Genomic DNA, 113704 nt, shown 5'->3' with positions numbered 1-113704 from the left:
CAGCCCTCGGTGAAGATCAACTCGCGCTGGTCCTCGGGGATGCCGGGCCCGGTGTCGGACACCCGGAGTACGGCAGTGCGCCCCTCGGCTCGCAGTTCGACCTCGACCCGGGCATCCGCCGAGCCTGCCGAGGCGTCCAGCGCGTTGTCGACGAGATTGCCGACGATGGTGACCAGACCGCGTGGGTCCACCAGCCGGTCGGGCAGCCTGGTGGCTTCCGCGACGGTCAGTGATACAGCGCGCTCCGCGGCGACCGTTGCCTTCCCGACCAGCAGTGCGGCCAGCAGCGGGTCGTGCACCTTCTCGGTGACCTCCTCCGCCGTGGCACGGTGGACGCCCACGACCTCCGTCACGAACTCCACCGCCTCCTTGTGCATCCCCAGCTCGAGCAGCCCGAGAAGGGTGTGCATCCGATTGGCGTGCTCGTGGTCCTGGGCGCGCAGGGCGTCGATCAGACCCCGGGTGGAGTCCAGCTCGCGGCCCAGCTGCTCCAGCTCCGTACGGTCGCGCAGGGTGGCGACGGCGCCGCCGTCGTCGGTCGGCATCCGGTTGGTCACCAGGACACGCCGGCCCCGGACGGTCAGCAGGTCCTTGCCCGCGATCCGGCCCGCCAGCACGTCGGTGGTCCGTCCGGCGCCGAGCACCTCGTCGAGGGGCCGGCCGGTCGCTTCGGGGCCGAGCCCCAACAGCCGCTGGGCTTCGTCGTTCATCAGCCGTACGCGGCCGCCGGCGTCCAGCGCGACAACGCCCTCCCGTATCGAGTGCAGCATCGCCTCGCGCTCGGTCAACAGGGCGGTGATATCGGAGAAGGCCAGGTCGTGAGTCTGGCGCTGGATCCTACGGGAGATCAGGTAGGCAGCGATGGCGCCGACTGCCAGCGCCCCTCCCGCGTAGGCGAACAAGCCAGGGATCGCGGCCAGCAGCCGGTCGCGGACGCTGTTGTACTCGATGCCGACTGAGACGGCACCCACGATCCCGTCCGAGGCGTCCCGAAGGGGAACCTTGCCGCGCGCGGAGCGGCCGAGCGTACCGCTGTCGATCTCCATGACCTCACGGCCGGCCAGTGGCTCGCTGGGGTCGGTGGATACGACCCGGCCTATCTCATGGATGTTGGGGTGCGACCAGCGCACGCCCCGCCGGTCGACGATCACGACGTATTCGGCTCCGGTGGCGACCCTGATGCGCTCTGCCTCGGCCTGTACCGGGTTCCCCGGCGTCGGGCGTGAACCGAGTACCCGTTCGGCGAGTCCGGGCTGCGCGGCCGTGGTCTGCGCGATGGCAAGGGCGCGGCGCATCGCCTGGTCGTCGAGCTGCGCGCTGAGCGGCGCGAGGAACAGTCCGGTGGCCAGCACCGCAACGCCGGCGGCGATGGCCAGCTGCATCAGCAGCACGTGCGAGAAAACGCGCTGGGGCCACCCGATGCGCCAGGCGCGTGCCGTTCTCCCGGAGCTGCCTGAGCCCGAACTGCCTGAGCCCGAACTGCCGGTGCTGCGCGAGTTTCCCGAGCTGCCCGTGGTGCCGAGGCTTCCGCCTTCGGTCGGTGCGGCGGTCATGTCTACAAACGGTAGAGGCCGAACGGCGCTTTCTGAAACTTCCGCAACAGAGCGCAAACCGCTTGCACTCCTTACGCCGAATTTGCGCCGACTGCGCGGGGGCTACAAGCCCTGCGGCATGGCCGCAGGCTTCCGGAGGGAGAGCCGCGAGCCGCCGTCGAATTTGCAGACGTATCGGCAGATCTTTGCCACTCTCTGACGGCAATCCGCAAAGCAAAATCAAGCTTCAGAAGGACGCGGCCAACTCCTCGAAGTACGCCTTCGACTTCGTCAGCCTGGAGCAGGTCGCGTAGAACTGGGTGTTCTCAGCATCGAAGGTCTTCCAGGGCATCCGGCTCAACAACGTGGACATCGTCGATCCGACGTACAGCGGCGTGATGTTCCGGACGAACTATGTGAGAGGCCGGCCACGGTTCCCGATCAAGGACACGATCTTCAACGACATCACCGTCTCCGGGGCACGCAAGAGCGGGGACGCCTCCGACGCCACGTCCGGCTTCGGGCTCTGGGCGAACGAGCTGCCCGAGGCGGGTCAGGGGCCGGCGCTCGGTGAGGTCACTTCAACGCTGTGAAGTTCAGCGACAACGCCCAGGACGTGAAAAACGCGACAGCACCTTCAAGGTCAACATCAATCCCCAGGAGGGCGGCTTGGGAAGGCGCGGTGCCGTCCGGGAAGCCCCCGGACGGCACCTAGCTACCGCAAGATATTTGCAAGACTTGCGCTAGTCTTGCGTTCATGACGCGACGACTTGCTCAGGTGGCCAAGAAGGTGGGAGTCAGCGAGGCCACGGTCAGCCGGGTGCTCAATGGCAAACCGGGCGTGTCCGAGAGCACCAGGCAGTCCGTTCTGACGGCCCTTGACGTCCTCGGGTACGAGCGGCCGACCCAGCTGCGCGGCGAGCGGGCCCGGCTGGTCGGCCTTGTCCTGCCGGAGCTGCAGAACCCTATCTTCCCCGCGTTCGCCGAGGTGATCGGCGGTGCGCTGGCGCAGCAGGGTCTGACGCCCGTGCTGTGCACCCAGACCAGGGGCGGCGTCTCCGAGGCGGACTACGTGGAGCTGCTGCTCCAGCAGCAGGTCTCCGGAGTCGTATTCGCGGGCGGCCTGTTCGCGCAGATGGACGCGCCGCACGACCACTACCGGCAGCTGTCCGAACGCAAGGTCCCGGTCGTCCTCATCAACGCGGCCATCGAGAATCTCGACTTCCCCTGTGTTTCCTGCGACGACGCCGTCGCCGTCGAGCAGGCCTGGCGCCACCTCGTATCGCTCGGCCACGAGCGCATCGGGCTCGTCCTCGGCCCGCCCGACCACGTGCCCTCGCTGCGCAAGCTCGCAGCGGCCCGGACCGCCGCGGCCGCGGCCGGCGCCGAACTCCCCGAGGCGCACGTCGAGCGGGCTCTGTTCTCCCTGGAGGGCGGCCACGCGGCCGCGTCCCGGCTGCTCGGGCGCGGCATCACCGGAATCATCTGTGCGAGCGATCCGCTGGCGCTCGGGGCGGTACGGGCGGCTCGTCGGCGGGGGCTGGACGTTCCCCGTGACGTTTCCGTCGTCGGATACGACGACTCCGCCTTCATGAACTGCACCGAGCCGCCGCTGACCACGGTCCGCCAGCCCATCGAGGCCATGGGGCGGGCCGCGGTCGAGCTGTTGAGCGCACAGATCCAGGGCGGTGCGGTACAGCCCGGTGAGCTGCTCTTCGAGCCCGAACTGGTGGTCCGGGGGTCGACGGCCCAAGCGCCGCGTCAGCCGTAGTTCAGCGGACCGGCAGTATCTGTCAAACATTTACGAAATCAGCGCGACATCTTGCGTTCATCTGTCGCCGGTGATTGAGTGTGCCGCGCCACCGCTGCCTGTCAGTGGCGGGCCTTCCACGCTCATGCCCGAAGGGGACCACCGATGAGAAGCACCCGGTTCCGTCGCACCTCCCGCAGCCTCCGCACGCCCGCGGCCGCCCTCGTCTCCGCGCTCGCCCTCACCGCCCTCGCTGCCTGCGGCACCAGCAGCAGCGGCGGCGGCCAGGACGCGCCGGCCGGCGGCGGACCGGCCGACGCGGCCGCCCCGCTCGACGCGAAGGCGAAGGTCACGCTCACCGTCGACTGCATGCCGCCGACGGCGAAGGCCGCGGAGCTGAAGCAGTGGAAGGAGGACGTGAAGGAGTTCAACAAGACGTACCCGAACGTCAGGATCGAGGGGAAGTCGACACCGGGTCAGTGCCTGGAGCCGCCCCGCTTCACCGCCATGCTGAAGGCGAAGTCGCAACCGGACGTCTTCTACACCTACTTCACCGACCTGCAGCAGGTGCTGGACAATGACGGCGCCGAGGACATCACGGCGTACGTGACCCCGAAGACCGTCCCCGCGCTCGCGGACATCGACCCCAATGTGCTGAACGTCCTCAAGAAGGACGGCAAGCTCTACGGTTTGCCCACCAGCAACTACACCATGGGCCTGCTGATCAACCGCAAGCTCTTCGAACAGGCCGGGCTCGACCCGAACTCGCCGCCGAGGACCTGGGAAGAGGTCCGCACGGCCGCCAAGGCCATAGCGGGGCTGGGCAAGGGGATATCGGGCTTCGGCGAGTACAGCGCGGGCAACACCGGCGGCTGGCACTACACCGCCACCATGTACGGCCTCGGCGGCACGATCGTCACCGCGGACGGAAGCAAGGCCGCCTTCAACAACGCCCAGGGCAAGCAGATCGTACGGAACCTGCACGCCATGCGCTGGGAGGACGGCAGCATGGGCAAGACTCAGCTGCTGAAGTGGGGCGACCTGCAGAAGCAGATGGCGTCCGACAAACTCGGAATGTTCCTCGCCGCTCCGGACGACATCACGTACATGGTTCAGCAACTGGGCGCCAAGTACGAGAACTTCGGCATGGGCCCGATCCCCGGGGGCAGGTCCACGCTCTTCGGCGGCAACGACTACAAGATCAAGAAAGGCAGCTCCCCGGACAAGATCAAGGCCGCTGTCGCCTGGCTGAGCTTCAAGAACATGACCGTCGGCAAGGGCCAGTTCGACTACGCCCGCTCCAAGGCGGACGGCCTGCCCGTCGGCCTGCCGCAGCCCGCATTCTTCACCGGTGCCAGCAAGACCAGGGACGACAGCCTGAAGTCCGCGAGTGCCACGATGCCGGTCGAGAATTTCAAGGCCTTCATGGACAACCCCGTGCCCGGAAAGGCCGAGCCGCCGAAGGCACAGGAGGTCTACAAGGTCCTCGACAACGTGATGTCGGGTGTGCTGACCAACAAGGACGCCGATCCCGACAAGCTGCTCGCCGAGGCCGAGAAGCAGGTCAACCAGGTACTGGCCAACCAGTAGAGGCGGCAGAGGGCCGGTCCCGGCGGACCGGCCCTCCCGGATCCGGGAGTACCGATGTCGGCCCCCACCCTGTCCGAGCACCCGCGCGAGGAGTTCGTACGGACGCTCAAGCGCAATCTGTCGGCGCACGGATTCCTGATCGGCGCCGTGCTGTGCTTCTCGTTCTTCTCCTGGTACCCGATGGTCAGGGAGTTCGTCCTGGCCTTCCAGAAGACCGAGAACGGGCGGACCACCTGGGCCGGCTGGTCGAACCTGACGTACATCTTCAACGACCCGGCCTTCTGGCAGGCCTGGCGCAACACGCTGCTCTTCACCGGACTCGCGCTGCTCCTCGGCTTCGCGGTGCCGTTCCTCGTCGCCGTCCTGCTGAACGAGTTCCGGCATGCACAGGGCTTCCTGCGCATGCTGGTGTATCTGCCGGTGATGCTGCCGCCCGTCGCCTCGGTGCTGCTGTTCAAGTACTTCTACGACCCGGGTTACGGGCTCTTCAACCGCATCCTCGAAGTGCTGCACCTGCCCGCCCAGGACTGGCTCCAGTCGGCAGACACGGCCATGCTCTCCGTCGTCGTCGCCGCCACCTGGATGAATATGGGCGGCGCCACGCTGATCTACCTGGCGGCACTCCAGGGAATACCGGGCGAGCTGTACGAGGCGGCTGAGCTGGACGGCGCCGGTCTGCTGCGCAAGATCTGGCACGTCACGGTCCCGCAGACGCGCCTCATCCTCTCCCTGATGTTCCTGATGCAGATCATCGCGACGATGCAGGTGTTCACCGAGCCGTTCCTGCTGACCGGCGGAGCGGGCCCCGAAGGTTCCACGACGACCGTCGTCCACCTCATCTACCAGTACGCCTTCAACTTCAACAACTACGGCAGCGCGGCGGCGCTGGGCCTGGTCCTGCTCGTGCTGCTGGCGGGATTCTCCGCCGCGTACGTACGGCTGAGCCGCGACAGCGACGACTAGGACGGGGGACCGAAGATGGCAGAGAGAACTCTGATCTCGCCGGCGCAGCTCGGCAGACCCCGGGGGAAGGTCCTCTACTGGACCGTGTTCGCGGTGGTGGTCGTCGTCTTCGTCGTGGTCTTCCTCGGCCCGCTCTACTGGATGGTCACGGGCGGCCTGAAGTCGACGCAGGAGTTCGCGCAGAGCCCGCCGACCCTCTTTCCGGACTCGGTACACCCGGAGAACTACTCCAGTGCCTGGAACGTCATGGACCTGGCGAGGCTGCTGTTCAACACGCTGTACTACGCCTTCGGCGCGCTCGCCTTCCAGCTCGTGTTCGACGTTGCCGCCGCGTACTCGCTGTCCAAGCTGAGGCCGGTCCTCGGCCACGCCATACTCGCCATGATGCTGGCCACGCTGATGATCCCGGCGACCGTCCTCGTCGTGCCGCAGTACCTCACGGTGCTGGACGTACCGATCGTCGAGCGAAACCTGCTGAACTCGCCCTGGGTGATCTGGCTGCCGTCCGTCACCAACGCGTTCAACATCTTCCTGCTGAAGAGATTCTTCGATTCGATCCCGCGCGAACTGCTGGACGCGGCATCGATCGACGGTGCGTCACCGCTGCGGGCACTGCGATCCGTGGTGCTGCCGGTCTCCAGGCCGATCCTCGGTGTGGTCTCCATCTTCGCGGTCGTGGGCGTCTGGAAGGACTTCCTGTGGCCGATGCTCACCCTCCCCGATCCGACCAGGCAGACACTCAACGTCGGCATCTACTCGCTCGCCGGCGGCGTCCCGGAGAACTGGCTCGTCGCCGCGCTGGCCATCGCTTCGGCTCCGACGCTGATCATCTTCATCGTCTTCCAGCGCAACATCATGAGCGGTCTCACCGCCGGAGGCCTGAAGGGCTGAAGCGCCCTGGCGCCGGACTTTTACGCCCCTCAGCACTCCGTGCCGGACCGCGACCCCCATAAGCACTCCGCCGCCGGCCTTTCCACCGGCGCCCCGCTGTCCGGGCCGGCGGCGGAGTCCCACCTGCCCGAAAGGACCGTCACGTGGCAGCCAACTCTCCGTCCGGGACCACCGACTGGTGGCGCTCCGCCGCCATCTACCAGGTGTACGTACGCAGTTTCGCCGACGGCGACGGAGATGGCACCGGTGATCTCGCGGGCGTACGCGCCAAGCTGCCGTACCTCGCCGAACTGGGCGTCGATGCCCTCTGGTTCAACCCCTGGTACCTGTCACCGCTGGCCGACGGCGGCTACGACGTGGCCGACTACCGGACCATCGACCCCGCCTTCGGCACTCTCGCCGAAGCCGAGAAGCTGATAGCCGAAGCCCGGCAGCTCGGCATCCGTACCATCGTCGACATCGTCCCCAACCATGTCTCCGACCAGCACGCCTGGTTCCGGGCGGCGCTGGCGGGCGGGCCCGGCAGCCCGGAGCGAGAGCTCTTCCACTTCCGGAAGGGGCGCGGCGAGCACGGCGAACTGCCGCCCAACGACTGGCCCTCCCAGTTCGCCGGCTCCACCTGGACCCGGGTCGAGGACGGCGAGTGGTATCTCCACCTCTTCACGCCCGAACAACCCGACCTCAACTGGGCGCACCCCGAGGTCCGCCGGGAGCACGAGGACGTGCTGCGCTTCTGGTTCGAGCGGGGGGTCGCGGGCGTACGGATCGATTCGGCGGCCCTCCTCGCGAAGGATCCCGAGCTGCCTGACTTCGTGGAGGGCAGCGGCCCCCATCCGTACATCGACCGTGACGAACTGCATGACATATACCGCTCCTGGCGGGCGGTCGCCGACGAGTACGGCGCGATCTTCGTAGGGGAGGTGTGGATGCCCGACTCGGAACGGTTCGCGCGCTACCTGCGCCCGGACGAGCTGCACACCGCCTTCAACTTCACCTTTCTGGCCTGCCCGTGGGACGCCGAGCTGCTGCGCAGGTCCATCGAGGAGACCCTTGCCGAGCACGCCCCCGTCGGAGCCCCGGCCACCTGGGTGCTGTGCAACCACGACGTGACGCGTACGGTCACGCGCTACGGGCGCGCGGACACCGGCTTCGACTTCGCCGCCAAGACCTTCGGCACGCCGACCGATCTTACGATTGGCAATCGGCGCGCCAGGGCCGCGGCCCTGCTGTCGCTTGCTCTGCCGGGCGCCGTCTACCTCTACCAGGGCGAGGAACTGGGCCTGCCGGAGGCTGACGTTCCGCCGGCTCGTATCCAGGACCCGATGCACTTCCGCTCCGGCGGCACGGACCCTGGGCGCGACGGCTGCCGGGTGCCACTGCCGTGGGTGGCGGACGCGCCGTACGCCGGCTTCGGGGCGGTCACGGAACCCTGGCTGCCGCAGCCGGAAGGCTGGGCCGCGTATGCAGCGGACCGCCAGGTCGCCGATGGCGGGTCGATGCTGGCCCTCTACCGCGAGGCCCTGCGCATGCGCCGCACGGAACCCGGATTCGGCGACGGCCCGTTCGCGTGGCTTCCGGGGGCGCCTGGCACCCTCGCTTTCGCCCGCGCGAACGGCCTGGTCTGCGTCGTGAACCTCGCCGACAGCCCTGCCGAGCTGCCCGGCTGTACCGCCGTTCTGCTCACCAGCGGCCCGCTCGACGCGGACGGACGGCTTCCCCGGGACACGGCGGCCTGGCTGCGGAGTGACGGATGACGGGGACGGGCTCGGCTCCGGCTCGACAACACCGGTGCCACAGGCCACTCGTCATCAGCCATCGGCCCCGGTCACCGGCCACCGGTCATCGGAGCTGAAGCACTCCTAGGCGTCCGGGATGTCGGCCTTGGCCCGAATGAGGGTCTCGCGGGAAACGACCACGATCCGCTCGTAGTCGGCGCGCGCGGCATCGGCGGGGAGCTCGGGATCGAGTACGGCCGTCCGGTCGGTCCCGATCACCGCAAAGTCCCCGTCCTCGAGCTCGAAGATGTCCGGGCATGTCTGCCCGGACAGGCTTCCGCGCTGACGGGGGGAGGCGCCGATCCTGCGCACGATCTTCACTGAGGTCCTTTGAGCTGGGGCGGGCAGCCGAAATCCAGGACGGACGACCAGTGCGGGGTTGTGGGGTCCTGACAAGACGGCTGTAACCCCTCGATTCAACCGTGGGTCGGCCTCAGGCGCCACCAGAATCGCCACACGCACCAGCGATGATTCACGAGGACGGCGGATCGGTGGTGCCGCGCCTCCCGTCCACGATCCGGTCGGCGGCGCGGCCGAGTGCCGCCTCTTCCGACTCGTAGCGGAGACCCGAACGGTGTGAGCGCGTCGCCTTCCAGAAGTCGCGGAAGACCGGACTCCGGCAGATCACCCGCAGATGTACCTTCGCCTCTTCAAGGTTGACGTACCCCGTTCGGTAGGCGTGCAGCACATTGTTGTAGACGACGTTGCAGTAGAGGTACTGCTGCTGGGTCGTCAGTGGCACATCTTCGTCGAAGGTGTTCAGCACCGCGGCCAGATGCGGGTGCTCGATGGCCTTGTACAGCATCTCGTTCTGCAGCCGGTGCTGGTCGGTGAGGTCGGACCGCTGCAGGACGCCGTGCGAGCGTTTCATGTACTCCAACTGGTCCTTCATGCAGTGGTACTGGCGGATCAGGTGCCGCTGCTGCACGACCAGGGTGAGGATGAAGACCCCGAAGCAGAGGACGGAGATCACCGCTTCGGCTGAGGAGACGTTTCTGCCGGGTGCTAGCGCGTCGACCACCGCGCTGATCGCCAGGCTCAGAGCCACCGCGAGCACGACCATCAAGGTTGTGCAGACCAGGGTGAACGCGACTGCGGCCATCACCCCCCGTCGCTGTCCAGCTCCTTGTGTGGTCATGTCAACCCCCGATTCGTTCGCGACCTGTTGCGGTGACCGGACAGGGGTGCAGTGCGGGCCGGCGGGCGGTCGCTGCAGCGTTGTGCCGCCTCCAGAATGCCCAGCGGTGCCGACCGGCAGGAGGCGGAGAAGAGGGCGCACGGTGGGAACGGGCTGCCGTCGAACCGTGGGCCGTGTCACATGTGTGCCCCGAATGCGCCTGCTAACAAACGTTCACTTGTTTCATGACCTGAAGTCCGTACCAGGCGTGGCTAGGATCGACAGCCGTTCCGAACTCAGGAGGCGCAGAAGTGAGCAGGACCCCCATCCCCGTCGTCGTGCTCGCCGGGTTCCTGGGGTCCGGCAAGACAACGCTCCTCAACCACCTGCTCAGCCGGCGTGGGGGCAACAGGATCGGTGCGATCGTCAACGACTTCGGGGCGATCGAGATCGACGCGATGACGCTGGCCGGGCAGGCCGGCTCCACAGTCTCGCTCGGCAACGGCTGTATGTGCTGCGCCGTCGACGGGAGCGAACTCGACGTCTACCTGGAGAAGCTGACCAGCCCCTCCGCCCGGCTCGACGTGATCGTCATCGAGGCGAGCGGTCTCGCCGAGCCGCAGGAACTCGTCCGCATGATTCTCGGCAGTGAGAACCCGCACGTGATGTACGGCGGCCTGGTCCAGGTGGTCGACGCCGTCGAGTTCGACGCGACACGGCAGCGGCACCCGGAGATCGACCGGCACCTCGGTATCGCCGACCTCGTGGTGCTCAACAAGACCGAGCGGGCGTCCGGGCCGGATCTCACCCGGCTGCATGAGGTGGTCGGGCAGCTCAGCCCCGGGACGCCCGTCATCCCGGCGTCGTACGGCCGCATCGACCCCGAGCTGCTCTTCGAGTGCAAGCCCCGGGCCGAAGTGGTGGGCCAGCTCTCCTTCGAGGATCTGCACGACCACCACGAGGACCCCGACCACGACGGCGAACCCGGTCACGGCGGGCCTCCCGTGCATGTGCACTCGGCATACGAAAGCGTGGACTTCGTCTCGCCGCAGCCGATGAATCCGCGTCGGCTCATGGACTTCCTCGACACCCGGCCCGACGGCCTCTACCGCATCAAGGGCTTCGTCGACTTCGGGGCGGCCGACCCGCGCAACCGGTACGGGCTGCACGCGGTCGGCCGCTTCCTCCGCTTCACCCCGCAGCCGTGGCCGCAGGCCGAGCAGCCCATCACCCAACTGGTGCTGATCGGCGCGGGAGTTGACGCCGACGACCTGCGCACGGCCCTGGACGCGTGCCGGGAAACCCGGCCGCCGCAGGACGCCGCCGACGAGCGGAACATGTGGGGCGTCCTGCGGTTCGTACAGCAGTAAGTACGGTAACTACGCGTGCGGGTGCCCTCACCGGCACCCGCACCCCCTACCGGTTACGCCGGTCCTGCCAGCGACGCCACCAGCACTGTCAGCGGAGTGCCCGAGCCGTCGCGGCGCGGGTCCGGGAGCGGCAGTTCGACGGGCGTGCCGTTCGCGGTTGCCGCGCGTGCCGGTGTCGCCCCCACCCAGGCGAGGACCAGCAGGTCCTCGCCCTTGAGGAAGCGCTGGCAGCGCACCCCGCCCGTCGCCCGTCCCTTGCGCGGGTACTGGTCGAAGGGGGTGAGTTTCGCCGTCCGTACGGAGTCGTCGAGCGTGCCGCGCGATCCGGCGACCGTGAACACCACGGCGTCGGCGGCCGGGTCGACCGCCGAGAAGTGGATCACCTTTGCGCCCTCGGACAGCTTGATCCCCGCCATGCCGCCGGCCGGCCGGCCCTGAGGCCTCACCTGCGCCGCCGGGTAGCGCAGCAGCTGCGCGTCGTCGGTGGTGAAGACGAGGTCCTCCTCGCCGGTACGCAACTCGACCGCACCGACGATCCGGTCACCGTCCCGGAGGCCGATGACCTCCAGTTCGTCCTTGTTGGCCGGGTAGTCCGGGACGACGCGCTTGACGACACCCTGCTCGGTACCGATCGCCAGACCGGGCGAGGCCTCGTCGAGCGTCGTGAGGCAGACGACGCTCTCGCCCGTCTCCAGCGTCAGGAACTCCGAGACCGGAGCGCCACCCGCCAGGTTGGGCGCCGCCGCCGTGCCCGGCAGCTGCGGCAGGTCGATCACGGGCAGTCGCAGCAGGCGGCCGGCCGAGGTGACCACTCCGATGTCCGCGCGGGCCGTCGCCAGGACGGACGAGACGATCACATCATGCTTGGCCCGCTTGCCGCTGTCGTCGGCCGGCTCGCCCGTGACCGTACGGGCCAGCAGTCCGGTCGAGGACAGCAGCACCCGGCACGGGTCGTCCGCCACCTCCAGCGGTACCGCCGCGACCGGGGAGCCCGCGGACTCCAGCAGGACCGTACGCCGGTCGGTGCCGAACTTCTTGGCCACCGCGGCCAGTTCGGTGGAGACCAGCTTGCGCAGCTCGGCGTCCGAGTCCAGGATCCCGGTCAGCTCGTCGATCTCTCCCGTGAGCCGGTCGCGCTCCGACTCCAGCTCGATACGGTCGAACCTGGTGAGCCTGCGCAGCGGGGTGTCGAGAATGTACTGCGTCTGGATCTCACTCAGCGAGAACTGCTCGATCAGCCGCTCCTTGGCCTGCGCCGAGTTGTCGCTGGAGCGGATGAGCCGGATGACCTCGTCGATGTCGAGCAGTGCCACCAGCAGGCCCTGGACCAGGTGCAGCCGGTCCCGCCGCTTGGTCCGGCGGAACTCGCTGCGCCGCCGGACGACCTCGAAACGGTGGTCGAGATAGACCTCGAGCAGCTCCTTGAGGCCCAGCGTCAGCGGCTGGCCGTCGACCAGCGCCACGTTGTTGATGCCGAAGGACTCCTCCATCGGCGTCAGCTTGTAGAGCTGCTCCAGCACGGCTTCCGGGTGGAAGCCGTTCTTGATCTCGATCACCAGGCGCAGCCCGTGCGAACGGTCGGTGAGGTCCTTGACGTCCGCGATGCCCTGGAGCTTCTTCGAGCCGACCAGGTCCTTGATCTTGGCGATCACCTTTTCCGGACCGACCGTGAACGGCAGTTCCGTGACCACGAGGCCCTTGCGGCGCGCCGTGACGTCCTCCACGGTCGCGGTGGCACGGATCTTGAAGGTGCCACGGCCGTTCTCGTACGCGTCCTTGATCCCGGCGAGGCCCACGATCCGCCCGCCGGTCGGCAGGTCGGGTCCGGGCACGAAGCGCATCAGGGTCTCGAGGTCGGCGCCCGGGTGCTTGATCAGATGCCTGGCGGCGGCGATCACCTCGCCCAGGTTGTGCGGCGGCATGTTCGTCGCCATGCCGACTGCGATCCCGGAGGCGCCGTTGACCAGGAGGTTCGGATAGGCCGCGGGCAGCGCGGCCGGCTCCCGCTCCTGCCCGTCGTAGTTCGGCGAGAAGTCGACGGTGTCCTCGTCGATCGACTCGGTCATCAGTGACGTGGCGTCGGCCATCCGGCACTCGGTGTACCGCATGGCGGCCGGCGGGTCGTCGTTGCCGAGGGAGCCGAAGTTCCCGTGGCCGTCGACCAGCGGCAGCCGCATCGAGAACGGCTGCGCCATGCGCACGAGTGCGTCGTAGATCGAGGCGTCACCGTGCGGGTGCAGCTTGCCCATCACCTCACCGACGACGCGGGCGCACTTCACGTAGCCGCGGTCGGGGCGCAGGCCCATCTCGTTCATCTGGTAGACGATGCGCCGGTGGACGGGCTTCATGCCGTCGCGGGCGTCCGGCAGGGCCCGCGAGTAGATCACCGAGTAGGCGTACTCGAGGAAGGAGCCCTGCATTTCGTCGACGACGTCGATGTCGAGGATCTTCTCCTCGAAATCCTCCGGCGGCGGGGTCTTCGTGCTGCGGCGGGCCATCGCTGCTGCGGCTCCTTCACCAACATGGTCTGGATCTGTCGCGGACCATTGTGGACCGCCCCACCGACAACGCCGACCTCGACCCTCCTCGTTCCCCGTTCCCGGGGCGTTCCGTCGGAGGGGGGATCCCCGGTAAGAGTGCTCCGGCACGGGAACTTCGCCAGGTCTCGGCGCGCTTGCATACAGTGGCAGAACTGTTTCTGGTGACGCAGTCATCACGCGATCGAAGGGATGTACATGCCCATGGGTCACACGGCCACAGCGCAGGCCGGTTCCGGAGGCCTGACAGCGACCGAGCACCGCCTGTCCAACGGTCTGCGCGTGGTGCTCTCAGAGGACCACCTGACCCCGGTCGCCGCGGTCTGCCTCTGGTACGACGTCGGCTCACGGCACGAGGTCGAGGGACGTACGGGCCTCGCCCACCTCTTCGAGCACCTGATGTTCCAGGGCTCGGCGAGCGTGCCGGGCAACGGGCACTTCGAACTGGTCCAGGGCGCGGGCGGTTCGCTCAACGGCACCACCAGCTTCGAGCGCACCAACTACTTCGAGACCATGCCCGCGCACCAGCTGGAGCTGGCCTTGTGGCTCGAGGCCGACCGGATGGGCTCGCTGCTCACCGCGCTGGACGAGGACTCCATGGAGAACCAGCGCGACGTCGTCAAGAACGAACGCCGCCAGCGCTACGACAACGTCCCGTACGGCACCGCTTTCGAGAAGCTGACCGCCCTCGCCTACCCCGAGGGCCATCCGTACCACCACACCCCGATCGGTTCGATGGCCGACCTCGACGCCGCCTCCCTGGAGGACGCGCGGAACTTCTTCCGTACGTACTACGCGCCGAACAACGCCGTGCTGTCGGTCGTCGGCGACATCGACCCCGAGAAGACGCTGGCCTGGATCGAGAAGTACTTCGGTTCGATCCCGTCCCACGACGGCAAGCAGCCGCCACGGGGCGGCGAGCTCCCGGACGTCATCGGTGAGCAGCTGCGCGAGGAGATCGTGGAGGAGGTGCCGGCCCGCGCTCTGATGGCCGCCTACCGTCTCCCGCAGGACGGTACCCGGGAGTGCGACGCCGCGGACCTGGCACTCACCGTCCTCGGCGGCGGCGAGTCCTCGCGACTGCACAACCGGCTGGTCCGCCGCGACCAGACCGCGGTCGCGGCCGGCTTCGGCCTGCTGCGGCTGGCCGGTGCGCCCTCGCTCGGCTGGCTGGACGTGAAGACGTCCGGCGGTGTCGAGGTGCCGCAGATCGAGGCCGCCGTCGACGACGAGCTCGCGCGGTTCGCCGCCGAGGGGCCGACGGAGGAGGAGATGGAGCGCGCCCAGGCGCAGCTGGAGCGGGAGTGGCTGGACCGGCTCTCCACGGTCGCGGGCCGCGCCGACGAACTCTGCCGCTATGCCGTGCTGTTCGACGACCCGCAGCTCGCCCTGACCGCCGTACAGCGCGTTCTCGACATCACCGCGGAAGAGGTGCAGGCCGTGGCCGCGGCCCGGCTGCGCCCCGACAACCGGGCGGTCCTCGTGTACGAGCCGCTCGCCGCCGAGGACGCGGAGGGCGCAGAGAACACGGACGAGAGCGACACCGAAGGGGCGCAGCAGTGAGCGACGCAGAGGTCACCACCATGGAGTTCCACCCGCAGCCGCAGGCGGGCGAGGCGAAGCCGTGGGCCTTCCCGGCCCCCGAGAGGGCCACGCTGGACAACGGCCTGACCGTGCTGCGCTGCCACCGCCCCGGTCAGCAGGTGATCGCGGTCGAGATCATCCTCGACGCCCCGCTGGACGCCGAGCCGGAAGGCCTCGACGGCGTGGCCACGATCATGGCGCGCGCCCTGTCCGAGGGCACCGACAAGCACACCGCCGAGGAGTTCGCCGCGGAGCTGGAGCGGTGCGGCGCGACACTGGACGCGCACGCCGACCACTCGGGCGTGCGGGTCTCGCTCGAAGTGCCCGCCTCCCGGTTGCCCAAGGCGCTCGGACTGCTGGCCGAGGCCCTGCGGGCACCGGCGTTCGCGGACAGCGAAGTGGACCGGCTCGTACGCAACCGGCTCGACGAGATCCCGCACGAGCTGGCCAATCCCTCCCGCCGAGCGGCCAAGCAGCTCTACGCCGAGCTGTTCCCCGCCGAGGTACGCATGTCGCGCCCGCGGCAGGGCAGCGAGGAGACGGTCGCGCGGATCGACTCCGCGGCCGTGAGGGGCTTCTACGAGGCCTACGTCCGCCCCGCGACGACGACCGCGGTGGTCGTCGGCGACTACGCGGGCACCGATCTGGACGCCGTGCTCGCGGAGACGCTGGGCGCCTGGACCGGTGGCGCCGCGAAGCCGCGCCCGGTGCCGCCGGTGAGCGCCGACGACACCGGTCGTGTGGTGATCGTCGACCGCCCCGGCGCCGTGCAGACGCAGCTGCTGATCGGCCGCGTGGGCCCCGACCGGCACGACCGTGTCTGGGCGGCGCAGGTACTGGGCACGTACTGCCTCGGCGGCACCCTCACCTCCCGGCTGGACCGCGTCCTGCGGGAGGAGAAGGGCTACACCTACGGGGTCCGGGCCTTCGGCCAGGTTCTGCGTTCGGCTGCTCCTGATCCCTCCGGGGGCGCGCCGGGCGCCGCCATGCTCGCCATCAGCGGCTCGGTCGACACCCCGAACACGGGCCCGGCGCTGGAGGACCTCTGGAAGGTGCTGCGCACGCTCGCTGCCGAGGGGCTCACCGACGCCGAACGGGACGTCGCCGTACAGAACTTGGTGGGCGTCGCTCCCCTGAAGTTCGAGACGGCCGCGTCCGTCGCCGGCACGCTCGCCGACCAGGTCGAACAGCACCTCCCGGACGACTACCAGGCGCAGTTGTACGTACAGCTGGCCGAAACCGGCACGGTGGAAGCCACGGCGGCGGCAGTCAGCGCGTTCCCGGTCGTCCGGCTGGTGACCGTGCTCGTGGGAGACGCGTCGCAGATCAAGGAGCCGGTGAAGGCGCTCGGGATCGGCGAAGTGACCGTTGTCACCGGCTGATCGGGCGTAAGCGGCAGGAAGAGGGACGAGAGGGACCCCGGTGGCCAGGGAGCCGCCGGGGTCTCCTTTATGTCCGGTTTATTGCGGAGGTTGGGTATCTGGCCTGTGGCGTGCACTACAAAAAACCGTGTCTGTTTGGTGATTGACAGATGAGACGCCTAGCGTCTGTCCGGCTGTCCGTCAGATGTGAGCGCCGCACCCGCGGCACCGGACAGCCATCGCCGAGTCCCCGTCAGGCGCGAGCCTGGGGAGCCGGGGACCCACCACGTCCCTGGGGTGAATCGGGCCTCCTCGCCAGAGGAAGCCCGTAGGAGACCTTCCTGCTCCGAACCCGTCAGCTAACCCGGTAGGCGAGAAGGAAGGAAAGGATCAGCCTCTTCATGGCGTTCACCCGTGCCACCGGGAAGCACCGTCGTCCGAGCCGTATGACCCGCCAGAGCGCGAACATCGCGGGCATCGCCACCCTCGCCACCGCAGGCGTCGTGGGCACGCTGAGCTCGCCGGCCTTCGCCGCCGCCGACACCGCGGCCGCGACGGTCGAGGACACCGGCCTCAACGCCATCGTCGTGGCCGACACCCTCGCCGCGCAGATCGACGCCCAGGCCCGGGCCCAGCAGCAGGCCGCCGACGCGGCCGCCGCCGAGGCGAAGGCCGCGGCCGAGGCGAAGAAGAGGGCCGAGGAGGCCAAGCGCAAGGCGGAGGCGAAGGCCAAGGCGGAGCGTGAGGCCAAGGAGCGCGCGGCCCGCGAGGCCGAGCGCAAGCGCCTGAACACCTATGTCTCCCCCGTCGCCGGCTCGTACGTCTCCACCGCCTACCAGGCGGGCGGCGCCGTCTGGTCCTCCGGCAGCCACACGGGCATCGACTTCCACGCGGCCTCCGGCACCTCGGTGCGCGCGGTGGGCACGGGCACCGTCGTCGAGGCCGGGTGGGGCGGCGCGTACGGCAACAACGTCGTGATCAAGATGAACGACGGCACCTACACCCAGTACGGCCACCTGTCCTCCCTCTCGGTCTCCGTCGGGCAGTCCGTCACCCCGGGGCAGCAGATCGGCCTCGCCGGCTCGACCGGCAACTCCACCGGGCCGCACCTCCACTTCGAGGCCCGGACGAGCCCGGAGTACGGGTCGGACATCGACCCGATCGGCTACCTGCGCTCGCACGGCGTCAACCTCTGACACCCGGAACCGACCGTTCCGTGAAGGCCCCGGCTGCTGTCGGGGCCTTCGGCGTTCTCCCGGCGTTCCGCGTCGCGCGCTCGGGCAGGGGATTCCGGCCAAAAGATATGCATGGATTCCCGGCCGCCATCGGAAATTCGCGCGCGCTGCAATAGAGTCGCAGAACAGGCGTCGTTCGACCGCGTTTCGCGGAGATTAAGGCGGAGGTCCGGTCATGCGCATTCCCGCGCACTCGGTATGCACGGCAATCCGCGACGACATCGTCTCCGGTGTCTTCGAACGCGGCAGCCGCCTCACCGAGGAGGTACTCGCCCGCCGTTACGGCGTCTCGCGCGTCCCCGTCCGCGAGGCTCTGCGCACCCTGGAGTCCGAGGGCTTCGTGGTCACCCGCCGGCACGCGGGCGCCTGCGTGGCCGAGCCCTCCGAGCAGGAGGCGGCCGACCTGCTGGAGATGCGGATGCTGCTCGAGCCCCTGGGTGCCGCGCGGGCAGCCCAGCGCCGGACCGAGGCGCACCTCAAGGTGCTGCGCGGTCTGGTACGCCTCGGCCAGGATCGGGCCCGTCGGGGACAGGGTGAGGACCTGCGCTCGCTGGGCGGCTGGTTCCACGAGACGCTGGCCCAGGCATCGGGCAGTCCCGGCCTCACGGCGCTGCTCACCCAGCTCCGGCACAAGATCGCCTGGATGTACGCGGTCGAGGCGCCCGTCCGCCCGCTGGAGTCCTGGGCCGAGCACGGCGCGATCGTGGACGCCGTGGCCCGCGGTGACGCGGAACGGGCCCGGGCGCTGACGGTGCAGCACTCGGAGCGGGTCGCCGCCGCGCACCGGCTGCGGCGCACCGAAAGGGTGAGGACTTCGCAACGTGCCGTAAACATCGCGAGCGCCCCCAATTAACAGATCCGCCGTATACAAAGAAAGGTTGATTCCCGGGGACTATTTCCGGCTGCCCGCATTTGATGACACGTACATAAGACGTGCAAAACAAGTGCGGTAAAAACGCCGGAGCCGCGGCTTCCCTTTCGGGTGCCGCGGCTCCGGCGTTACTGCGCCGGCCGGCTGTGGCCGGTACGGGTCAGACGGTCTCGGGAAGCTCTTCGAGCCCCTCGGCGACCAGCTTCGCGAGCCGGTCGAGAGCCGCGTCCGCGCCGTCGGCCTCGGAGGCGAGCACGATCTCCTCGCCGCCCTGGGCGCCGAGGCCGAGGACCGCGAGCATGGAGGCGGCGTTGACGGGGTTCCCCTCGGCCTTGGCGATCGTCACGGGGACGCCGGAGGCCGTCGCGGCGCGGACGAAGATCGAGGCGGGCCGGGCGTGCAGGCCTTCGGCCCAGCCGACGTTGACGCGGCGCTCAACCATGGTGATGCCCTTCAGGTCTTTACGGTTGTCTAGACCAGTCTCTCATGTGGTGCGGGGTGCTCGGGTTCCGGCCCGGGGTGGCAAACCGCCTGCCGTTCGGCTTCCCCAGACTGCCCCGCGCCACGCGCCGCCGCGACCCGTACTCTTTCCCCATGCAGCCCTCGCCGGCCCAGAACCTGCACCACGCCTACCCGGCCCACTGGGAAGCCGACGTAGTGCTGCGCGACGGCGGCACCGCGCGGATCAGGCCCATCACCACCGAGGACGCCGAACGCCTGGTCAGCTTCTACGAGCAGGTGTCGGACCAGTCGAAGTACTACCGCTTCTTCGCCCCCTATCCCAGGCTCTCGGACCGCGACGTCCACCGCTTCACCCATCACGACTACGTGGACCGGGTCGGCCTCGCGGCCACGGTCGGCGGCGAGTTCATCGCCACCGTCCGCTACGACCGGATCGACGCGGAGGGCAGGCCCGCATCGGCTCCGGCGGACGAGGCGGAGGTCGCGTTCCTCGTCCAGGACGCCCACCAGAGGCGCGGCGTCGCCTCCGCTCTCCTCGAACACATCGGTGCGGTCGCCCGTGAGCGCGGAATCCGGCGGTTCGTGGCCGAGGTGCTGCCCGCCAACACCAAAATGATCAAAGTGTTCACGGACGCCGGGTACACCCAGAAACGCAGCTTCGAGGACGGCTCCGTCCATCTCACCTTCGACCTCGAACCCACCGACCGGTCCCTCGCCGTGCAGCGCGCCCGTGAACAGCGCGCCGAAGCGCGCTCCGTGCAGCGCCTCCTGTCGCCCGGGGCGGTCGCCGTCATCGGCGCCGGCCGCGCGCCGGGCGGTGTCGGCCGGTCCGTCCTGCGCAACCTCGTCGGCTCCGGCTTCACCGGACGTACGTACGCCGTGAACCGCGCCCTCCCGGCCGGGGGCGGCACGCTCGACGGCGTCCCCGCGTACCGGTCCGTCGGTGAGATCGGCGAGCACGTCGACCTGGCTGTCGTGGCCGTCCCCGCCGAACGGGTGCCCGAGGCCGTGGCCGACTGCGGTGAGCACGGTGTGCAGGGCCTCGTCGTGCTGTCGGCCGGTTACGCGGAGAGCGGCGCCGAAGGCCGCGAGAGGCAGCGTGAACTGGTCCGCCAGGCCCGCTCGTACGGCATGCGCATCATCGGCCCGAACGCCTTCGGCATCATCAACACCGCGGACGACGTCCGGCTGAACGCCTCGCTGGCACCCGAGCTGCCCACGCCGGGCCGGATCGGCCTGTTCACCCAGTCCGGCGCGATCGGCATAGCCCTGCTGTCGGGGCTGCTGCGGCGCGGCGCCGGGCTGTCCACGTTCATCTCGGCGGGCAACCGCGCCGACGTCTCCGGCAACGACTTCCTGCAGTACTGGTACGAGGACCCCGCCACCGATGTGGCCCTGCTCTACCTTGAAACACTCGGCAACCCCCGCAAGTTCACCCGCCTCGCCCGGCGCACCTCCCTGGTCAAGCCGGTCGTCGTCGTCAAGGGCGGCCGGCACAGCGGCAGCGCCCCGCCCGGCCACGCGGTGCCGGTCACACGCATACCCGATGCGGCGGTCTCCGCCCTGCTGCGCCAGGCGGGTGTGATCCGGGTCGACACCGTCACGGAACTCGTGGACGTCGGGCTGATGCTGGCGGACCAGCCGCTGCCCGCCGGGCCACGGGTGGCGATCTTCGGGAACTCCGAATCGCTCGGTCTGCTCACGTACGACGCCTGCCTGACCGAAGGGCTGCGCCCCCTCCCGCCGCGCGACCTCACCACCGCCGCGACCCCGGCGGATTTCCGCGCAGCGCTGGCCGAGGCGCTCGCGGACGACGCGTGTGACGCGGTCGTGGTGACGGCGATCCCGTGGGTGGGGGAGAACGGCGCGATCGAGTCCGGCGACGGCGAGGTGCTGGCGGCGGCGCTGCGCGACGCGGCGGCGGACGCCCCGGCCAAGCCGGTCGCCGTGGTCCACGTGGAAATCGGCGGCCTGGCGGAGGCCCTGGCAGCAGCGACCAGCACGGCGACCCGGGCCGCGGCCCGAGTGGGCGAGGCGCCCTCCGCCCCGGACGGCCGGGAAGGCCGCGGCGGGCCGGTGCGACCGAGCACCGCCGAAGAGTCGAACGCCATGGCTCCCCGAGTCCCGGACGTCTCTGAGACCGGCGGGGTGTCGGGAGCCCCGGGCCACGGCCACGGAAAGGCCACCGATCCGGATGGCTCCGGGCCAGTCGCAGCCTCCGCAAGTCCGGCGCCGCAGGGCCTGGCGGCGTGGGCGAGGGGCCTCGGCGGTCTGGGGAGCCGGGCACAGGCCGGCATCTTCGGCAGAACGGGGAGTGGCTCTGAGCCGAGCACGACCGGCGCGGTGGGCGACGGCGCCGTACAGGCCGCGCCCGGCACCACGGACGCCGCGGCCCACGCCAGGGCCGGAGGCGTGGGCGACCGCACCGGCCCGCGGAAGGCGCCGGGCGGCGGGGGCGAACGCATACCCGCGTATCCCGCTGCCGAGCGGGCCGTCCGGGCGCTGGCCGAGGCCGTGCGGTATGCCCAGTGGCGGCGGGAGGCCGCCGAGCCCGGGCGGGTGCCCGAAGCGATCAACGACAGCATCGACGAGTCCGGCGCGGCCGCCCAGCTCGAGCGGCTGCTCGAGCCCGTGGTGGGGGAGCGCGGCATCGGCCTCCCGGCCGCCGATGCCCACCAGCTGCTGGCGCGGTACGGGATCTCCGTACTGCCGACCCTTCCCGCGCCCGGCCCGGATGCCGCCGTCGAGGCCGCCGCGCGCCTCGGCTACCCCGTCGCGCTCAAGACCACCGCGCCCCACCTGCGGCACCGTCCCGATCTCGGCGGTGTACGCCTCGACCTCACGACCGAGGAAGAACTGCGGCGCTCATACAGCGAGTTGACCGAAGCGCTCGGCAAGCCCGCGGAGCTGCAGCCCGTCGTACAGGCCATGGTCCCGCGCGGCGTGGACACGGTCGTACGGTCGGTGATCGACCCGGCGGCCGGCCCCGTGCTCTCCTTCGGGCTGGCCGGGGCGGCCTCCGAACTGCTGGGCGACACCGCCCACCGGCTCGTCCCGGCCACCGACCGGGACGCGGCGGAGTTGATCAGATCCATCCGGACCGCACCGCTCCTCTTCGGCTGGCGCGGCTCGGCACCCGTCGACACCTCGGCGCTCGAGGAACTGCTCCTCCGGGTGTCCCGGCTGGTGGACGACCACCCCGAGGTGATCGGCGTCGCCCTCGAGCCGGTGGTGGTCGCCACCCAGGGCCTGTCGGTGCTCGGCGCGACGGTACGGATCGCCCGGCCGCCGGCCAGAACCGATCTCGGCCCCCGCACACTCCCCAGCTACTGAGCCGGAGCCGCTGAGCCCGCCCACCCGAGCCTGCCCCAGGCCCCGCCCGCAGAGGCCACGCCCCGGCCCCGAGGCCGCCCATCGAGCGCGCCCGCCCAGCCCCCGCCAAGCGCCACCCACAGGGCGGCCTCCGCAGCCACCGGGCCCCCGTAGGATGGACCCCATGGCGAAGACCGGTACGACGACCCAGGGGCTGCGCGCGGCGATCGAGCGCAGCGGCTACTACCCGGCCCTAGTGGCCGAGGCGGTGGAGGCCGCTGTCGGCAGCGAACCCATTTCGTCGTACCTGGTGCACCAGGAGACCACCTTCGACTCCAACGAGGTGCGCCGCCACGTCACGGTTCTGGTCCTGACCGGGAACCGGTTCATCGTCAGCCACACCGACGAGCAGGCCGCCGACACGACTTCCCCCACGCCGTACGCCACGACCTCCACCGAGTCGGTCAAGCTGGCGAAGATCTCCTCCGTCGTGCTGAGCCGTGTCGTCGCCAACCCGGAGTCGTACACCCCGGGCACCCTGCCCCGCGAGGTCGTCCTCACCATCGGCTGGGGTGCCGTTTCCCGGCTCGACCTGGAGCCTGCCGCATGCGGTGACCCCAACTGCGAGGCCGACCACGGCTATACGGGCAACTCCACCGCGGACGACCTGAGCCTGCGGGTCAGCGAGGCCGGTGACGGCCCGGACACCGTGCGCCAGACGCTCGCGTTCGCCCAGGCTCTCTCCGAAGCGACCGCGGCGACCGGCCGCTGATGGTCCAGCCCGCCTGGCAGTACGACGAGAACGCCACGCCGCTCGCCCTCGACACCGCCCCCGTCCCGGAGTACGGCTCGGGCTCGCTCGCGGACCTGCTGCCCACCCTCGCCGCGGGCCAGGGCGTACCGGGCCTGGACGTCACCCTCACCGAACTCGCCCCCGCCGACCGGAACTGCGTCTTCCTGATCGACGGCCTCGGCTGGGAGCAGATCAAGGCGCATCCGGACGAGGCCCCGTACCTCACCGCACTGCTCGCGAGCTCCCGGGGCGGCACCGGACGCCCGATCACCGCGGGCTTCCCCGCCACCACGGCGACTTCGCTGGCCTCCGTCGGTACGGGCCTGCCGCCCGCCGCGCACGGCCTGCCCGGTTACACCGCCCGCAACCCGGAAACCGGCGAGCTGATGAATCAGCTCCGCTGGAAGCCGTGGACCGACCCGCACGTCTGGCAGCCGTACCCGACCGTCTTCCAGCTGGCCGACGCCGCCGGCGTGCACACCGCACAGGTGTCCTCGCCGACCTTCCAGCACACCCCGCTCACCAGGATCGCGCTCAGCGGCGGCGCGTTCCACGGCCGGCTCTCCGGCGAGGAGCGGATGGACCTGGCCGCAGAGCAACTGGCCATGGGAGACCGTTCGCTGGTCTACACGTACTACAGCGACGTCGACGGCAAGGGGCACCGCTTCGGGGTCGACTCCGACGCCTGGCGCGGTCAGGTGATGTACGTCGACCGGCTCGTCCAGCGCCTCGCAGAACAGCTCCCGCCCCGCGCGGCCCTCTATGTCACCGCCGACCACGGCATGATCGACATCCCGTTCGACGAGGAGTCGCGCATCGACTTCGACGAGGACTGGGAGCTGAAGGCCGGCGTGGCCCTGCTGGGCGGAGAGGGCCGGGCCCGCCATGTCTATGCCGTGCCGGGCGCCCACAACGACGTCCTCACGGTCTGGCGCGAGGTGCTGGGCGAGCAGTTCTGGGTGGCGAGCCGGGACGAGGCGATAGCGGCCGGCTGGTTCGGCCGGCCCGGCCAATGCGACGAGCGCGTGTACGGCAGGATCGGTGACGTCGTCGCCGCCGCTCACGCGGATGTGGTCATCACCGCCTCGCGGAACGAACCGCACGAGTCCCTGATGGTGGGGATGCACGGCTCGATGACCGCCGCGGAGCAGCTGGTTCCGCTACTCGAAGTACGTTCCTGACCTCCCTCGTCCGAACCGGTCCCGAAAGGCTGTCACTTCCCCATGCCCGAGCTGGTGTTCTTCTCCGGAACCATGGATTGCGGGAAGTCGACCCTGGCCCTCCAGATCGGGCACAACCGGTCCGCGAGAGGCTTGCAAGGTGTGATCTTCACGCGCGACGACCGGGCGGGGGAGGGGAAGCTCTCCTCGCGCCTCGGCTTGGTGACGGAGGCGGTTGAGGCAGCCCCAGGTATGGATCTGTATGCCTATCTGGTGGACCAGATGTCGCGGGGCAGCCGGGTGGACTATGTCATCGTGGACGAGGCGCAGTTCCTGGCGCCTGAGCAGATCGACCAGCTGGCTCGTGTCGTGGACGACCTGGAGCTGGATGTCTTTGCCTTCGGCATCACGACGGACTTCCGTACCAAGCTCTTCCCGGGCTCGCAGCGCCTGATCGAGTTGGCGGACCGGATCGAGACGCTCCAGGTGGAGGCGATGTGCTGGTGCGGCGCCCGGGCCACTCACAATGCGCGCACGGTGGGCGGCGAGATGGTCGTCGAGGGTGAGCAGGTCGTCGTGGGCGATGTCGACCGTCCGGCCGAGGAGATCGGCTACGAGGTCTTGTGCCGCCGTCACCATCGCCGGCGCATGACGAGCGCCACGGCCCATGCCGGTGCGCTCTCGCCCGACGTACTACCGGTCGCAGCCTCGTAACGCGCGTTCTCTTACGCGGAAGTCACGACCTCCTGTGCACAGACCGGCGCATTTTCTTGAGGTAGGCCGCGAGCGAGGCCCGGCCGGCGTTGGACAGCGCCAGGCCGGCCAGTGGCTCGGCGATCCCGCTGGAGCCGACGGCGAGGATGCGGCCCCAGCCGTGCTCCCGCATGCCGGGCAGGACACGTGCCACCAGGCGGTGTCGGACCAGCAGGCGCCGCGGCCGCCCGCGCCGCCGCCCTCTCCCCGGACGTCCTCCCGGTCGACCTGGGTCCGCGCGTCAGCGAGCCGTCCGGACGATCGTGAACACCGCGCCCTCCGCGTCGGCCACCAACGCCACGCGTCCGCTGCGTCCTTCCCGCGGTGGCTGGAGCACCTGTCCGCCGAGTTCGCCCACCCGCCGGGCGGCCTCGTCGGCATCGGTCACCTCGAAGTACGTCATCCAGTGCGCCCCCCGGTTCTTCGGGAGCGCCCGCCCGACTCCGTGCACCGAGGCGACCGGGCTGCCTTCCAGATGCAGCGTCACATAGTCGAAGTCGGCCGAGACGACCGCTTCGGACTCATAGCCGAACAAGGTCCCGTAGAACTTACCGACGGTAGTGGTCTCCCGCGTCACCAGCTCGTTCCACACGGGTGTGCCGGGTGCCCCCGCCACCATCGTGCCGGCGTGTGAGCCGGCCTGCCAGATGCCGAAGACGGCTCCGCCCGGGTCGGATCCGATGGCCAGCCGCCCCGCGTCGCCCGCCTGAAGCGGTCCCACCGCGACCGTTCCTCCGCAGCTCCGGATCGTTTCCGCAGTCAAGTCGGCGTCGTCCGTGGCGAGGTAGGTCGTCCAGGCGATCGGCAAGTGACGATCGGGCGGCAGTTCGCCGATGCCGGCGACCTCCTTGCCGTCGAGCAGCGCCCGCACGTACGGGCCCAGCTGCGTCGGCCCCGGCCGGAACTCCCAGCCGAACAGTGCTCCGTAGAAGTCCTGGGTCGCGGCAAGGTCGTGCACCATCAGGCTGACCCAGCAGGGTGTGCCTGGCGTGCGCCGAGTCACTGCCTCGGTCATCGTCACTCTCTCCTCGGACCATCGGGTGCCGTGCGCAGGAACCGGCGCGCGCCGTGGGACGTACACACTCCCCCGCCCAGATGCTTGCACCACCTGTCGCGCTCCGCGTCCCGGCCGCGCCGGATTGTGCGTGTTCCTGCGGGAGGTTGGCCGATTTGCGGGGGCTGTCCGCTCCGGAGCCGTTACCCGGGGGAGCGGGCACTGCGCGAGGATGGCACCTATGAACGCCATCATTTCCGCATCCGATCTTGCGATTGAGCTGGCCGGCCGGCGGCCGCCGACGCTGCTGGACGTCCGCTGGCAGCTGGCCGGGCCGAACCTCCGGCCCGAGTACGAGGAGGGACACATCCCCGGCGCCGTGTATGTGGATCTCGACAAGGAACTGGCGGGGCCGGCCGGTTCCGGTGGCCGGCATCCCCTTCCGGAAGTTCCCGCGTTCGGCGCGGCGATGCGCCGCGCCGGAGTCCGCGAGGACTCCGATGTCGTGGTGTACGACGGCGGGCAGGGCTGGGCGGCCGCGCGTGCCTGGTGGCTGCTGCGCTGGACCGGTCATCCGTCGGTACGGGTCCTGGACGGCGGCCTCGCCGCCTGGACGGCCGGCGGGGGAGCGCTGTCCGCCCGGCCTCCCGCACCTGCCGAGGGTGACTTCACGCCCGTACCCGGGGCGCTGCCGCTCCTCGACGCGGACGGGGCCGCGGCGCTGGCCCGGTCCGGCCTGCTGCTGGACGCGCGCGCGGCCGAGCGCTACCGCGGCGACGTGGAGCCGATCGACCGGGTCGGCGGGCACATCCCGGGTGCGGTGTCGGCGCCGACCAGCGAGAACGTGGGCGAAGACGGCCGGTTCCTGCCCGCGGGGGAACTCGCCGCACGCTTCACGAAGCTGGGGGCCCAGGGGCCGGGAGAGTCCGTGGAGGTCGGTGCCTACTGCGGTTCGGGCGTCTCCGGTGCGCACGAGGTACTGGCGCTGGCGATCGCGGGCATTCCCGCCGCGCTTTACGCGGGTTCCTGGTCCGAGTGGTCCGCGGACGAGTCCCGTCCGGTGGCCACGGGGCCCGACCCGCTCTGACCAGGGCGGCTCGAGCAGTCCATGCGCGCGGCGAGGGGCCCGCACGACTCGTGTACGGGCCCCTCGCCGCATCGGCTACTCCTGCTTCTTGCGCCGCGTACCGAAGACGATCTCGTCCCAGCTCGGCACGGCAGCCCGTCGTCCCGGCCGGACCCCGTCGGCTTCGGCCTGCCGGTCCGTGGTCCCGGTGAGCCGGTCCCGATGGCCGGCGACCGAGCGCGGCATCAGCACGTCCGCGTACGCCGATCCGGCCCCGGCGGAAGCGGCCGGCGCGGGTGGCTCCTCGGCCTCCGGTTCCGGCTCGTCCAGCGGCGGTTCCGGCAGGGCCGGACGCTCCGGGACGACCAGGTCGCCGCGGAAGCTCGGTACCGCCTCCAGAAGGCTGGTCAGCGAGTCCCGTTCCTCCTGCGGGTCCGCCGGCACGGCGGGGGAGGGGATGGAGGGCCGCTCCAGCTGCCGGTCGAGCGCGCGGTCCAGCGGCCGGTCCCTGGGCAGCCGGGCGATCCGCGGCACGAACGGGAAGCTTGGCTCGGGCGCGGCCGCCATGTCGTCGGACTCGCCGATCAGCGAGCGCGCCTCGTCGTCGACGGCCTGGACGAGCCGCCGGGGCGGGTCGTACGTCCAGCTCGCCGAGTGCGGCTCGCCCGCGACCCGGTAGACCAGCAGGACTTCCCAGGTGCCGTCGTCCCGGCGCCAGGAATCCCACTGGACGGTGTCCTTGTCGGCACCGCGCAGCAGCAGGCGCTCCTGCACCGACTCGCCGAGCTGCGGGCCGGTGTTCTCGCCGGGCCGGCGCACGGGCGTCTTGCGGGCCCGCTCGGCCATGAACGCACGCTCGGCCAGCACGGGGCCCTCGAAGCGGCGTACGCGGTCGACCGGGATGCCGGCGAGCTGGGCGACTTCCTCCGCCGAGGCACCTGCGCGTATGCGGGCCTGGATGTCGCGGGGGCGGAGGTGGCTCTCCACCTCGATCTCGATCTGGCCGAGGCGGGCGCGATCGTTGCGCACGGCCGCGCGCAGCCGTTCGTCGATCGGAAGCGTGTACTCCGTACTGTCCGCAGCCTTGAGCACCAGTCGTGTGCCGTCATTGGAGACGGCCACGACACGCAGTTCGGGCATGGGGACCTCCCGGGTGGTGCCTGCCGACGTCACGTGCGTCGCTGCTTCCGCTAGTCGAGTGTGGCCTGCCCGGGTGCAGCCTGCCACAACCTTGCCGAGTTGCCCGGCGTGTCGGGCGTGGGCCCTGGATCGCCGTTATGGCACGGTTACCTGTTTGCAACGGAAAGTGACGATTGGTCACTCTGTGCAGCAGGCGCCCGTGCGGTGCCGCGGCGCCGCCGGATCGAGTGCCACGTTCGGCCCCCTCCCTCAGGTCGGACATCCGTGAAGAAGACCGGCCCCAGGGCTCGCCACAGTACTCCATTCGGGCCACCTGGGTGGACCGGCACGCCGCCCGACTTTTCCGGAGGCCGGCTCACCCACGGTTGCTGACGGCCTCTCAGGCGCCCAGCACACGCCGCAGATAGTCGTTGCCGAAACGCCGCTCGGGGTCGAGCCGGTCCCGGAGCGCGGTGAACTCACCGAAGCGCGGGTACACATCGGCGAGGTACTCCGCATCCCGCGTGTGCACCTTGCCCCAGTGCGGCCGGCCGCCGTGCGCGGTCATAATCCGCTCGACCGCGGTGAAGTACGCCTGATAAGGCGTGCCCCGGTACATGTGAACGGCGATGTACGCGGTGTCCCGGCCGGAGGCCGTCGACAGCGTGATGTCGTCAGCAGGGGCGGTCCGTACCTCCACCGGGAAGCTGATCCGCAGATCCGAGCGCTCCACCGTCGCCTTCACCTCGCGCAGCGCCCCGACCGCGGCCTCACGCGGCAGGGCGTACTCCATTTCCATGAAGCGCACCCGGCGGGGGCTGGTGAAGACCTTGTACGCGGTGTCCGTGTACGTGCGGGCGGACAGTGCCCGGCTGGAGACCCTGGCGACGGCGGGAATCGTCGCGGGCACCGCTCGGCCCAGCGAACAGGCCACCTGGAAGAGGCCGTTCGAGAGGAACTCGTCCTCGATCCAGCCGGCGACCGGCGAAGGCGGGGCGGCCGGGCCCGCACTTCGGTTGTTCCGCTTGGTGTTGCAGTTGCCGGTGTGCGGGAACCAGTAGAACTCGAAGTGCTCGTTCTCCGCGACGTGGCTGTCGAATTCGTCGGTGACCCGGTCGAAGGCCATCGGCTCCTCGCGGGCGGTCAGCAGGAAGACCGGCTCCACGGCGAACGTGATCGCGCTGACGATGCCCAGCGCGCCGAGCCCGATCCTGGCCGCCGCGAAGAGGGCCGCTTCCTCGGCGGTCCCCTTCGCCGAACAGGTCAGCACCGACCCGTCGGCCGTCACCAGTTCGAGTGCCGTGATCTGCGCGGCGATCGAGGCCGAGTCGCGGCCGGTGCCGTGAGTGCCGGTGCTGGTCGCCCCCGCGACCGTCTGCTCCATGATGTCGCCCATGTTCGTGAGCGACAGGCCCTCCCGGGCCAGCGCCACGTTCAGCCGTTTCAGCGGGGTGCCCGCCTCGACCGTCACCCTGCCGGCCCTGCGGTCGATGTCGCGGATACCGGTGAGCAGATCGGGCCGTACGAGAAGACCGTCGGTCGCGGCGGTCGCGGTGAAGGAGTGGCCGCTGCCGACTGCCTTCACCCGGAGCCCGTCCTCGGCGGCCCTGCGGACGGCTTCGCTCAGTTCCTCGACCGAGGCCGGGGAAACCTCCCGTACCGGACGGGCGGTTATGTTCCCCGCCCAGTTACGCCACGTACTCTTCGTCCCGCTCATCCCGTTCGTCACGCTCATCGATCCCCTCCGGTTTCACCGGCGCGCTGAGCCGGCGGTACCCCAGGAACGCCACCGCGGCCGCGAGCACTCCCGCCGCCGCCGAGACCAGGTACCCGGCGTCCGCCCCGGCGGCATCGATCACCCAGCCGGCAGCCGATGAGCCGAGCGCGATCCCGACCGCGAGCCCGGTGCCCACCCAGGTCATGCCCTCGGTCAGATTCGCGCGTGGCACGTGCTGCTCGATCAGGCCCATGGTGGTCACCATCGTCGGTGCGACGGCAAGGCCCGCGACAAAGAGCGCCACGGCCAGGAACGGCAGGCTCCCGGCCAGTTGGAGGGGGATCATACTCACGGCCATCGCACAGACGCCCAGCAGCCACCTGCGCTCGCTCGACCCCTTCAGATGCAGCAGCCCGAAGACCACCCCCGCCAGGCAGGAGCCGAGCGCGTACACGGCCAGCACCACGCTCGCCGCCGCCTTGTGGCCCTGCTCCTCGGCGAAGGCCACGGTCACCACGTCGATCGACCCGAAGATCGTGCCCGTGGCCACGAACGTGGCCACCAGCACCTGGAGGCCGGGGGAGCGCAGCGCCGACCCACCGGTGTGGTGCTCCTTCGGCTGCGGCACCGGTTCGGTGGACCGCTGAGCGGTCAGCATGTAGACCCCCACCAGCAGGCAGAGGCCGGCGACCAGGGGGCCCGCCTCGGGGAACCACACGGTGGAGAGCCCGATCGCGGCGATCGGACCGAAGATGAAGCAGGCCTCGTCGATGACGGACTCGAAGGCGTAAGCGGTGTGCAGTTCGCGGGGTGAGCCCCGGTAGATCTCCGCCCAGCGGGCCCGGACCATCGATCCGACGCTCGGCACGCAGCCGACACCCGCCGAGAATACGAACAGGGTCCAGTCCGGCAGGTCCTGCTGCGCGCAGACCAGCAGTCCCGCCACGGCCGTGACCGAGACCAGGGTGGCGGGGCGCAGCACCCGGCGCTGACCGTGCCGGTCCACCAGCCGGGATATCTGCGGGCCGAGGGCGGCGGCGGAGAGGGCCACCGTGGCCGACAGGGCGCCCGCGAGCCCGTACCGCCCAGTGAGCTGCGAAATCATCGTCACGATGCCGATGCCCATCATCGACAGGGGCATCCGGCCGATGAAGCCGGCGGCGGAGAACGCCTTGGCGCCGGGGGCGGCGAAGATCGCGCGGTAGGGACTGGGCAAGAGACGCTCCGGTAAGGGATGTGGGCGACCTATAGAGCTTACGTCCGCAGGGGCGGCGGCGAATACCTCGATCGGCCGGGACCGTGGCGGGTCATCGACCGTCAGGGGCGGGTGGCAGGATCGGAGGCATGCCCGATCAGCTCGATGCAGCTCCTTACGACGCCCTCCTGCTGCTGTCCTTCGGCGGCCCCGAAGGCCCGGACGACGTGGTCCCGTTCCTGGAGAACGTCACCCGTGGCCGAGGCATCCCGCGCGAGCGGCTCAAGGAGGTGGGTCAGCACTACTACCTATTCGGCGGGGTCAGCCCGATCAACGCCCAGAACCGGCAGCTGCTGGACGCCCTCCGCGAGGACTTCGCCGAACACGGCCTGGATCTGCCGGTCTACTGGGGCAACCGCAACTGGGCGCCCTATCTGACCGACACGCTGCGCGAGATGGTCGCGGACGGCCGCAGACGCATCGCAGTACTCGCGACCAGCGCGTACGCCTCCTACTCCGGCTGCCGGCAATACCGCGAGAACCTCGCGGACGCGCTCGCCACGCTCCAGGCCGAGGGACTGGAGCTGCCGCGGGTCGACAAGCTGCGGCACTACTTCAACCACCCGGGATTCGTCCGCCCGATGGTCGACGGAGTGCTCGCCTCGCTGGCGGCGCTGCCCGAGGACGTACGGGCCGGCGCGCACCTCGCCTTCACCACCCACTCCATCCCGCAGTCGGCGGCCGACACCTCCGGCCCGGCCGACGAGCACACGGCGAACGGGCAGGGCGGTGCGTACGTCGCTCAGCACCTGGACGTCGCCCGGGTCATCGCCGACGAGGTCCGTGCCGAGACCGGCATCGAGCACCCCTGGCAGCTCGTCTACCAGTCGCGCAGCGGCGCCCCGCACATCCCGTGGCTGGAGCCCGACATCTGCGACCACCTCGAAGCGCTGCACGGCGCCGGCGCACCCGCTGTGGTGATGGTCCCCATCGGCTTCGTCTCGGACCACATGGAGGTCCTGTACGACCTCGACACCGAGGCCACCGCCAAGGCTGCCGAGCTCGGTCTGCCCGTCGCCCGCTCGGCCACCGTCGGTGCCGACCCGCGTTTCGCCGGGGCGGTACGGGATCTGCTGCTGGAGCGTGCTGCCGGTGAGCGGGGGCGTACGCCGGAGCGCTGCGCGCTGGGGACGCTCGGCCCGAGCCACGACCTCTGTCCGGCCGGCTGCTGCCCGGCCCGCGCGCCCCGGCCCGCCGCGGCGGGCGCCGACAGCAACCACGCCGGAGAAGTCTGATGACGAACAGCGTGACCGACCCTCTCCTGTCCGAACTGCTCGACCTGGCTCTGGAGGCCGCCCGGCAGGCCGGGGATCTGCTGCGTGACGGCCGGCCCGCCGACCTGGGGGTGGCCGCCACCAAGTCCAGCCCCATCGACGTCGTCACCGAGATGGACATCGCGGCCGAGAAGCTGATCACCGGATTCCTCGCGGACCGGCGGCCCGAGGACGGCATCCTCGGCGAGGAGGGCGCGAACACCGCCGGTACCAGCGGCGTCCGCTGGGTCGTCGATCCCCTCGACGGCACGGTCAACTACCTGTACGGCCTGCCGACCTGGGCCGTCTCCATCGCGGCCGAGCAGGGCGGCGAGACGGTCGTGGGTGTCGTCGCGGCCCCGATGCGCGGCGAGACCTACCACGCGGTGCGCGGCGGTGGTGCGTACGCCGACGGGAAGGCCCTGCGCTGCCGGCCCGCCCCGCCGCTCGGTCAGGCCCTGGTCTCCACCGGCTTCAACTACGTCACCCGCGTCCGTACGCACCAGGCGGAAGTGGCCCAGCGCCTCATTCCCCGGCTGCGCGACATCCGGCGCAGCGGTTCGGCGGCGGTCGACCTGTGCGACGTGGCGGCGGGCCGCCTCGACGGCTACTACGAGCGCGGGCTCAGCCCGTGGGACCTGGCCGCCGGCGATCTGATCGCCCGCGAGGCGGGCGCCCTGACCGGCGGCCGCCCCGGCGAGGCGCCGTCGGGCGAGCTGGCGGTGGCGGCGACACCGGGCGTCTTCGAACCGCTGCAGGCGCTGCTCGAGGAGTTCGGCGCCTGGCACGACTAGGGTCTCTCGTTTGGATCAGGCCGGATCAGATCCAAATGAGAGACCCTAGCGAGGGCGGCCTCTCCGGCCTGCCGTCCCGGGCTCCCGGCCGACCGCGGGCGCCCTCGGGCAAGACGAAGGGGCCCGGCACCGTCCCGCGGTGCCGGGCCCCATCAGCCGTGTGACCGGCCGCGACCGGTTGCTGCGAGCTACGCGGCGACGTTCACGCCGTGCTCGGCGGCCAGGCGATGCAGATCGTCCAGCTCTGCCTGCTCGACCTCGGCGAGGAAGTCGTCGCCCGTCTCGCGAGCCAGCGTGAGGTCCGACTCCGTGGTCCTTATGCGCTGCAGAAGTCCTGCGGTGAATGCGTCCATGGGTGCGCCCCCTCGTCGTGGGTCAGTGGCACGGGGGTGTGCCGACGGCGGGAAGATCACCCCTCGAACACGTCGTGGCGCGGCACATACAGGGGGTGATCTCGGGTGTGCAGTCGTCCTCCCCTCCGCCCGCGCCCGAGAAACCTCAACCGACCCGGGAATCCTCGATTTTCCCGCTGCGAGCCCGCGGAGGATCGTCTTACAGCCGGTTTATGGCCGAAAGGGGCAGGATGGAAGCGCTCAGTGAGCGAACCAACCCCGCCTGCCCCGATGGGCCCAGAGGAAGGACAGCGCCGTGCGCGTACTCGTCGTCGAGGACGAGCAGTTGCTCGCCGATGCGGTGGCCACCGGACTGCGCCGGGAGGCCATGGCCGTCGACGTGGTGTACGACGGCGCCGCCGCCCTCGAGCGGATCGAGGTCAACGACTACGACGTCGTCGTGCTCGACCGCGATCTCCCGCTCGTCCATGGCGACGACGTGTGCCGCAAGATCGTCGAACTCGGTATGCCGACCCGCGTACTGATGCTCACTGCTTCCGGTGACGTGAGTGACCGGGTGGAGGGCCTGGAGATCGGCGCCGACGACTACCTTCCCAAGCCCTTCGCGTTCACCGAGCTGACCGCGCGGGTCCGGGCGCTGGGCCGTCGTACCACCGTCGCTCTCCCACCCGTACTGGAGCGGGCCGGCATCAAGCTGGATCCCAACCGCCGCGAGGTGTTCCGGGACGGTAAGGAGGTTCAGCTGGCGCCCAAGGAGTTCGCGGTGCTGGAGGTGCTGATGCGAAGTGAGGGGACAGTGGTGTCGGCGGAGCAGTTGCTCGAGAAGGCCTGGGACGAGAACACCGACCCGTTCACCAACGTCGTGCGCGTGACGGTGATGACGCTGCGCCGGAAGCTCGGCGAGCCTCCGGTCATCGTCACGGTGCCCGGCTCCGGCTACCGGATCTGACCGCCGATGGCCACGACCCCGGCGCCGCCGGCGGCGCCCCCGAAGCCGACCTGGGATCCGCGACAGCCGGAGAGTACGTTCCCCTGGCTGCGGCCGACGATCCGGATACGCCTCACTCTGCTGTACGGCGGCATGTTCCTGATCGCCGGCATCCTGCTGCTGTCGATCATCTATCTGCTGGCGGCCCAGGCGCTGCACGTGGGCAGTGCGCCGCCGTTCAAGATCGTCGACGGAAATCCCAAGGTGACCAGCGCCACTTGCCCGGGCATCGTCGGGGAGCTGAGTATCGACGAGTTCAATGCCGCCATGAGCGCCTGCGTCGACCACCAGCGCCAGCGGGCCCTCGACGACCTCCTCAGCCGCTCGCTGCTCACCCTGCTGGGCCTCAGCGTCATCGCCTTCGCCTTCGGCTACGCCATGGCGGGCCGCGTACTCTCGCCGCTCGGCAAGATCACTCGTACCGCCCGCCGGGTGGCCGGGACCGACCTCACCCGTCGCATCGAGCTGGACGGGCCGGACGACGAGCTGAAGGAACTGGCGGACACCTTCGACGACATGCTGGACCGGCTGGAGCGCGCCTTCACCGCCCAGCAGCGCTTCGTCGGGAACGCCTCGCACGAGCTGCGCACCCCGCTCGCCATCAACCGCACACTGCTGGAGGTGCACCTCTCCGACCCCGGGGCGCCCGTGGAGCTCCAGCAGCTGGGCAAGACACTGCTGGCCACCAACGAGCGCAGCGAGCAGCTGGTGGAGGGCCTGCTGCTGCTGGCACGCAGCGACAACCAGATCGTCGAGCGCAAACCGGTCGACCTCGCCGAGGTCGCCTCGCACGCGGTGGACCAGACCCGTGCGGAGGCCGATGCCAAGGGTGTGGAGATTCTCGGAAAGCGCGCGTCCGCCATGGTCCAGGGCAACGGTGTCCTGCTGGAGCGGATCGCGCTGAACCTGGTGCAGAACGCGGTCCGCTACAACATCCCCGAGGGCGGCTGGGTCGACGTCACCACCGAGGCCCAGCACGGCCAAGCCGTTCTGGTGGTCTCGAACACCGGCCCGGTGGTTCCCGCGTACGAGATCGACAACCTCTTCGAGCCGTTCAGACGCCTGCGTACCGAGCGGACGGGCAGTGACAAGGGCGTCGGACTGGGCCTGTCGATCGCGCGCTCGGTGGCGCGCGCTCACGGGGGCCGTATCATCGCGGAGCCGCGGGAGGGCGGCGGGCTCGTCATGCGCGTCACCCTCCCCATCTGAGATGCTGCTGTGTGTTCGCTTTGCGCGGAATTTTCGGGACCTGTTCCCGAGGGCTCCTTGTGTGATCTATCACAGAGAGGCATTTCAGGCCATCCACTCTCCGTGATCACGGAATCCGCTGGAAAGCCGGGAACGTCCGGGTTTCCGGCGCCCCTGATCACGGGAAGTACACGGGGTGACGCCCGTGCAGTGCACCATCCGGACCGTGTACGGTCCGATCGCCATCCATGCCGATCACCTCTTCAGGGGTGCGGATGGGTGTCGATTGAGTAACAGACCTTGATGTGAGGCAAAATCTCCGCCTCGGGTCGGGCACAAGTCCGGCCTCTCATGCGTTACGTGCGCTGAGACACCGCAAACACCCAGAGGGGGAGAGCGCGACATGGCAACGGACTACGACACCCCACGCAAGACCGACGACGACGTCGATTCGGACAGCCTTGAGGAACTGAAGGCCCGCCGGAACGACAAGTCGACGTCAGCAGTCGACGTCGACGAGTTCGAGCAGGCCGAGGGCCTCGAGCTGCCCGGAGCGGACCTCTCCAACGAGGAGCTGTCCGTTCGGGTGCTGCCTCGCCAGGCCGATGAGTTCACCTGCATGAGCTGCTTCCTTGTGCACCACAGGAGCCAGCTGGCCCGCGAGAAGAACGGTCAGCCGATCTGCCGCGACTGCGACTAGGCACGGCGGCCGTGGCAGGCTCGAAACTGCCCCGGAGGCGTCGCTTCCGGCGGCAGGGTGCATCAGGGACCGCCGAGGGCGGCACAGGCCCGGCTGAGGGCCTTGGCGCCCCGGCCGTGCCTTCCGCCGGGCTGCCGTCGGTCACAGGGGACGACGAGGGCTCCGGGCGGGAGTCCGAGGCCGGCCGGATGCACGCCATGAAGCACGGCGTGCACAAGACGCGCGTGCGCGCCAGGGCCGGACTCGCGCACCTCGCCGACCGGCTCATCGAGAACGCTCCGCGGGTCCCCGTCCGGGATTTGCGGACCCTGCGCAAACAGTTCCCGGGCCTCGGCCCGGAGGAGATCGCAGACAAGCTCATCGCAGGCGCCGCGAACGCCACCTCCACCGTCGGCGCGGGTATCGGTGCGGCGGCCATGCTGCCCGTACCGCCCGCGATGCCGGCCGAGCTGGCGGCCGAGATCACCGCGGTCGCAGCGGTCGAGCTGAAGCTCATCGCCGAGCTCCACGAGGTGTACGGACAGCGGGCTCCCGGAACGCTCAAAGAGCGCGGCCTCGCCTACTTGACCGCCTGGACGGAGGAGCGGGGCATCGACGTGACCAAACCGTCGACCGTGAACGCCGCGCTCGGCGGCCGTATGAAACGCGAGCTCCGCCGGCAGATCATGAAGCGCAGCTTGCGCAACCTGCCCAACCTGATGCCGTTCATGATCGGAGCGACCGTGGGCGCGATGATGAACCGGCGGGACACCAAGAAGCTCGCCGAGAAAGTCCGCAAGGACCTGCGCAGCCGCCAGGTCCCGTGGGACGCGCTGCCCGACCTGCCCCCGCTGGAACAGCCGAAGACCCTGCCCGCGGAACTGCCGGACCATGTCCGCAGGCAGATCGAGGGCTGACCCTCCGGAGGACGTCCGGTCCAGGTCTGAACCGGACTAAACCGACTTCCGGCCGGCTCCGACCGCCGTGAGCGCCGCGGCCAGGGCCTCCGGCTCGCGGGTCGACAGATAGACATACGGAGTGGGGTCCTCCGGGTCCGTCACCTCGATGCGGACCGCGGTCGGGACGTAGCTGCGCAGCAGCATGAAGGCGCGCGGATCCGCCTTGTGCGTACGCCAGGCGCGCGCCCCCTCGCCGTCCAGTACCTCGGGCTCCCCGAGCGCCGAGACCGGAATCCGGGCGTCCCCAGCGATGAGCGAGCCGGCCACCACCCGGAGCCGCGCGGAGCCGTAGGTGCTCACCACGACCGCCGCGAGAGCCGAGCCGCCGATCAGCCCGGCGAGCAGCGGCAGCCCCCCGAACGGCAGGAGCACCAGCCCGCACGAAAGCCCCAGCAGGGCGGCGATGAGCCACCACGAGCGGGGGGCGGTCAGACGTTCGTCATAGGGCGGGACGGCAGGCTGCATAGGACCAAGCTTGGCACGGCGCGACCTGCCCCTATCCGCGCGGGTAAGGTCTGCGCCTGTGAGTGGACGAACTACAGCGCTGACGCCCCCGGCCGACGCCGTGCCACCGGTGCGGCACCCCGACGCCCCGGTCCCCGGCGAGCTCCTCGGTGCGCACTACGCGCACTGCTTCGGCTGCGGCGACGCCCAGCCGCACGGACTGCACCTGGCGGCGCGAGCCGGTGAGGGCGTGAGCGTCACGGCCGAGTTCACGGTCAAGCCCGTCCACCAGGGCGCGCCCGGCCTGGCGCACGGCGGAGTGCTGGCCACGGCGCTCGACGAGACGCTCGGATCGCTGAACTGGCTGCTGCGTGTGATCGCGGTGACCGGCCGGCTGGAGACCGACTTCGTACGGCCCGTGCCCGTGGACACCGTGCTGCACCTCGAGGCCGAGGTCACCGCGGTGGCCGGCCGCAAGATCTATTCGACCGCCGTCGGCAGGATAGACGGACCCGAGGGGCCCGTCGCGGTACGCGCGGAGGCCCTGTTCGTAGAGGTCAAGGTCGACCACTTCATCGACAACGGCCGGCCCGAGGAGATCCAGGCGGCCATGGCCGACCCGGACCAGGTAAGGCGCGCGCGTGCTTTCGAGGTGAACCCCTGATGCGTGACTCCAGGCAAGCCGTTGACGTACTGATCCGGCGCATCGACCCCGAGGTCCCCGTTCCTTCGTACGAACATCCCGGCGACGCGGGCGCGGACCTGGTGACCACCGAGGCAGCTGAGCTCGCCCCCGGCGAGCGGACCGTACTCCCCACCGGTGTCTCCATCGCCCTGCCGGACGGCTACGCGGCCTTCGTGCACCCGCGGTCCGGGCTGGCCGCCCGCTGCGGCGTCGCCCTCGTGAATGCCCCGGGGACGGTGGATGCCGGGTACCGTGGAGAGATCAAGGTGATCGTGGTCAATCTCGACCCGCGCGAGACCGTGCGGTTCGAGCGCTTCGACCGGATTGCCCAACTGGTCGTCCAGCAGGTCGAGAAGGTGCGCTTCCACGAGGTTGCGGAGCTTCCCGGTTCGGCGCGGGCCGAGGGGGGCTTCGGGTCGACCGGCGGTCATGCCGCTGTGGGCGGAGCAAGCGGTGGGCAACAGGGTGGGACTAGATACGCTTCGGTCGTATCCGACCGGGAAGGACAGTGACGTGTTCGGACGTCGCAAGAAGAGCGGTTCCGCTGAGGACGCAGCGGGCGAGGCCGAGCAGGTCGTCGACGGCGTCTCCGGTGACGAACTGGACGCTGACGCTGAGGAGCTCGCTCCTGGCGAGCAGCGCAGGGTGAACCTGCCGCCGGCCCCCCGGCCGGACGGTCCGTGGGACCTCTCCGAGGTCTCCGAGCCCGGCGAGGGCCGGGTGGACCTCGGCGGTCTCTTCGTGCCCGGAGTCGAGGGCATGGAGCTGCGGGTGGAGGTCGCGGGCGACGCGATCGTCGCGGCGACGGTCGTGCTGCGCGACAGCGCTGTGCAGCTGCAGGCCTTCGCGGCGCCCAAGAAGGAAGGCATCTGGGGCGAGGTGCGCGAGGAGATCGCGTCCGGCATCACCCAGCAGGGCGGCATGATCGACGAGGTCGAGGGACCGCTGGGCTGGGAGCTGCGCGCCCAGGTGCCCGTACAGCTGCCTGACGGCACGCACGGAGTACAGCTCGTGCGCTTCGTCGGTGTCGACGGCCCCCGCTGGTTCCTGCGCGGAGTGATCTCCGGGCAGGGCGCGGTGCAGCCGGAGGCCGCCGGTCTGCTGGAGCAGATCTTCCGGGACACGGTCGTCGTACGCGGCGAAGGCCCGATGGCCCCGCGCGACCCGATCGTGCTCAAACTGCCGAACGACGCGCAGATGGTGCCCGAGGGTGTCCAGCAGGAGGACCAGGAGGGTTCACGTTTCTCCGGTGGCATGGGGCAGCTGCAGCGCGGTCCCGAGATCACCGAGGTGCGCTGACCGGAAGTCGCCGGGGCCGGTGGCCCGCATCCCTTCGGAACCCTTGGGGCCTTTGAGGATGCGGCCACCGGCCTTTCCGCAGGCCGGCGCGGCCATTGCCGACCGGTTGCCCGCCTGGCGATACTGGCCCGGCCCAACGAACGCACGGGGGAGTGGACATGACCGAGGGCATCAGCGCGCAGTCCCGCACCGCGGTCGTGGAGGACCCGGCCGGAGGGGCGATGGTGCGGGTGGAGAACCTGCACCGGTCGTACGGGACGGGCGCCTCCGCCGTGCACGCCCTGCGCGGGGTGTCTTTCAGCGTCCCGCACGGCGAACTCGTCGCCCTCAAGGGGCGTTCCGGCTCCGGCAAGACCACCCTCCTCAACCTCGTCGGCGGCCTGGACACCCCCGACAGCGGAAGCGTGACCGTCGACGGCACCGAACTCTCCGGCCTGGGCGAGCACGGCCTCCTCGAACTGCGCCGCGACCGGATCGGCTTCGTCTTCCAGTCCTTCGGGCTGATCCCCATCCTCACCGCCGCCGAGAACGTCGGCGTACCGATGCGGCTGCGCAGGACCGACCCGAAGGTGCGCGAGGAGCGCGTCGCGCTGCTGCTCGCCCTGGTGGGCCTGGCAGACCACGCCGGCCGGCGCCCCGGCGAGCTCTCCGGCGGCCAGCAGCAGCGCGTCGCCATCGCCCGGGCGCTGGCCAACAGACCCGCGCTGCTCATCGCGGACGAGCCGACCGGCCAGCTCGACGCGGAGACCGGGCTCGCGGTGATGGAGCTGCTGCGCGCCGTCGTACGCAGCGAGGGCGTCACAGCGCTGGTGGCCACCCACGACGCGGCGCTGCTGGGGCTGGCCGACCGGGTGCTGGAACTCGGCGACGGTGGCCTCGTAGAGCCGGCCCCCCAGGCCTGAGACCCGGCTGGGCAGAACTGGCTGGGCAGAACTGGCTGGGCAGGACTGGCTGGGCAGGACTGGCAGGACAGGACCGGGACGAGCGCACAGGAACGCATCAGAAACGCGTCAATACCAGCCCGAGCGCGTCCCCTCGCCCGAATTGTCTGGATCCTTGGCCGTAAGGTCGACGCAGCGTATGCAGTGGTATGCGGCTGCAGCTGGAAGACAATGAGGCCATGGGACGCGGCAAACTCCGGATATACCTCGGTGCGGCACCGGGCGTCGGCAAGACGTACGCGATGCTCTCCGAAGCGCACCGCCGCGTCGAGCGGGGCACGGACTGCGTCGTGGCCTTTGCCGAGTGCCACGACAGGGCCCGCACCGAGGTCATGCTGCACGGCCTCGAGCAGCTCCGGCGCCGGGAGATCGGATACCGCGGGACCACGTTCACCGAAATGGACGTGGACGCGTGTCTGGAGCGCCGGCCCGCCGTCGCCCTCGTGGACGAACTCGCGCACACCAATGTGCCCGGCTCCCGCAACGCCAAGCGCTGGCAGGACGTCGAGGAGCTGCTCCGGGCCGGAATCGACGTCATCTCCACGGTCAACATCCAGCACCTGGAATCACTGGGCGACGTCGTCGAGTCGATAACCGGCGTACGCCAGCGGGAGACCGTTCCGGACGAGATGGTCCGCCGAGCGGACCAGATCGAACTTGTCGACATGTCACCCGAGGCGCTGCGCCGCCGGATGGCCCACGGCAACATCTACAAGCCGGAGAAGGTGGACGCGGCCCTCTCCAACTACTTCCGGCCGGGCAACCTGACCGCCCTGCGCGAGCTCGCCCTGCTCTGGGTCGCCGACCGGGTCGACGAGTACCTCCAGCAGTACCGGGGCGAGCACAACATCCGCTCGACCTGGCAGGCCCGCGAACGCATCGTCGTCGGCCTGACCGGCGGCCCCGAGGGACGTACGCTCGTCCGCCGCGCATCCCGTATGGCGGCCAAGGGCTCCGGCAGCGAGATCCTCGCCGTCTACATCGCCCGCAGCGACGGCCTCACCTCGGCCTCACCCAAGGAGCTGGCCGTACAGCGAACCCTGGTGGAGGATCTCGGCGGCACGTTCCACCACGTCATCGGCGACGACGTTCCCAGCGCCCTCCTCGAATTCGCCCGCGGTGTCAACGCGACCCAGATCGTCCTCGGCTCCAGCCGGCGCAGGACCTGGCAGTACGTCTTCGGCCCAGGCGTCGGCGCGACCGTCGCCCGCGATTCCGGTCCCGATCTGGACGTCCACATCGTCACCCACGACGAGGTCGCCAAGGGCCGCGGGCTCCCCGTGGCGCGCGGAGCCCGCCTCGGCCGCTCCCGGATCATCTGGGGATGGCTGGTCGCTGTGGCCGGCCCCGCCCTGCTGGCACTGCTGCTGACCAACGTCGACGCGGACCTCGGTCTCGCCAACGACATGCTGCTGTTCCTGTCCCTGACGGTCGCCGCCGCCCTGCTCGGCGGACTGCTGCCGGCCCTGGCCTCCGCCGCCTTCGGTTCCCTGCTGCTCAACTACTTCTTCACCCCGCCCCTGCACCGCCTCACGGTCGCGGACCCCCGGAACATCGTCGCCATCGTGATCTTCGTGTCGGTCGCCGTCGCGGTGGCCTCCGTGGTGGACCTCGCCGCCCGGCGCACCCACCAGGCCGCCCGGCTGCGGGCCGAATCCGAGATCCTCTCCTTCCTCGCCGGCAGCGTGCTGCGCGGCGAGACCACCCTCGACGCCCTGCTGGAGCGGGTCCGCGAGACCTTCTCCATGGAGTCGGTGGCCCTGCTGGAGCGTGCGAGCGATGTGGATCCATGGACCCGCGCGGGCAGCGTGGGGCCGAAGCCGGTCGGCCGCCCCGAGGACGCGGACGTCGACATGCCCGTCGGCGACCACATGGCACTGGCCCTCTCCGGCCGCGTCCTGCCGGCCGAGGACCGCCGGGTGCTCGGCGCCTTCGCCGCCCAGGCCGTCGTCGTACTCGACCGCCGGCGCCTGGTCGGCGAGGCCGAGGAGGCCCGCCGTCTCGCCGAGGGCAACCGCATCCGCACCGCCCTGCTGGCGGCGGTCAGCCACGACCTGCGCACCCCGCTGGCCGCCATCAAGGCCGCCGTCTCCTCGCTGCGCTCCGACGACGTCGCCTGGTCCGAGGAGGACGAGGCCGAGCTGCTCGAAGGGATCGAGGAGGGCGCGGACCGTCTCGACCACCTGGTGGGCAATCTGCTCGACATGTCCCGGCTGCAGACCGGCACGGTGGTTCCGGTGATCCGCGAGACCGACCTCGACGAGGTGGTCCCCATGGCTCTCGTCGGTGTACCCGACGACAGCGTCGGGCTGGACATCCCCGAGTCGTTGCCCATGGTGGCGGTCGACCGCGGGCTGCTGGAGCGCGCCGTCGCCAACATCGTCGAGAACGCGGTCAAGTACAGCCCCGCCGCCACACCCGTCGCCGTGGCCGCGAGCGCGCTCGGCGACCGGGTCGAACTACGGGTCGTGGACCGCGGTCCGGGCGTCCCGGACGACGGGAAAGAGCGGATTTTCGAGCCCTTCCAGCGTTACGGTGACGCTCCCCGCGGGTCCGGAGTCGGCCTCGGCCTCGCCGTGGCCCGGGGCTTCGTCGAAGCCATGGGCGGCACACTCACGGCCGAGGACACCCCCGGCGGAGGCATGACCATGGTCCTCACCCTCCAGGCCGTGCCGGGTCCCAGTCCCGTACGCTCCCATCTCCCCGCCCAGGTCATCTCGTGACCGGACAGCAGAAAGCAGGCCCACCCATGACCAGGGTGCTCGTGATCGACGACGAGCCGCAGATCGTCCGCGCCCTCGTGATCAACCTCAAGGCGCGCAAGTACGAGGTGGACGCGGCCCCCGACGGCGCGAGCGCCCTTCAGATGGCCGCCGCCCGCCACCCCGACGTGATCGTCCTCGACCTGGGCCTGCCCGACATGGACGGCGTCGAGGTGATCAAGGGCCTGCGGGGCTGGACCCGAGTCCCGATCCTGGTCCTCTCCGCCCGCCAGACCTCCGACGAGAAGGTCGAGGCGCTCGACGCGGGCGCCGACGACTACGTCACCAAGCCGTTCGGCATGGACGAGCTGCTGGCCCGGCTGCGCGCCGCGGTCCGCCGCGCCGAGCCGACCGGCGCGGGCGACGACGAGGGGATGGTGGAGACCGAGGGCTTCACCGTCGATCTGGCCGCGAAGAAGGTGCACCGCGACGGCCGCGACGTACGCCTGACCCCGACGGAGTGGCACCTGCTGGAGGTACTGGTCCGCAACACCGGGCGACTGGTCAGCCAGAAGCAGCTGCTCCAGGAGGTCTGGGGGCCGTCGTACGGCACGGAGACCAACTACCTGCGGGTCTACATGGCGCAGCTGCGCCGCAAGCTCGAGGCCGACCCTTCGCACCCGCGGCACTTCGTCACCGAGCCGGGGATGGGGTACCGGTTCGAGCGGTCCTGACCTTCGCCGGGACGGTCCCCCGGTCCTCCGCACGGCCCTCCGTTCGAGGACCGGCGCCCCGGTAGGCTGGACGCATGAGTGCTGCACCTCGTTCCGAGAAGCCGGCAAAGCCGGCAGGCCGCTTCCGCCGGATGATCGAGCGGCTTTCCACCTCGCAGGAGGATCTGCACTCCGCGGAGCTCCAGGAGGACGCAGAGGCCACGGGGTGTACGCGGATCTGCGATTGTCACGACCGCGAGATAGTGAAGGTGACTGGTACCTTGCGCACGGTCACCCTGCGACCGAGGGCCGGTGTGCCGGCCCTGGAGGCGGAACTGTTCGACGGCTCCGCCGCCCTGGACGTGGTCTGGCTCGGCCGCCGCTCGATCGTGGGCGTAGAACCGGGCCGCAAGATGATCGCGTCCGGCCGGATCTCCATGAGCCACGGACGACGGGTGCTCTTCAATCCCAAGTACGAACTGCGACCGCTCGGACAGGAGTAGCCGGTGACGTCGATCGACAAGCCGACCACGACCGGACAGGACAGCGAGGGCGAGGCGAGAGCCGTGACCGAAGCCGCCCTGTTCGATGCCTTCGGCGGGGTGCGGGGCATGGTGGAGACCGTTCTCCCCGGCCTGTTGTTCGTGACCATCTTCACGATCAACAAGGACCTGCACATCGCGGCCATCGCGGCCCTGGCGGTCTCGCTGCTCCTCGTCGCCGTCCGGCTGATCAGGAAGGACACTGTCAAGCACGCGTTCAGCGGTGTCTTCGGAGTCGCCTTCGGTGTGGTCTTCGCGATGATGACCGGCAACGCCAAGGACTTCTATCTGCCGGGCATGCTCTACACCCTCGGCCTGGCGCTCGCGTACATCATCACCTCGATCGCGGGCGTCCCGCTGATCGGGCTGATCCTGGGCCCGGTCTTCAAGGAGAACCTCTCCTGGCGCACCCGGAACCCGGGCCGGAAGAAGGCGTACACCAAGGCCAGCTGGGCCTGGGGCCTGATCCTGCTCGCCAAGTGCATGATCCTCTTCCCGCTCTACTGGTGGGCGGACACCGAACACCTCGGCTGGGTGCTCGTCGCACTCAAGATCCCGCCGTTCCTGCTGGCGGTCTACCTGACCTGGGTCTTCCTGGCCAAGGCGCCGCCGCCCATCGACGTCTTCGCGGAGATGGAGGCGCAGGAGGAGGCCGAGAAGGAGCGCAAGGCCGCGGCCGCCGCGGCCCAGCAGCGCGAGTTCTGAGGACGCGGAACGTCGAAGGGCCCGGGAAACCGCCGACAGGTTTCCCGGGCCCTTCCGGTATGCGTACCGGCCCGTGGACGGAGTCCCTACGCGGGGCCGGGCGCGGCACTCTCAGCCGGAGGTGTCGACGCGGCGGACCGAGAGCAGGTCCTCCAGCTGTTCCTCGCGCGCCTGGGCGGCCACGAAGAGCAGCTCGTCACCGGGCTCCAGGGTCTCCTCGTCGTTCGGCGTGAGTACCCGGTTGCCGCGGATGATGGTGACCAACGAGGTGTCCTCGGGCCACGCCACATCACCGATCTGGGTGCCCGCCAGCGCCGACTCGGGCGGCAGGGTCAGCTCGACGAGGTTGGCGTCGCCGTGACTGAAGCGCAGCAGCCGTACGAGATCGCCGACGCTCACCGCCTCCTCGACCAGGGCCGACATCAGGCGCGGCGTGGAGACCGCGACGTCGACGCCCCAGGACTCGTTGAACAGCCACTCGTTCTTGGGGTTGTTGACGCGGGCCACGACCCGGGGAACCCCGTACTCGGTCTTGGCGAGCAGCGACACGACCAGGTTCACCTTGTCGTCACCGGTCGCCGCGATCACGACATTGCAGCGCTGCAGCGCGGCCTCGTCCAGCGACGTGATCTCACAGGCGTCGGCCAGCAGCCACTCGGCCTGCGGCACCCGCTCCACCGAGATGGCGGTCGGCGCCTTGTCGATGAGGAGAATCTCGTGCCCGTTCTCCAGCAGTTCGCCCGCGATGGAACGGCCCACCGCGCCGGCCCCGGCGATCGCGACCCTCATGCGTGTGCCTCCTCGGGCCCCTCGGCGAACGCCGCCTCGACCTTTTCGATCTCGTCGGAACGCATCATGACGTGTACCAGGTCGCCCTCCTGCAGCACCGTCTGGGACGTGGGCAGCATGGCCTCGCCCAGCCGGGTGAGGAACGCGACGCGCACGCCCGTCTCGTCCTGCAGCTTGCTGACCTTCTGCCCGACCCAGGAGGGCGAGGTGTGTACCTCCGCGAGCTGCACGCCACCGCTGGGGTCGCGCCACAGCGGCTCGGCACCGGACGGCAGCAGGCGCCGCAGCATCTGGTCGGCCGTCCAGCGGACGGTGGCGACCGTCGGGATGCCGAGGCGCTGGTAGACCTCGGCGCGGCGGGGGTCGTAGATCCGGGCGGCGACGTTCTCGACACCGAACGTCTCGCGCGCGACCCGGGCCGCGATGATGTTGGAGTTGTCGCCGCTGCTCACCGCGGCGAACGCCCCGGCGTCCTCGATGCCGGCCTCGCGCAGCGTGTCCTGGTCGAAGCCGACTCCGGTGACGCGGCGGCCGCCGAAGCCCGAGCCCAGCCGGCGGAAAGCGGTGGGGTCCTGGTCGACGACAGCGACCGTGTGGCCCTGCTGCTCCAGGGTCTGCGCGAGAGCGGAGCCCACTCTTCCGCAGCCCATGATGACGATGTGCACGGCCGTCCTTCCGGCTGTCAATAGTTCTGGCCCGAGAGTTCTGGCCCAGTCCTGCTCAGGTTTAACAGGGTCTCAGACCGCGGCCAAAGCTACACACGCGCGGTCGCACCCGGGACCCCTTGTGCTGTCGGAGTGCCGTCGAGTGCCCTCAAAGCGCCTCGGAATGCCGTCCGAGCACCGTCGGAGCGCCGTCGGAGCGCGAGTTTCCCCAGTAAGTGGGGGTGGTGGTGGGGCGCCGTTCATATCGAACGCATACGATCCTCTGCGTGTCCAAACTGACCGACCTGCCCAAACGGATCCTGATCGGCCGGGCCCTGCGAAGCGACCGCCTGGGAGAAACCCTCCTGCCCAAGCGCATCGCACTCCCTGTCTTCGCGTCCGACCCGCTCTCCTCCGTGGCGTACGCGCCCGGAGAAGTCCTCCTCGTGCTGTCCATCGCGGGTGTGTCGGCCTACCAGTACAGCCCGTGGATCGCGGCCGCGGTCGTGGTGCTGATGTTCACCGTCGTGGCGTCGTACCGGCAGAACGTGCACGCGTACCCGAGCGGCGGCGGCGACTACGAGGTCGCCAACACCAATCTCGGGCCCAAGGCCGGACTCACCGTCGCCAGCGCCCTGCTCGTGGACTACGTCCTCACGGTCGCCGTTTCGATCTCCTCGGGCGTCGAGAACCTGGGCTCCGCCATTCCCTTCGTCGTGGAGCACAAGGTCTCCTGCGCCATCGGGATAATCGTTCTCCTGACGCTGATGAACCTGCGCGGCGTGAAGGAGTCGGGCAAGCTCTTCGCCATCCCCACCTACGTCTTCGTCGCCGGCGTCTTCATCATGGTCGCCTGGGGCGCCTACAGGGGCCTCGTCCTCGACGACACCATGAAGGCCCCTACCGCCGACCTCACCATCAAGGCGGAGGAGCAGGGGCTGGCCGGCTTCGCGCTGGTCTTCCTGCTGTTGCGGGCCTTCTCCTCCGGCTGTGCGGCGCTCACCGGCGTCGAGGCGATCAGCAACGGCGTCCCGGCGTTCCGCAAGCCGAAGAGCAAGAACGCGGCGACCACACTGCTCCTCATGGGCGCCCTCGCGGTCACCATGTTCTGCGGCATCATCGGCCTGGCCATGGCCACCGATGTGAGGATGGCCGAACAGCCCGCCCACGACCTGCTGCAGAACGGCACCCCCGTCGGCAGCGACTACGTCCAGGACCCGGTCATCTCGCAGGTGGCGGCCGCGGTCTTCGGCGACGGCACGTTCTTCTTCGTCCTGCTCGCCGCGGCCACCGCACTGGTCCTCTTCCTGGCCGCCAACACCGCGTACAACGGCTTCCCGCTGCTCGGCTCGATCCTTGCGCAGGACCGCTACCTGCCCCGCCAGCTGCACACCCGCGGCGACCGGCTGACCTTCTCCAACGGCATCGTGCTGCTGGCGGGCGCGGCCATCCTGCTGGTCTGGTTGTACGGCGCCGACTCGACCAAGCTGATCCAGCTCTACATCGTCGGCGTCTTCGTGTCCTTCACGCTCAGCCAGACCGGCATGGTCCGGCACTGGAACCGGCACCTGAAGACCGAACGGGACCCGGCCGCGCGCCGCCGCATGATCCGCTCCCGCGCGATCAACACCTTCGGCGCCTTCTTCACCGGCCTGGTCCTGGTCGTCGTACTGGCGACCAAGTTCACGCACGGCGCCTGGGTCGCCCTGCTGGGCATGGTGATCTTCTACGGAACGATGTCCGCGATCCGGAAGCACTACGACCGGGTCTCCGAGGAGATCGCCGCCGCCGAGGGCCCGTCCGACGACAGCGTGCGGCCCTCTCGCGTCCACTCCATCGTTCTGGTCTCCAAGGTGCACAAGCCGACGCTGCGCGCGCTCGCGTTCGCCAAGCTGACGCGCTCGGACAGGCTGGAGGCCCTCAGCATCAGCGTCGACCCGGCCGAGACCAAGGCGCTCAAGGACGAGTGGGAGCGGCGCGGCATCAATGTGCCGCTGAAGATCCTGGACTCGCCGTACCGCGAGATCACGCGGCCCGTCGTCGAGTACGTGAAGGGGCTGCGCAGCGAGAATCCGCGCGACGCGGTCAGTGTCTACATCCCGGAGTACGTGGTCGGCCGCTGGTACGAGCACCTGCTGCACAACCAGAGCGCGCTGCGGCTCAAGGGCCGGCTGCTCTTCACACCGGGCGTCATGGTCACCTCGGTGCCGTACCAGCTGGAGTCCTCCGAGCTGGCGAAGAAGCGGGCCAAGAAGCGCCAGGAGTGGAACGCTCCGGGATCGGTGCGCCGCGGTCCGGTGGACCAGCGCCCCAAGGAGCCCAGCGGCAAGAGCTGAGGCCCTGGTTCGGAGTGGTGAGGGGCCGGACAATGCCCACGTAGACTGGTGGGTCGTTGTCCGGCCGTTTCTTTTGATCCTCAGACCCTCTGGAGTCACCCCGCCATGCAGACAGAACCCAAGGCTTCGCTGGTGGGGGAGGAGTACGAGGTCGAGATCGGCCCCGTCGCACACGGCGGCCACTGCATCGCCCGTACCGAAGAGGGCCGCGTGCTGTTCGTACGCCACGCCCTGCCCGGCGAGAAGGTCGTCGCCAGGGTCACCGAGGGCGAGGAGGACTCCCGGTTCCTGCGCGCGGATGCCGTCAGCGTCATCGAGGCGTCCAAGGACCGCGTCGAGGCGCCCTGTCCGTACGCCGGACCGGGCAAGTGCGGTGGCTGCGACTGGCAGCACGCCAAGCCCGGCGCCCAGCGCCGGCTCAAGGGCGAGGTGATCGCCGAGCAGCTGAAGCGCCTGGCGGGCCTTACGCCCGAGGAGGCGGGCTGGGACGGCACCGTCGTCCCGGCGCCCGGCGACAAGCTGCTGGCGGGAGAGGTGCCGGCCTGGCGCACGCGTGTGCAGTACGCGATCGACGCCGACGGGCACGCCGGGCTGCGCAAGCACCGCTCGCACGAGGTCGAGCCGATCGAGCACTGCATGATCGCCGCCCCGGGTGTCTCGGAACTCGGCGTGGAGAAGCGCGAGTGGCCGCAGATGGCCGCGGTCGAGGCCATCGCCGCCACCGGTTCCGGCGACCGTCAGGTCATCCTCACCCCGCAGCCGGGCGGCCGGCTGCCCCTGGTCGAGCTGGACAAGCCTGTCTCCGTGCTCCGCGTGGAGGAGCGGGACGGCGGCGTGCACCGGGTGCACGGCCGCCCCTTCGTCCGCGAGCGCGCCGACGGCCGTACGTACCGCGTGGGGATGGGCGGCTTCTGGCAGGTGCACCCGCAGGCCGCCGACATCCTGGTCCAGGCCGTGATGCAGGGGCTGATGCCCCGCAAGGGCGAGATGGCGCTCGACCTGTACTGCGGGGTGGGTCTGTTCGCGGGCGCCATCGCGGAGCGCGTCGGGGACACCGGCGCCGTACTCGGTATCGAGTCCACCAAGCGCGCCGTCGAGGACGCCCGGCACAACCTCCAGGACCTGGAGCGCGTGCGCATCGAGCAGGGCAAGGTGGAGCAGGTACTGCCGCGTACCAAGATCACCGAGGCGGATCTGATCGTCCTCGACCCGCCGCGGGCCGGCGCCGGCAAGCAGACGGTGAAGCACCTGACGGGACTGGGAGCGCGCCGGATCGCTTACGTCGCATGCGACCCGGCGGCGCTGGCGCGTGACCTGGCGTACTTCCGGGAGGGCGGCTACAAGCCGCGCACGCTGCGCGCCTTCGACCTGTTCCCGATGACGTCGCACGTGGAGTGCGTGGCCATTTTGGAGCCTGCGGACAAGGGTGCCTGACCTGCGGTTTTGTGGTTCGGGTGGGTCGCTCGACCTGTTTCCCTCCGTACACGACGTGGAGTGCGCGGCATTCCAGGCAGACCGCTCTGACCTGCGGCTTCACCCAAGAGTGCAGGGGCAGGCAGTCTGCGGTGGCCTTCGTCGGGAATGGTGCGCGACAGGCTCGACGCTCACCTGACGCTCGTTCTTATGGTGCGTCAGGTGAGCCTCGAACCCACCGAGCAGCACGGGTCGTCGCGTCATTACGGAGGAGAGGTTTCTTGGCCGCCGCGAGCCATCCGGCCGCCCGGGTCGGTGTAGCCGTCCTGGCCCCAGTCGGTGCGGTCAGGGCGCTGACATACATCCGCCCCGGACTGCGGATCGCCTGCGGCGGCGTCTCCTCCGGGTTGCGCTGGTGGGGCCCTGGCGATGTCCTCAAAGGACTGCGGCGACCGGCCGGTCGGATCTTCAGATGGGGTCTCACGAGGGCTCGGTCCTGCGACGCTGTCCACGTTCGTGCCATCCTGCGGCTGTGGAGCGCCCGTCCCCCGGTCGTCCAGCCGGATCAAACGCCGGACAGTGTCGCCGCCAGCGACTGGAACCAGGCGCCGTGGGAGAACGGCTCCGGCGGGCCCACCTCCATGCCGAGTTCGGCGGCGGCCAGGGCGTAGTCCCCCTCGTCCAGGGGGAGCGCGAGCAACTCGTGCAGTTCGCCCACGAGGCGGGCGACCAGATGGGGGTCGGTGGTGGCGGCGTAGCCGGCGACGGCGGCGTCGTGGTCGGGGAACTCGTCGACGATGTCCTGCGAGAACCAGCCGCCGAGCAGTTGCGCAGTCTCCGGGAAGCGCGCGTGCCACTCCGAGTGCGTCTGCGGGGACGACGGTTCCGGGACGTCGCCTTCCTCGATGCTCTTCTTCAGGTGGTCGGCCAGCACCATCAGCCAGTCGCCGATCTCCGACTGGGGCATCCCGGTGTCCGGGATCGCGTAGAACTCGCCCAGGCCCTGCCGGATGCGGCCCGGAGGGTTGCGGCTGTACTCGCGCAGCTGGCGCTCCGCCTCCGGGATGGCCGAGGGGCGGGTGTGCCAGGTGTGACGGAGGTACGCGTCCAGCGCGCGGCTGCGTCGCTCCGGAGTGTCGTCGGCCGACTGCCCCGGTACGCGCGCATCACCTGGTCCAACTCGCCGTACCGCCGGTCGTGTTCGAGGGGCTTCATGGGTCTTCCCCTCCGCAGGATTGGTGGCCAGCCATGCGTCGATCTGGGGCTGCTTCGTCCGCAGGTTGTGTTCCGTCAGCCGTTGCGCGGCGGCCATGTTGTCGAAGGACGACGAACCGCCGATCGTTGGTTTGCGTTGCTCGGGCCAGTTGTTGTTGTCGTCGGCCTGGTCGCGCAGGCGTTGAGCGAGTTGCTCGTCGGTCTTGCCGACGTGCTTTTCCAGAGTGTGGCCGCCCCCCAGGTACTCGTTGCTCGCAAGGTCGAAGGTGTGATTGCCCTTGGAGCCCGCTTCGGTCCACCGTTGGTCGGAGTAGTGGGGTCCGGCGAGGTGAGCGCGGGCCGCCGTGTAGGCGAGCCGGTACGGGTTGCGGTGCGGGCGGTTGACGGCGGCGTGCACGACGGTGACCACGCGGGGCACGGGGCGGCCCGCCTCGGCGGCGCCCTTGGCCATGGCGGGCAGCAGGGTGTCCTGGACGTAGCCGTGCGGGGTCATCCAGCTGATCGCGGCGTCCGCGACCTGACCGGCGGCTCGCGCGAGCGCCGGGCGCAGCACGCCGAGCCCGGTCTCGACGCCGGGGTGCGGCAGCGCGGGCAATCGGACGGCGCCGTCGTCATCCTCGGGTCCGAGGAGTCGGCGCACCTCCCGGAGGTAGGCGACGCAGGTGTCGCGGGCTGTCGTACGGCTTGCCGTGCAGGCTGGCGACGAAGTCCGGGGTGGCCGGGCGGCGCGCCGGGCTGCGCGTGCACCACAGTCGCCCGAACCTCGGCGCCCGCGCCCTCGTCGCCGCCGGCGTCTTCCTGCACGGCACAGCCCAGGAGATCGCAGCCGGACTGGCCGAATACGGCCGTGCGGGCGTGGACGAAGTTGTCGTCAACGTCGCGGGCGTGTATTCCGACCATGGCCGAGAGGACGCCGTACGAGACCTCCGGGACATCCTGACGGCGTGCCGCGAGGCGGAGAACTGACACACGATCGGGTGTGGCGACACCGGCGGACCGCAGGGGCCGCGCTCCGCCGCACGCAGGGAGGAGAGGCACCCCGGTGCCCGACGACATCGCCCGCTGGCTGACCGAGCATGCCCGCCCCCTGGACACGCTGACCCCAGGTGCGCCCACCGACGACCTGAAACCGCTGGGGGTGAAGCTGCGCGGCGCCCGTATCGTCGGTCTCGGTGAATCCACCCACGGCACCGCCGAGTTCTTCCGGCTGAAGCACCGGATCGTGGAGTTCTTGGTACGCGAGGAAGGGTTCACCACCCTCGCCATGGAGGCCAGCGAGTCCGCCGCCCGGGCCGTGGACGCATACGTCCGGCACGGCGTCGGCGACCCCGCCCGGCTCGTCGCCCGGCTCGGCTTCTGGACCTGGCGGACCCAGGAGATGGTCGACCTCGTCGAGTGGCTCCGCGCGCACAACCAAGACCTCCCCGAGGAGCGCCAAGTCCGCTTCGTCGGCGTCGACCCGCAGCGCGGTGCCGACTCGGTCGAGGCCGTCACGGCCTTCCTGCGCGCGTGCGCGCCCGAACGGGAGGAGGACGCCCGCGCCCTGGAGGTCCTGGTCCACGCCCGCCCCGGCTCGCGTCCCGACCCCGAACAGGCGCTCCGGCACCACGCCGAGGAGGTCGCCCGCCACCTCGCCGACCACGACGACGCCGACGACGACGTCGTCGAGCACGCTCGGATCCTGGTCCGCGCCGCCGACCTCGTGACCCGCTCGCTCGACCAGTCCGCGGGTGAGGAGAGCGCCTTCGCCGTCCGCGACCGTGCCATGGCCGACGCCGTGGCCCGCCTCGTGGATGACGACCCGACGGCCCGGGTCATGGTCTGGGCGCACAACGGCCACCTCGCGAAGGGCACGTACGGGGACCGGGTCACCGCGCTCGGCAGCAGGCTCCGTGAGCGTTACGGTGACCGCTACTACGCCCTGGCCCTGCTCTTCGGCAAGGGCTCCTTCCTCGCCCGCAGGGGCGACGACCTCCAGGCCCCTCCCGTACGGCACCGCATCGGCACCGGAACCCGGTCCATCGAGGCACGGCTCGCCGACGCCCTGAAGGGCGACTACTACATCGACCTGCGCTGCACCGCCCCCTGGCTGCACGCGCCGCAGGCACAGCGCAGCTTCGGCGCCAACGTGCCGCGGTTCTCCTACCGCTTCCACACCGCGCCGCTCGTACCGGCGAAGGACTACGACGGCATCGCTTTCGTCGCCCGCTCGACCTGCTCCCACCCGCTGCCGCAGGCTGAGGAATGAGGGCGGACCCTGCTCACGGCCACATCTCCAGCAGGGCGTTCAGCGTCAGCTTCCACATCGGCTCGGCCCCCGTCCCGAAGGCGGCGGCGAGCGCGTACCCCACGGCGGCGTCGTGGGGCTCCGCGTGCTCGCCGCTGTTCGGCTCCTCCCACTCGGCGCTGACCGTCCGGTCCCCGGTCGACGTGAAGACGCCGAGGAGACGGCCGTCGCGCAGCAGACGGCTGGTGCCCAGAGAGTCCGGCACCAGCAGATACCCGTGTCCCCGCGCCGCGGATTCGACCTCCACCCGGTACGAACGCCGGGTCAGGAAGCCCTTCGCAGGGCGCAGGGCCTCGTCCGCGCCGTCCACGCTCAGGGTGAGCCGCCCCTGTTCGCGCGTACCGATCGGCACATGGCTCTCCGGCGGGGTATCGGCGCTCCGCCGGATCTCGGTGCGCGGCAGCCCGTCGCCGCTCACCGTCACCGTCCCGCCCTCGTGGTCGAGCGCGATGTGGACCACCCCGAAGAGCCGATCGGCGGCCAGCTTGTACGTGAACGCCTCCATCGGCACGCTCTCCTCTCCTCGTCGCCCTGTTGATCGTCGCCCGCCAGTCTCCGCCAGGGCGTCGAGGGCGGTTCCCTTTTCGGCCACGGAGTCGGACGACCCTGGGAGAGCGTTGGGCGACTTGATCCAGGGAATGCCCCCGTCATGCACCCCGAACGGGCACCGCGACTGAGCTGGTACACCGCGCTGCTTCCGAGTCCACCCAGCTCTCCCCGGTCATCCGGCACACGGTGCCCAGCCGTCACTGCGTCCCACTGCTCGACAAGAGGGCCACACCCTGAACAGGCCGACGACCGTCGCGTGGGGCGCCGCCTATCGCTCCCCACGAGGGGGCGACGCGCGCGTGCGTCGCGTCAGATGTAACGGTCCTTTGTGACGCTCGTCTGACGCTCTGGACGTCAGCAAGCGAGCTGGTGAGCCGAGAAGATGAGCCTGACCTGCCGTTCTTCAAGATCCGGCCTGGCCGATATCTTTTCGATGACCTCGCACGTGGAGTGCGTGGCGATTTTGGAGCCTGCCACAAAGGGCCTCTGACGCGTAAATAGCAGCAGGTCAGGATGGTTTCGGGCAGCTCGATGTGCTCGGCGGCGAGTGTGGCGGTCGTCGAGCACGGGGTGGTCTGGGGTCAGGCTGCGGTGCCGAGTGGGTCGAGGGTTACTCGGTAGCCGAGTTGGTTGAGCTGGGTGACCGCGCGTCGGGCGGCACGTTCGGGGTCGCGCTGGGCGAAGTAGGTTCCGCCGAGTTCGTAGTACGGCTTGTTGTCGGTGAGCATGTGCCAGATCGCGGTGACGATCGAGTGTTCGACGGCGACGAGGGCCTTCATCATGCCTCGGCGGGCTGTGAGCCGTTTGTAGCGGGCCTGGAGGTAGGTGTCCTTGGTGCGCACGGCACCGAGGGCGGCGATTCCCAGAGCGCCCTTGAGGTGAGGGTTACCGGGTCGGACCTTGGTGCTCTTGGAACGACCGGCCGAGGAGTGGTGGCCGGGGCAGACCCCGGCCCAGGAGGCCAGATGCTTGTCGCTGGCGAAGCGGCTCATGTCGCCACCGGTCTCCGCGACGATCACTTCGGCGACGGCCCGGTTGATCCCGGGGATGGTGTCGAGGAGCTCCAGGACGGGGCGAAAGGGCGCCATCGCGGCCTCGATCCGCTCGTTCAACTGCTGGATCACTTCAGTGAGCTGGTCGTACTGGTCCAAATGGAGGCGGGCCAGGAACCCGTGGTGCTCACGGAAGCGTCCGGTCAGCGCCTCGGTCAGCTCGGGAATCTTGATCCGGAGCTTGCGCCGCGCCAGCTCGGCCAGGGCCTGCGGGTCCCGCTCGCCCGCGATCAGCGCCTCCAGCATGGCCCGGCCAGAGACGCCCATAATGTCGGAGGCCACCGCGGCGAGCTTGATGCCGGAGTCCTCCAGCATCTTCTCCACCCGCTGGACGATCTGCCCGCGCGTGCGCGTCATCTGCGTTCGAGGCGGAGACGGTCCTCGACGCTCTGCTGTCCGACCTCGCGTAACGTCGCCGGGCGCGTTCAGCAACACACCGTCGTCGTGGGCGGGGAACGGGTCCCATCCGGCGAACGGGCGCCCGCCCGGGGACAGCCCGTGCCAGTGGCAGACCACGGTGCGCACACGACCCGGCTGTCCCGCAGGGCGCGCCCAGGTGCGGGCAGGCGCCCGGCCCGGCCCTCAGCTCGCCCGAGGCGGTGCGTCAGGCGACGACCTCCAGCCCGCCGACCGTCCGTCCGAACGGGCGGCCGTCGCTGCCGATGTCGCGCGAGGCGCCGATGACGTACCAGTTGCCCGACGGCCGCGCTGCAGAGCGCTTCGCCGTCCGGATGCAGGGCCGGTCACCTGTCGGCCGCTGCCCAGCAGGTGCAGGGCGGCGGCGAGGCCGGACAGCCCGGCACCGACGACGACCACGCGACCGAAGGCGAGGTGACGCCTGGCCAGGAGGAGCGGACGCTTCTCCGAACGGGGTCCTGCTCAGCGGCCGAGCACCGAGGCGACCGTGTCCACCGCCTCACGGAGCCCGAGCGGGTGCAGCGTTCCGGGCACGAGCGGCGCCGTCCACCCCGGGCCCACGGTCAGCACCGCCGGCTGCCGGCGTGCCCCCCTCACGCCCCAGGTCATCTGCGCGACGTGCTGGGCGAGCGGTCGGCTCGCCGTCGTCCGGGACTGCGCCCAGAGCGCGACGGCGCTCGGGCCGGTTCTGCGGACCGCCTCGATCAGGGCCTCGGCAGGCAGGGCGGCGCCGAACATGCGCACCGGCAGCCCCCGCTCACCGAGGGCCGCGGCGAGGGCCTCCAGGGGCAGGGTGTGGGTCTCGCCCGGGACACAGGCGAGCACCACCGGATCCGCGGTCGAACCCTCGTCGGGGACGGCCTGGCGGCGGTGCAGGGCGCTGGAGACGTGCCACGACAGCAGGTGCTCCACCTCGACGTACTTCTCGCCGGAGCTCTCCCACTTGCGGCCGACGGCCCTCAGAGTCGGCACGACGACCTCCGTCCATGCCGCCACGAGGCCGTGCTCGGCAATCACCGCTTCCAGCAGGCGGTCGACGGCGTGCGAATCGAGGCGCAGTGCCGCGCGGGCGAGCCCTTTGCACTCCACCCGGGCGTCCCCCCACTGCAGCCCGCTTCCGGCGCGGCGGCGCGCCGTGGAACGCGGCCGGGCCGGCCGGTCGGGCGCGGGAGCGCTCGGCTCGCCGTCGGAGCCGGGGGACTCCGGCACCGGCGCGGTACGTGTCCCCGCGCGGGCGACGCGAGCGGCTTCGGCCGGCGGCAGGCCCGCGTTGGTGAGGGCGCACATGCGCTCGAGGAGCGCCACGTCCGCGGCGGTCCACCGCCGGTGCTTGCCGCCCTCGTGCGCGGCCGGCGCGATGCCGTACCGCTGGTCCCAGGAGCGCAGGGTGGTGGGCGCGACGCCGAAGCGACGCGCCACCGCGCCGGTGGTGAGGCCGCCGCCCGTTCCCGGGCGCGAGTCGTCCGTACCGTCCACAGGCCGATGGTACGACGCACAACCGACGCACGTTGCCTGCGTCGTTTCACCGGCCAAGACTGGGCCCGTCGCGCAATCGCGCGAACCACGAGGTCCCCGGACCGGATCGGGGCCCGCCGCGGTACGCACCGTCCGCCGACGGAGGGAGCGCATCATGAGTGCAACGCCGGTGAAGGTGCCCGTCATCGCCCTGTACGCACCAGTCGAGGAGACGAGAGAGTCCGAGGGGCTCGCCCAGGGACTGCTGCTCGGGGACGAGCAGGCGTTCGCCGCGATTTACCACCGGTGGGGTGCCATGGTGCACACCATGGCCACTCGCTCCCTGGGCGACGCCAAAGAGGCCGAGGACGTCACCCAGCAGGTCTTCCTCGCGGCATGGCGAGGGCGGGCCGGGTTCCGCCCGGAGCGCGGACCGCTGGGCGCCTGGCTCGTCGGCATAACCCGACGCAAGATCGTCGACGCGTTGGCGGCACGCACGCGCAGGACGGAGATCGCTGGTGCCGTCGCGGCCGAGATGCCGGTTACGGGGCGGCCGGAGGCGACCCCGGAGGCCGTCCTCGACCGGGTGCTCGTCGCGGACGAGTTGCGCAGACTGCCTCCGGCCCAGCGGGAGATCCTCGGCCTGGCCTTCTACGGCGACCTGACCCAGGTCCAGATCGCGCAGCGTACAGGCCTGCCGCTGGGCACGGTGAAGAGTCATGCACGGCGCGGAATGCACCTACTGCGCCGCCGCATCGAGGAGGCCCGTCTCCGACCCTGACTCCCGTACGGGGCCACCGCCGGTGTCCGACCCTGGTGCTGCGGCCCGGCCCGCCGGCGGTCCGTCACGGTCCCGGTCCTTGCGGACCGGGACCGTCCAGCGCCACCGGGGCATGGTCACGGATTCCCGGGCCGGGCGGTCACGCCCGGTGCCTCCGTTTCCGCCGGGTGTTTCCGCATCCGCCGGCCGCCGCGCGAGCGAAGAGGTGTTGTGCCTTCTGCGCACAGCCCGCCCGCCTCTTCGGCCCCACGACCGGGGACGGGGGGCGGGGCTCAGGTGAACAGCGCGGGAGGGAGGATCGGGTGGCTGACCACGTCGACCCCGCCGAACTGGCCGAGATCGCGCTGGAGAACGGAGAGAACGGGCAGAACGGGGACTCCGTACGCTTTGCCGAGCAGCGCCTGCACCTCGCGGTGTGCTCAGAATGCCGGCGCGAACTCGAGGCCTTGCGTGCTGTGGTCCGCGCCGCACGTTCGGCCGGTCCCGGCGACCTGGTGACGGAACCGCCCGACCGGGTGTGGCGTTCGATCCAGCGTGAACTGGGGGCTGCCGACCCCCCATCGGAAGCCGAGTCCTCCGAGCCCCGTGCCGCGCCCACCGTGACCCCCTATCCGGGGACCCTCCGGGGCAGTCGCCGGCCTGCCCGTGCGCTCGCCGCCCTCGCCCTTGCCGTCGGGCTCGCCACGGGCGGCGGCGTCGCCTGGTGGCAGGCGAACGACAGTCGGCCCCAGACCGTCCAGAGCGTGGGGGCGCCGCACCGGCTCGCCCCCCGGCCGGGCCACAGCGCCGTCGGGACGGCCGGACTCGCGGACAGCTCCGCCGAAGGCCGGGTACTGCAAATCACCGTGCACGGCCTCCCGGACACCAAGGGCTACTTCGAGGTGTGGCTCATGGACCGCTCCGGGAGCCGGCTCATCCCCGTCGGCGCGCTGGGTCAGGACGGCAGGGCAACGCTGCCAATGCCCGACGGGGTCGATCTGCCCGCGTACCCGATGGTGGACGTCTCCGACCAGGCGTACGACGGGAACCCGGCGCACTCCGGACGCAGCGTCGTGCGGGGCGCCCTCGTCGGCTGATGCAGCCACTCCCTCCTGTAGGGTGTCGGACATTTCGTCAGGAATCAGTCGGTCCGAATGGCATCCGCGGAGTGCGCATCGGCCGAAGGGATTGGTGTGACGGGCAGCGGTAAGAGCCCGTCGCCCCTCCCAGCAAAGGTGAAAGCTCATGAACACCAACCGCTTCAGGAGTGCGGCTCTCGCCGGTGCCGCCGGTCTCCTGCTCCCTCTCGGACTCGTCGCCTTCGCCCCCGCTGCCCAGGCGGGGGCGGCGGCGGAGCCGTTCGGCCCCGCCTGCGCCTCTTTGCCGGCCAGCGGCGAGGGCAGCGCCGCCGACATGGCGGACGACCCGGTCGCCACCGCGGCGGCGAGCAACCCCGAACTGTCCACCCTCGCAGGCGCAATCGAGAAGGCGGGACTGGTCGACACGCTCAACAACGCGGAGAACATCACCGTCTTCGCGCCGACCAACGACGCGTTCGAGAAGGTCCCGCAGGCGGATCTCGACGCCATCCTCAACGACAAGGAGCAACTGACGGACCTGCTCACCTACCACGTGGTGGACGAACAGGTGACGGTCGACAAGCTGCCCGACGGCACCTTCACGACGATGCAGGGCGGCCGGCTGACGACGTCCGGGTCCGGGGACCAGTTCAAGGTGAACGACTCGGCCTCGATCGTCTGCGGTGACGTCGCGACGGAGAATGCGACCGTCCAACTCATCGACACCGTGCTGATGCCGCCCGCCTGATCTCGGTTCGACGGGGGAAGCCGTGCCGGTGCTGCCGCTGCCCGGAGACAGCACCGGCATCACGTCGCCCCCGCTGCGGGTGGTCGGTCAAAAGGCGTACTGGATCGTCAGCCAGGAGGCGTGCGTCTCGACCCCGCATGCCTGCTCCGGAGTCCGTCGCGTCGTGGACCACCGCAGGAGAGCGCCCGTCGTGGAAGGGACGTCACCACCCGGCGCTCCGCGGTGGCCGGCGGTCCGCGGTCCGCGGCCGGCGGTCAGCGGTCCGGTGAGCGGGCGGGCGTCTGCCGGCTTCCGGCGGCGTCCGCCCGGCCGCCGGCTCCCAGCAGCCCCGTCGCCTCGAAGGCGGTTCTCCGCTGCAGCCGCGGAAGTTCCCGCTTCGACAGAAAGGTGACCACCGGGGGCATCGCGGCGCGGACGGCCTGCGTGGCCCGGAGCCAGGCCGGGGCGTACACGGCCGCGCTACGCCGTTCGACGGCCCGCACCATACGGCCGGCCACCGTCTCGACCGGATAGACCTTCCTCGCGGGCCTCGGCATGTGCGCCCGCAGTTCCCGCAGCACAGGATGTTCGTCCGCGTCGCGGATCATGTCGGTGTCGGTCCAGTTCAGGTACCCGATGCCCACGTCGACGCCCTCGTGCGCGACCTCGGCGCGCAGTGAGTGGGCGAACGACTCCACGCCGGCCTTGGAGGCGCAGTACGCGCTCATCATGGGCGCCGCTCCGATCGAGGCGAGCGAGGCGATCTGCAGGTAGTAGCCGCGGGAGGCGCGGAGGTCGGGAAGGAACACGCGGGCGGTGCCGGCGCTCCCGACGAGGTTCACCTCGATCACCCGGCGCCAGAGTGCGGGGTCGGACTCCGCGAAGGGGCCGCCTTCGGCCACTCCGGCGTTCGCGACGACGACGGAAACAGGGCCCAGGCGGTCCCGTACGTCGGCGGCCACCCGTCGCATCGCGTCGTCGTCGGTGACGTCGACCTCCCAGCACCGGGCCGGTCCGGGGATCGTGTCCCGGACCTCGGCGAGGGTCGACTCCTCCCGGCCGAGGAGGGCAACCGCGGCTCCGCGTCGGGCGAGTTCCCTCGCCATCGCCGCCCCCAGTCCCCGGGCGGCGCCGGTCACGACGGCGGTGCGGCCTTGCAGAGGACGTACTGAGCCCGTCACGTGGTCCTCCTCGGTGGGGAAGGTGCCACCGGAGCGGCGATTCGCACCGCGTGGTCCGGCGAGCCGTTCTCTCACCATAGGCACCGGAGCCGGGGCCCCGCCGGTCCGGGCACACCCGTTCAGGGCGGATCCGGCAAAAGGCGCATCCGGCGGGCGCGGCCGCGACGAAAGGGGTGCATGGCCGTCGGGCGCAAGCTCTCGCACGACAACCCTTACTGGCGCCGCCGCCACCCCAGGGAAGCGGCCCGCGAGCCGCTGGCGGTCACCGCCTTCCTCGCCGACGGCGGCGAACTGAAGGAACTGTGCCGCCGGGAGTGACGAGGAGCGGACAGTGCCGTCACGCGGCTCACTCCCGACCCGCTTCCGGGTCGCGGTCGGACTTCGGCCAGACATAGGGCAGATCGTCCGGCACCCCGGGGAACCGGTCCCGGTAGAACTCCGGGTCCTTCCGCACCAGAGCCGACTGGTGGCTGCGATGGAAGTCCGGGTCGCCGAACCAGGGCGGGAGGTCGCCGTCCGCCACGAGCTGCTGCTGGGACCGCACAGCCACATCCGGGTGCCGGACCCGGAAGTCGTCGACCAGGGTCACCGCGCAGGTGTCGGAGCGCCCCTCGCTCGTCCAGACCCGGCAGATGTCCAGCCCGTACCGTACGAGCGCCTCCTCGTAACCGGCCCACATCCGGACCGCCGGGTGTCTGCGCCAGCCGTATCCGGGCACGGTCAGACCACGGAGCACCTGCAACGCCTCGACCCGCTGTTTGCCGAGCCGTCGGGGGTCCAGCGCCGCGGCTGATTCCACGAAGCCCGGAAAGGGGAGGAAAGTCTGCATGTGTCCTGCTTACCCGCGTGGACGCCTCCCTCGCGCCGTCCGGCCGAAGCGGTGCAGAGATGAAGAAAGATGACACCGAGGCAGCAGGCCACTCCTGACGTCGTCGTGGGCGCCGGGTTCGCCGGCCTGGCTTGCTCTCTCGACCTGTGCCGGGCGGGGCTGCGGGTCCAGCTGCTGTGCCGCCGAAGTTCCTGAAGCGGCAGCGGGACCGGACGGCGGCGGCCGCCCTGGACGACGCCGGCCGTTTCTGTCGGGTGTCGGGGACCACCGCGCGACCGGACCGGTGCAAGGAGCGCCGGCCTCGGGCACCCGCGCCGCACGCGAGGTGCTGGCCGACCGCCCGGAGTGAGCACGGCACCGCCCCGGCCGGGTCCTCGACGCACCGGTCAGCCGCGCGGGAACCGGCCGGGCCGCTTCACCGGGCCTTCTGCGAGGCTGGCGTGCGCGCCCAGCCCCTTGGCGGCCGCCCGGGTGATGTTGCGCGCCATACCGCCGAAGACGACGGCGTGGAAGGGGGACACGCTCCACCAGTAGACGTGCCCGAACAGCCCTCTCGGGTGGAACAGCGCCCGCTGCCGGAACCGGGTGCGGCCCTGTCCGTCATCCTCCGCGCACATCTCCAGCCACGCGAGGCCGGGCAGCCGCATCTCCGCCCGGAGCCGCAGCAGGTGCCCCGGCTCGATCTCCTCCACCCGCCAGAAGTCGAGGGAGTCCCCCACCCGCAGCCGCTCGGCGTCCCTGCGGCCACGCCGCAGCCCGACACCGCCGACGAAACGGTCGAGCCATCCCCGCACTGCCCAGGCGAGCGGGAAGGAGTACCAGCCGTTGTCCCCGCCGATGCCCTCGATCACCTTCCACAGGGCCTCGCGCGATGCGTCCACCGGCAGTTCGCGCTCGTCGCGGTAGAGACTGCCGCCGGCCCAGTCCGGGTCGGTGGGCAGCGGATCGCTCGGTGCGCCCGGCACGGCGGCCGAGGACCAGCGGGTGGCGACCTGCGCGTCCTGCACCCGCCTCAGCGCGAGGGCGAGCGCTTCCTCGAACGGCGACGGCTGTCCGGCCCCGTCGGGAACGTGGTCGGCGATGTCGTGCTCGTGGCAGACGACCTCGTGGCGCAGGGACTCGGTCAGCGGCCGGGCGATGGAATGCGGGACGGGAGTCACCAGGCCCACCCAGTGGCTGGAGAGCCGGGGCGTCAGCACCGGCACGGGCACGATCAGGCGTTTGCGCAGTCCGGCGACGACGGCGTAGCGCCGCATCATGTCCAGGTACGTCACGACGTCGGGCCCTCCGATGTCGAACGCCCGGTCCACGTCCGCCGGCATACGGGCCGAGCCGACGAGGTACCGCAGGACGTCCCGTACTCCGATCGGCTGGATCCTGGTGCGCACCCAGCTGGGTGTGACCATGACCGGCAGCCGTTCGGTCAGATAGCGCAGCATCTCGAAGGAGGCCGAACCCGAGCCGATGATCACGGCTGCCCGCAACACCGTGGCGGGCACGGGCGAATCGAGGAAGATCTGCCCCACCTCGGTGCGCGAGCGCAGATGCGGCGACAGCTCCCGTGGGGGGACGCCCTGCGGCGTCAGACCGCCGAGGTAGACGATCCGCCGCACCCCGGCCGCACGCGCCTGGTCGGCGAAGATCTGCGCGGCCTTGCGGTCCGTCTCCTCGAAGTCGGACCCGGTGCCGAGCGCGTGCACCAGGTAGTAGGCGACGTCGATGCCCCGCATGGCCTCGGCGACGGAGCCGACGTCGGTGACGTTGCCCTCGGCGACCTCGATCTCCTCGGCCCAGGCGTGGTCCCGGAGCTTGCCGGGTGAGCGGGCCAGGCACCGGACCCGGTGACCGGCGGCCAGCAGCTCCGGCACCAGCCGCCCGCCGATGTACCCCGTCGCACCGGTCACCAGGCAGTCGAGCCTCGTCTCGTCCTGCGCCTCATCCGCTTTCACGGGCGCCTCCTCGGGCGGTCGGGTTCTCTCTGGCCCTCCCCTCATGGTCGATCACGGCCCCTACCGTCGCGACCACATCCGCGGCGGACCGAGCCGTACCGGCAGGGACGACGTATCCACTTCGTGGCCGCCGCCCCTGCTGGATGCACCCGAAGCGCGGGGCGTGGCCACCGGGCGTGCCGGGCCGTTGGGCCGGCGGGGTGGTCGTCGGCGGCTGCCCGTGCCGTATCGGTCGTGGCAAGTGCCTGACCAGCACGATGGGCGGCGTTGCACCGCCGTGAACGGCACGGTGGCTGAATCCCGGAGGGTTCCGTGACCGCCCAGGCGCCGACTGCCGAGTCACCCCGTTACGACGACCTGCGCGCCCTCGTCGTCAACTGCACCCTCAAGCGGTCGCCCGAGGTGAGCAACACCCAGGGCCTCATCGACAAGACCCGGGCGATCATGGAGGCGCAAGGCGTCCAAGTCGACGTCGTCCGCGCGGTCGATCACGACATCGCGACCGGCGTGTGGCCGGACATGACCGAGCACGGGTGGGCCACCGACGCGTGGCCGGAGCTGTACGCGCGAGTGATGGCGTCCGACATCCTCGTGCTGGCCGGACCGATCTGGCTGGGCGACAACAGCTCGGTGATGAAGCAGGTCATCGAGCGGCTGTACGCATGCTCGTCACTGCTCAACGACCGCGGTCAGTACGCGTACTACGGACGTGTCGGCGGGTGTCTGATGACCGGCAACGAGGACGGCGTGAAGCACTGCGCCATGAACGTCCTCTACAGTCTCCAGCACCTCGGGTACACGATCCCGCCGCAGGCCGACGCGGGCTGGATCGGGGAGGCGGGGCCGGGGCCGTCGTATCTCGACCCCGGGTCGGGCGGGCCGGAGAACGACTTCACCAACCGCAACACCACTTTCATGACCTGGAACCTGATGCACCTCGCCGCAATGCTCAAGCAGGCAGGCGGTATTCCGGCGCACGGCAATCAGCGCGCCGAGTGGGAGGCCGGCTGCCGGTTCGACCAACCCAATCCCGAACACCGCTAAGTGAGCGGAAGCGTACGAAGGCGCCCCGGCCCGCAGCCGGTACGCCCTGCTGCGGCTCGTGCGGACAGCTGGGCAGCCCCAGCCGGTCGGCGTATTCATGCTGTGCGTCGTCCCGTACGTGCTGCTGCGCGGCGTTCCTTTCAGGGGCGGCGCCAGGAGTCGTCCCGGAGGTGGGAGCCCGCCATGGGGCCCATGCGCAGCATGCCACCGTCGACCACCCACGACGCTCCCGTGACGTACGAGGCCTCGGGCCCGGCCAGGAAGGCGATCACAGCGGCGACTTCCCGGGCGTCGCCCGGCCGTCCCATGGGAATGCCGTGGCGCTGCTTGGTGTGCACGTCCTCGTCCTCCTGCCCGGTCATGGGCGTGGCGATCTCGCCGGGGGCGACAGCGTTGACCGTGATGCCGTACTCGGAGAGCTCCAGCGCCATCACCTGGGTGAGCAGGCCCAGGCCGCCCTTGGCCGCACAGTAGGGCGCGGCGCCGACGCGCGGCTGATGCTCGTGCACCGACGTCACATTGACGATCCTGCCTCCGTCGCCCTGCTCGACCATGTGCCGTGCCGCCCGCTGGCTGCACAGGAAGGGCCCGATCAGGTCGACGTCGACGACCTGGCGAACCGTGCTGTGATCAAGGTCCAGGAACGGTGTAGCCGTGCCGGTGCCGGCGTTGTTGACCAGGACGTCGAGCCGGCCCAGTTCACCGGCGAGCTGGTCGATCAACTCGGCCGCATCGGGCAGCAGCGTCAGGTCCAGGGCGCGTACGACCGCCCGGCGTCCGTGCCCGCGTACCTCTTCCGCCGTGGCTTCGGCCCCTTTCCGGTCGGTGTGAAAGGTGATGCCGATGTCCATACCCGCGGCGGCCAGGCGTACCGCGGTGGCACGCCCGATGCCGGAATCCGCTCCGGTGACGACTGCGGTACGGGTGAACGCGTCCTCAGCGCCGCGCATGGGGCTCCTCGGGGTGTGTGGTCGTGGACGGGCGTCCGATGGTGAGGGGTGAGGCCCTCACGGCCACGACGGTTCCCGGCGCGGCACCACTACCAGCTCGGACGCGACACTGCCGTTCGGGACGGACAGGGCGAACAGCACCGTGTCGGCCACGATGTCGGGGCTCTGCAGCATGGAGACATCGGCGTCCGGGAACCGTTCGAGAATGAAAGGGGTTTCCATGCCGCCGGCGATGATTCCGGTCACACCGATCCCCGGACAGTCCCGCTGCGCCTCCTTGAACAGCGTGTGGGTGAACGCACGGAGGCCCGACTTGCCCGCCGAGTAAGGGCCCGCCTCGGTCCAGGTGCGGTTCGCCGCCGTGGAGAGGATGTTGACGATGTGTCCGCCGCCACGGGCGACCATGCGGCGGTAGGTCTCCAGACACAGGTACATCGGCCCCAGCAGGTTGGTGGTGATGACCCGTGTCACCTCGTCGGCCGTCAGGTGCTCGATCGGCTTGGAAACGTCCACGGCCGCGTTGTTGACCAGGACGTCCACCGGTCGGCCGGTCTCCTCCAGATCTCGGAAAACGGCCGCGACCGCCTTGGCGTCGCGCACGTCCATGTCCACGAAGCGCGCCTCGCGGCCTTCCCGTTCCAGGTCGTCGCACAGCTCCTGCGCCTGGTCCTTTCGTACGTCCGCCACCAGTACGGACGCCCCGGCCCCGGCCAGCTTCCGCGAGATCGAAGCACCCAGCCCCCGCGCCCCGCCGGTGACCAGGGCCTGCTTGCCATGAAGGTCGACCTGCACTGCGTTGCCCGCGCCTCTGCCCGCGCCGTTGCCCATGCTCATGCCCGTGGCCTTCCGTCGAGTCCCGTGAGGCGGTGCTCCGTTCCGCGGCAACCGCTCCGGATCTCACTGTGGCCCCCGCGGACGGGTCCGGCATGCCGGGCGGTCACTGTGAGCAAGCACACCAGAAGTACCGGATCCCTGACGGCGCAAGGGATCCACGCTGTCGCGGGCGCCGGTGCCCCGCGACCTGACCGGAGCAGTGGGCTCCGGTCTGCCACGATGGTCGACGCCGTACCCCGGCAGGAACCCGCCTTCAGCAGGTGCCCCGGGACCCGCCCGACGAGTGGCACGGCACCTGACAGATCCGGTGGAGCGGCCGCGCAGAGCGGCCGGCGTTTCAACCTCCGCCGTATTCCGCCACCTGAGTCCACCGGGCTCGCCACCGAGTGACATCACCGTGCCTTCTTCCTCCGCCGGCCGCGCGCCCGCCACTGCCCCTGCCCCTCTTCCCGACGCCGCTTCCGTACAGGGCGCCGGCCGGTTCCGCACCGGCCGTCCCACCGGCCGACCTTTCGGCCGCTCCGCGAAGGCCGGCGCAGGAGACCACTCGCCGTGGCGCTCCCTGAGGTACCGCAGCATGCGCTGGTGGTCCGTCGCCAACCTCGTCTCCAACGCCGGTACCTGGATGCAGCTCACGGTGCAGAACCTGCTGGTGCTCCAGATCACCGGGTCCGCCGCCGCGACAGGACTGTCCATGTCCGTCCAGGCGGCTCCCGGTCTCCTCATGGGTCTCGCGGGCGGCGCGGCTGTCGACCGCTGGCCCCGTAAGCTGACCGCGGCCGTCAGCCAGGCACTGCTCGGCGCCGTCGCGTTCGCGACAGCCTTGCTCGTGGCGTTCGACCAGCTCAACCTCGGGGTACTGATGGCGCTGGCCGCCGTCACCGGCCTCATCGCCACCGTCGACGGGCCCGCTTGCGCGCTGCTGGGCAACGATCTCGTACGCACCGAGGACGTTCCCTCCGCGATCGGGGTGGGCTCCCTGGTCCACAACGCGGGCCGCCTCGCCGGTGCCGCGCTCGGCGGTGTGACGGTGGGCTTGTTCGGCACGGCCGCCGCCTACGCCGCCAACGGGCTGTCCTTCCTCTTCGTGGCCGCGGTCATTCCCTTCCTCCGGCCGGTGGCCGACGCGACCCGGCGCTCCGAGCCGGCCACGCCGGCCGCTCCCGCGCCGCCGGGGGCCAACCCGGACGACGACCTCACCATGCGGCAGGGCCTGGTCTTCTTCATGCGCCGGCCTCGCTTGGTCGCGCTCGCCGGCATCAGCGGGATCAGCGCGGTCCTGGGCCGGAACTACAGCCTCACACTCGCCGTACTCGTCACCGGGCCCCTCGCCGGCGGAGCCGGAGCGTTCGGCACGGTCTCCACCGTCCTGGCGGTCGGAGGCATTCTCGGCGCGGTGCTCGGCGCCCGGCTGCGCAAGCCCTCGGTACGGCTCGTGGGCACTCTGGCCGCCGCCGGTGCTCTCTTCCAGGTGGTGGCGGGGCTGTCACCGTCGCTCACCGTGCTGCTGCTCGTCGTCCTGCCGATGGCAGTGTTCGAGTCGGTTTCCGACACGGCCGGTACGACCGTCCTGCAGACCGACCCGCCCGCGCACATGAGGGGCCGCGTGCTCGGAGTCTGGGGCAGCATCCGCACGCTCTGGGGCCTCGCGGGGCCTCCCGCGCTCGGCCTCCTCATGGAGCTGGCCGGGGCGCGCGGCGCCCTCGTGGCGGGCGGCCTGGTCATCGCCGGCGCGATCGGAGCCGGCTTCGTGCTCCGCGACCGCAAGACCCCCGTGCCCGTCGTCCTCCGGACGCGCTCAGCCGCCCTGACCGACCGGCCTGGCCTGAGCACCGCTGCCTGACCCCGTCCGGAGGGCTTGTCAGCGCGAGCTCTCCGGCACCAGCGACGGGCCCCGGTCGGGGCCGCGATCGGTGCTGCGGCCGGTGCCCCGGTCCGCGTCGCGGTCCGGCTCCAGAAGTGTCTGTACGGCCTCGACGACCTCACCGGTGGTGATCCGCAGCAGTCGCTCGTCCGGCAGGTAGCCATGAGCGTCTCCGGGGCGTGGTGAGTCGTCGTCGCCGGGATGCCACAACACCCGGTGCCGCGGGTGGGCCGGCGGACCCCAAAGACGGGGAGCGACCGGACCGAACAGAACCACGGACGGCGTGCCGAGGGCCGTGGCCAGATGGGCGAGCCCGGTGTCGCCCACCACCACGCAGCGGGCTTCCGCGACCAGCGCGGCGAGCTCCTCGAACGGCACGTCGGCCGTGCCGCCGTGGACCGCCGCCGGCGGCAGCCCGGCCTCCACCGCCACATACCGGGCCAGCGCCTCTTCGCCCGCGCCCGCGGTCACCACGACCTGGTGACCCGAGCGGTGCAGCGCCCCGGCCACCGCGGCGAAGCGTTCCCCCGGCCAGCGCCTGGCCGCCGCGTCCGCGCCCGGATGCACGACGACCGCGCCGGGTACGGGAGACGGCCTTTGGGGCGGCGGAATTCGCAGGTCCCCGGGGTCGGCCGTAATGCCGTACCAGTCGAGCAGGCGGCACCATCGGTCCCGCTCATGCTCGTCGGCGCGCCATGCGGGGCCGTTGACGCCGGGCGCGTCCGGGTGCGCGTACGCGAGGAGCCTTCCCGGCCGCAGCCGCTGAAGCAGCTCGTGGCTGGGCGGGCCGTTGCCGTGCAGATCCACCGCGATGGCGGGCGCGGGCCCGTCCCAGGCCAGCTCGGCGGGGACCGCCCGCCCCGCAGCCGAAGCCGGCAGCAGACGGTCCACCAGCCCGGTCGCGGCGGCCACCGCCGCCTGCCGCTCGGGCGCGGCCAGCACCACTTCGTACCCCGGCAGGCCGCGCCGCAACGCGCGCAGCGCGGGCACCGCCGTCAGCAGATCGCCCAGCCCGAGCGCCCGCAGCACCAGCACGCGCGGCGGAGCGGAGTCGGACTCCTTCGTCGCGGGGGAGGACGCGGGGGACGGGGACACGGCGGACGCCGCCGGCTCGCCACAGGCCCCGGAAGCAGCTGACACGTCGGAAGCTCCGGCCTCGCCGGGGGCTTCGTCGTCGGGCGGGCCGGGCGCGATACCGTTCTCGGCACTCGCGGTCATGGATGCCTCTCCTCTCCGGCGCCGGGTACGGCTTGCCGGTCGGGGACGGGGGCCACACTGTTGTCGGGGCCGGGTTCGCCGGCCGCTGTCACGGCGCGGGCGGCCGCACCGGTACGACCGCCGCCCGCGCAGCCCGGCGGGCCAGCAGGGTGGTGGAGCGGCCGTCGAGGTACGGCAGCACGACCGCCTGCCCGCCCCAGGCGCGCAGGGCCTCCGCCTCGGGAAGCTCGTCGACGGAGTAGTCACCACCCTTGACCCACACGTCCGGTCGCAGCCGGTGCAGCAGCGCCGCCGGTGTGTCCTCCTCGAACACCGCGACCGCGTCGACGCTGCCCAGGCCCGCCAGGACCCGGATCCGGTCCGGCACGGGATTGAGCGGGCGCCCTGGGCCCTTGAGGCGCGTGACCGACTCGTCGGAGTTCACGCACACGATGAGGCAGTCTCCGATACGCCGGGCGCTCTCCAGGAGGCCGACATGACCCGCGTGCAGCAGGTCGAAGCACCCACCGGTCGCCACCACCGTGCCGCCGCGCGCCCGGACCCGGTCCGCGAGGGCGAACGGATCCGTCTCCGGGGCCTCCTGGGCCGGGGACGGGGGCGAGATCTGCCACAGCGCCGGATTGCCGGCGCCCCCGGCCGCCACGAATGCGGCCGCTTCGGCGACCGCCCGCTGTACCGCCTCCTCCGGCAACGCGCCGTCCGCCAGCGCGGCGGCCGTGGCGGCGGCGAAGCAGTCGCCCGCGCCGCACGGATCACCGTCGGCCCGGTACGGCGCCGGGACGAGCATCGGCGTACCGGCGCCCGGCCGCGTCAGCAGCACCCCGCCCTCGCCGAGCGTCACGGCGACGGCGGCGGCCTTCCACCGCTCCGCGAGATCCGTGCCACGCTCGGCGTAGGCGCGCAGGGACTGGCCGTCGCCGGGACTCAGGGCACAGGCCTCGGCGGCGTTCGGAGTGACGATCCGCGCGCCGGGCACCGGGACGTCGCCCCTGGGGTGGGGATCCCACACCAGCGGCAGCCGGCGGGCCGCCGCAGCCAGGTGCTCCCGTACGGCACCGGCCGTATGGCGGCCGTAGTCGGCGACGAGGACGGCGTGCGCCTCCGCGAGCGCCTCGCGTACCGCGCCGTCGGGTTTGCCGGGCGCGCCGCCACCGCGGTCGATCCGTACGAGAGGACGGCCGCTCGCCAGAACCCGCGTCTTGACCGGCAGAGAGCCACGGAGCGGCAGCTCGACCAGCCGGACGCGGCCCAGCAGCGAGCCGCGTACTGCCTCGCTGGCCGGGTCGTCGCCGAGCGCCGTCACCAGCACGACTTCGCGGCCGCCGTGAGTGGCCAGTTCGGCGGCCAGCCCCGCCCCGCCGGGTCGTCGCCGGTCGGCGGTGACATCGACGACGGGGGCCGGGGCGTCCGGGGCAAGCCGGGTGGAGACGCCCTCGATGTCCTCGTCGAGCAGGGTGTCCCCGACGACGACGAGCGGCCGGTGCGTACTCATGGCAACCTCCGGTGGGCGGCGACGCTGCGCGCCGCGGTCGCGGTCGCGGTCGGCGTCGCGGTCGGCGTCGGCGCATTGGCTGTCGCTGTTGCCGGTGGCGCGCCGGCCGCCACGTCGAAGCACTCACAGAGCAGGTGCACGGCGACAAGGTGTGCCTCCTGCACCGTCGCCGTGCTGTCGGCGTCGATGCACAGCGCCTCGTCGGCCGCCTCGGCCAGCGGGTTGGGCTGTGGTCCGGTCATCGCCCATACCCGCAGTCCGGCCGCCCGGCCCGTCACCGCCGCCGTGATCAGGTTGGCGCTGCGGCCCGACGCGGACAGAAGTATGAGGACGTCCCCGGGCCGGCCGTGGGCGGACACCTGCCGGGCGTACACGTGCTCGAACCCGTAGTCGTTGCCGATGGCGGTCACGCTGGAGGTCTCCGCGTGCAGGGCGATGGCGGAGTACGCAGGACGCTCCCGCCGGTACCGGCCCACCAATTCGGCGGTCAGATGCTGGGCCTGGGCGGCGCTGCCGCCGTTGCCCGCGGCCAGCAGACGACCGCCGGCCGGCAGGACGCCGGCGAGAGCGCCGCCCCACTCGGTGATCTGTTCGAGGCTCTGCCGCCGGAACCGGCCCAGTGCGTCCTGGAGGGACTGGCAGTGCCGCTGCGCGGCCTGGAGTGCAAGAAATTCGGTCATGGCGGTCGGGCGTACCGCGTCCCGGTGGGACGGCGGCCGGCCCCGCACCTCCTTCTGACGTCAGTGCTGCACGGGCGGGTCGATCGGACCATGTGACGTGTCACGTACCGGTGTGGTGTGTTACGCGACCGTGTGCGGTGTCACGTGGCGGTGTGACGTGTCACACCGCCTCACCTCCCCCCGTCGCCGTCGGCCGCGCGGCCAGCACCGCGCGGTACACCGACTCGGTGGCCGCCGCGACCCCGGCCCACCCGTACCGGCTCAGGACCCGGCGGCGGCCGGCCGCCCCGCATGCCTTCCGCAGCGCGGGATCGGCCAGCAGTTCGCCGACGGCGCGGGCCAGGGCCTCCGGGTCGCCGGGCGGCACCAGCCGCCCGGTGGCCGGATCGGCGACCGTGTCCAGATGGCCGCCCACCGCGCTGGCGACGACCGGCTTGCCACAGGCCATCGCCTCCAGCGGCACGATGCCGAACGGCTCGTAGTCCGCCGGGCACAGCACCACGTCCGCGCTGCGCAGCAGCGGCGCCACCTCCTCGCTTGCGACGCCGCCGGTGAAGCGGACCCGGTCGGCGACCCCGGCCGCCCCGGCGATGCCGCGCAGTCGGCGCACCTCGGGGTCGGCGTCGATCCTGTCCGCCGGAGGGCCGCCGACCACGACGAGTTCCGCTTCGGGCAGCAGGGTCAGCGCAGTGATGGAGACCGCGGCGCCCTTGCGGGGGACCAGGCGGCCCAGTTGGAGCAGCCGGTAACGGTGCGCCCCCGGATCGGCGGCGGGACCGTCCGGCGTGAACTGGGCGGTGTCGACACCGCACGGCACGACGCTGACCTTGTCAACGGTGATGCTCATCCTGGCCAGCTCCAACACCTCGTCACGGCAGGTGGCCACCACCCGGTCGCAGCCCAGACCCACTTCCGTCTCGCAGGCGATCCGAGCGGGCGGGCTCGTGTCGGCGTACTTCTGATGCCGTCGCTTCACCGTTCCGAGGGCGTGGTACGTGTGCAGAAGCGGCAGCCGCAGTTCGCGTGCCGCCTGCAGCGAGGCAAGTCCCGACATCCAGAAGTGCGAGTGCACCAGGCCGGGGGGACGCGCCTGCCACTCCCGGGCCATGTACCGGCCGAACGAGAGCACGTGGGGAAGCAGTTCGTCCTTCGGGATCTGCTCCGGCGGACCGGCGGGCACATGGCGCACCTCTACGCCCCCTCGCAGGCGCACGCGGTCCGGCAGGTCCCGCGCGTCCCGCCGCGTGTAGACGATGACGCGGTGGCCGCGGTCCGCGAGGGCGGACGCGAGGCGGGCGACGTGGACATTCTGCCCGCCCGCGTCCACTCCGCCCAGCACGGCGAGAGGGCTCGCGTGCTCGGAGACGAGCGCGATCGACAGGGCGTCGCCGTCCGTGGGGTGGATGGGGCCTTGGGATGTCATGAGCGCACCTCCGTCATCACGCGCTCCCAGTCGTCCAGGAAGCGTTTGAGCCCGTACCGTTCGAGCGCCGCCTGCCGGCCCCGCGCGCCGTCCTCGGCCGCCGCCTGCGGTTCCTCCAGATAGCGCCGGGCGGCCCGCGCCAGCACGTCGGGACGGGTGGACAGCGTTCCGGTTCCGGGCGGGACGGCCTCGACCGCCTCCGTGGTGGCGATCGCCACGACCGGCATGCCCAGGTGCATGGCCTCGAGGAGCGACAGGCCCAGCGACGTCCAGCGCACGGGATGCAGGTAGAGGCGGCGCTCCGCCATGGCGGCGTGCAGATCGCGTTGCCGGAGATCGGCCGTACGGCATCGGTCGGCGGGTACGCCCAGATGCTCGGCGAGGCCCTCGGTTCGCATGCCGAAGACATCCAGCGGAGCCGCCTCGGACAGCTCGGGCAGCAGGTCGGTACCGGTGTAACGGCCGCGCCGTACCGGTTCGTTGACCACGACGGCCGCGCGGGCGAGGCGGCCGGTGTACAGATGGCCCGGATCGACGATCCCGTGCTCGATCACCTCGGTCCGGGTACCGCCGTTGTCCCAGAAGAGCCTGTTGAAGTGGGTGACGTGGACCAGGGTCAGGTCGTCGCGGTCCGCGAAGGGATGCCGGGTGTCCGGAACACAGCCGTCGGGCGCGTTGTGCTCCAGGTAGACGGCGGGCACGTCCCGGCCCGGGCGGCGTCCGCCCAGCCAGCGTTCGGCGAGCTCCAGTTCGTGCGGCCTCTGGAGGACGACGAGGTCGACCGGCGCGTCGCGCAGCTGTTCGGGCGCCGTCTCCCGCACCGAGTCGGGCCAGACGAACGTACGGGCCCGGCCGAGGCCGTCCGGATCTCGGCCGGGCGTGACCGGAACAAGGTACGTGTGGGGGCCCTGGACGAAGGCCGTTGTCCAGGAGCCATGCACATGCCACAGCAGGATGTTCATACGGTCGCTCCTCGCTCCGTTTCGGACGCGCCGCCCGGTGCGGCCCGGCTCACGCCCCGAGCGGTCCCGCGGTCCAGCGCCGCCACAGCCGCGATCACATCGGCGTTGCCCACGCCGTCGAGGCACGGATGCCCCGGGACCGGACAGCGCCGGGCCCTGCTCCCCGCGCACGGCGCGTCCTGGTCACCGAGCAGCACATGCGGTACGCCGTACGGGCCCCAGCGCTCGGCCGGCACCACGGGCGCGAACAGGCAGGCGACCGGCGTGCCCACGGCGGCGGCGAGGTGCGCGGGGCCGGTGTTGCCGACCACCGCGACCCGCGCCCCGGCCAGTACGCCGGCCAGCTGGTGCAGATCGGTGGCCCCGCCGAGGTCGAGGGCGTGGTTCCCGGCCACCGCCGCGGTCAGGTCCTTCTCCGTCCGGCTCCCGGTGATCACCAGACGGTGACCCGCGGCGGACAGCGCGGCGGCGGCCCGCGCCGCCCGCCGCACGCTCCAGGCGCGCGCCGGAGCCGCCGCGCCCGGATGGAGCACGACGTACGGTCCGGGGCCGGTCAGGTGCGCGGTGTCGGGCGGAGGGCAGATGCGCAGCGCGCCGTCGTCGCCGGGCGGCAGCGCGAACCCGGCGGCCCGCGCCAGGTCCAGCGCCGCCTGTGCCTCGTGACGGTGCGGCAGCCGGTGGTGCCGCAGATCGAGCAGGGTTCCCGGGTAGTCCTCGCTGTCGGCCGCCGTCCAGCCGACGCCGGCCAGTTTCAGCAGCAGCGCGACGGGCAGCGGGCTCTGGTGATACGAGACGAGCACCAGGGCACGGTCGAAGCGGTCGGCGGACAGCGTCGCCAGGAGGTCACGCGTGTCGCCGCGCGACACCGGCGCCGGTTCCAGTCCCACCCACGGCGCGTCGTACATCAGCACCTTGTCCACGCCGGGCAGCAGCCGGGCCGCCTGTACTCCCGACGGCCCGCACAGCAGGCCGGTGTAGGAGGAACCGGCGGCCACGGCCCGGACGGCGGGCCCGGCGAGCAGCACATCGCCGGTGCTGTCCAGGCGGACGACGAGCGTGCGGGGAGCGCTCATCGAGTGCCTCCCGGGGTCCGTTCGGCGGGAGGCGTCCGACGACCGCCGGCCCCGGCGCTTCCCGCGCCCCCGGCGCTTCCCGCCCCGCCGGCGTGCTCGCCGCTCCGGCCGACGCCGCGCAGCAACTGCCGTACCGCGGTGAGCAGGTCGGGGGCTGCCTCCTCGGCCGTACCGACTTCCTCCGGCCGGGTGACCGCCGTCGGTACCAGTACGCCGCGCGCCCCCGCGGCACGCGCGGCGGCGACGTCCGACCCGATGTCGCCGATGACGGCCGTGCGCGCGGCACGCACCCCGAGGTGTTCGCACGCGGCGAGCACCAGCCCCGGCGCCGGCTTGCGGCAGCCGCAGCCGTCGTCCGGACCGTGCGGGCAGACCGCCCACACCTCGAACGGTCCGAGGAGGGCCTCCACCTGCCGTTGCACGGCCTCTACCTGACGTCGGGTCAGCAATCCCCGGGCCACGCCCGACTGATTGCTCACCACACCCACCGGGATTCCCACGGCCCGTACGGCGTCGACCGCCTCCCGCGCCGAGGGCATGAGCTGCACCCGCGCCGGGTCACCGTTGTAGGGGACGTCGGCCACCAGCGTGCCGTCGCGGTCGAACAGGACGGCCTCCAAGGAGGCACCGTCCCTGCGTGCGGCGGCGGCACGAGCGGTGAACAGCCAGGGACCGGTCGCGGGGCGCCGGCGGCCCCGGCGAGGCCGGGCCGCGGGATGACCGGTCATGACTGCACCCGCTCCTGGACCGGCCGCCGCGGCGGGCGCGGCGGCGGGCCGGACTCGTGCGGGCCCCACGGCAGGGTCCGCCGGTGCCGTATGTGTCCGCGCAGCCAGTGCCACGTGGCGGCCGGGGGAATGAGCACGCTGGTCAGCGCCATCGAGACGACCTCGTCCAGGGTGCGCGGGCCCGGTGCGATGCGTGCCCAGGCGAATTCGGCGGTGCCGGCCAGCCATGCGCCGGCGCAGCTGCCGGCTGCGCCGCGCCTGCCGAGCACGGCGCACGTCACGGCGGCCGCCATCGCCGCGCTCACCACGACATGCCTGGGCAGGCGCCCCCGTGGCGCGTCCGCCCGGAGCCACCAGTCCCGGCCGTGGCGCCGGTTCATGAGTACGTCGTCGGCGTTGCCGGCCTGGAGGCGTACGGAGATCCAGCGGTCGGCCGGCCGGACCGGATGGGCGGTGGTCCGGCTGCCCGATCCCAGGGTCCAGCCGGCGGCCAGTACCCGCAGCGCCAGGTCCGCGTCCTCCCGGAACGCCCGCCGGAACCGTTCGTCGAACCCGCCCACGGCCTCCAGGGCCTCCCGGCGGTAGGCCATGTCGGCAGTGATCCACCGGGCGGTGGCCAGTCCGGCGGTGTTGCGTTCCCAGTCCGTGGGGCGGCGGTCGGCAGGCAGGGGCACCGCGATACGGGCGGCGACCCCCGCGGTCCGGTACGTCGCCGCGGCGAGGTCCCGTACGAGGCGGTCGCCCCAGTCGGGGCCCGGCACCACGTCGTCGTCCAGGAAGACGATCCAGGGCACCGGGCCGGCCGCCCGCCACCCCGTGTTGCGCGCCGCGGCCGGCCCGCGTGCCCGGCCGGGCACGACCGTGGTGAGGGACCGCAGTCGCGGCGGGATCCGCACCGGCAGCGGGGCGCCGTCGGCCTCCGTGCGGTCGTCGACGATCACCACCCGTACCGGCCAGGTACCGGTGGAATCGGCCAGGGCCCGCAGACACACGCTCAGGCTGGGCCTCCCCAGCGTCGGTACGACCACGGCGTACGCGGTGGCCGGCTGCTGTCGTACACGTCCTCCGTAGGCCGTCATCGCGCCGCCCCCTCACCGGCGGTCCGGTCCCCTGCAGTGCCCTCGTCGGCCGTCCCCTCGTCGCAGGAGCGGAAGAAGTCGCCGCGCCGGATCGCGTAGGGGCCGATGGCGAGGAGGTCGACGGGGGAGGAGCCGAAGCACTCCAGGGCGTCCCGCGGGTCGTCCACCATGGGCCTGCCCGACGTGTTGAGGCTGGTGTTGACCACCACGGGCAGTCCCGTGAGCCGTTCGAACTCGGAGAGCATGCGGGCGACGAGGGGTTCCGCCGCCGGGTCCACCGTCTGGATCCGGGCGGTGCCGTCGACGTGCACGACGGCCGGGATGCGCTCCCGCCACGCCGCGGCCACGTCGTGAACGAACAGCATGTAGGGGCTGGGCATCGGGCCGTCGAAGATCTCCGGAGCGCGGTCGGCGAGCACCATGGGCGCGACCGGCCGGAACTGTTCACGGCCCTTGACGTCGTTGAGCCGCTCCAGATTCCCCGCATGACCCGGGTGGGCCAGCAGCGACCGGTGGCCCAGCGCCCTCGGCCCGTACTCGGAACGCCCCTGGAACCAGGCGACGATCGCGTTGTCCGCCAGTGCCTGTGCCACGGTCGCGGCGATGTCCTCCGGCCGGTCGAACGGCACGGCCGCGGTCTTGAGCCAGGCGCCGAGTTCCGCGTCGGACCAGTCGCGGCCCAGGTCGGCGCCGCTCATGGGCTCCGGCTCGTGTCCTGCGCGGGCGGCCAGCAGCAGCGCGCTGCCCAGTGCGGTGCCCGCGTCACCGGCGGCGGGCTGCACCCACACCCGGGAGAAGGGGCCTTCCCGGGCTATGCGCGAGTTGGCCACGCAGTTCAGCGCGACGCCTCCGGCGAGGGTGAGCACGCTGTCGTGTGTATTTCCGTGCAGCCAGCGAGCCAGGTCCAGCAGCGTCTCCTCCAGCACCGCCTGGGCGCTGGCCGCAACGTCCGCGTGATCCTGCGTCCACGCCTCGTCGGGCCGCCGGGGCGCGCACATCTCGTGCCAGGGCACGCCGGTGGCGCGGAACCCGCCGTCCCCGGTGGGGTGTACGTACCGGCGCAGCTCGGGCAGCATCCGAGGCCTGCCGTGCGAGGCGAGGGCCATCACTTTGAACTCGTCGCAGGAGCGCAGGAATCCGAGATGGGCGGTGAGTTCCTCGTAGACCAGGCCCAGCGAGTGCGGCAGCTCCTGCGCGTAGAGCGGCTCCAGCCGGTTCCCGATCCGCCGGGCCGCGAGATGTGAGGCGCGTTCCCCGCGGCCGTCCAGGACGAGTACCGACGACGAGCCTGCGTCGGGCGCGGCGAACGCGCTGGACGCGGCATGTGCCATGTGATGTGGCACGAACTGCACGATTTCCGCGTCCAGTCCCGGCAGTGCGGTCTCGAGGAAGCCCGGGACCTCACGGGCGTACGCCAGTCTCAGGTGGTCCCAGGGGTCGTCCAGTCCCATCGTGTCCGCGGGGCGGGCGAGCGACGGGTCGAAGGAGTACGCCACGGCGTCGAGGTCCTGCGGGCGCAGGCCCGCCCGCTTCAGGCACCAGGCGGCAGCCTGCTCGGGCAGTTCCCAGGCGGAGAACGGCACCGGCCGCTTGCCGTGCTTCCGCCGGGAGAACCGTTCCTCCTCTGTGGCGGCAACGGTCCTGCCGTCGATCACAAGTGCGGCGGCGGGGTCGTGGAACAGAGCGTTGATTCCGAGGATGCGCATGGGCGTCCCAGGCCTTTCGGCGAATCGTGGTACGGCCGGGCCCGAGTGGGGAGGCGTCGGCCGGAACGGATGTGCGGCCGGGTCAGATACCGGCGTCCGCCTGCGTGCGGAACCAGCTGATGGTGCGACGCAGGCCCTGCTCGGCGGCCACCCGCGGCTCCCATTCGAGTTTGTCGCGGGCCAGAGTAATGTCCGGGCAGCGCACGGCCGGATCGTCCGTCGGCCGTTCGATGTAGCGGATCTCGGAGTGGGAGCCGGTCAGTTCGATGACGAGGCGCGCCAGTTCGAGCATCGTGATCTCGGCCGGATTGCCGATGTTGACCGGGCCGCGCAGCCCGTTGGCGGCTGCTGCGAGGATGCCCCGCACGGTGTCGTCGACGTAGCACAGCGACCGGGTCTGCCTGCCGTCACCCGTGACGGTGAGCGGCTCGCCGGCCAGGGCCTGCCGGATGAACGTGGGGACGGCGCGGCCGTCGTAACCGCGCATCCGCGGGCCGTACGTGTTGAACAGCCTCACGATGGCGGTGTCGGTGCCATGGGCGTCGGCCTGGGCGGTGGTGAGCGCCTCGCCGAACCGCTTCGCCTCGTCGTACACACTGCGAGGGCCGACCGGGTTGACATTGCCCCAGTACCGCTCGTTCTGCGGATGCTGCTGCGGGTCGCCGTACACCTCGGACGTGGAGGCGAGCAAGAAGCGGGCTTGGGAGCGCTGAGCGAGCGTGAGGGCGTTGCGCGTACCGAGGCTGCCGGTCTCCATCGTGTGCAGCGGCAGACGCAGGTAGTCGGCGGGCGACGCCGGGGACGCGAAGTGCAGCACCAGGTCCGGCGGACGGTCGACGGTGAACGGCTCCGCGACGTTGGCCCGCACCAGCGTGAATCCGGGGCGCTCCAGGAGCGCGGATATGTTCTCGGGCCTCCCGGTGCTGAAGTCGTCGACACACGTGACCGCGGCGCCCGAGTCCAGCAGCGCGGTGCACAGATGCGAACCGACGAATCCGGCACCACCGGTGACGACGGCGTGTTGCCAGCTGCGCGAGAGAGCGGTGTTCATTCGGTCTCCTCCGTACGGGCCGTGGATCTCGATGTCCTGCACCTCGGCGTTCGGGTCCGATTTCGTGAGTCTTCGAACAGGCTGGGCCGAAAAGGGGACGGGGGCACGGCGGTGTCCGCCATTCGAGTCATTCACGCAGCGTGATGGCGGTCTGCCCCCACCACGTCGCGACTGCGCCGCGAATCGCCTGAGCCGACGCACGACCGAGCGTGTCGCTGTTGGGCCGAACGGGTGAGGGGCGCGAGGATGGGAGGATGCAGATGAAGCGTGCGGGTGAGGGGGTCCGGTGAGCAGGTACGACGTCACCGACGAACAATGGGAAGGGCTCGCCCAGGTCGTTCCGCTGCGCAGCCGCAACGAGTGGCCCTCCAGAGTCGACCACCGCGCCCTCCCCGACGAGTACGCCGAGGCGGAGCAGCGCCGCATGGTCGTACTCCGGGTGCAGGTCTTCGCGGACGCCCGCGAGGTGGCCGAGTACCTCGTGGCCCAGATCCCGGTCCTGCTGGATCTGACCAGCGCCGACGCCGCAGTGGCCAAGCGCATCCTGGACTTCAGCAGCGGTGTGGTCTTCGGACTCGGCAGCGGCATGCACCGGGTCGACCGGAACGTCTTCCTGCTGGCGCCGGTCGGTACCGAGGTCGAGGGCATCGCGGCCGCCGCCGTCCCCCGTTCGTAGGAAGGTCGTCCAGGCGGAACGGTTCGGCACCTTGTGCGCTGCGTAGCGTCCCCCGCATGGACGCAACGCGCAAGCGCCCCACCGTCACCGAACTGCGGCTGTCCGCCTTCAAGTCGCACCGTGGCGCCACCTTCCCGCTGGGCCCCGTGACCCTCTTCGCCGGGGCCAGCGGCAGCGGCAAGTCGAGTGCCCTGCAGGCGTACGAGGCGCTGGCGCGGCTCGGTTCCGGCGCCGCACTCGGCGAGGTCTTCCGGGATCCGCCGGGCTGCGTGCCCGAGGGGGCGGAGGCGGACGCCCAGGGGCGGCGCGGCTTCCGGATCGGCTGCACGGTCGACGGCCCCGTCGGACCCGTACGTCTCGACCTCGCCGTACAGGCCGAGCCCGAGCTCCGCGTCGTCGGGGAACGGCTGACCGCGGACGGACGGACACTGCTGACCACCGCCCTCCGCGATCCCGGCCGCAGCAGTGTGCAGGCCGCCTGGCACACCGGTGGCGCGGTCGCCGTGACCAGGGCCCCGCTCCCGGACGACCGGCTGGGGACGGCACTGCTGCCACTGCGCGTCGCGGGCAGCACGGAAGGGCAGCGGCAGGTGCTCGCGGCTGCGGAACAGGTGGTGGTGGCCCTGCGGTCGGTGTTCGCGTGCGATCCCCAGCCCCAGCGGATGCGGGCGCCGGTACCGGTCGCCGGCGGACGGCTGCGCGGCGGCTGCGACAACCTCGCCGAGGTACTGCGGCGCACCCGGACCGAGTGCACCACCCGGCACGCCGCGTTGATCACGGCGGCGCGGGCGGGCTGCGCGGGGACGGTGGACGACCTGACCGCGGAGGACCTGACGGACGGGCGGGTGCGGGCCGTACTTGGCCGCGGCGCAGAGGGGGCCACACCGGTGGGGCGGCTGGGCGAGGGCGAGTTGCGGTACCTCGCGCTGGCGCTGGTGCTGCTCACCGGGCCCGGTGTGCTTGCCGTCGATCCGGCGGCGGAGCTGCTGCCGGCGCAGCAGGTGCTCACGGTGCTGGCCGACGGGTTCGACCGCTCTCTGGACGCGCGGCAGACGCGGGAACTGGTGCGGCTGGCGGTGATGTCGTGCGGGCGCGGGCACATCCGGCTGGTCGGGGCGGTCGGTGACGGGGACCGTGCCCGCGGGGTGGACGGTGTCTCGGTGGTAGACCTGGTGCCGTGACTGAGGCATCGGGGAAAGCAGAGGACCTGGCCGCGCTGCAGCGCAGGCTGGCCGAATTCGCTGCGGCGCGAGGATGGCAGCCGTACCACACGCCCAAGAATCTGGCGGTGGCGCTGAGCGTGGAAGCGTCGGAACTGGTCGAGATCTTCCAGTGGCTGACGCCCGAGGAGTCGGCGCGGATCATGGAGGAGCCGGACTCCGCCCACCGGGTGGCGGACGAGGTCGCCGATGTCCTGGCGTACCTGCTGCAGTTCTGCGACGTGCTGGGCGTCGATGTGCTGGCGGCTCTGGCGGCCAAGATCGACCGGAATGAGCTGCGATTCCCCGCCTCGCGGTCCTCCCCCAGCAAGGATCGTCACTCTTCGGAGTGACGAAGTTGTTCAAAACCGCTCTGGTGTCCACAGATTTCCGAATACCCCTGGCTTTACGGTCCTCTTGCCTTCACTCTGGGTAGTGGAGGCGGTACTGAGGGATGTCGTACGGGACGGGGGATCGCGATGGATGCGGTGCGGCTCATCAGGGCCGGCCGGCACGCTCTGGCGCAGAGCCGGGCGGCGCTGGACATCGTGGCGGAGGCCTGGCAGGCGCAGGCCCTGGCTCAGGCGATCGGCGGACAACTGGCCCTCATGGGGCCGCCGGAACTGAGAGTCGAGGCCCGCGGACTCAGCGAGTCCGGCGGGCGAGGCTGTGGGGTACTGGACCAGCTGGTGATACGGGCCGGTGGGATACGGGCGGCGCAGCTCACCGACGTCAGTGATGCGCGTGAGGCACTACTCGGCTTGGGCGGTCTGCTCGGGGAGGTCGGCATCGCGCTCGTCGGGGTCGCATGCGCCACTGACGAGGAGGGTTTGTACTGGCAGTGCATCGAGGCCATCGATGCCGCCGACGAGTCGAGCGACCGGGTGCGCGCCATGCTCCGCAGACTCACGCTGCGAGACCAGGGCAGCACTCCGGGCGCGGCTCACGACTCGACGGCGGGGGCGTCATGATGGATGTATGGATCTTCGCATTTTCACCGAGCCCCAGCAGGGGGCGAGCTACGACACCCTCCTCAAGGTGGCCAAGGCCACCGAAGACCTCGGCTTCGACGCCTTCTTCCGGTCCGACCACTACCTGGCCATGGGTTCCGCCGACGGACTCCCGGGACCGACGGACGCGTGGATCACCCTTGCCGGCCTGGCCCGGGAGACCAAGCGGATCCGCCTCGGCACGCTGATGACCGCGGGCACGTTCCGGTTGCCCGGCGTGCTCGCCATCCAGGTGGCGCAGGTCGACCAGATGTCGGGGGGACGGGTCGAATTCGGCCTGGGCGCCGGCTGGTTCGAGGAGGAGCACCGGGCATACGGGATTCCGTTCCCCAAGGAGAAGTTCCCCAGGCTGGAGGAGCAGTTGGCGATCATCACCGGGCTGTGGGGCACCGAAGTCGGCAAGACCTTCACCTACAAGGGCGCGCACTACCAGTTGACCGACTCGCCGGCGCTGCCCAAGCCGGTGCAGGAGAAGATCCCGGTCCTCATCGGCGGCCACGGTGCCACGCGTACCCCGCGACTGGCCGCGCGGTACGCCGACGAGTTCAACATGCCGTTCGCCTCGATCGAGGACAGCGAGCGGCAGTTCGGGCGGGTGGCGAAGGCCGCGGAGGAGGCCGGACGCACGGCGGGTGACCTGGTGTATTCCAACGCGCTGGTGGCCTGTGTGGGCAGGAACGACGCCGAGGTGGCGCGCCGGGCGGCGGCCATCGGACGGGAGGTGGACGAGATCAAGGCCAACGGCCTCGCCGGATCGCCGGCCGAGGTGGTCGACAAGATCGGACGGTACGGCGCGATCGGCTCGTCGCGTGTCTACCTGCAGATGCTGGACCTCGACGACCTGGATCACCTGGAGCTGATCTCCTCGGAGGTCCAGGCACAGCTGAACCAGCCGTAGGGGCACCCGTGAACCCCGCCAGGCCGCTCCGCGACGCGCTCGCCGAGGGAGTTGTCGTCCTCGACGGCGGTCTGTCGAACCAACTGGAGGCGCAGGGGTGCGACCTCTCCGACGCACTGTGGTCCGCCCGGCTGCTCGCGGACGACCCCGGACAGGTCGAGGCAGCGCACCAGGCGTACGTCCGGGCGGGAGCACAGGTCCTCATCACCGCCAGCTACCAGGCCAGTTACGAGGGCTTCGCCCAACGGGGGACCGGGCGGAAGGAGGCCGAAGAACTGCTGGCGCGCAGTGTGAGACTGGCGAGGCGTGCCGCCGACGCCTCGCCCGACCCCGACGTCTGGGTCGCGGCTTCGGTGGGGCCCTACGGCGCGATGCTGGCCGACGGCAGCGAGTACCGCGGGCGGTACGGCCTGTCCGTCGCGGAGTTGGAGCGCTTTCACCGGCCGAGGATAGAAACTTTGGCCGCGGCCGGGCCCGACGTCCTCGCCCTGGAGACGGTGCCGGACGCGGACGAGGCAGAGGCGATGCTGCGCGCGGCGGAGGGGTGCGGGGTGCCGGTCTGGCTCTCGTACAGCATCGCCGGCGGTACGACGCGGGCCGGACAGCCCCTGGACCGGGCGCTCGCGTTGGTGGCCGGCGTCGACCAGGTCATCGCCGCCGGGATCAACTGCTGTGAGCCACGGGATGCGGACCTGGCCGTGGCCGTGGCGGCCGAGGTGACCGGCAAGCCGGTGGTCGTCTATCCGAACAGCGGAGAGGGGTGGGATGCGCGAGCGAGGTCCTGGCGCGGCCCGGTCACCTACGACCCGGCGCGCGTGCGGCAGTGGCGGACGGCCGGCGCACGGCTGGTCGGAGGCTGCTGCCGGGTGGGCCCCCGCCAGATCGCGGAGCTGACGCGGCTCACGGGCGAACGGCGTGCGAGCCGGGCGGAAGGCGACCATGCTGAGCCAGCCGGCCGTCCCTGACGGCTCGGCAGAGACGATCGTGCTCGTGGGGTCCTATCCGGCCCTGAACCTCGCCGTCGTCACCACGGGCATGTGGCAGGTGATCACCCACCCGCACGTCGGCTGGTCCGAAGCGCTGACCGCCGAACACTTCGGCTGGTCCGAAGCGCTGACCGCCGAACACGGCGACCCCCTGATGATGGTGGCCATCGCGCTCGTCGTCTTTCCCAAGCTGGCCCTGGGCCTGTCCGGCTTCGAGACGGGCGTGGCCGTCATGCCGCAGGTGAAGGGCGAGCCGGGCGACACCGAGGACAAGCCGGTCGGTCGCATCCGCGAGACCAACGCCGCCATCGACGTCACCATCGCGGCCCGCCGGGCCCGCCAACGCGGCTGGACAGTAGCCTTCGGGGGTGATCTCCGTCGTGTTCGTCTACACGACCGCTGTACCGCGCGAGGCCGAACCGGACCGCGCCCGCCGCCCGCACGTACATGTCGGCTGACCGTACCCGCCCGCGTGGCGTCACTGTTCCGCGAGGGCGCTCATCATCGTCGGCGCGGTCGCGACCATCCGGCGGCCGGTGAACCTCCGGCGGCCCGTGCACGTCTGTCACGTCGAAGTCCGCTTTCAGAAGGCGGACCGCTTACAGCAGGCTCTCCTGGAAGGACACTGAACGCATGGCGACGTTCGATCCGATCACCCGCCGACTCCGGCGGCTCTTCGCGGTTCTGGACACCGGCGAGGAGGGCTTCGTCACGTGGGGTGACTACGAGCGGATCGTGGACAAGTACATGACCGGCTACGCGTTGGCGAAGAGCGACGCCAGGATCCAGGCGCTGGAGAAGGCGTACTGGGCGCAATGGCTGGGACTCCTGACGCAGGCGACCCCCGGGCAGGACCGGCTGTCCCAGGACGAGTTCGTCGCGGCGCACCGCGCCGCGGGTTACGGCGCCCATGCGTCCCACCTGCTGGAGGACACGGCCCAGGCCATCTTCAACATCCTGGACGTCGACGGCGACAAGCGGATCAGCAGGGACGAGTTCGCCACTTACCTGGCCTTCTGCGAGATCTCCAGCGCCGACGCCGCGATCATCTTTCAGCGGCTGGACCTGGACGGCGACGCCTTCATCTCCCAGCGAGAAGTCGCCAGGTCGCTCCGGGCGTTCCACCTCTACAACGACGACCTGAACACACCCGGTGGCATCTTCCTCGGCGTCCACTGAGCCGAGTCCACGCGCGCCTGTGAGCGAGGCCTCGATGGCCGCGCTGATCCGGGGACCGTGACCGGCTCCGAAACCCAGTGGTTGGCGCTGACTGCCTCCGATAGCCTCTGAAGCGCGTCGTAGCAGGTCACAGCCGTTTCAACCCGTAATGCAAACGTCAAAGAGGTGCGCTGGATGTTCCTGACGATCAGTACCACCGGTACCCCGGAGCGACCCGCGACCGATCTCGGCTTCCTGCTGCACAAGCATCCCGACAAGGCGCAGGCGTTCTCCACCTCGTACGGCACCGCGCATGTCCTCTACCCCGAGGCGTCCGCCGAGCGCTGCACGGCCGCGCTGCTGCTGGAGGTGGACCCGGTGGCGCTCGTCCGGCGCGGCAAGGGCAAGGGGCGCTCGGGCGCGCCCGACGCGGCGCTCGCCCAGTATGTGAACGACCGGCCGTACGCCGCGTCCTCGCTGCTCGCCGTCGCGCTCAGCAGCGTCTTCTCCAGTGCCATGAAAGGCCGGTGCAACACCCGTCCGGAGCTGGCCGAGCAGCCGCTGCCGCTGCGTATCGAGGTGCCCGCGCTGCCCGCCCGCGGTGGTGCGGACCTGGTGCGGGCGCTCTTCGGCCCGCTCGGCTGGGCCACGGTGGATGCCGAGCCGGTGGCGCTGGACGAGCAGTTCCCGGAGTGGGGCGACTCGCGGTACGTACGGCTCGTACTGGAAGGAGAGCTGCGGCTCGCCGACGCCCTGCGGCACCTCTACGTGCTGCTGCCGGTCCTCGACGACGCCAAGCACTACTGGGTCGCACCCGACGAGGTCGACAAGCTGCTGCGCGCCGGTGACGGCTGGCTGGCCGGCCACCCGGAACAGCAGCTCATCACCAGCCGCTTCCTCTCCCGCCGCTGGGGGCTGACCCGGCAGGCGAGGGAGCGGCTGGAGCTGGTGCGGCTGGCCGAGGCCGACGACACCGAGGTCGAGGACATCGACAACGCGGTGGACGAGGCGACCGACACCGAGGAGCGGCCCGTGCCGCTCGCCGTGCAGCGCCGCGACGCCATCCTCCAGGCGCTCCGCGCGGCGGGGGCAAGCCGGGTGCTCGACCTCGGCTGCGGACAGGGGCAGTTGGTGCAGGCCCTGCTCAAGGACGTTCGTTTCACCGAGATAGTCGGTGTGGATGTGTCGATACGCGCCCTCACTGTCGCGGCCCGGCGGTTGAAGCTGGAGCGGATGGGCGAGCGGCAGGCCGAGCGGGTCAAACTGCTGCAGGGCTCCCTCGCGTACACCGACAAGCGTCTGAAGGGATACGACGCCGCGGTGCTCAGCGAGGTCATCGAGCATCTCGACCTGCCACGGCTGCCTGCCCTGGAGCACGCGGTGTTCGGCTCCGCGCGCCCGCAGACGGTGCTCGTGACGACGCCGAACGTCGAGTACAACGTCCGCTGGGAGAGCCTGCCCGCAGGGCACGTCCGGCACAGTGACCACCGCTTCGAGTGGACGCGAACGGAGTTCCGGGAGTGGGCCGAGTCCGTCGCCCGGCGCCATGGGTACAGCGTGAAGTTCGCACCCGTCGGGCCCGACGACCCCGAAGTCGGGGCGCCCACCCAGATGGCCGTCTTCCGCGGTAAGGGGGCCCTGGCGACGCCGAAGACCGCCTCCACCACACCGCCGGCGGCCCCCACCACGCCGACTGCGCCGACCGCCACGACCACGAAGGAGGAGAAGGCGGCATGACCAGCCCGAGCAAACGCACTCTCGCCGTGACCGACCTGTCCCTCGTGGTGCTGATCGGTGCCACCGGTTCCGGGAAGTCCACGTTCGCCAGGACACATTTCAAGCCCACCGAGGTCATCTCCTCGGACTTCTGCCGCGGCCTCGTCGCCGACGACGAGAACGACCAGAGCGCCAGTGGAGACGCCTTCGACGTCCTCCACTACATCGCCGGCAAGCGTCTGGCCGCCGGCCGGCGATGCGTCGTGGACGCGACCAACGTGCAGTCCGAGAGCCGTAAGCAGCTGGTGCAACTGGCCCGCCAGTACGACGTACTGCCGATCGCGATCGTCCTCGACATCCCCGAGCAGGTGTGCGCCGAGCGCAACGCCGCCCGCCCGGACCGGGCCGGCATGCCGCGCCACGTCATCCAGCGCCACCGCCGCGAGCTGCGGCGTTCGCTGCGCGGGCTGGAGCGCGAGGGCTTCCGCAAGGTGCACATCCTGCGCAGCGTGGAGGAGGCCGAGAACGCCGAGATCGTCACCGAGCGCCGGTTCAACGACCTCACACACCTCACCGGCCCATTCGACATCATCGGTGACATCCACGGCTGCCGGTCCGAGCTGGAGAGCCTGCTCGCCACGCTGGGCTACGTCGACGGTGCGCACCCGGAGGGCCGCACGGCTGTCTTCGTCGGCGACCTCGTCGACCGCGGACCGGACAGCCCGGGCGTCCTGCGCAGGGTCATGTCCATGGTCGCCTCCGGCAACGCCCTGTGCGTGCCCGGGAACCACGAGAACAAGCTCGGCCGTTACCTCAAGGGCAAAAAGGTCCAGCACACGCACGGGCTCGCCGAGACCATCGAGCAGCTGGAGAAGGAGGACGACACCTTCCTCGCGCAGGTGCGGGAGTTCATCGACGGACTCGTCAGTCACTACGTCCTCGACGGCGGCAAGCTCGTCGTCTGCCACGCCGGCCTGCCCGAGAAGTACCACGGTCGCACCTCCGGCCGGGTCCGCTCGCACGCGCTGTACGGCGACACGACCGGCGAGACCGACGAGTTCGGCCTGCCCGTGCGCTATCCGTGGGCCGAGGACTACCGCGGCCGCGCCGCCGTCGTCTACGGGCACACCCCCGTCCCGAACACCTCGTGGATCAACAACACCATCTGCCTGGACACAGGAGCCGTGTTCGGCGGCAGGATGACCGCACTGCGCTGGCCCGAGCGCGAACTCGTCGACGTACCGGCCGAGAAGGTCTGGTACCAGCCGGTGAAGCCGCTCGTCACCGAGGCACCCGGCGGGCACGACGGGCGCCCCCTGGACCTCGCCGACGTACACGGCCGGCGCATCGTGGAGACCCGCCACATGGGCAGGGTCGCCGTCCGCGAGGAGAACGCCGCCGCCGCGCTGGAGGTGATGAGCCGGTTCGCGGTGGACCCGCGCCTGCTCGCCTACCTGCCGCCGACCATGTCGCCGACCGGGACGTCGGACGTCGAGGGGTACCTCGAGCACCCGGCCGAGGCGTTCGCCACGTACCGGGCGGACGGCGTCTCGAGGGTCGTGTGCGAGGAGAAGCACATGGGTTCGAGGGCGGTGGCCCTGGTCTGCCGCGACGCGGACGTGGCGCGTGACCGGTTCGGGGTCGACGGGCCCACGGGCGCGCTGCACACCCGCACCGGCCGCCCGTTCTTCGACGACCCCGAGGTCACGGAGGAGATCCTCGGCCGGCTCCGCACGGCCGTCACCGCGGCCGGGCTCTGGGAGGAGCTCGGCACCGACTGGCTGCTCCTGGACGCCGAGCTGATGCCCTGGTCGCTGAAGGCGTCCGGCCTGCTGCGCAAGCAGTACGCAGCGGTGGGTGCCTCTTCCGGCGCGGTGTTCCCCGGCGCCGTGGCCGCCCTGGAAGCGGCGGCGGCCCGCGGTGTCGAGGCCGAAGGTCTCCTCGGCCGGCAGCGCGAACGCGCCGCTGACGCCGCCCTCTTCACCGAGGCGTACCGGCGCTACTGCTGGAGCACCGAGGGTCTGGACGGCGTGCGTCTCGCGCCCTTCCAGCTCCTCGCCGTCCAGGGCCGCAGTCTGGCCGCCGTACCGCACGACGAGCAGCTGGCGTGGCTGGACCGGCTGGTCGAACACGACCCCACCGCGCTGCTGCAGACCACCCGCCGCCTCATCGTCGACACAGGGGACGAGGACTCGGTCCGGGCGGGAACCGACTGGTGGCTGGAGATGACCGGCCGCGGCGGCGAGGGCATGGTGGTCAAGCCACTTCAGGCGCTCGTGCGCACCGAGCAGGGCCGGCTGGTCCAGCCGGGCATCAAGGTGCGCGGCCGCGAATACCTGCGGATCATCTACGGGCCCGAGTACACGCGTCCGGAGAACCTGGCCCGTCTGCGCAACCGGTTTCTGGGCCACAAGCGCTCGCTCGCACTGCGCGAGTACGCGCTCGGGCTGGAGGCCCTGGACCGGCGGGCCGACGGCGAACCGCTGTGGCGGGTCCACGAGGCGGTCTTCGCCGTGCTGGCCCTGGAGTCGGAGCCGGTGGACCCCAGGCTCTGAGCCGGCCCGCGCGGGCGCCACTGGGCCGGATGGGGGAAAGTTGCCGGACTTTGGGCCGGTGGCTCGTTCATCCAGGACGGCGGAGTGTCCGTGAATCGTGGAAGGGACGGAGTGCAGTATGAAGATGACCGCGCGCGGGAGCCTTGCGGCGCTGATGACGTGTATGGCCGCGGCGGGGGCGGTGACGCCTGCCGCGGCCGGGGAGCACCGGCCGGTCAATGTGCCGCTCGAGGCGCTCGAGAGGCCGCTCGGCATGCCCCTGCCCACGCTGAGCACCGGCGTACCCGTACCGGAGGCCGGCCCGGTCGAGCCCCCACGCCACCATCCGGGCCGACTGCTGCCGGAGCACATCCTTCCGACGCTTCCGGTGACCACCGAGCTGCCGCCGACCCTGGTCGACGCCCCGGTACCGAGTCTGGTCGGACACGCCGAGGAGGTCACGACAATCGCCTCGACGCCCCCGATGGCGCTGCGGGCGCAGAGTCCCGGTGCGTCCGTGGACGCACCGCTGTCGCCGCCGCGGCGGGGCGACGCCGGCCTCCCCGACCTGGTCGCGCCGGAGGCCGGGTTGATCCCTCCGACGCTTCGCGGTCAGCCGGCCGGCGTCTTCCGGATTCTCTAGGTCGGCTCGGGCGTCGGCTCGGGCGACCCGCGGACCGGTTTGAGCGATCCGCGCCTCGCGTACCCTTTCCCGCCCACAGCCGCTGGGCGGGAAAGGTGCCGTTGGGGCACGTGACCGGGCGGTCTCTGGGAACGTGGTCCTCATGGGATTCCATGTCGACTCCGAGACCGGGCGGCTGCGCCGCGTCATCCTTCACCGGCCCGATCTGGAGCTGAAGCGGCTCACCCCGAGCAACAAGGACGCACTGCTCTTCGACGACGTGCTGTGGGTGCGACGGGCCCGTCAGGAGCACGACGGGTTCGCCGACGTACTGCGCGACCGCGGCGTCGAGGTGCATCTCTTCGGTGATCTACTGCGCGAGGCGCTCCAGATCCACGAGGCACGCAAGCTCGTACTCGACCGGGTCTTCGACGAGAAGGAATACGGGCCGCTGGCCACCGACCACCTGCGCGCCGCGTTCGACGAGTTGCCGGCCGCCGCGCTCGTCGAGGCGCTGGTCGGCGGGATGACCAAGCGTGAGTTCCTGGAGCACCACCAGGAGCCGACGTCCGTACGGTTCCATGTGATGGATCTGGACGACTTCCTGCTGGGCCCGCTGCCGAATCATCTCTTCACCCGGGACACATCGGCATGGATCTACGACGGCGTGTCGATCAACGCCATGCGGTGGCCCGCCCGGCAGCGGGAGACCGTGCACTTCGAGGCGATCTACCGTCACCACCCGCTGTTCACCGGGTCGGGCGCGTTCCACCACTGGTCGGAAGGCCTGTCCGACTATCCCTCCACCATCGAGGGCGGCGACGTGCTGGTCATCGGCAGGGGAGCGGTCCTGATCGGGATGAGTGAGCGCACCACCCCGCAGGCGGTCGAGATGCTGGCGCGCGGCCTCTTCGCGGCAGGCTCCGCGAAGACCATCGTGGCGCTGGACATGCCGAAGCGGCGGGCGCTCATGCACCTGGACACGGTGATGACGATGGTCGACGGCGATACGTTCACCCAGTACGCGGGGCTGGGCATGCTCCGCTCGTACACGATCGAACCGGGCGACGGCGGGCGGGAGCTGAAGGTCACCGACCACCCGCCCGAGCACATGCACCGGGCCATCGCGGCCGCCCTCGGCCTGGACTCGATCCGCGTACTGACGGCGACGCAGGACGTGCACGCGGCAGAGCGGGAGCAGTGGGACGACGGCTGCAACGTGCTGGCGGTCGAGCCCGGGGTGGTGGTGGCGTACGAGCGCAATGTCACCACCAACACGCACCTGCGGAAGCAGGGCATCGAGGTGATTGAGATCCGTGGCAGCGAATTGGGGCGGGGGCGTGGAGGGCCCCGGTGCATGAGCTGTCCGGTCGAGCGCGACGCGGTCTAGCGCGACGCCGTCCAGTCGCATCGCCACCTCCCGAGATCACAAAGGGGCCGTATAGCAATGCAGAGTGTCGTATAGACTTCCATGGTCTTCGTACTCGTGACCTAGGAGCGCCCCATGGCGACCGACCTCGCAGGCCGCAGCTTCCTCAAGGAGCTGGACTTCACTGCGGCCGAGTTCCGCAGCCTGATCGAACTCGCTGCCGAACTCAAGGCGGCCAAGCGTGCGGGCACCGAGGTCCAGCGGCTGCGGGGCCGGAACATCGCCCTGATCTTCGAGAAGACCTCGACCCGTACCCGCTGCGCCTTCGAGGTCGCCGCCGCCGACCAAGGAGCTTCGACCACGTATCTCGACCCCTCGGGCTCCCAGATCGGTCACAAGGAGTCGGTGAAGGACACCGCCCGGGTCCTCGGCCGGATGTTCGACGGCATCGAGTATCGCGGGGACAGTCAGGACGCCGTCGAGGAGCTGGCCGCATACGCGGGAGTCCCCGTCTTCAACGGGCTCACCGACGACTGGCACCCCACCCAAATGCTCGCCGACGTGCTCACCATGACCGAGCACACCAGCAAGCCGCTGGAACTGCTCGCCTTCGCCTACCTTGGTGACGCGCGCTTCAACATGGGCAACTCCTACCTGGTCACCGGCGCGCTGCTCGGGATGGACGTACGGATAGTCGCCCCCAAGTCGTACTGGCCGGCCGAAGAGGTCGTGGCGCGGGCCCGCAAGGCCGCCGAGGTGAGCGGCGCCAGGATCACCCTCACCGAGGATGTCGCCGAAGGGGTGGCCGGCGCCGACTTCGTCGCCACCGACGTGTGGGTGTCGATGGGGGAGCCCAAGCATGTCTGGGACGAGCGCATCGAAGCCCTCGCGCCCTATGCCGTCACCATGGACGTGTTGCGCGCCACCGGGAACGACGCGGTGAAGTTCCTGCACTGCCTGCCTGCGTTCCACGACCTCGGTACTCAGGTCGCCCGCGACATCCATGAGCGGCACGGCCTGACCTCGCTCGAGGTCACGGACGAGGTCTTCGAGTCCGCGTACTCGGTCGTCTTCGACGAGGCGGAGAACCGGCTGCACACCATCAAGGCCGTCATGGTCGCGACGATGGCGGGCCCGGAAGGGTCGTGACCGCGGGCGAAGGCGCGGGGGAGTAGTTCAGGCCGGCTGCGGGCGCGCCGGCAGGGTGAACCACACCGCTTTGCCGTCGGCGGTGCGGCGGTGACCGCACGCCGAGCTGAGAGAGCGGAGCAGCAGTAGCCCGCGGCCGTGTTCCTGCCACGGGTCGGGCATCGAGTCCGGCAGTGGGGGAGTGAGGTCGCCCGGCGGCTCGGGGTCGTCGTCGTGCACCTCGACCTGGCAGCCCGACGGCAGCATCTCGACCACCAGCCCTATGGGGGAGTCGCCCGAGGTGTGCTCCACCGCGTTGGCGACCAGTTCCGCCGTGAGCAGCTCCGCGGTCTCGCTGTCCGCCGGCGTCTCGACATCCGCCAGCACCGTACGCACCAGGGCACGGGCGAGGGGCACGGCGGCAGTGGTGTGGGGCAGCGTGATGCGCCACGCGGCCGGGCCGGGCGTCGGGTCGGGCAAGGCGGGTCCGTTCAATGTCAAGAAATGCTGCTTTCAACCATACGGAGCGCGCATATCGGCTCGTCGTCCGGGTCCCCTTATTGCGTGCTCGTGACGGCGGTCACGCTACGGTGATACGGTTTGCTGAGTCTCCGGACGGCAGCCCGCAGCCCTTCCGACGAAGGAGGCCGCATCTCCATGAGCCCTTTCACCGGTTCCGCGCCCCGCACCGAAGAATGGCGGCACCTGAGGCTCACCAGGCACAACGGCGTCGCCACCGTCACCCTCGCCCGGCCCGAGAAGCTCAACGCCCTTACCTTCGGCGCCTACGCGGATTTGCGTGACCTCCTCGCCGAACTGTCCCGCGAACGGTCCGTGCGAGCCCTGGTACTCGGCGGCGAAGGGCGTGGCTTCTGCTCGGGCGGCGACGTCGACGAGATCATCGGCGCGACGCTCGCCATGGACACCGCCCAGCTCCTCGACTTCAACCGGATGACCGGCCAGGTCGTACGGGCCCTGCGCGAATGCCCCTTCCCTGTGATCGCAGCCATCCACGGCGTCGCCGCGGGCGCCGGCGCAGTCCTCGCCCTGGCCGCCGACTTCCGTATCGCCGACCCCACCGCACGCTTCGCGTTCCTCTTCACCAGGGTCGGACTCTCCGGTGGCGACATGGGAGCCGCTTACCTGCTGCCACGCGTGGTCGGACTCGGCCACGCGACCCGGCTGCTCATGCTCGGCGAAACGGTACGCGCCCCCGAGGCCGAGCGGATCGGCCTGATCAGCGAGCTGGTGGACGAGGGAGACACCGACACCCGGGCCGAAGACCTCGCCCGCCGTCTCGCCGACGGGCCGGCGCTGGCGTACGCACAGACCAAGGCGCTGCTCACCGCCGAACTCGACATGCCCCTCGCCGCCGCCGTAGAGCTGGACGCCGCGACGCAGGCGCTTCTCATGAACGGCGAGGACTACGCCGAATTCCATGCCGCGTTCACCGAGAAGCGGCCGCCCACGTGGCAGGGCAGATAGGCATGCCCCCGGCCCAAGCCCAAGCCCGCGGCCAGGCCCGAGCGCCGGCTCAAGCCCAGGCCGTGGCCCCCGCCCTGGACCCGGCCCCTGCCCCTGCCCCTGCCCCGGGCACCGCCATGCGCGTCGCCGTCATCGGCGGCGGGCCGGGCGGCCTCTACGCCGCGGCCCTCCTCAAACGACTGGGCCCCGAGCGCGACATCACCGTCTGGGAACGCAACGCCCCCGACGACACCTTCGGTTTCGGCGTCGTCCTCTCGGACGAGACCCTCGGCGGCATCCAGCACGCCGACCCGGCCGTCTACCGTGCCCTGCAGGAGGAGTTCGTACGCTGGGACGACATCGACGTCGTCCACCGCGGCCGCACCGTCACCTCCGGCGGCCACGGCTTCGCCGCCCTCGGCCGGCGCCGGCTGCTGGAAATCCTGCACGAGCGCTGCCGGTCGCTCGGCGTACACCTCCGCTTCCGCACCGAGGCGCCACCCGCAGCCGAACTGTCCACGGCATACGACCTGGTGATCGCGGCCGACGGCGTGCACAGCCTCACCCGCGAGGCGCACGCCGACATCTTCGCGCCCCGCGTCACCACCCACCGCTGCCGCTACATCTGGCTTGCCGCCGATTTCGCCTTCGACGCCTTCCGGTTCGAGATCGCCGAGACCGAGCACGGGGTGATGCAACTGCACGGCTACCCGTACGGCACCGGTGCCTCCACCGTCATCGTCGAGATGCGTGAGGAGGTCTGGCGGGCCGCCGGCCTCGACGAATGCGACGAGCAGCAATCCGCGGAGCGCTGCGCCAAGATCTTCGCCGACGCGCTCGGCGGCCGCCCGCTGCGCGGCAACAAGTCCACCTGGACCGCGTTCCGCACCGTCGTCAACCGGCGCTGGTCGCACGGCAACACCGTGCTGCTCGGCGACGCCGCCCACACCGCCCACTTCTCCATCGGCTCCGGCACCAAACTCGCCGTCGAGGATGCCCTCGCACTCGTCGCCTGCATCCAGGAACAACCCGGCCTGCCCGCCGCCCTCGCCGCGTACGAGACCGAGCGCCGGCCCGTCGTCGAGTCGACACAGCGGGCCGCCGCCGCCAGCCTCCGCTGGTTCGAGGAGCTGCCGACGTACCTCGACCAGCCGGCCCACCAGTTCGCCTTCAACCTCCTCACCCGCAGCCGCCGCGTCACCCACGACAACCTGCGGCTGCGTGACCCCGCCTGTACCGAGGCGGTCGAGCGGGACTTCGGCTGCCCACCTGGCACTCCGCCGATGTTCACCCCGTTCCGGCTGCGGGGACTCACCCTGCGCAACCGGGTCGTCGTCTCGCCCATGGACACGTACTCCGCCGAGGACGGCGTCCCCGGTGACTTCCACCTCGTCCACCTCGGCGCACGCGCCCTGGGCGGAGCCGGGCTGGTGATGACCGAGATGGTGTGCGTCAGTCCGGAGGGCCGTATCACCCCCGGCTGCGCCGGCCTCTACACCCCCGAACAGGCAGCCGCCTGGCAGAGGATCGCCGCCTTCGTCCACCAGCAGTCTCCCGGCACGGCGATCGGCATCCAGCTCGGCCACTCCGGACGCAAGGGCTCGACCCGGCTGATGTGGGAAGGCATCGACCAGCCGCTGGAGGACGGAAACTGGCCCCTGACCGCCGCCTCCGCGATCCCGTACCGGCCCGGCGTCAGCCAGGTCCCGCAACAACTCGACCGGGCCGGGCTCGACGACATCCGCGACCAGTTCGCCGAAGCTGCCCGGAAGGCCGCCGGCTGCGGCTTCGACCTCCTCGAACTCCACTGCGCCCACGGCTACCTTCTCTCCGGCTTCCTCTCCCCGCTCACGAACCGGCGCACCGACATGTACGGCGGCCCGCTCGAGAACCGGCTGCGCTTCCCCCTCGAAGTCTTCGACGCGGTACGCGACCTCTGGCCGGCCGACCGGCCGATGACCGTCCGGATCTCCGCCACCGACTGGGCGGCCGGCGGGAACACCGCCGAGGACGCCGTGGAGATCGCCCGAGCCTTCGCCGCCCACGGGGCCGACGCGATCGACGTCTCCACGGGCCAGGTCGTACCGGACGAGCGTCCCGAGTACGGCCGCTCGTACCAGACCCCGTACGCCGACCGGATCCGCAACACACTTCGCGTCCCCGTCATCACGGTGGGGGCCATTTCCTCCTGGGACGACGTCAACTCACTGCTGCTGGCGGGCCGCGCCGACCTGTGCGCGCTGGCCCGCCCGCATCTGTACGACCCCCACTGGACGCTGCACGCCGCGGCCGACCAGAACTACACGGGCCCGGGTGCCCCCTGGCCACTCCCGTATCGGGCGGGCAGCCGCAAACCTCCGACGGGCCGCACGGACGGCCCGAAGCCGCGGCTCACACTGAACTGAGGCCCGCCCAGACCTCGGAACCGCACCGCACCGGGGCCTCCGTGCCCGGCCGGCCACGCCCGTCCGGCTTCCTCGCTCAGGACCCGGCCGGCTCTGCTGTGACGAGCAGCCAGTCGGCCACGGGCCGGTAACCGATCCGCCGGTACACGCCGTTGCTCGTCGGGTTGGCGAGGTCCGTGAACAACAGGACCTCCGCGGCACCCGCGGCCAGTGCCGCGCGGCTGACCTCCGCGGTGACGGCCGCCGCGTAGCCGTGGCCGCGGTGTTCCTCGGGCGTGAACACGGTTCCGATACGGACCGTCCCGCCCGTCCCGCCTGTCCCGCCTGTCCCGCCCGTTTCGCCTGGGGAGCGGACGGCTCCCGCCAGGGACACCGGCGTGCCTCCGTCCTCCCAGACCGTCAGCCCGCCGTAACCGAGGCGGTCCTCGACGTGCTCCTCGACGGTCGAGGTGGACTGGCCGGTGGCCCGCCCGAACGCCCGCAGCCACTCGACGAGCAGCTCACGGTCGGCCACCGTGGCCAACCGTGAGCTGCCTGCGGGCGCGGGTTCGGGCGGGGTCAGCCGGTCGAGGCGGTGGAGCCGCTGTTCCATGGCGGTGACCGGTGCCGCGCCGGTGTGCCGCTGCCATGCGGCGGCCAGGGCCCGCGCGGTCGCGCGCTCGGCGTTGAAACTGGCGGCTCCGTGTGCGTGGAGTGCCCGCGCCAGCGGAACCACCGATTCCGGCGGCGCGGTCCCGACCAGCACCGGATGCGGTGGTGTCCACAGCACCACACCCGCCACGGCGCCGTCCCCGGCTCGGCCAATCGAGTTTGCCACCCGGTCGGTCCTGCGGGCGGTCACGACGACCGGACGTACTCCGCTCCCGCGTCCCGCAGCCGGGCGTGCAGCTCACCGAAGACGGCCGCCGACCTGCCGCCCGGCCATCCCGCCGGCAGCAGCTCTGCGGGCAGGCCCGGGTCCGCGTACGGCAACTGCCGCCAGGAGTCCAGGGCCCGCAGATAGTCCCGGTAGGCGTCCTCGGGCGTGACCGTCCGTCCCGCCTGCCAGGAGCGCAGTACCGGCTCATGCAGGTCCAGGAACTGCTCGTGCTGTTTGGCGACGGCCGCCAGGTCCCACCAGCGCGCCACCGCCTCGGCTGTCGGCGCGAAGCCGAGGTGGTCACCGCGGAACAGGTCCACGTACGACCCGAGATGCAGCCGCTCAAGGGTGTGCCGGGTCTCGTCGTGCAGCCGCGCGGGAGCGATCCAGACGCCGGGTGCCGCCGTCCCGAAGCCGAGCCGGGCCAGCCGGGAGCGCAACAAGTGCCGCTTGTGCCGCTCCTGTTCCGGCACGGAGAAGACTGCGAGCACCCAGCCCTCGGACAACTGCGGCGTGGGAGGGTCGTAAATGCGCCGGTCGCCGTCGTCCAGGAGCTGGCGGGCCTCGGGGGACAGTGCATAGCCCGCCGCACCCTCCTCCGTACGGCCCGGGACGAGGAAGCCGCGGCGCTTGAGCCGGGAGACGGAGGAGCGTACGGACGGGGCGTCGACACCCACCGTCCCCAGCAGCCGAACGAGGGCGGCCACCGGGACAGAGCCCGCGGACGCGCGTCCGTAGGCGCCGTAGTAGGTGACGATCAGGGATCGCGGTGTGTGCTGCTCGGCCACGTGGTCACTCTAGATCCCGCAGCCGGAAGCGCTGCAGTTTCCCGGTGGCGGTGCGCGGCAGGGCGCCCAGGAAGACGAACGCGCGCGGGCATTTGTGCGGGGCGAGTTCCGACCGCATGAAGTCCTTCAGGCTCTCCGCCGACTGCTCGGCGCCCTCCCGCAGCACGGTGTACGCCACCACGATCTGGCCGCGCCGCTCGTCGGGCCGCCCGACCACCGCGGCCTCCAGCACGTCCGGGTGCCGTAGGAGCGCTTCCTCGACCTCGGGTCCGGCGATGTTGTAGCCGGCCGAAATGATCATGTCGTCGGCGCGGGCCACGTAGCGGAAGTAGCCGTCCGGCTCGCGGACGTAGGTGTCACCTGTGACATTCCACCCGTGCCGCACGTACTCGCGCTGGCGCGCGTCCGCCAGGTAGCGGCAGCCGACCGGCCCGCGCACCGCGAGCAGCCCCGGCTGACCGTCGGGCACCGGCCGGCCCGCCCCGTCGACCACGCGTGCTTCCCAGCCGGGCACCGGAAGGCCGGTCGTCCCGGGTCTGATCGCCTCGTCCGCCGCGGAGATGAAGATGTGCAGCAGTTCGGTCGCGCCGATGCCGTTGATGATGCGCAGCCCGGTGCGCTCGTGCCAGCTCTGCCAGGTGGCGGCGGGCAGGTTCTCTCCTGCCGACACGCAGCGCCGCAGGGCGCTGATGTCGTACTGCCCGTTGTGCCGGCCGTCGCGGTGGCCCGCGTGGTGGCCTGCCTGCTGTCCGTCGGACGGGGTGTCGTGCGGTGCGTGGGACGGGCCGAGATCGTCCAGCATCGCGCGGTACGCGGTCGGCGCGGTGAACAGTACCGAGACGCGGTGCTCGGCCAGTGCGGGCAGCAGCTGCCGGGGGCCGGCCTGTTCGAGCAGCAGCGCTGAAGCACCCACGCGCATCGGGAAGATCACCAGGCCGCCGAGCCCGAAGGTGAAGCCGAGCGGCGGGCTCCCCGCGAACACGTCGTCCGGCCCGGGGCGCAGCACCTCCCGGGAGAAGGTGTCGGCGACAGCCAGTACATCGCGGTGGAAGTGCATACAGCCCTTGGGGCGCCCTGTCGTCCCGGACGTGAAGGCGATCAGCGCGACATCGTCGGCCGACGTCTCCACCGCCGCGTACCGCTCGGGTTTGCCCGCCGCGAGGCGTAGCAGGTCGTCCGGCGCGTCTCCGCCGTACGCGGTGATGCGCAGCCCCGGCACTTCCGCCTTCGCCAGGTCGTCGACCGTTGCAATGTCACACAGCGCATGGCCGACCCGTGCGATCTCGCACATCGTCGCCAACTCGGCGGCGCGCTGTTGCGCCAACACGGTGACGGCCACGCCTCCCGCCTTCATCACCGCGAGCCAGCAGGCGGCGAGCCACGGAGTGGTGGGTCCGCGCAGGAGGACCCGGTTCCCCGGCACCACCCCCAGATCGGAGGTCAGCACATGCGCGATCCGGTCGACGTGGCCCTGCAGCTCTCCGTACGTCCAGACCAGGCCCGCGGCGGTCCGGAAGGCGGGCCGGTCCGTGCCGAACCGTTCGGCCGTGCGGTCCAGCAGCTCGGCCCCGCAGTTGAGCCGGTCGGGGTAGCGCAACCCGGGCAAGTCGAACGCGAGCTCGGGCCACTGGTCGACCGGCGGCAGATGGTCGCGCGGGAAAGTGTCCGTGTGCGCCGAAGGCTTGAGGTTCAAGGCGGATTCGCCCCCTTGCGACGGTCCGTTGTGTTTTCTGGGGGGAAGAATCCCCAGACCCCGTGGGCTGGGCCGGCCGTGCGGTCGCGGAACGAGCGTATCGTGATGGTGACGACAGTCAACAGTTCGCGATAAGAGAGGGGCGGGCGATGCCCGGATTCGCGCTGGAGCCGGAACAGCAGGAATGGTGTGCGGAGCTGCGCGCGCTGGCCGCCGAGCGACTGCATCCCCTCGCGGAGAAGGGTGAGCCCGGCCGCGTCAACCGCCCGCTGATCGCCGCCCTCGGCGAACTCGGCCTCCTCGAACGCCTCTTCACATCCGGGGCGCTCGACCTCTGCCTCATGCGCGAATCGCTCGCGTACGCGTGCACCGAGGCCGAGACCGCCCTCGCCCTTCAGGGTCTCGGCACGTACCCGATCGTGCAATCCGGCACGGCCGGACAGCGGGAGCGCTGGCTGCCCGAGGTGATGGCCGGCCGCGCCGTGGCCGCCTTCGCGCTCAGCGAGCCCGGCGCGGGGTCGGACGCCGCCGCCCTCACCCTGCACGCGGACCCGGCTCCCGGGGGAGGCGCGAACGGCGGCTGGCGGCTGTCCGGCGAGAAGTGCTGGATCTCCAACGCCCCCGAGGCCGACTTCTACACCGTCTTCGCCCGGACGACCGAGGGCGCCGGCGCCCGCGGAGTCACCGCCTTCCTCGTCCCGGCGGACCGTCCCGGACTGACCGGTGCCCCACTCGACATGCTCTCCCCGCATCCCATCGGCGCCCTCACCTTCGACGCCGTCCCGGTCACCCGGGCCGACGTACTCGGCGAGCCGGACCGCGGGTTCCGCGTCGCCATGAACACCCTGAACCTCTTCCGTCCGAGCGTCGGCGCGTTCGCCGTCGGCATGGCCCGGGCCGCACTGGACGCCACCCTCACTCATACCGCCGGCCGTACCGCGTTCGGCGGCCCGCTGAAGGCACTGCAGTCCGTTGCCCACCGCGTCGCCGAAATGGCCACCCGCACGGAGGCGGCCCGGCTCCTCGTATACGCGGCGGCCTGCGCGTACGACGGCGGAGCCCCCGATGTCGCACAGCGTTCCGCCATGGCGAAGCTCCTGGCCACGGAAACCGCGCAGTACGTCGTGGACGCCGCCGTCCAACTGCACGGCGCCCGCGCCCTCCAGCGTGGCCACCTCCTCGAACACCTCTATCGCGAGGTGCGCGCCCCTCGTATCTACGAAGGCGCCACCGAGGTCCAGCGCACCATCATCGCCAAGGAGTTGTACGCATGAGCCTGCAGCGCATCAACCCTGCCGAACTGTCCCCGCCGACCGGTTTCTCGCACGCCGTCACCGCCACCGGCAGCCGTCTGGTCTTCCTGGCCGGGCAGACGGCGCTCGACCGGGACGGCAAGGTGACGGGTGAGACGCTGCCCGCCCAGTTCGAGACCGCCCTCACCAATCTGCTGACCGCCCTGCGCGTGGCCGGTGGGACCCCGGCCGCTCTCGCCCGCGTCACCGTCTACGCGACCGACGTGGCAGCGTACCGGGCCCACGCCTCGGAACTCGGCGCCATCTGGCGGCGGTTGGCGGGCCGCGACTATCCGGCGATGGCGGTGATCGGGGCGGCCCGGCTCTGGGACGAGCAGGCGATGGTCGAGCTGGACGGCTTCGCGGTACTGCCCTGACCTGCCGCGGGACCCCCGGGGGAACGGACGTCCGGAGATAGGGACTGCATACGGGTTGTCAGTGCAATTTCACATTACTATGTTATGGGTCACATGGTGGGCACCCGGTCAACTCGCGCCGCGCGCCGGGGACTTCGCGCGCCATGCCATCGCATTCCGCACCGCTGCACACCCCCCTCCGCCTCCCTCAGGAGCAACCGGTGTCCCAGCCCAGATCCGTGCGTACATCCCTGATAGCCGGCATCACCGCGGCTACAATCCTCGCGACCGTCGCGCAGACCGTCCATGCCAACGAAGGCCCCGCCGACGAACCCGCCGGCCTCGCCGCCCGACCCGCAGCAGCAGTGGCCACCCCCCAGGCCGTCCCGGGGAGCGACCCCTTCGACGAGGTCGAACGCCTCGCAAGAGCGCCGAAGTTCACCCCCAGTCCGGCCCCCGCGCCCGGCCGTGGTGAGACCGCCCAGGGCCGCATCCCCGGCCCCCGGACCGCCCCCGCCCCCACGCCCTCCACCTCGCTGTCGGCTGCCGGTGTCCCCTGCACCCTCGACGCTGTCACCGGTCTCGGCACCGAGCGGTTCGCCGACTTCCTGGCTGATCCGGCCGTCACCGCCGACGGCTGTCTGCGCTCCCTCATATGGCAGTGGGACGCACGTCTCGTACCGGTCATGTCGGACGCCCACGTCCAGGCCGTGGCCCGCCGGGCATCCGCGCTCGCCCCGTCCCACGACGCAAGGAACGGCAGCCGGCTGTACGAGATGTTCACGTACCTGCACGCCGTCGCGTACCACGACTTCTCGCGGGACGAGATCGACCTGACCGACATCCCGACCGTCGAAACGATTCGGCGGGCCGTCCACGCCTTCGGAACGGCACCCCGCACCTTCAACGTCACCCGGTCGAACGCCGACACCCTGCGTGAAGCCCTCTACGCCGCCGGCGCCCCCGGCCTGCGCCACTCCCAGCTCGGGCTGATCAAAAAGGTGCTGGCCACCCTGGACCGGTACCACACCACCACCTACAAGGACGCCGCCTGGGGCGGCGCGGCCCTCGCCGCCCTCTCCGTCAACTACCTGGGGGTCTACCCGGGCAACAGGGACACCGCCTTCCACACGGTGGTCACGCAGAACGCCTCGTACCGCAACGCCTTCAAGTCCTTCGCCGGGTTCGTCCACCTCAAGGGCACCGCCAACGAGTGGGTCGTGCGAGACGCCCTCGGCGAGTACGGTCGCTTCGGCCAGATTCCAGCCCTCCACTCCGCGATCGTGCCCGACCTCGGTGCGCTGCTCGATCCGGCCGAGCGCAACTTCGGTACGGGCGGCAAGCCCTGGGCCGCGCTCGTCTCCTGGCTGAACCACTACGACGCCTGTGCCCCCCACCGCGTCTGCAGGGCGGACATCGAACGGCGGATCTTCCCGTACGCCCACACCTACGACAACGGAGCCATCAAGGTCCGCACCGGCCTCGACCGCGCCACCGTCGACCAGCTCTATTACGCGAGCAAGCAGGTCAAGGCGCAGTTCCACCGGATCGTCGGCACCGACCGGCCGCTGACGGGGGACACCAACGCAAGTCTGCACGTCGTGCTGTACGCGTCGCGGTCCGACTACGAGACCTACCACCCGATCCTCACCGGCATGGGCACGGACAACGGCGGTATCTACATCGAGCGGGGCGCGACCTTCTACACCTACCAGCGCCGGGTGCCGCAGGACTCGTCCCTGACGCTCGAGGAGCTGTTCCGGCACGAGTACGTGCACTACCTCAACGGCCGATTCGCCGTGCCCGGCTACTTCGGTGAAGGCCCGTGGTACGCCGGCGATCGCACCACCGCCATGGACGAGGGAACGGCGGAGTTCCTCGGCGGGGCGACCCGCGACGACGGCGTCGCCGTCCGGAAGTCGCTGGTCCGCAGCGTCATCACGGACACGGCAGGGGACCGCCCGCGGATGACGGTCGACCAGTTGCTGCACGCCACGTACGACGGGGACGGCTTCCGGTTCTATTCGTACGCGGGCACGTTCTTCGAGTTCCTGTGGCGTGAACGGCCCGCGCTCCTGCAGGGCATGTACGGACACCTGCGCGCCGACAACCCCGCGGCCTTCGACGCCTGGCGCGACCGGCTGGGCTCCGACCCGGCCCTGCAGCGGGGATACGACGCCTTTCTCGACGCGCAGATCGCCAAAGTGGACGAGCTGTTCGTGCCCCACACGACCTTCCGTCCGACGGCGACGCTGCGGCACGCGAGCGCCGACGAGATCCGGGCGGCCTTCGCCGCCTCCACGCAGAACACGCCGGACTGCCGCAACACCCCCGACCCCACGGGCAGGCCGCGCTTCATGTGCACCGGGCTGATCACCGCCACCCTCGCCGACGCAGCCAGCCCCGACCTCGTCTTCAAGGACGTGGCCGAGACCGTGGACTACTTCGTCCTGGAACGCAGCGAAGGCGGCGGCGACAACTTCGCCGACATGAACTGCTCTTTCGGTCCGGTCGACATTTGGACCAATGGCCGTGCGGGAACCGCCACTTACTCCTGCGACGGGCCGCTGAGAAGCTGAGACGGGACTGCGGTGTGTGGTCTTGGCCATGGCAGAGCAATGTGACATATTACTGTCGTGACCACGAGACACTCCCCGGACGTCGTCGTCATCGGTGCCGGTGTCGTCGGAGCGGCTTGCGCCTACTACGCAAGCCGCTCCGGACTCGCCGTTGCCGTCGTCGACCGAGGTCCCGTCGCAGCGGGCACCACCGGCGCCGGGGAGGGCAATGTGCTCGTCTCCGACAAGGAGCCGGGCCCCGAGCTCGACCTCGCGCTGCTGTCCATCGGACTCTGGCGCGAGCTCGCGCAGGTCCTCCCACCGGAGGCCGAACACGAGGCCAAAGGCGGTCTCGTCGTGGCACCCGACGAGACCGCCTTCGCTGCCCTGCGCATGTTCGCCGAGGGCCAGCGCGGCGCGGGCGTCGAGGCGTACGAAGTCCCCGCCGACCGGTTGCACCAACTCGAACCCCACCTGGCACCCGGCTTGGCCGGCGGCTGCCACTACCCCCAGGACGCACAGGTCCAGCCTGCCCAGGCAACTGCCCAACTGCTCCGCGCGGCCCGCCGAGCCGGCGCCGACATCCGCCTCGGCGATGAGGTCAAGGCGGTGCTCACCGGCCCCCACGGCGACATCCGCGGCGTACGCACCGCACGCGGTGAACTCCTCGCCCCTGCCGTCGTCAACGCCACCGGCACCTGGGCCGGCGCCCTCGCGCGACTCGCCGGTACCGAACTGCCCGTCCTGCCGCGCCGCGGTTTCGTGCTCGTCACCGAACCCCTGCCGCGCGTCGTACGCCACAAGGTGTACGCCGCCGACTACATCGCCGACGTCGCAAGCGGCTCCGCCGCTCTCCAGTCCTCGGCGGTGGTCGAGGGCACCCCCGCGGGCCCGGTGCTGATCGGCGCCACCCGCGAGCGCGTCGGCTTCGACCGGACCCTGTCCACCGAGGCCCTGCACCGCCTCGCCGCCCAGGCCGCCGCGCTCTTCCCGGTCCTCGCCGACGTACGGGTGATGCGCGTCTACCACGGGTTCCGGCCCTATCTGCCCGACCATCTCCCCGCGATCGGCCCCGACCCGCACGTGCCGGGGCTCTTCCACGCCTGCGGGCACGAGGGCGCCGGAATCGGGCTCGCCCCGGCCACCGGGCTGCTGATCACCGCCGCGCTGCGGGAGGAGAGGTTTGCGGCCCTGGACCCGGCCCCGTTCAGCCCCGCGCGTTTCCAGCAGGCAGGAGACCCACAGTGACGAGCACCCCCGCCGCACTCGTACGGGCAGAGCCCGGGCCGCCGTACGAGATCTCGTTCGACGGACGCCCCCTCACCGCGCTGCCCGGCCAGAGCGTCGCCGCCGCGCTCTGGGCCGCCGGCATCCTCGCCTGGCGGACCACCCGCAAGGGCGGCGCGCCGCGCGGTGCCTTCTGCGGGATCGGCTCCTGCTTCGACTGCCTGGTCACCGTCAACGGCCGGCCCGGCCGACGCGCCTGCCTCGTCCAGGCCCGACCCGGGGACGAAGTGTCCAGCCAGGAGGGTACGGGCCATGGCCACCTCGCCGTCTGAACCCGCCCAGCTCGCCGTCGTCGGAGCCGGACCCGCGGGGCTCACGGCGGCCGTCACCGCGGCCGACCTCGGGCTGCGCGTCGTCCTGATCGATGCCGGAGAGCGCCCCGGCGGCCAGTACTACCGCCACCCCGCCCCCGGCCTCGGCGCCGCCCGGCCACAGGCTCTGCACCACGGGTGGCGGGAGTTCGCCGAACGTGCCCGACGCCTCGCCCGGCACCGTGCGACGGGCCAGGTCACACACCTCCCCTCGCACCATGTGTGGACCGTGGTCCGCGGAGCGACCGCATGGCACCTGCACGCCGTCGCCGGCCCCGACGAGACCCCCGCCTCCGTACGGGCATCCGCCGTACTGCTCGCCACCGGCGCGTACGAGCGCCAACTGCCCATCCCCGGCTGGACCCTGCCCGGTGTGGTGGGCGCGGGTGGCGCCCAGGCCATGCTCAAGTCCGGTCTGGTGCTGCCCGGGAAGCGGATCGTGGTGGCCGGCAGCGGGCCGCTGCTGCTCGCCGTCGCGGGGACGCTGGCCGCCGCGGGCGCGCGGGTGCCCGCCGTGGTCGAGGCCGCCGACTACACGGGCTACGCCCGGGACGCCCCCGCGCTCGTACGCAACCCCGGCAAGTTCGCCGAGGGCGTGGTGCACGGCGCAGGCCTGCTGCGGCACTCCGTACGGCTGCTCACCCGGCACGCGGTCACCGCCGCGCACGGCACCGACCGTGTGGAGGCCGTCACCGTCTCCCGCCTCGACGGCGACTGGCGGGCCCTCCCCGGCACCGGCCTGCGCATTCCGTGCGACGCGCTGGCCGTCGGGCACGGCCTCGTACCGCAGCTGGAACTGGCCACCGCCCTGGGGTGTGCCACCCGTCGCACCCCCGACGCCGGCCTCGCTTTGGAACTGGACGCCGACCAGCGAACCTCCGTACCCGGCGTCTGGGCGGCGGGGGAGACCGGAGGCGTCGGCGGCGCGGCGCTCGCCCTCGCCGAGGGGGAGATCGCCGCCGCCTCCGTGGCGTACGAGCTGCTCGGCATCGCGCGTTCCCGGCGTACGGCGGCTCTCGCACGGCGCCGGACGCGGCTGCGTGCCTTCGCCGACGCGATGGCAGCCGCGCACCGGCCCGGTCCCGGTTGGACCGACTGGCTGGACGACACCACGGAGGTGTGCCGCTGCGAGGAGGTCCCGGCCGGAAGGATCCGGGAGGCGGTGGCGGACCTCGGGGCTCGGGACGCCCGGAGTGTCAAGCTGCTGACGCGCGCCGGCATGGGGTGGTGCCAGGGCCGGATGTGCGGCCCGGCCGTGGCGCGGCTGGCGGGGACGGAGCCGTCCCAGGACCTGCGGCCGCTCTCCTGCCCGGTGCCGTTGAAGCACCTCGCCGCACTGCCCACTGACGACTGATCAGCGCAAGGGGCTCTTGTGGGCTCCTTGCGGCGCTTCGTAAAATGTCACATCTCACATCAGGGAGTCATTGCAATGACCAGTGAGTCCAGCGACGCGCAGCGCCGTCCCCGCGTCCGTCCATGGCACGGGATCATGGTCGCCACCGCCCTGCCCCTGCGGGACGACCTCTCCATCGACTACGACGCCTACGGCGAACACGTCGCCTGGCTCATCGCGTCCGGTTGCGACGGCGTCGTGCCCAACGGTTCCCTGGGCGAATACCAGACCCTCACCGACGACGAACGCGCCCGAGTGGTCCGTGCCGCGGTCGACGCGGCGGGGGACGGCGCCCGCGTCATGCCCGGCGTCTCGGCCTACGGCAGCGCCGAGTCCCGCCGGTGGGCGGAGCAGGCCGCCGAAGCGGGCGCCGGATCGGTTCTGCTGCTTCCCCCCAGCGCCTACCGCGCCCAGGACAGCGCTGTTCGCGCGCACTACGCCGAGGTGGCGAGGGCCGGCCTGCCCGTCGTCGCGTACAACAACCCCTACGACACCAAGGTCGATCTGACTCCCGCCCTCCTGGCGCAGCTCCACCGGGACGGCAGCATCGTCGCGGTCAAGGAGTTCAGCGGCGACGTCCGCCGCGCCTACGAGATCGCGGAAGTGTCGCCCGAACTGGACCTGTTGATCGGCGCCGACGACGTCCTGCTCGAACTCGCCCTCGCGGGCGCGGTCGGATGGATCGCCGGGTACCCCAACGCCCTTCCCGCCGCGAGCGTCGCCCTCTACGGCGCCGCCACGGCCGGCGATCTGACCACGGCTCTGCCGCTCTACAAGTCCCTGCACCCGCTGCTGCGCTGGGACTCCAAGGTGGAGTTCGTGCAGGCGATCAAGCTGTCCATGGACCTGGTGGGCCGTCCCGGCGGTCCGGTCCGGCCGCCGCGCCTCGCACTCGCCGGGGAGGCGGAGGCAGCCGTGCGCGCCGCTACCGAGAAGGCGCTCGCCGAAGGCCTGCAGTAGCAAGCAGCCGCCAGAAAGGGGACCCATGCGCACGCGCCACGTCTACCATGCGGTGGACTCGCACACCGAGGGCATGCCCACCCGCGTGATCACCGGCGGTGTCGGTGTCATCCCGGGCGCCACGATGGCCGAGCGCCGGCAGTACTTCGCCGAACACCTCGACCACGTACGCACCCTGCTGATGTACGAGCCGCGCGGACACTCCGCCATGAGCGGCGCCATCCTGCAGCCGCCCACCCGGCCGGACGCCGACTACGGCGTGCTCTACATCGAGGTGTCCGGGCTGCTGCCGATGTGCGGACACGGGACCATCGGCGTCGCCACCGTCCTCGTCGAGACCGGCATGGTGACCGTGTCCGAACCGGTCACCACGGTACGCCTCGACACGCCCGCCGGACTGGTCGTAGCGGACGTACAGGTCGAGGACGGGGCGGCGCAGGCCGTCACGCTCACCAACGTGCCGTCGTTCTGCGTCGCGCTCGACCACAAGGTGGATGTCCCCGGACACGGCACGGTCACGTATGACATTGCATACGGCGGAAACTTCTACGCCTTCGTTTCACTGGACGCCCTCGGCCTGCCCTTCGACCGCGCCCGCAAGGACGACCTCCTCGCCGCCGGCCTCGCCGTGATGGACGCCATCAACGCCACCGACCGCCCCACCCATCCCGAGAACCCGCGGATCACCGGCGTCAAGCATGTCTGTCTCACCGCCCCCGGCTCGGACGCCGTACGCTCCCGGCATGCCATGGCCATCCATCCGGGCTGGTTCGACCGCTCGCCCTGCGGAACAGGGACGAGCGCCCGGATGGCGCAGCTGCACGCCCGCGGTGAACTGCCCCTCGGCCAGGACTTCGTCAACGAGTCCTTCATCGGCACCGAGTTCACAGGACGGCTCATCGCCGAGGCGAGCGTCGGAGGGCTGCCCGCCGTCGTCCCGACTGTCACCGGCCGCGCCTGGATCACTGGCACGGCCCAGTACTTCCTGGACCCCTCCGATCCGTTCCCCGCAGGCTTCCTCCTGTGAGTGAGCACGGAGTGGTCCTCTTGGACGCGGACGCCGTCGCGCGCCTGCTGGGCCCGGTCGCGGCGGCCGACGCAGTGGCTGCCGCGCTCCGGGCCGGAGTCGACCCGGAGGCCTGCCCTCCGCGCGTCAACGTCATCGTGCCGGCGGGGCAGTTGTTGCTGATGCCCGCGGCGGCCGGAACGTACGCCGGAGTGAAGGTGGCCGGTGTCGCCCCGGCCAACCCGGGGCGCGGCCTGCCCCGGATCACGGGGAGCTACCTCCTGCTCGACGGCCGGACGCTGCTGCCCCTCGCGCTGTTGGACGGGGCGGCACTCACTGCCCTGCGCACCCCGGCCGTCTCCGCGGTGGCGATCCGGCACCTGGCCGAGCCGGACGCCGCGCACCTGCTCCTCTTCGGGGCGGGTCCGCAGGCGTACGGACATCTGGACGCGGCCCGCGCCGAGCGGCCGTTGGCCACGGTGACGGTCGTCGGCCGCAGCCACGAACCGGCCAACGCGCTGGTCGTGTACGCCTGCGGGCTCGGCCTTGACGCGCGTACCGGTACACCTGCCGACGTCTCCGGCGCAGATCTCGTCATCTGCTGCACCACCGCGCGCGAGCCGCTTTTCGACGGGCGGCTGGCCCCGGACCACGCCACTGTCGTCGCCGTCGGCTCGCACGAACCGGACGCCCGGGAGACCGACTCCCTGTTGGTACGCCGCTCGGCGGTGTTCGTGGAATCCCGCGCCGCTGCCCTGCGCGAGGCCGGGGATCTGCTGATCCCGCAGGCGGAGGGGGCCATCGGCCCCGACCATGTGACGGGCACGCTGGCCGATCTCGTCAACGGCCGGGTCGCCCCCTCACCCGGACGTCCCCGCCTGTTCAAGAGTGTGGGCATGGCCTGGGAGGATCTGGCGGTCGCGGCTGCCGTCCATCGCACCATCACACCCGACGGCGAAACGTGACATTGTACGCTGGCACCTCGCGGATTACGGAGGAAATGCCATGGGCGACCTGACACAGCGCAGCCTGATCACCGCCCAGGAGCGCCTGCGTGACCAGGTCGCCCACGCTCTGCGCGCGGCGCTCATCGCCGGTGAACTCCGCCCCGGCAATGTCTACTCCGCACCGGGCCTCGCCGCCGATTTCGGCGTCTCCGCCACCCCGGTACGCGAGGCGATGCTGGATCTCGCCCGCGAAGGCCTTGTCGAACCCGTACGCAACAAGGGCTTCCGGATCACCGAGGTCAGCGAGCGCGACCTCGACCAGTACACCGAACTCCGGGCCATGATCGAGGTCCCGACGGTCGGCCGGGTGACTCAGCTCGCGAGTCCCGAGCAGCTGGAACAACTGCGGTCCGTCGCCGAGGAGATCGTGGTGAACGCGCGCGAGCACAACCTCATCGGCTATCTCGATGCCGACCGCCGCTTCCACCTCACCCTGCTGGGGCTGGCCGGGAACGACCGGCTCGTCGAAACCGTCGGCGATCTGCGCAAGCGTTCCCGGCTGTACGGCCTCACCGGCCTCGCCGAGCGAGGACTGCTGGTCTCCTCCGCCGAGGAACACCACGAGTTGCTCGACCTGATGCTGGCCGGTGACGAAACGGGCGCGGAAGAATGCATGGCCCGCCACCTGGGCCATGTCCGCTCACTGTGGGCGCAGGGCCGTGACGAACCGGTGGAGCCGCGCCCCAAGCGGCGCCTCGGCGCCCGTTAAAAACCTGCGTCCGCTGCGCCGCCTGCCGGTCGGTATCGGTGCAACACCAAACGCCCCATGCCGGACGAGATCGTCGACGGCTGGCTGCGGCCGCTGCTCACCGACAAGGCGATCCGTGCCGACTTCCGCCGCTACAACCTGGGCGTACGCAGCACGGAAGTCCTGGAAGCCGCCGAGGGGATGCGTACGTTCGACCGCCCGGCGCTGGTCGTCCGGGCCGCCGAGGACCGGATGATGCCCCGTGCCCACGGCCGCCACCTGGCTGAACTCCTTCCGCAGGGCAGGCTGCTGGAGATCGAGGACAGCTGCACGCTGATCCCGGAGGACCAGCCGGAGCGGCTGTCCGCGGCCCTGCGCGCGTTCATCGGCGAGACGGCCCCCGAGCCGTCCCGGGGCCAGGCTTGATCGACTGGTGGCACGCCCGGCCCGGGCTTACGGTCGGATAGTGGACGGAACCGTCTACTGACCCACTCGTGTGGGCACGATTCGTCATGGCCACCTCCCAGCCGACTCCGACTTCCCGGACCGCCGCCCCGGAAAAGGGCGACGGGAGCGGTATTGCCCTTCTCGTCATCGCCTCGTGCCAGCTGATGGTGGTCCTCGACGTCACCATCGTGAACATCGCGCTGCCGCACATACAGAGCTCGCTGCACTTCTCCACCACGAGCCTGGCCTGGGTGGTCAGCGCCTACACGCTCACGTTCGGCGGCCTGCTCCTCCTCGGCGGACGCGCCGGTGACATCCTGGGCCGCCGCCGGGTCTTCATCTCCGGTGTCGTGGTCTTCGTTCTTGCGTCGCTGCTGGGCGGCCTGGCGCAGAGCTCCGGCGAACTCCTCGCCGCCCGCGCCCTCCAGGGCGTCGGCGGTGCCATCGCCTCGCCGACCGCACTCGCCCTGATCACCACGACCTTCACCGAAGGGCCGGCACGCAACCGCGCGTTCGGCGTCTTCGCCGCGGTCTCGGCCGGCGGCGGCGCGATCGGCCTGCTGGCGGGCGGCATGCTCGTCGAATGGCTCGACTGGCGCTGGGTCTTCTTCGTCAACGTGCCCATCGGGCTTCTCATCGTCTTCGCCACGCCCCGCTGGATCAGAGAGTCCGAACGCCATCCCGGCCGGTTCGACTTTGCCGGGGCGCTGACCTCCACCCTCGGTATGGTCCTGCTGGTCTACGGCTTCATCCGCGCCGCCCAGGAAGGCTGGCGGGACCGCCTCACCCTCGGGTCGTTCGCCGCGGCGATCGTGCTGCTCGCGGTCTTCCTCCTGGTCGAGAGGCGGTCGAGACAACCGATCACCCCGCTGAAGATGTTCGCCGACCGCAACCGGGCGGGCACGTACGGGATCATGCTGAGCCTTGCCGCCGCGATCTTCGGCATGTTCTTCTTCCTGACGCTTTTCGTGCAGAAGGTGCTGGACTTCAGCCCCCTCGAGGCCGGCCTCGCCTTCCTGCCCGTCAGCGCAGTCATAGCCGTCGGCGCCGGTCTGGCGTCGCGACTCCTGCCGAGATACGGCCCGAAGCCGTTCATGGTGACCGGCGCGATCCTGGCCGCGGCGGGCCTGAGCTGGCTGACCCTGACCGACATCCACTCCACGTATCTGGGCAGCGTCCTCGGGCCGATGCTCCTCTTCAGCCTGGGCATGGGCATGCAATTCGTATCGCTGACTCTGATGGCCGTCTCCGGCGTACCGGCCCACGAATCCGGCGCAGCCTCCGGACTGCTCAACGCCACTCAGCAGGTGGGCGGTTCCCTGGGGTTGTCCATCCTGGTCACGGTGTTCGGCACCGCAAGCCACAACGAGGCGGAGGAACAGGTGCCGCTCTTCCTGGCCCAGGCCACGCCGGAGGAGCGCCTGAGCTTCGAGCGCACTGGGCAGCTCCCCGGTCAATGGGGAGACCAGGTTCTCACCTCCGGGGTTTCGGCGGCCTTCATCGTGGCGGCCGTCTTCACCGTGATCGCCGCCGTGATCGCACTCCTGGCGTGGCCGGTGCGCCCCGCCGGCCCGGGACGCCCCCCGGGGGGGGGGCTGCGGGGGTCCGTAAGTTCTTGGGGGAGAAAGACCGGGGGGCTCGGTATTTGACACGACG

The 113704-nt window shown here is 71.1% G+C and carries 103 protein-coding genes, 5 pseudogenes and 1 riboswitch (1 of these 109 cut by a window edge); of the genes and pseudogenes, 68 read left to right on the top strand and 40 right to left on the bottom strand.

Annotated features, from left to right (window positions below; genetic code table 11):
* Positions 1 to 1382, bottom strand: the 5' portion of a protein-coding gene (locus AB0M62_RS13585) for a sensor histidine kinase (RefSeq protein ID WP_366074410.1). The gene continues 190 nt to the left of window position 1, outside the view; the window shows 1382 of its 1572 coding nt (coding positions 1-1382); it begins with the start codon at positions 1380 to 1382; its stop codon lies beyond the left edge, outside the window.
* A gap of 397 nt (positions 1383 to 1779) precedes the next feature.
* Positions 1780 to 1905: a hypothetical protein gene (locus AB0M62_RS13580; RefSeq protein WP_366074336.1), complete on the bottom strand. Its 126-nt coding sequence runs from the start codon at positions 1903 to 1905 to the stop codon at positions 1780 to 1782.
* Between AB0M62_RS13580 and AB0M62_RS13575 the strand changes: the two are divergent.
* The 6 genes and pseudogenes from AB0M62_RS13575 to AB0M62_RS13550 all read left to right on the top strand — a co-directional run.
* Positions 1850 to 2189: pseudogene (locus AB0M62_RS13575) on the top strand (hypothetical protein); the annotation flags it as partial. The gene AB0M62_RS13580 and the pseudogene AB0M62_RS13575 sit on opposite strands and share 56 nt — an antisense overlap.
* Positions 2190 to 2289: 100 nt before the next feature.
* Positions 2290 to 3303, top strand: a complete 1014-nt coding sequence (locus AB0M62_RS13570) for a LacI family DNA-binding transcriptional regulator (RefSeq protein ID WP_366074335.1) — start codon at positions 2290 to 2292, stop codon at positions 3301 to 3303.
* A 144-nt stretch (positions 3304 to 3447) separates the two neighbouring features.
* Entirely contained in the window at positions 3448 to 4872 is a 1425-nt protein-coding gene (locus AB0M62_RS13565) for an extracellular solute-binding protein (RefSeq protein ID WP_366074334.1), read from the top strand.
* A 54-nt stretch (positions 4873 to 4926) separates the two neighbouring features.
* Positions 4927 to 5835: a sugar ABC transporter permease gene (locus AB0M62_RS13560; RefSeq protein ID WP_366074333.1), complete on the top strand. Its 909-nt coding sequence runs from the start codon at positions 4927 to 4929 to the stop codon at positions 5833 to 5835.
* Between the two features lie 15 nt (positions 5836 to 5850).
* Positions 5851 to 6726 carry a carbohydrate ABC transporter permease gene (locus AB0M62_RS13555; RefSeq protein WP_366074332.1) on the top strand — a complete coding sequence of 292 codons (876 nt, stop codon included), beginning with the start codon at positions 5851 to 5853 and terminating at the stop codon, positions 6724 to 6726.
* Positions 6727 to 6869: 143 nt separating this feature from the next.
* Positions 6870 to 8480 (top strand): glycoside hydrolase family 13 protein, encoded by a 1611-nt coding sequence (locus tag AB0M62_RS13550; RefSeq protein ID WP_366074331.1) that lies wholly within the window; start codon positions 6870 to 6872, stop codon positions 8478 to 8480.
* Positions 8481 to 8585: 105 nt separating this feature from the next.
* On the opposite strand, the gene AB0M62_RS13545 is transcribed toward AB0M62_RS13550, so the two are convergent.
* Both AB0M62_RS13545 and AB0M62_RS13540 read right to left on the bottom strand, forming a co-directional pair.
* Positions 8586 to 8822 carry a hypothetical protein gene (locus AB0M62_RS13545; protein WP_366074330.1) on the bottom strand — a complete coding sequence of 79 codons (237 nt, stop codon included), beginning with the start codon at positions 8820 to 8822 and terminating at the stop codon, positions 8586 to 8588.
* Positions 8823 to 8973: 151 nt separating this feature from the next.
* Complete coding sequence (locus tag AB0M62_RS13540; protein WP_366074329.1) at positions 8974 to 9603, bottom strand: DUF6082 family protein; 630 nt, start codon at positions 9601 to 9603, stop codon at positions 8974 to 8976.
* Positions 9604 to 9929: 326 nt separating this feature from the next.
* Between AB0M62_RS13540 and AB0M62_RS13535 the strand changes: the two genes are divergently transcribed.
* Positions 9930 to 10988, top strand: a complete 1059-nt coding sequence (locus AB0M62_RS13535) for a GTP-binding protein (RefSeq protein WP_366074328.1) — start codon at positions 9930 to 9932, stop codon at positions 10986 to 10988.
* A 53-nt stretch (positions 10989 to 11041) separates the two neighbouring features.
* On the opposite strand, the gene AB0M62_RS13530 is transcribed toward AB0M62_RS13535, so the two are convergent.
* A complete protein-coding gene (locus AB0M62_RS13530) occupies positions 11042 to 13486 on the bottom strand; it encodes a DNA topoisomerase IV subunit A (RefSeq protein ID WP_366074327.1) in 2445 nt (814 codons plus the stop codon).
* A 243-nt stretch (positions 13487 to 13729) separates the two neighbouring features.
* Here AB0M62_RS13530 and AB0M62_RS13525 point away from each other — a divergent pair, with 243 nt between their 5' ends.
* From AB0M62_RS13525 to AB0M62_RS13510, 4 genes are all read left to right on the top strand, one after another.
* Positions 13730 to 15088, top strand: coding sequence for a pitrilysin family protein (locus AB0M62_RS13525; protein ID WP_366074409.1), 1359 nt, complete (start codon positions 13730 to 13732; stop codon positions 15086 to 15088).
* Complete coding sequence (locus AB0M62_RS13520; RefSeq protein ID WP_366074326.1) at positions 15085 to 16491, top strand: pitrilysin family protein; 1407 nt, start codon at positions 15085 to 15087, stop codon at positions 16489 to 16491. Before AB0M62_RS13525 ends, AB0M62_RS13520 begins: the two co-directional genes overlap by 4 nt.
* A 209-nt stretch (positions 16492 to 16700) precedes the next feature.
* Positions 16701 to 16859, top strand: a riboswitch (cyclic di-AMP (ydaO/yuaA leader).
* 12 nt (positions 16860 to 16871) lie between these two features.
* Positions 16872 to 17666, top strand: coding sequence for a M23 family metallopeptidase (locus AB0M62_RS13515; RefSeq protein ID WP_366074325.1), 795 nt, complete (start codon positions 16872 to 16874; stop codon positions 17664 to 17666).
* 214 nt (positions 17667 to 17880) lie between these two features.
* Positions 17881 to 18558: a GntR family transcriptional regulator gene (locus AB0M62_RS13510; RefSeq protein WP_366074324.1), complete on the top strand. Its 678-nt coding sequence runs from the start codon at positions 17881 to 17883 to the stop codon at positions 18556 to 18558.
* A gap of 178 nt (positions 18559 to 18736) precedes the next feature.
* Here the strand turns inward: AB0M62_RS13510 and AB0M62_RS13505 are convergent, their stop codons facing one another.
* Positions 18737 to 19018, bottom strand: a complete 282-nt coding sequence (locus AB0M62_RS13505; protein WP_366074323.1) for an HPr family phosphocarrier protein — start codon at positions 19016 to 19018, stop codon at positions 18737 to 18739.
* A 152-nt stretch (positions 19019 to 19170) separates the two neighbouring features.
* On the opposite strand from AB0M62_RS13505, the gene AB0M62_RS13500 reads away from it, so the two are divergent.
* From AB0M62_RS13500 to AB0M62_RS13485, 4 genes are all read left to right on the top strand, one after another.
* Positions 19171 to 22371 (top strand): GNAT family N-acetyltransferase, encoded by a 3201-nt coding sequence (locus tag AB0M62_RS13500; RefSeq protein WP_366074322.1) that lies wholly within the window; start codon positions 19171 to 19173, stop codon positions 22369 to 22371.
* A 154-nt stretch (positions 22372 to 22525) separates the two neighbouring features.
* The gene (locus AB0M62_RS13495) at positions 22526 to 23122 is read left to right on the top strand and encodes a DUF5998 family protein (RefSeq protein ID WP_254371373.1); all 597 of its coding nucleotides are present in this window, start codon (positions 22526 to 22528) and stop codon (positions 23120 to 23122) included.
* Positions 23122 to 24324 (top strand): nucleotide pyrophosphatase/phosphodiesterase family protein, encoded by a 1203-nt coding sequence (locus AB0M62_RS13490; RefSeq protein ID WP_366074321.1) that lies wholly within the window; start codon positions 23122 to 23124, stop codon positions 24322 to 24324. The genes AB0M62_RS13495 and AB0M62_RS13490 overlap by 1 nt, the downstream gene beginning before the upstream one ends.
* Before the next feature lie 42 nt (positions 24325 to 24366).
* On the top strand, positions 24367 to 25017 hold the full coding sequence (locus tag AB0M62_RS13485; RefSeq protein WP_366074320.1) for a thymidine kinase: 651 nt from the start codon (positions 24367 to 24369) through the stop codon (positions 25015 to 25017).
* Positions 25018 to 25039: 22 nt separating this feature from the next.
* Here AB0M62_RS13485 and AB0M62_RS13480 read toward each other — a convergent pair whose 3' ends face one another.
* Complete coding sequence (locus tag AB0M62_RS13480; protein WP_366074319.1) at positions 25040 to 25189, bottom strand: hypothetical protein; 150 nt, start codon at positions 25187 to 25189, stop codon at positions 25040 to 25042.
* A 108-nt stretch (positions 25190 to 25297) separates the two neighbouring features.
* Positions 25298 to 26071: a VOC family protein gene (locus AB0M62_RS13475; RefSeq protein ID WP_366074318.1), complete on the bottom strand. Its 774-nt coding sequence runs from the start codon at positions 26069 to 26071 to the stop codon at positions 25298 to 25300.
* A gap of 220 nt (positions 26072 to 26291) precedes the next feature.
* On the opposite strand from AB0M62_RS13475, the gene AB0M62_RS13470 reads away from it, so the two are divergent.
* The gene (locus AB0M62_RS13470) at positions 26292 to 27137 is read left to right on the top strand and encodes a sulfurtransferase (RefSeq protein WP_366074317.1); all 846 of its coding nucleotides are present in this window, start codon (positions 26292 to 26294) and stop codon (positions 27135 to 27137) included.
* A gap of 75 nt (positions 27138 to 27212) precedes the next feature.
* On the opposite strand, the gene sepH is transcribed toward AB0M62_RS13470, so the two are convergent.
* The 3 genes from sepH to AB0M62_RS13455 all read right to left on the bottom strand — a co-directional run bounded on the left by sepH (position 27213) and on the right by AB0M62_RS13455 (position 31168).
* The gene (gene sepH / locus AB0M62_RS13465; protein WP_366074316.1) at positions 27213 to 28256 is read right to left on the bottom strand and encodes a septation protein SepH; all 1044 of its coding nucleotides are present in this window, start codon (positions 28254 to 28256) and stop codon (positions 27213 to 27215) included.
* Positions 28257 to 28635: 379 nt separating this feature from the next.
* Positions 28636 to 29970 carry a D-arabinono-1,4-lactone oxidase gene (locus AB0M62_RS13460; RefSeq protein WP_366074315.1) on the bottom strand — a complete coding sequence of 445 codons (1335 nt, stop codon included), beginning with the start codon at positions 29968 to 29970 and terminating at the stop codon, positions 28636 to 28638.
* Positions 29924 to 31168: an MFS transporter gene (locus tag AB0M62_RS13455; RefSeq protein ID WP_366074314.1), complete on the bottom strand. Its 1245-nt coding sequence runs from the start codon at positions 31166 to 31168 to the stop codon at positions 29924 to 29926. The genes AB0M62_RS13460 and AB0M62_RS13455 overlap by 47 nt, the downstream gene beginning before the upstream one ends.
* 128 nt (positions 31169 to 31296) lie before the next feature.
* On the opposite strand from AB0M62_RS13455, the gene AB0M62_RS13450 reads away from it, so the two are divergent.
* Complete coding sequence (locus tag AB0M62_RS13450) at positions 31297 to 32442, top strand: ferrochelatase (protein ID WP_366074313.1); 1146 nt, start codon at positions 31297 to 31299, stop codon at positions 32440 to 32442.
* A gap of 11 nt (positions 32443 to 32453) precedes the next feature.
* Positions 32454 to 33254 (top strand): inositol monophosphatase family protein, encoded by an 801-nt coding sequence (locus AB0M62_RS13445; RefSeq protein WP_366074408.1) that lies wholly within the window; start codon positions 32454 to 32456, stop codon positions 33252 to 33254.
* A 188-nt stretch (positions 33255 to 33442) separates the two neighbouring features.
* Here the strand turns inward: AB0M62_RS13445 and AB0M62_RS13440 are convergent, their stop codons facing one another.
* Complete coding sequence (locus AB0M62_RS13440) at positions 33443 to 33607, bottom strand: hypothetical protein (RefSeq protein WP_366074312.1); 165 nt, start codon at positions 33605 to 33607, stop codon at positions 33443 to 33445.
* A 295-nt stretch (positions 33608 to 33902) separates the two neighbouring features.
* Here AB0M62_RS13440 and AB0M62_RS13435 point away from each other — a divergent pair, with 295 nt between their 5' ends.
* The 4 genes from AB0M62_RS13435 (at position 33903) to AB0M62_RS13420 (ending at position 37379) form a co-directional block, all read left to right on the top strand.
* Entirely contained in the window at positions 33903 to 34556 is a 654-nt protein-coding gene (locus AB0M62_RS13435; protein ID WP_366074311.1) for a response regulator transcription factor, read from the top strand.
* 6 nt (positions 34557 to 34562) lie between these two features.
* Positions 34563 to 35804 (top strand): HAMP domain-containing sensor histidine kinase, encoded by a 1242-nt coding sequence (locus AB0M62_RS13430; RefSeq protein WP_366074310.1) that lies wholly within the window; start codon positions 34563 to 34565, stop codon positions 35802 to 35804.
* A gap of 382 nt (positions 35805 to 36186) precedes the next feature.
* The gene (locus AB0M62_RS13425) at positions 36187 to 36483 is read left to right on the top strand and encodes a DUF4193 domain-containing protein (protein ID WP_114662768.1); all 297 of its coding nucleotides are present in this window, start codon (positions 36187 to 36189) and stop codon (positions 36481 to 36483) included.
* A gap of 11 nt (positions 36484 to 36494) precedes the next feature.
* On the top strand, positions 36495 to 37379 hold the full coding sequence (locus AB0M62_RS13420) for a hypothetical protein (RefSeq protein WP_366074309.1): 885 nt from the start codon (positions 36495 to 36497) through the stop codon (positions 37377 to 37379).
* Between the two features lie 36 nt (positions 37380 to 37415).
* On the opposite strand, the gene AB0M62_RS13415 is transcribed toward AB0M62_RS13420, so the two are convergent.
* Entirely contained in the window at positions 37416 to 37886 is a 471-nt protein-coding gene (locus AB0M62_RS13415) for a DUF3093 domain-containing protein (protein ID WP_366074308.1), read from the bottom strand.
* 58 nt (positions 37887 to 37944) lie between these two features.
* On the opposite strand from AB0M62_RS13415, the gene AB0M62_RS13410 reads away from it, so the two are divergent.
* The 8 genes from AB0M62_RS13410 (at position 37945) to AB0M62_RS13375 (ending at position 45452) form a co-directional block, all read left to right on the top strand.
* Positions 37945 to 38529, top strand: coding sequence for a PaaI family thioesterase (locus tag AB0M62_RS13410; protein WP_366074307.1), 585 nt, complete (start codon positions 37945 to 37947; stop codon positions 38527 to 38529).
* On the top strand, positions 38529 to 39062 hold the full coding sequence (gene dut, locus AB0M62_RS13405) for a dUTP diphosphatase (protein ID WP_366074306.1): 534 nt from the start codon (positions 38529 to 38531) through the stop codon (positions 39060 to 39062). The genes AB0M62_RS13410 and dut overlap by 1 nt, the downstream gene beginning before the upstream one ends.
* 1 nt (position 39063) lies before the next feature.
* Positions 39064 to 39849 (top strand): DUF3710 domain-containing protein, encoded by a 786-nt coding sequence (locus AB0M62_RS13400; protein ID WP_366074305.1) that lies wholly within the window; start codon positions 39064 to 39066, stop codon positions 39847 to 39849.
* Positions 39850 to 40007: 158 nt separating this feature from the next.
* Positions 40008 to 40751 (top strand): ABC transporter ATP-binding protein, encoded by a 744-nt coding sequence (locus AB0M62_RS13395; RefSeq protein ID WP_366074304.1) that lies wholly within the window; start codon positions 40008 to 40010, stop codon positions 40749 to 40751.
* A 218-nt stretch (positions 40752 to 40969) separates the two neighbouring features.
* Positions 40970 to 43513: a sensor histidine kinase KdpD gene (locus AB0M62_RS13390; protein WP_366074303.1), complete on the top strand. Its 2544-nt coding sequence runs from the start codon at positions 40970 to 40972 to the stop codon at positions 43511 to 43513.
* 26 nt (positions 43514 to 43539) lie between these two features.
* Positions 43540 to 44226, top strand: coding sequence for a response regulator (locus tag AB0M62_RS13385; protein WP_366074302.1), 687 nt, complete (start codon positions 43540 to 43542; stop codon positions 44224 to 44226).
* Positions 44227 to 44300: 74 nt separating this feature from the next.
* Entirely contained in the window at positions 44301 to 44708 is a 408-nt protein-coding gene (locus AB0M62_RS13380) for an OB-fold nucleic acid binding domain-containing protein (RefSeq protein WP_366074301.1), read from the top strand.
* A 3-nt stretch (positions 44709 to 44711) separates the two neighbouring features.
* A complete protein-coding gene (locus tag AB0M62_RS13375; protein ID WP_366074300.1) occupies positions 44712 to 45452 on the top strand; it encodes a DUF3159 domain-containing protein in 741 nt (246 codons plus the stop codon).
* A 111-nt stretch (positions 45453 to 45563) separates the two neighbouring features.
* Here AB0M62_RS13375 and AB0M62_RS13370 read toward each other — a convergent pair whose 3' ends face one another.
* Positions 45564 to 46241 (bottom strand): TrkA family potassium uptake protein, encoded by a 678-nt coding sequence (locus AB0M62_RS13370; protein ID WP_366074299.1) that lies wholly within the window; start codon positions 46239 to 46241, stop codon positions 45564 to 45566.
* On the bottom strand, positions 46238 to 46906 hold the full coding sequence (locus tag AB0M62_RS13365) for a TrkA family potassium uptake protein (RefSeq protein WP_366074298.1): 669 nt from the start codon (positions 46904 to 46906) through the stop codon (positions 46238 to 46240). Before AB0M62_RS13365 ends, AB0M62_RS13370 begins: the two co-directional genes overlap by 4 nt.
* Positions 46907 to 47172: 266 nt before the next feature.
* On the opposite strand from AB0M62_RS13365, the gene AB0M62_RS13360 reads away from it, so the two are divergent.
* Together AB0M62_RS13360 and AB0M62_RS13355 are read left to right on the top strand one after the other, a co-directional pair.
* Positions 47173 to 49221 (top strand): APC family permease, encoded by a 2049-nt coding sequence (locus AB0M62_RS13360; RefSeq protein WP_366074297.1) that lies wholly within the window; start codon positions 47173 to 47175, stop codon positions 49219 to 49221.
* A gap of 105 nt (positions 49222 to 49326) precedes the next feature.
* A complete protein-coding gene (locus AB0M62_RS13355; RefSeq protein WP_366074296.1) occupies positions 49327 to 50655 on the top strand; it encodes a class I SAM-dependent RNA methyltransferase in 1329 nt (442 codons plus the stop codon).
* Between the two features lie 544 nt (positions 50656 to 51199).
* Here AB0M62_RS13355 and AB0M62_RS13350 read toward each other — a convergent pair.
* Positions 51200 to 51849: pseudogene (locus AB0M62_RS13350) on the bottom strand (contact-dependent growth inhibition system immunity protein).
* 16 nt (positions 51850 to 51865) lie between these two features.
* Positions 51866 to 52300 (bottom strand): annotated as a pseudogene (locus AB0M62_RS13345) (RNase A-like domain-containing protein); the annotation flags it as partial.
* A gap of 263 nt (positions 52301 to 52563) precedes the next feature.
* On the opposite strand from AB0M62_RS13345, the gene AB0M62_RS13340 reads away from it, so the two are divergent.
* Together AB0M62_RS13340 and AB0M62_RS13335 are read left to right on the top strand one after the other, a co-directional pair.
* On the top strand, positions 52564 to 52815 hold the full coding sequence (locus AB0M62_RS13340; protein WP_366074295.1) for a hypothetical protein: 252 nt from the start codon (positions 52564 to 52566) through the stop codon (positions 52813 to 52815).
* Positions 52816 to 52891: 76 nt separating this feature from the next.
* Positions 52892 to 54097 (top strand): erythromycin esterase family protein, encoded by a 1206-nt coding sequence (locus tag AB0M62_RS13335; RefSeq protein ID WP_366074294.1) that lies wholly within the window; start codon positions 52892 to 52894, stop codon positions 54095 to 54097.
* Between the two features lie 13 nt (positions 54098 to 54110).
* Here AB0M62_RS13335 and AB0M62_RS13330 read toward each other — a convergent pair whose 3' ends face one another.
* The 4 genes and pseudogenes from AB0M62_RS13330 to AB0M62_RS13315 all read right to left on the bottom strand — a co-directional run bounded on the left by AB0M62_RS13330 (position 54111) and on the right by AB0M62_RS13315 (position 57630).
* Positions 54111 to 54641 (bottom strand): hypothetical protein, encoded by a 531-nt coding sequence (locus tag AB0M62_RS13330; protein WP_366074293.1) that lies wholly within the window; start codon positions 54639 to 54641, stop codon positions 54111 to 54113.
* Between the two features lie 625 nt (positions 54642 to 55266).
* Positions 55267 to 56094 (bottom strand): IS110 family transposase, encoded by an 828-nt coding sequence (locus AB0M62_RS13325; protein ID WP_366074292.1) that lies wholly within the window; start codon positions 56092 to 56094, stop codon positions 55267 to 55269.
* A 69-nt stretch (positions 56095 to 56163) separates the two neighbouring features.
* Positions 56164 to 56458: pseudogene (locus AB0M62_RS13320) on the bottom strand (Rieske (2Fe-2S) protein); the annotation flags it as partial.
* 158 nt (positions 56459 to 56616) lie between these two features.
* The gene (locus tag AB0M62_RS13315) at positions 56617 to 57630 is read right to left on the bottom strand and encodes a MerR family transcriptional regulator (protein ID WP_366074291.1); all 1014 of its coding nucleotides are present in this window, start codon (positions 57628 to 57630) and stop codon (positions 56617 to 56619) included.
* Between the two features lie 154 nt (positions 57631 to 57784).
* Between AB0M62_RS13315 and AB0M62_RS13310 the strand changes: the two genes are divergently transcribed.
* The 3 genes from AB0M62_RS13310 to AB0M62_RS13300 all read left to right on the top strand — a co-directional run bounded on the left by AB0M62_RS13310 (position 57785) and on the right by AB0M62_RS13300 (position 60196).
* The gene (locus AB0M62_RS13310; RefSeq protein WP_366074290.1) at positions 57785 to 58390 is read left to right on the top strand and encodes a sigma-70 family RNA polymerase sigma factor; all 606 of its coding nucleotides are present in this window, start codon (positions 57785 to 57787) and stop codon (positions 58388 to 58390) included.
* A 302-nt stretch (positions 58391 to 58692) separates the two neighbouring features.
* Positions 58693 to 59466 (top strand): anti-sigma factor, encoded by a 774-nt coding sequence (locus AB0M62_RS13305; RefSeq protein ID WP_366074289.1) that lies wholly within the window; start codon positions 58693 to 58695, stop codon positions 59464 to 59466.
* Positions 59467 to 59614: 148 nt separating this feature from the next.
* The gene (locus AB0M62_RS13300; protein WP_366074288.1) at positions 59615 to 60196 is read left to right on the top strand and encodes a fasciclin domain-containing protein; all 582 of its coding nucleotides are present in this window, start codon (positions 59615 to 59617) and stop codon (positions 60194 to 60196) included.
* Between the two features lie 254 nt (positions 60197 to 60450).
* Here AB0M62_RS13300 and AB0M62_RS13295 read toward each other — a convergent pair whose 3' ends face one another.
* Positions 60451 to 61356 (bottom strand): SDR family oxidoreductase, encoded by a 906-nt coding sequence (locus AB0M62_RS13295; RefSeq protein ID WP_366074287.1) that lies wholly within the window; start codon positions 61354 to 61356, stop codon positions 60451 to 60453.
* A gap of 177 nt (positions 61357 to 61533) precedes the next feature.
* Here AB0M62_RS13295 and AB0M62_RS13290 point away from each other — a divergent pair, with 177 nt between their 5' ends.
* Positions 61534 to 61674, top strand: coding sequence for a hypothetical protein (locus tag AB0M62_RS13290; RefSeq protein ID WP_366074286.1), 141 nt, complete (start codon positions 61534 to 61536; stop codon positions 61672 to 61674).
* Between the two features lie 28 nt (positions 61675 to 61702).
* Here AB0M62_RS13290 and AB0M62_RS13285 read toward each other — a convergent pair whose 3' ends face one another.
* Positions 61703 to 62185 (bottom strand): MSMEG_6728 family protein, encoded by a 483-nt coding sequence (locus tag AB0M62_RS13285; protein ID WP_366074285.1) that lies wholly within the window; start codon positions 62183 to 62185, stop codon positions 61703 to 61705.
* 69 nt (positions 62186 to 62254) lie between these two features.
* Here AB0M62_RS13285 and AB0M62_RS13280 point away from each other — a divergent pair, with 69 nt between their 5' ends.
* Positions 62255 to 62380 carry an NAD(P)-binding protein gene (locus AB0M62_RS13280; protein ID WP_366074283.1) on the top strand — a complete coding sequence of 42 codons (126 nt, stop codon included), beginning with the start codon at positions 62255 to 62257 and terminating at the stop codon, positions 62378 to 62380.
* 191 nt (positions 62381 to 62571) lie between these two features.
* On the opposite strand, the gene AB0M62_RS13275 is transcribed toward AB0M62_RS13280, so the two are convergent.
* Entirely contained in the window at positions 62572 to 64134 is a 1563-nt protein-coding gene (locus tag AB0M62_RS13275; protein ID WP_366074282.1) for an SDR family oxidoreductase, read from the bottom strand.
* Positions 64135 to 64446: 312 nt separating this feature from the next.
* Between AB0M62_RS13275 and AB0M62_RS13270 the strand changes: the two genes are divergently transcribed.
* A complete protein-coding gene (locus AB0M62_RS13270; protein ID WP_366074281.1) occupies positions 64447 to 65178 on the top strand; it encodes a flavodoxin family protein in 732 nt (243 codons plus the stop codon).
* A 140-nt stretch (positions 65179 to 65318) separates the two neighbouring features.
* Here the strand turns inward: AB0M62_RS13270 and AB0M62_RS13265 are convergent, their stop codons facing one another.
* Positions 65319 to 66128 (bottom strand): SDR family oxidoreductase, encoded by an 810-nt coding sequence (locus tag AB0M62_RS13265; protein ID WP_366074280.1) that lies wholly within the window; start codon positions 66126 to 66128, stop codon positions 65319 to 65321.
* A gap of 57 nt (positions 66129 to 66185) precedes the next feature.
* Positions 66186 to 66962 carry an SDR family oxidoreductase gene (locus AB0M62_RS13260; RefSeq protein ID WP_366074279.1) on the bottom strand — a complete coding sequence of 259 codons (777 nt, stop codon included), beginning with the start codon at positions 66960 to 66962 and terminating at the stop codon, positions 66186 to 66188.
* A 397-nt stretch (positions 66963 to 67359) separates the two neighbouring features.
* On the opposite strand from AB0M62_RS13260, the gene AB0M62_RS13255 reads away from it, so the two are divergent.
* Positions 67360 to 68805, top strand: a complete 1446-nt coding sequence (locus AB0M62_RS13255) for an MFS transporter (RefSeq protein WP_366074278.1) — start codon at positions 67360 to 67362, stop codon at positions 68803 to 68805.
* Between the two features lie 18 nt (positions 68806 to 68823).
* On the opposite strand, the gene AB0M62_RS13250 is transcribed toward AB0M62_RS13255, so the two are convergent.
* From AB0M62_RS13250 to AB0M62_RS13205, 10 genes are all read right to left on the bottom strand, one after another.
* Positions 68824 to 70044, bottom strand: a complete 1221-nt coding sequence (locus tag AB0M62_RS13250) for a glycosyltransferase family 9 protein (protein WP_366074277.1) — start codon at positions 70042 to 70044, stop codon at positions 68824 to 68826.
* Between the two features lie 88 nt (positions 70045 to 70132).
* Positions 70133 to 71536, bottom strand: coding sequence for a D-glycero-beta-D-manno-heptose 1-phosphate adenylyltransferase (gene rfaE2, locus AB0M62_RS13245; RefSeq protein WP_366074276.1), 1404 nt, complete (start codon positions 71534 to 71536; stop codon positions 70133 to 70135).
* On the bottom strand, positions 71533 to 72216 hold the full coding sequence (locus AB0M62_RS13240) for an SIS domain-containing protein (RefSeq protein ID WP_366074275.1): 684 nt from the start codon (positions 72214 to 72216) through the stop codon (positions 71533 to 71535). The genes rfaE2 and AB0M62_RS13240 overlap by 4 nt, the downstream gene beginning before the upstream one ends.
* Before the next feature lie 160 nt (positions 72217 to 72376).
* Positions 72377 to 73639: a glycosyltransferase gene (locus AB0M62_RS13235; protein ID WP_366074274.1), complete on the bottom strand. Its 1263-nt coding sequence runs from the start codon at positions 73637 to 73639 to the stop codon at positions 72377 to 72379.
* Positions 73636 to 74601: a glycosyltransferase gene (locus AB0M62_RS13230; protein ID WP_366074273.1), complete on the bottom strand. Its 966-nt coding sequence runs from the start codon at positions 74599 to 74601 to the stop codon at positions 73636 to 73638. The genes AB0M62_RS13235 and AB0M62_RS13230 overlap by 4 nt, the downstream gene beginning before the upstream one ends.
* The gene (locus AB0M62_RS13225; RefSeq protein WP_366074272.1) at positions 74598 to 75674 is read right to left on the bottom strand and encodes a glycosyltransferase family 9 protein; all 1077 of its coding nucleotides are present in this window, start codon (positions 75672 to 75674) and stop codon (positions 74598 to 74600) included. The genes AB0M62_RS13230 and AB0M62_RS13225 overlap by 4 nt, the downstream gene beginning before the upstream one ends.
* Positions 75671 to 76402 carry an HAD family hydrolase gene (locus AB0M62_RS13220; protein WP_366074271.1) on the bottom strand — a complete coding sequence of 244 codons (732 nt, stop codon included), beginning with the start codon at positions 76400 to 76402 and terminating at the stop codon, positions 75671 to 75673. Before AB0M62_RS13220 ends, AB0M62_RS13225 begins: the two co-directional genes overlap by 4 nt.
* The gene (locus AB0M62_RS13215) at positions 76399 to 77481 is read right to left on the bottom strand and encodes a glycosyltransferase (RefSeq protein WP_366074270.1); all 1083 of its coding nucleotides are present in this window, start codon (positions 77479 to 77481) and stop codon (positions 76399 to 76401) included. Before AB0M62_RS13215 ends, AB0M62_RS13220 begins: the two co-directional genes overlap by 4 nt.
* Complete coding sequence (locus AB0M62_RS13210) at positions 77478 to 79187, bottom strand: carbamoyltransferase C-terminal domain-containing protein (RefSeq protein WP_366074269.1); 1710 nt, start codon at positions 79185 to 79187, stop codon at positions 77478 to 77480. Before AB0M62_RS13210 ends, AB0M62_RS13215 begins: the two co-directional genes overlap by 4 nt.
* A gap of 82 nt (positions 79188 to 79269) precedes the next feature.
* Positions 79270 to 80238, bottom strand: coding sequence for a UDP-glucuronic acid decarboxylase family protein (locus tag AB0M62_RS13205; protein WP_366074268.1), 969 nt, complete (start codon positions 80236 to 80238; stop codon positions 79270 to 79272).
* Positions 80239 to 80524: 286 nt separating this feature from the next.
* Between AB0M62_RS13205 and AB0M62_RS13200 the strand changes: the two genes are divergently transcribed.
* The 13 genes and pseudogenes from AB0M62_RS13200 to argF all read left to right on the top strand — a co-directional run bounded on the left by AB0M62_RS13200 (position 80525) and on the right by argF (position 93555).
* Complete coding sequence (locus AB0M62_RS13200; RefSeq protein ID WP_366074267.1) at positions 80525 to 80914, top strand: cell division protein SepF; 390 nt, start codon at positions 80525 to 80527, stop codon at positions 80912 to 80914.
* Positions 80915 to 80970: 56 nt separating this feature from the next.
* On the top strand, positions 80971 to 82095 hold the full coding sequence (locus AB0M62_RS13195) for an ATP-binding protein (RefSeq protein ID WP_366074266.1): 1125 nt from the start codon (positions 80971 to 80973) through the stop codon (positions 82093 to 82095).
* Positions 82092 to 82466, top strand: a complete 375-nt coding sequence (locus tag AB0M62_RS13190) for a nucleotide pyrophosphohydrolase (protein ID WP_366074265.1) — start codon at positions 82092 to 82094, stop codon at positions 82464 to 82466. The genes AB0M62_RS13195 and AB0M62_RS13190 overlap by 4 nt, the downstream gene beginning before the upstream one ends.
* A 126-nt stretch (positions 82467 to 82592) precedes the next feature.
* Positions 82593 to 83084: a DUF6099 family protein gene (locus AB0M62_RS13185; protein ID WP_366074264.1), complete on the top strand. Its 492-nt coding sequence runs from the start codon at positions 82593 to 82595 to the stop codon at positions 83082 to 83084.
* A gap of 7 nt (positions 83085 to 83091) precedes the next feature.
* Entirely contained in the window at positions 83092 to 84021 is a 930-nt protein-coding gene (locus AB0M62_RS13180) for an LLM class F420-dependent oxidoreductase (RefSeq protein WP_366074263.1), read from the top strand.
* 8 nt (positions 84022 to 84029) lie between these two features.
* Positions 84030 to 84986, top strand: coding sequence for a homocysteine S-methyltransferase (mmuM, locus tag AB0M62_RS13175; protein ID WP_366074262.1), 957 nt, complete (start codon positions 84030 to 84032; stop codon positions 84984 to 84986).
* A gap of 16 nt (positions 84987 to 85002) precedes the next feature.
* A pseudogene (locus tag AB0M62_RS13170) lies at positions 85003 to 85305 on the top strand (amino acid transporter); the annotation flags it as partial.
* 335 nt (positions 85306 to 85640) lie between these two features.
* Complete coding sequence (locus tag AB0M62_RS13165) at positions 85641 to 86186, top strand: EF-hand domain-containing protein (RefSeq protein ID WP_366074261.1); 546 nt, start codon at positions 85641 to 85643, stop codon at positions 86184 to 86186.
* A 174-nt stretch (positions 86187 to 86360) separates the two neighbouring features.
* Positions 86361 to 87902 carry a 3' terminal RNA ribose 2'-O-methyltransferase Hen1 gene (locus AB0M62_RS13160; RefSeq protein WP_366074260.1) on the top strand — a complete coding sequence of 514 codons (1542 nt, stop codon included), beginning with the start codon at positions 86361 to 86363 and terminating at the stop codon, positions 87900 to 87902.
* Positions 87899 to 90436, top strand: a complete 2538-nt coding sequence (locus tag AB0M62_RS13155) for a polynucleotide kinase-phosphatase (RefSeq protein ID WP_366074259.1) — start codon at positions 87899 to 87901, stop codon at positions 90434 to 90436. The genes AB0M62_RS13160 and AB0M62_RS13155 overlap by 4 nt, the downstream gene beginning before the upstream one ends.
* 118 nt (positions 90437 to 90554) lie before the next feature.
* Entirely contained in the window at positions 90555 to 91058 is a 504-nt protein-coding gene (locus tag AB0M62_RS13150; RefSeq protein WP_366074258.1) for a hypothetical protein, read from the top strand.
* Between the two features lie 142 nt (positions 91059 to 91200).
* Complete coding sequence (locus AB0M62_RS13145) at positions 91201 to 92427, top strand: arginine deiminase (RefSeq protein WP_366074257.1); 1227 nt, start codon at positions 91201 to 91203, stop codon at positions 92425 to 92427.
* 114 nt (positions 92428 to 92541) lie between these two features.
* Complete coding sequence (gene argF / locus AB0M62_RS13140) at positions 92542 to 93555, top strand: ornithine carbamoyltransferase (RefSeq protein WP_366074256.1); 1014 nt, start codon at positions 92542 to 92544, stop codon at positions 93553 to 93555.
* A 27-nt stretch (positions 93556 to 93582) separates the two neighbouring features.
* Here argF and AB0M62_RS13135 read toward each other — a convergent pair whose 3' ends face one another.
* A complete protein-coding gene (locus AB0M62_RS13135; RefSeq protein WP_366074407.1) occupies positions 93583 to 94029 on the bottom strand; it encodes an ATP-binding protein in 447 nt (148 codons plus the stop codon).
* 162 nt (positions 94030 to 94191) lie between these two features.
* Between AB0M62_RS13135 and AB0M62_RS13130 the strand changes: the two genes are divergently transcribed.
* Both AB0M62_RS13130 and AB0M62_RS13125 read left to right on the top strand, forming a co-directional pair.
* Entirely contained in the window at positions 94192 to 95019 is an 828-nt protein-coding gene (locus AB0M62_RS13130; RefSeq protein WP_366074255.1) for an enoyl-CoA hydratase family protein, read from the top strand.
* Positions 95020 to 95135: 116 nt separating this feature from the next.
* A complete protein-coding gene (locus AB0M62_RS13125; RefSeq protein WP_366074406.1) occupies positions 95136 to 97403 on the top strand; it encodes a bifunctional salicylyl-CoA 5-hydroxylase/oxidoreductase in 2268 nt (755 codons plus the stop codon).
* A 76-nt stretch (positions 97404 to 97479) separates the two neighbouring features.
* Here AB0M62_RS13125 and AB0M62_RS13120 read toward each other — a convergent pair whose 3' ends face one another.
* The 3 genes from AB0M62_RS13120 to AB0M62_RS13110 are packed head-to-tail and all read right to left on the bottom strand — an operon-like array spanning position 97480 to position 100743.
* Positions 97480 to 98220, bottom strand: coding sequence for a GNAT family N-acetyltransferase (locus AB0M62_RS13120; protein ID WP_366074254.1), 741 nt, complete (start codon positions 98218 to 98220; stop codon positions 97480 to 97482).
* A 20-nt stretch (positions 98221 to 98240) separates the two neighbouring features.
* Positions 98241 to 99050 (bottom strand): PaaX family transcriptional regulator C-terminal domain-containing protein, encoded by an 810-nt coding sequence (locus AB0M62_RS13115; RefSeq protein WP_366074253.1) that lies wholly within the window; start codon positions 99048 to 99050, stop codon positions 98241 to 98243.
* A 4-nt stretch (positions 99051 to 99054) separates the two neighbouring features.
* A complete protein-coding gene (locus tag AB0M62_RS13110) occupies positions 99055 to 100743 on the bottom strand; it encodes an AMP-binding protein (protein ID WP_366074252.1) in 1689 nt (562 codons plus the stop codon).
* Positions 100744 to 100892: 149 nt separating this feature from the next.
* Here AB0M62_RS13110 and AB0M62_RS13105 point away from each other — a divergent pair, with 149 nt between their 5' ends.
* From AB0M62_RS13105 to AB0M62_RS13050, 12 genes are all read left to right on the top strand, one after another.
* Positions 100893 to 102017, top strand: a complete 1125-nt coding sequence (locus tag AB0M62_RS13105) for an acyl-CoA dehydrogenase family protein (protein ID WP_366074251.1) — start codon at positions 100893 to 100895, stop codon at positions 102015 to 102017.
* Positions 102014 to 102412, top strand: coding sequence for a RidA family protein (locus tag AB0M62_RS13100; protein WP_366074250.1), 399 nt, complete (start codon positions 102014 to 102016; stop codon positions 102410 to 102412). The genes AB0M62_RS13105 and AB0M62_RS13100 overlap by 4 nt, the downstream gene beginning before the upstream one ends.
* Before the next feature lie 200 nt (positions 102413 to 102612).
* Positions 102613 to 104970 carry a collagenase gene (locus tag AB0M62_RS13095; protein ID WP_366074249.1) on the top strand — a complete coding sequence of 786 codons (2358 nt, stop codon included), beginning with the start codon at positions 102613 to 102615 and terminating at the stop codon, positions 104968 to 104970.
* A gap of 57 nt (positions 104971 to 105027) precedes the next feature.
* Positions 105028 to 106197 (top strand): FAD-dependent oxidoreductase, encoded by a 1170-nt coding sequence (locus AB0M62_RS13090; RefSeq protein WP_366074248.1) that lies wholly within the window; start codon positions 105028 to 105030, stop codon positions 106195 to 106197.
* Positions 106194 to 106508, top strand: a complete 315-nt coding sequence (locus tag AB0M62_RS13085) for a (2Fe-2S)-binding protein (protein WP_366074247.1) — start codon at positions 106194 to 106196, stop codon at positions 106506 to 106508. Before AB0M62_RS13090 ends, AB0M62_RS13085 begins: the two co-directional genes overlap by 4 nt.
* Positions 106489 to 107901: an FAD-dependent oxidoreductase gene (locus AB0M62_RS13080; protein ID WP_366074246.1), complete on the top strand. Its 1413-nt coding sequence runs from the start codon at positions 106489 to 106491 to the stop codon at positions 107899 to 107901. The genes AB0M62_RS13085 and AB0M62_RS13080 overlap by 20 nt, the downstream gene beginning before the upstream one ends.
* Before the next feature lie 75 nt (positions 107902 to 107976).
* The gene (locus AB0M62_RS13075; RefSeq protein WP_366074245.1) at positions 107977 to 108900 is read left to right on the top strand and encodes a dihydrodipicolinate synthase family protein; all 924 of its coding nucleotides are present in this window, start codon (positions 107977 to 107979) and stop codon (positions 108898 to 108900) included.
* A 25-nt stretch (positions 108901 to 108925) separates the two neighbouring features.
* Entirely contained in the window at positions 108926 to 109927 is a 1002-nt protein-coding gene (locus AB0M62_RS13070; protein ID WP_366074244.1) for a proline racemase family protein, read from the top strand.
* The gene (locus AB0M62_RS13065) at positions 109924 to 110871 is read left to right on the top strand and encodes an ornithine cyclodeaminase family protein (RefSeq protein WP_366074243.1); all 948 of its coding nucleotides are present in this window, start codon (positions 109924 to 109926) and stop codon (positions 110869 to 110871) included. Before AB0M62_RS13070 ends, AB0M62_RS13065 begins: the two co-directional genes overlap by 4 nt.
* 40 nt (positions 110872 to 110911) lie before the next feature.
* Positions 110912 to 111622: a GntR family transcriptional regulator gene (locus tag AB0M62_RS13060; RefSeq protein ID WP_366074242.1), complete on the top strand. Its 711-nt coding sequence runs from the start codon at positions 110912 to 110914 to the stop codon at positions 111620 to 111622.
* 57 nt (positions 111623 to 111679) lie between these two features.
* The gene (locus tag AB0M62_RS13055) at positions 111680 to 112027 is read left to right on the top strand and encodes a hypothetical protein (protein ID WP_366074241.1); all 348 of its coding nucleotides are present in this window, start codon (positions 111680 to 111682) and stop codon (positions 112025 to 112027) included.
* 86 nt (positions 112028 to 112113) lie between these two features.
* A complete protein-coding gene (locus AB0M62_RS13050) occupies positions 112114 to 113697 on the top strand; it encodes an MFS transporter (protein WP_366074240.1) in 1584 nt (527 codons plus the stop codon).
* Positions 113698 to 113704: the final 7 nt, after the last annotated feature.

This window comes from Streptomyces sp. NPDC051219 (genome assembly GCF_040682335.1).
GTDB lineage: Bacteria > Actinomycetota > Actinomycetes > Streptomycetales > Streptomycetaceae > Streptomyces.
The sequence above is the reverse complement of the archived record's forward strand: the minus strand, read 5'-3'. Positions and strand labels throughout refer to the sequence as shown.

Coding starts and splice junctions, on each gene's coding strand:
- AB0M62_RS13580 (WP_366074336.1), bottom strand. CDS start 1,905: ATGTCCACGTTGTTGAGCCGGATGCCCTGGAAGACCTTCGATGCTGAG.
- AB0M62_RS13570 (WP_366074335.1), top strand. CDS start 2,290: ATGACGCGACGACTTGCTCAGGTGGCCAAGAAGGTGGGAGTCAGCGAG.
- AB0M62_RS13565 (WP_366074334.1), top strand. CDS start 3,448: ATGAGAAGCACCCGGTTCCGTCGCACCTCCCGCAGCCTCCGCACGCCC.
- AB0M62_RS13560 (WP_366074333.1), top strand. CDS start 4,927: ATGTCGGCCCCCACCCTGTCCGAGCACCCGCGCGAGGAGTTCGTACGG.
- AB0M62_RS13555 (WP_366074332.1), top strand. CDS start 5,851: ATGGCAGAGAGAACTCTGATCTCGCCGGCGCAGCTCGGCAGACCCCGG.
- AB0M62_RS13540 (WP_366074329.1), bottom strand. CDS start 9,603: ATGGCCGCAGTCGCGTTCACCCTGGTCTGCACAACCTTGATGGTCGTG.
- AB0M62_RS13530 (WP_366074327.1), bottom strand. CDS start 13,486: ATGGCCCGCCGCAGCACGAAGACCCCGCCGCCGGAGGATTTCGAGGAG.
- AB0M62_RS13525 (WP_366074409.1), top strand. CDS start 13,730: ATGGGTCACACGGCCACAGCGCAGGCCGGTTCCGGAGGCCTGACAGCG.
- AB0M62_RS13515 (WP_366074325.1), top strand. CDS start 16,872: ATGGCGTTCACCCGTGCCACCGGGAAGCACCGTCGTCCGAGCCGTATG.
- AB0M62_RS13510 (WP_366074324.1), top strand. CDS start 17,881: ATGCGCATTCCCGCGCACTCGGTATGCACGGCAATCCGCGACGACATC.
- AB0M62_RS13505 (WP_366074323.1), bottom strand. CDS start 19,018: ATGGTTGAGCGCCGCGTCAACGTCGGCTGGGCCGAAGGCCTGCACGCC.
- AB0M62_RS13500 (WP_366074322.1), top strand. CDS start 19,171: ATGCAGCCCTCGCCGGCCCAGAACCTGCACCACGCCTACCCGGCCCAC.
- AB0M62_RS13495 (WP_254371373.1), top strand. CDS start 22,526: ATGGACCCCATGGCGAAGACCGGTACGACGACCCAGGGGCTGCGCGCG.
- AB0M62_RS13490 (WP_366074321.1), top strand. CDS start 23,122: ATGGTCCAGCCCGCCTGGCAGTACGACGAGAACGCCACGCCGCTCGCC.
- AB0M62_RS13485 (WP_366074320.1), top strand. CDS start 24,367: ATGCCCGAGCTGGTGTTCTTCTCCGGAACCATGGATTGCGGGAAGTCG.
- AB0M62_RS13480 (WP_366074319.1), bottom strand. CDS start 25,189: ATGCGGGAGCACGGCTGGGGCCGCATCCTCGCCGTCGGCTCCAGCGGG.
- AB0M62_RS13475 (WP_366074318.1), bottom strand. CDS start 26,071: ATGACCGAGGCAGTGACTCGGCGCACGCCAGGCACACCCTGCTGGGTC.
- AB0M62_RS13470 (WP_366074317.1), top strand. CDS start 26,292: ATGAACGCCATCATTTCCGCATCCGATCTTGCGATTGAGCTGGCCGGC.
- sepH (WP_366074316.1), bottom strand. CDS start 28,256: ATGCCCGAACTGCGTGTCGTGGCCGTCTCCAATGACGGCACACGACTG.
- AB0M62_RS13460 (WP_366074315.1), bottom strand. CDS start 29,970: ATGAGCGTGACGAACGGGATGAGCGGGACGAAGAGTACGTGGCGTAAC.
- AB0M62_RS13450 (WP_366074313.1), top strand. CDS start 31,297: ATGCCCGATCAGCTCGATGCAGCTCCTTACGACGCCCTCCTGCTGCTG.
- AB0M62_RS13440 (WP_366074312.1), bottom strand. CDS start 33,607: ATGGACGCATTCACCGCAGGACTTCTGCAGCGCATAAGGACCACGGAG.
- AB0M62_RS13430 (WP_366074310.1), top strand. CDS start 34,563: ATGGCCACGACCCCGGCGCCGCCGGCGGCGCCCCCGAAGCCGACCTGG.
- AB0M62_RS13425 (WP_114662768.1), top strand. CDS start 36,187: ATGGCAACGGACTACGACACCCCACGCAAGACCGACGACGACGTCGAT.
- AB0M62_RS13415 (WP_366074308.1), bottom strand. CDS start 37,886: ATGCAGCCTGCCGTCCCGCCCTATGACGAACGTCTGACCGCCCCCCGC.
- dut (WP_366074306.1), top strand. CDS start 38,529: ATGCGTGACTCCAGGCAAGCCGTTGACGTACTGATCCGGCGCATCGAC.
- AB0M62_RS13395 (WP_366074304.1), top strand. CDS start 40,008: ATGACCGAGGGCATCAGCGCGCAGTCCCGCACCGCGGTCGTGGAGGAC.
- AB0M62_RS13390 (WP_366074303.1), top strand. CDS start 40,970: ATGGGACGCGGCAAACTCCGGATATACCTCGGTGCGGCACCGGGCGTC.
- AB0M62_RS13385 (WP_366074302.1), top strand. CDS start 43,540: ATGACCAGGGTGCTCGTGATCGACGACGAGCCGCAGATCGTCCGCGCC.
- AB0M62_RS13380 (WP_366074301.1), top strand. CDS start 44,301: ATGAGTGCTGCACCTCGTTCCGAGAAGCCGGCAAAGCCGGCAGGCCGC.
- AB0M62_RS13370 (WP_366074299.1), bottom strand. CDS start 46,241: ATGAGGGTCGCGATCGCCGGGGCCGGCGCGGTGGGCCGTTCCATCGCG.
- AB0M62_RS13355 (WP_366074296.1), top strand. CDS start 49,327: ATGCAGACAGAACCCAAGGCTTCGCTGGTGGGGGAGGAGTACGAGGTC.
- AB0M62_RS13330 (WP_366074293.1), bottom strand. CDS start 54,641: ATGGAGGCGTTCACGTACAAGCTGGCCGCCGATCGGCTCTTCGGGGTG.
- AB0M62_RS13325 (WP_366074292.1), bottom strand. CDS start 56,094: ATGACGCGCACGCGCGGGCAGATCGTCCAGCGGGTGGAGAAGATGCTG.
- AB0M62_RS13310 (WP_366074290.1), top strand. CDS start 57,785: ATGAGTGCAACGCCGGTGAAGGTGCCCGTCATCGCCCTGTACGCACCA.
- AB0M62_RS13300 (WP_366074288.1), top strand. CDS start 59,615: ATGAACACCAACCGCTTCAGGAGTGCGGCTCTCGCCGGTGCCGCCGGT.
- AB0M62_RS13290 (WP_366074286.1), top strand. CDS start 61,534: ATGGCCGTCGGGCGCAAGCTCTCGCACGACAACCCTTACTGGCGCCGC.
- AB0M62_RS13285 (WP_366074285.1), bottom strand. CDS start 62,185: ATGCAGACTTTCCTCCCCTTTCCGGGCTTCGTGGAATCAGCCGCGGCG.
- AB0M62_RS13280 (WP_366074283.1), top strand. CDS start 62,255: ATGACACCGAGGCAGCAGGCCACTCCTGACGTCGTCGTGGGCGCCGGG.
- AB0M62_RS13265 (WP_366074280.1), bottom strand. CDS start 66,128: ATGCGCGGCGCTGAGGACGCGTTCACCCGTACCGCAGTCGTCACCGGA.
- AB0M62_RS13260 (WP_366074279.1), bottom strand. CDS start 66,962: ATGAGCATGGGCAACGGCGCGGGCAGAGGCGCGGGCAACGCAGTGCAG.
- AB0M62_RS13250 (WP_366074277.1), bottom strand. CDS start 70,044: ATGACCGCGAGTGCCGAGAACGGTATCGCGCCCGGCCCGCCCGACGAC.
- rfaE2 (WP_366074276.1), bottom strand. CDS start 71,536: ATGAGTACGCACCGGCCGCTCGTCGTCGTCGGGGACACCCTGCTCGAC.
- AB0M62_RS13240 (WP_366074275.1), bottom strand. CDS start 72,216: ATGACCGAATTTCTTGCACTCCAGGCCGCGCAGCGGCACTGCCAGTCC.
- AB0M62_RS13235 (WP_366074274.1), bottom strand. CDS start 73,639: ATGACATCCCAAGGCCCCATCCACCCCACGGACGGCGACGCCCTGTCG.
- AB0M62_RS13230 (WP_366074273.1), bottom strand. CDS start 74,601: ATGAACATCCTGCTGTGGCATGTGCATGGCTCCTGGACAACGGCCTTC.
- AB0M62_RS13225 (WP_366074272.1), bottom strand. CDS start 75,674: ATGAGCGCTCCCCGCACGCTCGTCGTCCGCCTGGACAGCACCGGCGAT.
- AB0M62_RS13220 (WP_366074271.1), bottom strand. CDS start 76,402: ATGACCGGTCATCCCGCGGCCCGGCCTCGCCGGGGCCGCCGGCGCCCC.
- AB0M62_RS13215 (WP_366074270.1), bottom strand. CDS start 77,481: ATGACGGCCTACGGAGGACGTGTACGACAGCAGCCGGCCACCGCGTAC.
- AB0M62_RS13210 (WP_366074269.1), bottom strand. CDS start 79,187: ATGCGCATCCTCGGAATCAACGCTCTGTTCCACGACCCCGCCGCCGCA.
- AB0M62_RS13205 (WP_366074268.1), bottom strand. CDS start 80,238: ATGAACACCGCTCTCTCGCGCAGCTGGCAACACGCCGTCGTCACCGGT.
- AB0M62_RS13195 (WP_366074266.1), top strand. CDS start 80,971: ATGGACGCAACGCGCAAGCGCCCCACCGTCACCGAACTGCGGCTGTCC.
- AB0M62_RS13185 (WP_366074264.1), top strand. CDS start 82,593: ATGGATGCGGTGCGGCTCATCAGGGCCGGCCGGCACGCTCTGGCGCAG.
- AB0M62_RS13180 (WP_366074263.1), top strand. CDS start 83,092: ATGGATCTTCGCATTTTCACCGAGCCCCAGCAGGGGGCGAGCTACGAC.
- AB0M62_RS13165 (WP_366074261.1), top strand. CDS start 85,641: ATGGCGACGTTCGATCCGATCACCCGCCGACTCCGGCGGCTCTTCGCG.
- AB0M62_RS13160 (WP_366074260.1), top strand. CDS start 86,361: ATGTTCCTGACGATCAGTACCACCGGTACCCCGGAGCGACCCGCGACC.
- AB0M62_RS13155 (WP_366074259.1), top strand. CDS start 87,899: ATGACCAGCCCGAGCAAACGCACTCTCGCCGTGACCGACCTGTCCCTC.
- AB0M62_RS13150 (WP_366074258.1), top strand. CDS start 90,555: ATGAAGATGACCGCGCGCGGGAGCCTTGCGGCGCTGATGACGTGTATG.
- AB0M62_RS13145 (WP_366074257.1), top strand. CDS start 91,201: ATGGGATTCCATGTCGACTCCGAGACCGGGCGGCTGCGCCGCGTCATC.
- argF (WP_366074256.1), top strand. CDS start 92,542: ATGGCGACCGACCTCGCAGGCCGCAGCTTCCTCAAGGAGCTGGACTTC.
- AB0M62_RS13130 (WP_366074255.1), top strand. CDS start 94,192: ATGAGCCCTTTCACCGGTTCCGCGCCCCGCACCGAAGAATGGCGGCAC.
- AB0M62_RS13125 (WP_366074406.1), top strand. CDS start 95,136: ATGCGCGTCGCCGTCATCGGCGGCGGGCCGGGCGGCCTCTACGCCGCG.
- AB0M62_RS13105 (WP_366074251.1), top strand. CDS start 100,893: ATGCCCGGATTCGCGCTGGAGCCGGAACAGCAGGAATGGTGTGCGGAG.
- AB0M62_RS13100 (WP_366074250.1), top strand. CDS start 102,014: ATGAGCCTGCAGCGCATCAACCCTGCCGAACTGTCCCCGCCGACCGGT.
- AB0M62_RS13080 (WP_366074246.1), top strand. CDS start 106,489: ATGGCCACCTCGCCGTCTGAACCCGCCCAGCTCGCCGTCGTCGGAGCC.
- AB0M62_RS13075 (WP_366074245.1), top strand. CDS start 107,977: ATGACCAGTGAGTCCAGCGACGCGCAGCGCCGTCCCCGCGTCCGTCCA.
- AB0M62_RS13070 (WP_366074244.1), top strand. CDS start 108,926: ATGCGCACGCGCCACGTCTACCATGCGGTGGACTCGCACACCGAGGGC.
- AB0M62_RS13060 (WP_366074242.1), top strand. CDS start 110,912: ATGGGCGACCTGACACAGCGCAGCCTGATCACCGCCCAGGAGCGCCTG.
- AB0M62_RS13055 (WP_366074241.1), top strand. CDS start 111,680: ATGCCGGACGAGATCGTCGACGGCTGGCTGCGGCCGCTGCTCACCGAC.
- AB0M62_RS13050 (WP_366074240.1), top strand. CDS start 112,114: ATGGCCACCTCCCAGCCGACTCCGACTTCCCGGACCGCCGCCCCGGAA.